This is a genomic window from Pseudomonas hormoni (assembly GCF_018502625.1).
Lineage (GTDB): Bacteria > Pseudomonadota > Gammaproteobacteria > Pseudomonadales > Pseudomonadaceae > Aquipseudomonas > Aquipseudomonas hormoni.
Genome location: NZ_CP075566.1, coordinates 6,025,426 through 6,140,768, shown reverse-complemented (window position 1 = coordinate 6,140,768; position 115,343 = coordinate 6,025,426). Strand labels below are relative to the sequence as shown.

General features: G+C 59.0%; 101 protein-coding genes, 1 tRNA gene and 3 pseudogenes (2 of these 105 only partly in view). 54 read left to right on the top strand and 51 right to left on the bottom strand.

All coding sequences use genetic code 11. The annotated features are described in order from the left end of the window. Both KJF94_RS28565 and KJF94_RS28560 read right to left on the bottom strand, forming a co-directional pair. Positions 1-416, bottom strand: partial view of a PilN domain-containing protein gene (locus KJF94_RS28565; protein WP_214380302.1) — the 5' portion only. The gene continues 148 nt to the left of window position 1, outside the view; the window shows 416 of its 564 coding nt (coding positions 1-416); it begins with the start codon at positions 414-416; its stop codon lies off the left edge, out of view. Beyond that, positions 416-1,480 (bottom strand): pilus assembly protein PilM, encoded by a 1,065-nt coding sequence (locus tag KJF94_RS28560; RefSeq protein ID WP_214380301.1) that lies wholly within the window; start codon positions 1,478-1,480, stop codon positions 416-418. Before KJF94_RS28560 ends, KJF94_RS28565 begins: the two co-directional genes overlap by 1 nt. 219 nt (positions 1,481-1,699) lie before the next feature. On the opposite strand from KJF94_RS28560, the gene KJF94_RS28555 reads away from it, so the two are divergent. After that, a complete protein-coding gene (locus KJF94_RS28555) occupies positions 1,700-4,135 on the top strand; it encodes a penicillin-binding protein 1A (protein ID WP_375379884.1) in 2,436 nt (811 codons plus the stop codon). A gap of 239 nt (positions 4,136-4,374) precedes the next feature. Here KJF94_RS28555 and KJF94_RS28550 read toward each other — a convergent pair whose 3' ends face one another. The 3 genes from KJF94_RS28550 to rpmE form a co-directional block, all read right to left on the bottom strand. Then, the gene (locus tag KJF94_RS28550; protein WP_214380299.1) at positions 4,375-5,643 is read right to left on the bottom strand and encodes a malic enzyme-like NAD(P)-binding protein; all 1,269 of its coding nucleotides are present in this window, start codon (positions 5,641-5,643) and stop codon (positions 4,375-4,377) included. A gap of 182 nt (positions 5,644-5,825) precedes the next feature. Further along, a complete protein-coding gene (locus tag KJF94_RS28545; protein WP_214380298.1) occupies positions 5,826-6,626 on the bottom strand; it encodes a thermonuclease family protein in 801 nt (266 codons plus the stop codon). Positions 6,627-6,640: 14 nt separating this feature from the next. Beyond that, positions 6,641-6,871 carry a 50S ribosomal protein L31 gene (rpmE, locus tag KJF94_RS28540; protein ID WP_214380297.1) on the bottom strand — a complete coding sequence of 77 codons (231 nt, stop codon included), beginning with the start codon at positions 6,869-6,871 and terminating at the stop codon, positions 6,641-6,643. Positions 6,872-7,240: 369 nt separating this feature from the next. Between rpmE and KJF94_RS28535 the strand changes: the two genes are divergently transcribed. From KJF94_RS28535 to KJF94_RS28490, 10 genes are all read left to right on the top strand, one after another. Continuing rightward, a complete protein-coding gene (locus KJF94_RS28535) occupies positions 7,241-9,460 on the top strand; it encodes a primosomal protein N' (protein WP_214380296.1) in 2,220 nt (739 codons plus the stop codon). A gap of 271 nt (positions 9,461-9,731) precedes the next feature. Further along, positions 9,732-11,468: an arginine--tRNA ligase gene (gene argS / locus KJF94_RS28530; RefSeq protein ID WP_214380295.1), complete on the top strand. Its 1,737-nt coding sequence runs from the start codon at positions 9,732-9,734 to the stop codon at positions 11,466-11,468. A 1-nt stretch (position 11,469) separates the two neighbouring features. Continuing rightward, the gene (locus KJF94_RS28525) at positions 11,470-12,168 is read left to right on the top strand and encodes an SPOR domain-containing protein (protein WP_214380294.1); all 699 of its coding nucleotides are present in this window, start codon (positions 11,470-11,472) and stop codon (positions 12,166-12,168) included. Between the two features lie 284 nt (positions 12,169-12,452). Next, positions 12,453-12,983, top strand: coding sequence for an ATP-dependent protease subunit HslV (hslV, locus tag KJF94_RS28520; protein ID WP_007899242.1), 531 nt, complete (start codon positions 12,453-12,455; stop codon positions 12,981-12,983). Between the two features lie 55 nt (positions 12,984-13,038). Further along, complete coding sequence (hslU, locus tag KJF94_RS28515; RefSeq protein ID WP_214380293.1) at positions 13,039-14,376, top strand: ATP-dependent protease ATPase subunit HslU; 1,338 nt, start codon at positions 13,039-13,041, stop codon at positions 14,374-14,376. Positions 14,377-14,581: 205 nt separating this feature from the next. Further along, entirely contained in the window at positions 14,582-14,962 is a 381-nt protein-coding gene (locus tag KJF94_RS28510) for a gamma-butyrobetaine hydroxylase family protein (protein WP_017336111.1), read from the top strand. A gap of 259 nt (positions 14,963-15,221) precedes the next feature. Next, a complete protein-coding gene (gene phaC / locus KJF94_RS28505) occupies positions 15,222-16,901 on the top strand; it encodes a class II poly(R)-hydroxyalkanoic acid synthase (RefSeq protein WP_214380292.1) in 1,680 nt (559 codons plus the stop codon). A 144-nt stretch (positions 16,902-17,045) separates the two neighbouring features. Next, a complete protein-coding gene (gene phaZ / locus KJF94_RS28500; protein ID WP_214380291.1) occupies positions 17,046-17,900 on the top strand; it encodes a poly(3-hydroxyalkanoate) depolymerase in 855 nt (284 codons plus the stop codon). Between the two features lie 130 nt (positions 17,901-18,030). Then, entirely contained in the window at positions 18,031-19,713 is a 1,683-nt protein-coding gene (gene phaC / locus KJF94_RS28495; RefSeq protein ID WP_214380290.1) for a class II poly(R)-hydroxyalkanoic acid synthase, read from the top strand. A 59-nt stretch (positions 19,714-19,772) separates the two neighbouring features. Further along, positions 19,773-20,393 (top strand): TetR/AcrR family transcriptional regulator, encoded by a 621-nt coding sequence (locus tag KJF94_RS28490; RefSeq protein WP_017336107.1) that lies wholly within the window; start codon positions 19,773-19,775, stop codon positions 20,391-20,393. Between the two features lie 190 nt (positions 20,394-20,583). On the opposite strand, the gene KJF94_RS28485 is transcribed toward KJF94_RS28490, so the two are convergent. The 3 genes from KJF94_RS28485 to KJF94_RS28475 all read right to left on the bottom strand — a co-directional run bounded on the left by KJF94_RS28485 (position 20,584) and on the right by KJF94_RS28475 (position 22,407). After that, positions 20,584-21,420 (bottom strand): phasin family protein, encoded by an 837-nt coding sequence (locus KJF94_RS28485; protein ID WP_214380289.1) that lies wholly within the window; start codon positions 21,418-21,420, stop codon positions 20,584-20,586. 10 nt (positions 21,421-21,430) lie between these two features. Further along, positions 21,431-21,853 (bottom strand): phasin family protein, encoded by a 423-nt coding sequence (locus KJF94_RS28480; protein ID WP_214380288.1) that lies wholly within the window; start codon positions 21,851-21,853, stop codon positions 21,431-21,433. Positions 21,854-22,131: 278 nt separating this feature from the next. Beyond that, positions 22,132-22,407 (bottom strand): polyhydroxyalkanoic acid system family protein, encoded by a 276-nt coding sequence (locus KJF94_RS28475; RefSeq protein WP_214380287.1) that lies wholly within the window; start codon positions 22,405-22,407, stop codon positions 22,132-22,134. Between the two features lie 155 nt (positions 22,408-22,562). On the opposite strand from KJF94_RS28475, the gene ubiE reads away from it, so the two are divergent. The 11 genes and pseudogenes from ubiE (at position 22,563) to KJF94_RS30715 (ending at position 30,731) form a co-directional block, all read left to right on the top strand. Then, positions 22,563-23,333, top strand: a complete 771-nt coding sequence (gene ubiE / locus KJF94_RS28470) for a bifunctional demethylmenaquinone methyltransferase/2-methoxy-6-polyprenyl-1,4-benzoquinol methylase UbiE (protein ID WP_007948968.1) — start codon at positions 22,563-22,565, stop codon at positions 23,331-23,333. Then, positions 23,333-23,956, top strand: a complete 624-nt coding sequence (locus KJF94_RS28465) for a ubiquinone biosynthesis accessory factor UbiJ (RefSeq protein WP_214380286.1) — start codon at positions 23,333-23,335, stop codon at positions 23,954-23,956. The genes ubiE and KJF94_RS28465 overlap by 1 nt, the downstream gene beginning before the upstream one ends. Further along, positions 23,953-25,557, top strand: a complete 1,605-nt coding sequence (gene ubiB / locus KJF94_RS28460) for a ubiquinone biosynthesis regulatory protein kinase UbiB (protein ID WP_214380285.1) — start codon at positions 23,953-23,955, stop codon at positions 25,555-25,557. The genes KJF94_RS28465 and ubiB overlap by 4 nt, the downstream gene beginning before the upstream one ends. A gap of 80 nt (positions 25,558-25,637) precedes the next feature. Further along, positions 25,638-26,039, top strand: a complete 402-nt coding sequence (gene hisI / locus KJF94_RS28455; RefSeq protein ID WP_214380284.1) for a phosphoribosyl-AMP cyclohydrolase — start codon at positions 25,638-25,640, stop codon at positions 26,037-26,039. Next, entirely contained in the window at positions 26,032-26,364 is a 333-nt protein-coding gene (locus KJF94_RS28450; protein WP_008047820.1) for a phosphoribosyl-ATP diphosphatase, read from the top strand. Before hisI ends, KJF94_RS28450 begins: the two co-directional genes overlap by 8 nt. 25 nt (positions 26,365-26,389) lie before the next feature. Beyond that, the gene (locus KJF94_RS28445) at positions 26,390-26,668 is read left to right on the top strand and encodes a twin-arginine translocase TatA/TatE family subunit (RefSeq protein ID WP_010464483.1); all 279 of its coding nucleotides are present in this window, start codon (positions 26,390-26,392) and stop codon (positions 26,666-26,668) included. Between the two features lie 10 nt (positions 26,669-26,678). Beyond that, entirely contained in the window at positions 26,679-27,074 is a 396-nt protein-coding gene (gene tatB / locus KJF94_RS28440; protein ID WP_214380283.1) for a Sec-independent protein translocase protein TatB, read from the top strand. Then, positions 27,071-27,865 carry a twin-arginine translocase subunit TatC gene (gene tatC, locus KJF94_RS28435; RefSeq protein WP_214380282.1) on the top strand — a complete coding sequence of 265 codons (795 nt, stop codon included), beginning with the start codon at positions 27,071-27,073 and terminating at the stop codon, positions 27,863-27,865. The genes tatB and tatC overlap by 4 nt, the downstream gene beginning before the upstream one ends. Continuing rightward, on the top strand, positions 27,862-28,569 hold the full coding sequence (locus KJF94_RS28430) for a 16S rRNA (uracil(1498)-N(3))-methyltransferase (protein WP_214380281.1): 708 nt from the start codon (positions 27,862-27,864) through the stop codon (positions 28,567-28,569). Before tatC ends, KJF94_RS28430 begins: the two co-directional genes overlap by 4 nt. Positions 28,570-28,814: 245 nt before the next feature. Beyond that, positions 28,815-29,873: pseudogene (locus tag KJF94_RS30720) on the top strand (methyl-accepting chemotaxis protein); the annotation flags it as partial. Beyond that, complete coding sequence (locus tag KJF94_RS30715) at positions 29,859-30,731, top strand: methyl-accepting chemotaxis protein (RefSeq protein ID WP_431768167.1); 873 nt, start codon at positions 29,859-29,861, stop codon at positions 30,729-30,731. The pseudogene KJF94_RS30720 and the gene KJF94_RS30715, both read left to right, overlap by 15 nt. Before the next feature lie 113 nt (positions 30,732-30,844). Here the strand turns inward: KJF94_RS30715 and KJF94_RS28420 are convergent, their stop codons facing one another. The 20 genes from KJF94_RS28420 to hutC all read right to left on the bottom strand — a co-directional run bounded on the left by KJF94_RS28420 (position 30,845) and on the right by hutC (position 55,627). Next, complete coding sequence (locus KJF94_RS28420; RefSeq protein ID WP_214380279.1) at positions 30,845-31,579, bottom strand: amino acid ABC transporter ATP-binding protein; 735 nt, start codon at positions 31,577-31,579, stop codon at positions 30,845-30,847. Continuing rightward, positions 31,572-32,531, bottom strand: a complete 960-nt coding sequence (locus KJF94_RS28415) for an amino acid ABC transporter permease (protein WP_214380278.1) — start codon at positions 32,529-32,531, stop codon at positions 31,572-31,574. Before KJF94_RS28415 ends, KJF94_RS28420 begins: the two co-directional genes overlap by 8 nt. A gap of 175 nt (positions 32,532-32,706) precedes the next feature. Next, a complete protein-coding gene (locus tag KJF94_RS28410; protein ID WP_214384970.1) occupies positions 32,707-33,504 on the bottom strand; it encodes a transporter substrate-binding domain-containing protein in 798 nt (265 codons plus the stop codon). A 187-nt stretch (positions 33,505-33,691) separates the two neighbouring features. Beyond that, complete coding sequence (mdoH, locus tag KJF94_RS28405) at positions 33,692-36,262, bottom strand: glucans biosynthesis glucosyltransferase MdoH (RefSeq protein WP_214380277.1); 2,571 nt, start codon at positions 36,260-36,262, stop codon at positions 33,692-33,694. Then, on the bottom strand, positions 36,255-38,069 hold the full coding sequence (locus KJF94_RS28400) for a glucan biosynthesis protein G (protein WP_214380276.1): 1,815 nt from the start codon (positions 38,067-38,069) through the stop codon (positions 36,255-36,257). Before KJF94_RS28400 ends, mdoH begins: the two co-directional genes overlap by 8 nt. A gap of 321 nt (positions 38,070-38,390) precedes the next feature. Further along, complete coding sequence (gene dtd / locus KJF94_RS28395) at positions 38,391-38,828, bottom strand: D-aminoacyl-tRNA deacylase (RefSeq protein WP_214380275.1); 438 nt, start codon at positions 38,826-38,828, stop codon at positions 38,391-38,393. Continuing rightward, entirely contained in the window at positions 38,825-39,796 is a 972-nt protein-coding gene (pip, locus tag KJF94_RS28390; protein WP_214380274.1) for a prolyl aminopeptidase, read from the bottom strand. The genes dtd and pip overlap by 4 nt, the downstream gene beginning before the upstream one ends. A 111-nt stretch (positions 39,797-39,907) precedes the next feature. Continuing rightward, positions 39,908-40,831 (bottom strand): alpha/beta hydrolase, encoded by a 924-nt coding sequence (locus KJF94_RS28385; protein ID WP_214380273.1) that lies wholly within the window; start codon positions 40,829-40,831, stop codon positions 39,908-39,910. A 207-nt stretch (positions 40,832-41,038) separates the two neighbouring features. Then, complete coding sequence (locus KJF94_RS28380; RefSeq protein WP_214380272.1) at positions 41,039-41,995, bottom strand: choline ABC transporter substrate-binding protein; 957 nt, start codon at positions 41,993-41,995, stop codon at positions 41,039-41,041. Positions 41,996-42,303: 308 nt separating this feature from the next. Further along, positions 42,304-43,107 carry an N-formylglutamate deformylase gene (gene hutG, locus KJF94_RS28375; RefSeq protein ID WP_214380271.1) on the bottom strand — a complete coding sequence of 268 codons (804 nt, stop codon included), beginning with the start codon at positions 43,105-43,107 and terminating at the stop codon, positions 42,304-42,306. A 10-nt stretch (positions 43,108-43,117) separates the two neighbouring features. Next, positions 43,118-44,323 (bottom strand): imidazolonepropionase, encoded by a 1,206-nt coding sequence (gene hutI, locus KJF94_RS28370; RefSeq protein ID WP_214380270.1) that lies wholly within the window; start codon positions 44,321-44,323, stop codon positions 43,118-43,120. 101 nt (positions 44,324-44,424) lie between these two features. Beyond that, positions 44,425-45,957, bottom strand: a complete 1,533-nt coding sequence (hutH, locus tag KJF94_RS28365; RefSeq protein ID WP_214380269.1) for a histidine ammonia-lyase — start codon at positions 45,955-45,957, stop codon at positions 44,425-44,427. Between the two features lie 118 nt (positions 45,958-46,075). Continuing rightward, positions 46,076-47,599 (bottom strand): histidine ammonia-lyase, encoded by a 1,524-nt coding sequence (hutH, locus tag KJF94_RS28360; protein WP_214380268.1) that lies wholly within the window; start codon positions 47,597-47,599, stop codon positions 46,076-46,078. A gap of 154 nt (positions 47,600-47,753) precedes the next feature. Then, positions 47,754-48,584 carry a quaternary amine ABC transporter ATP-binding protein gene (locus tag KJF94_RS28355; protein ID WP_214380267.1) on the bottom strand — a complete coding sequence of 277 codons (831 nt, stop codon included), beginning with the start codon at positions 48,582-48,584 and terminating at the stop codon, positions 47,754-47,756. Next, positions 48,581-49,432: an ABC transporter permease gene (locus KJF94_RS28350; protein ID WP_175390019.1), complete on the bottom strand. Its 852-nt coding sequence runs from the start codon at positions 49,430-49,432 to the stop codon at positions 48,581-48,583. The genes KJF94_RS28355 and KJF94_RS28350 overlap by 4 nt, the downstream gene beginning before the upstream one ends. Before the next feature lie 71 nt (positions 49,433-49,503). Further along, on the bottom strand, positions 49,504-50,472 hold the full coding sequence (locus KJF94_RS28345) for an ABC transporter substrate-binding protein (protein WP_214380266.1): 969 nt from the start codon (positions 50,470-50,472) through the stop codon (positions 49,504-49,506). Positions 50,473-50,541: 69 nt separating this feature from the next. Then, the gene (locus KJF94_RS28340) at positions 50,542-52,014 is read right to left on the bottom strand and encodes a purine-cytosine permease family protein (RefSeq protein WP_214380265.1); all 1,473 of its coding nucleotides are present in this window, start codon (positions 52,012-52,014) and stop codon (positions 50,542-50,544) included. A 124-nt stretch (positions 52,015-52,138) separates the two neighbouring features. After that, a complete protein-coding gene (gene hutU / locus KJF94_RS28335) occupies positions 52,139-53,821 on the bottom strand; it encodes a urocanate hydratase (protein WP_214380264.1) in 1,683 nt (560 codons plus the stop codon). Between the two features lie 515 nt (positions 53,822-54,336). Then, positions 54,337-54,906: a HutD/Ves family protein gene (locus KJF94_RS28330; RefSeq protein ID WP_214380263.1), complete on the bottom strand. Its 570-nt coding sequence runs from the start codon at positions 54,904-54,906 to the stop codon at positions 54,337-54,339. A gap of 10 nt (positions 54,907-54,916) precedes the next feature. Then, complete coding sequence (gene hutC, locus KJF94_RS28325; protein WP_174602685.1) at positions 54,917-55,627, bottom strand: histidine utilization transcriptional repressor HutC; 711 nt, start codon at positions 55,625-55,627, stop codon at positions 54,917-54,919. 146 nt (positions 55,628-55,773) lie between these two features. Between hutC and KJF94_RS28320 the strand changes: the two genes are divergently transcribed. Next, positions 55,774-57,138, top strand: coding sequence for a formimidoylglutamate deiminase (locus KJF94_RS28320; protein ID WP_214380262.1), 1,365 nt, complete (start codon positions 55,774-55,776; stop codon positions 57,136-57,138). A 122-nt stretch (positions 57,139-57,260) separates the two neighbouring features. Here KJF94_RS28320 and KJF94_RS28315 read toward each other — a convergent pair whose 3' ends face one another. Together KJF94_RS28315 and KJF94_RS28310 are read right to left on the bottom strand one after the other, a co-directional pair. Beyond that, the gene (locus KJF94_RS28315) at positions 57,261-57,830 is read right to left on the bottom strand and encodes a lipocalin family protein (protein WP_214380261.1); all 570 of its coding nucleotides are present in this window, start codon (positions 57,828-57,830) and stop codon (positions 57,261-57,263) included. 31 nt (positions 57,831-57,861) lie between these two features. Continuing rightward, on the bottom strand, positions 57,862-58,116 hold the full coding sequence (locus KJF94_RS28310) for a hypothetical protein (RefSeq protein ID WP_007907841.1): 255 nt from the start codon (positions 58,114-58,116) through the stop codon (positions 57,862-57,864). 283 nt (positions 58,117-58,399) lie between these two features. Here KJF94_RS28310 and KJF94_RS30710 point away from each other — a divergent pair. Together KJF94_RS30710 and KJF94_RS30705 are read left to right on the top strand one after the other, a co-directional pair. Next, positions 58,400-59,434, top strand: a pseudogene (locus KJF94_RS30710) (HAMP domain-containing protein); the annotation flags it as partial. Between the two features lie 93 nt (positions 59,435-59,527). Next, the gene (locus tag KJF94_RS30705; RefSeq protein WP_371927683.1) at positions 59,528-60,292 is read left to right on the top strand and encodes a methyl-accepting chemotaxis protein; all 765 of its coding nucleotides are present in this window, start codon (positions 59,528-59,530) and stop codon (positions 60,290-60,292) included. Positions 60,293-60,409: 117 nt separating this feature from the next. On the opposite strand, the gene KJF94_RS28300 is transcribed toward KJF94_RS30705, so the two are convergent. From KJF94_RS28300 to KJF94_RS28280, 5 genes are all read right to left on the bottom strand, one after another. Beyond that, complete coding sequence (locus KJF94_RS28300) at positions 60,410-61,012, bottom strand: DUF924 family protein (protein WP_214380259.1); 603 nt, start codon at positions 61,010-61,012, stop codon at positions 60,410-60,412. A 3-nt stretch (positions 61,013-61,015) separates the two neighbouring features. Beyond that, on the bottom strand, positions 61,016-62,026 hold the full coding sequence (locus KJF94_RS28295; RefSeq protein ID WP_007933966.1) for a class 1 fructose-bisphosphatase: 1,011 nt from the start codon (positions 62,024-62,026) through the stop codon (positions 61,016-61,018). Positions 62,027-62,264: 238 nt separating this feature from the next. After that, positions 62,265-63,638: a DUF3999 domain-containing protein gene (locus KJF94_RS28290; protein ID WP_214380258.1), complete on the bottom strand. Its 1,374-nt coding sequence runs from the start codon at positions 63,636-63,638 to the stop codon at positions 62,265-62,267. After that, positions 63,635-67,237, bottom strand: coding sequence for a DUF2339 domain-containing protein (locus tag KJF94_RS28285; RefSeq protein ID WP_214380257.1), 3,603 nt, complete (start codon positions 67,235-67,237; stop codon positions 63,635-63,637). Before KJF94_RS28285 ends, KJF94_RS28290 begins: the two co-directional genes overlap by 4 nt. Positions 67,238-67,461: 224 nt before the next feature. Further along, entirely contained in the window at positions 67,462-69,912 is a 2,451-nt protein-coding gene (locus tag KJF94_RS28280) for a glycogen/starch/alpha-glucan phosphorylase (RefSeq protein ID WP_214380256.1), read from the bottom strand. Positions 69,913-70,171: 259 nt separating this feature from the next. On the opposite strand from KJF94_RS28280, the gene KJF94_RS28275 reads away from it, so the two are divergent. Beyond that, positions 70,172-70,612, top strand: a complete 441-nt coding sequence (locus tag KJF94_RS28275; RefSeq protein ID WP_027922155.1) for a YkgJ family cysteine cluster protein — start codon at positions 70,172-70,174, stop codon at positions 70,610-70,612. A gap of 214 nt (positions 70,613-70,826) precedes the next feature. Here KJF94_RS28275 and typA read toward each other — a convergent pair whose 3' ends face one another. Together typA and thiI are read right to left on the bottom strand one after the other, a co-directional pair. After that, positions 70,827-72,647: a translational GTPase TypA gene (typA, locus tag KJF94_RS28270; RefSeq protein ID WP_214380255.1), complete on the bottom strand. Its 1,821-nt coding sequence runs from the start codon at positions 72,645-72,647 to the stop codon at positions 70,827-70,829. A gap of 139 nt (positions 72,648-72,786) precedes the next feature. Then, a complete protein-coding gene (gene thiI / locus KJF94_RS28265; RefSeq protein ID WP_214380254.1) occupies positions 72,787-74,241 on the bottom strand; it encodes a tRNA uracil 4-sulfurtransferase ThiI in 1,455 nt (484 codons plus the stop codon). A gap of 328 nt (positions 74,242-74,569) precedes the next feature. Between thiI and glnA the strand changes: the two genes are divergently transcribed. The 5 genes from glnA (at position 74,570) to ntrC (ending at position 80,150) form a co-directional block, all read left to right on the top strand. Further along, on the top strand, positions 74,570-75,976 hold the full coding sequence (gene glnA / locus KJF94_RS28260) for a glutamate--ammonia ligase (protein ID WP_017336068.1): 1,407 nt from the start codon (positions 74,570-74,572) through the stop codon (positions 75,974-75,976). Between the two features lie 298 nt (positions 75,977-76,274). Beyond that, the gene (locus tag KJF94_RS28255; RefSeq protein WP_214380253.1) at positions 76,275-76,784 is read left to right on the top strand and encodes a DUF4124 domain-containing protein; all 510 of its coding nucleotides are present in this window, start codon (positions 76,275-76,277) and stop codon (positions 76,782-76,784) included. After that, positions 76,781-77,401 (top strand): DUF4124 domain-containing protein, encoded by a 621-nt coding sequence (locus tag KJF94_RS28250; RefSeq protein ID WP_250548200.1) that lies wholly within the window; start codon positions 76,781-76,783, stop codon positions 77,399-77,401. Before KJF94_RS28255 ends, KJF94_RS28250 begins: the two co-directional genes overlap by 4 nt. 230 nt (positions 77,402-77,631) lie before the next feature. Beyond that, the gene (gene glnL / locus KJF94_RS28245; RefSeq protein WP_010464561.1) at positions 77,632-78,717 is read left to right on the top strand and encodes a nitrogen regulation protein NR(II); all 1,086 of its coding nucleotides are present in this window, start codon (positions 77,632-77,634) and stop codon (positions 78,715-78,717) included. Next, positions 78,714-80,150, top strand: coding sequence for a nitrogen regulation protein NR(I) (gene ntrC, locus KJF94_RS28240; protein ID WP_017336064.1), 1,437 nt, complete (start codon positions 78,714-78,716; stop codon positions 80,148-80,150). Before glnL ends, ntrC begins: the two co-directional genes overlap by 4 nt. A 551-nt stretch (positions 80,151-80,701) precedes the next feature. On the opposite strand, the gene KJF94_RS28235 is transcribed toward ntrC, so the two are convergent. Further along, on the bottom strand, positions 80,702-81,142 hold the full coding sequence (locus KJF94_RS28235; RefSeq protein WP_214380252.1) for a hypothetical protein: 441 nt from the start codon (positions 81,140-81,142) through the stop codon (positions 80,702-80,704). Here KJF94_RS28235 and KJF94_RS28230 point away from each other — a divergent pair. Next, positions 81,141-81,596: a tRNA (cytidine(34)-2'-O)-methyltransferase gene (locus KJF94_RS28230; RefSeq protein WP_007949025.1), complete on the top strand. Its 456-nt coding sequence runs from the start codon at positions 81,141-81,143 to the stop codon at positions 81,594-81,596. The genes KJF94_RS28235 and KJF94_RS28230 overlap by 2 nt on opposite strands. A 131-nt stretch (positions 81,597-81,727) precedes the next feature. Here the strand turns inward: KJF94_RS28230 and secB are convergent, their stop codons facing one another. Genes secB through KJF94_RS28215 form a run of 3 tightly spaced genes read right to left on the bottom strand, consistent with a single transcriptional unit; the run spans position 81,728 to position 82,930 of the window. Further along, positions 81,728-82,219, bottom strand: coding sequence for a protein-export chaperone SecB (gene secB, locus KJF94_RS28225; protein ID WP_027922165.1), 492 nt, complete (start codon positions 82,217-82,219; stop codon positions 81,728-81,730). A gap of 41 nt (positions 82,220-82,260) precedes the next feature. Further along, entirely contained in the window at positions 82,261-82,515 is a 255-nt protein-coding gene (gene grxC, locus KJF94_RS28220) for a glutaredoxin 3 (RefSeq protein ID WP_214380251.1), read from the bottom strand. Between the two features lies 1 nt (position 82,516). Then, positions 82,517-82,930, bottom strand: coding sequence for a rhodanese-like domain-containing protein (locus KJF94_RS28215; protein WP_214380250.1), 414 nt, complete (start codon positions 82,928-82,930; stop codon positions 82,517-82,519). A 153-nt stretch (positions 82,931-83,083) separates the two neighbouring features. Between KJF94_RS28215 and gpmI the strand changes: the two genes are divergently transcribed. The 5 genes from gpmI to KJF94_RS28190 all read left to right on the top strand — a co-directional run bounded on the left by gpmI (position 83,084) and on the right by KJF94_RS28190 (position 89,690). Beyond that, positions 83,084-84,613 carry a 2,3-bisphosphoglycerate-independent phosphoglycerate mutase gene (gpmI, locus tag KJF94_RS28210; RefSeq protein ID WP_214380249.1) on the top strand — a complete coding sequence of 510 codons (1,530 nt, stop codon included), beginning with the start codon at positions 83,084-83,086 and terminating at the stop codon, positions 84,611-84,613. A gap of 226 nt (positions 84,614-84,839) precedes the next feature. After that, complete coding sequence (locus tag KJF94_RS28205; protein WP_214380248.1) at positions 84,840-86,138, top strand: murein hydrolase activator EnvC family protein; 1,299 nt, start codon at positions 84,840-84,842, stop codon at positions 86,136-86,138. 34 nt (positions 86,139-86,172) lie between these two features. After that, positions 86,173-87,492 carry a S41 family peptidase gene (locus KJF94_RS28200; protein WP_214380247.1) on the top strand — a complete coding sequence of 440 codons (1,320 nt, stop codon included), beginning with the start codon at positions 86,173-86,175 and terminating at the stop codon, positions 87,490-87,492. Position 87,493: 1 nt separating this feature from the next. Beyond that, entirely contained in the window at positions 87,494-88,261 is a 768-nt protein-coding gene (locus tag KJF94_RS28195) for a divergent polysaccharide deacetylase family protein (protein ID WP_214380246.1), read from the top strand. 115 nt (positions 88,262-88,376) lie between these two features. Then, entirely contained in the window at positions 88,377-89,690 is a 1,314-nt protein-coding gene (locus tag KJF94_RS28190; protein WP_214380245.1) for a Vps62-related protein, read from the top strand. On the opposite strand, the gene KJF94_RS28185 is transcribed toward KJF94_RS28190, so the two are convergent. From KJF94_RS28185 to KJF94_RS28155, 7 genes are all read right to left on the bottom strand, one after another. Further along, a complete protein-coding gene (locus KJF94_RS28185; protein ID WP_214380244.1) occupies positions 89,671-90,426 on the bottom strand; it encodes a substrate-binding periplasmic protein in 756 nt (251 codons plus the stop codon). The genes KJF94_RS28190 and KJF94_RS28185 overlap by 20 nt on opposite strands. Positions 90,427-90,504: 78 nt before the next feature. Then, positions 90,505-91,275: an imidazole glycerol phosphate synthase subunit HisF gene (hisF, locus tag KJF94_RS28180; RefSeq protein WP_007897430.1), complete on the bottom strand. Its 771-nt coding sequence runs from the start codon at positions 91,273-91,275 to the stop codon at positions 90,505-90,507. 9 nt (positions 91,276-91,284) lie between these two features. Continuing rightward, positions 91,285-92,022 (bottom strand): 1-(5-phosphoribosyl)-5-[(5-phosphoribosylamino)methylideneamino]imidazole-4-carboxamide isomerase, encoded by a 738-nt coding sequence (gene hisA, locus KJF94_RS28175; protein WP_008041005.1) that lies wholly within the window; start codon positions 92,020-92,022, stop codon positions 91,285-91,287. Positions 92,023-92,064: 42 nt separating this feature from the next. Next, on the bottom strand, positions 92,065-92,322 hold the full coding sequence (locus KJF94_RS28170; protein ID WP_008024930.1) for a DUF2164 domain-containing protein: 258 nt from the start codon (positions 92,320-92,322) through the stop codon (positions 92,065-92,067). Then, the gene (gene hisH / locus KJF94_RS28165; RefSeq protein WP_214380243.1) at positions 92,323-92,961 is read right to left on the bottom strand and encodes an imidazole glycerol phosphate synthase subunit HisH; all 639 of its coding nucleotides are present in this window, start codon (positions 92,959-92,961) and stop codon (positions 92,323-92,325) included. After that, positions 92,961-93,554 carry an imidazoleglycerol-phosphate dehydratase HisB gene (gene hisB / locus KJF94_RS28160; protein WP_003218037.1) on the bottom strand — a complete coding sequence of 198 codons (594 nt, stop codon included), beginning with the start codon at positions 93,552-93,554 and terminating at the stop codon, positions 92,961-92,963. The genes hisH and hisB overlap by 1 nt, the downstream gene beginning before the upstream one ends. A gap of 248 nt (positions 93,555-93,802) precedes the next feature. Beyond that, a complete protein-coding gene (locus tag KJF94_RS28155) occupies positions 93,803-95,467 on the bottom strand; it encodes an OFA family MFS transporter (RefSeq protein ID WP_214380242.1) in 1,665 nt (554 codons plus the stop codon). A 221-nt stretch (positions 95,468-95,688) separates the two neighbouring features. On the opposite strand from KJF94_RS28155, the gene KJF94_RS28150 reads away from it, so the two are divergent. The 10 genes from KJF94_RS28150 (at position 95,689) to KJF94_RS28105 (ending at position 105,777) form a co-directional block, all read left to right on the top strand. After that, on the top strand, positions 95,689-96,093 hold the full coding sequence (locus tag KJF94_RS28150) for an acetyl-CoA sensor PanZ family protein (RefSeq protein ID WP_214380241.1): 405 nt from the start codon (positions 95,689-95,691) through the stop codon (positions 96,091-96,093). 77 nt (positions 96,094-96,170) lie between these two features. After that, positions 96,171-98,396, top strand: coding sequence for an AsmA family protein (locus tag KJF94_RS28145; protein WP_214380240.1), 2,226 nt, complete (start codon positions 96,171-96,173; stop codon positions 98,394-98,396). Continuing rightward, positions 98,393-99,460, top strand: coding sequence for an A/G-specific adenine glycosylase (mutY, locus tag KJF94_RS28140; RefSeq protein WP_214380239.1), 1,068 nt, complete (start codon positions 98,393-98,395; stop codon positions 99,458-99,460). Before KJF94_RS28145 ends, mutY begins: the two co-directional genes overlap by 4 nt. Next, the gene (locus tag KJF94_RS28135; RefSeq protein WP_010464608.1) at positions 99,457-99,729 is read left to right on the top strand and encodes an oxidative damage protection protein; all 273 of its coding nucleotides are present in this window, start codon (positions 99,457-99,459) and stop codon (positions 99,727-99,729) included. Before mutY ends, KJF94_RS28135 begins: the two co-directional genes overlap by 4 nt. A 103-nt stretch (positions 99,730-99,832) precedes the next feature. After that, positions 99,833-99,908 (top strand) — tRNA-Phe (locus KJF94_RS28130). A gap of 706 nt (positions 99,909-100,614) precedes the next feature. Beyond that, complete coding sequence (locus KJF94_RS28125; RefSeq protein WP_214380238.1) at positions 100,615-101,547, top strand: LAPAL motif-containing putative phage structural protein; 933 nt, start codon at positions 100,615-100,617, stop codon at positions 101,545-101,547. A 251-nt stretch (positions 101,548-101,798) separates the two neighbouring features. After that, positions 101,799-102,191, top strand: coding sequence for a hypothetical protein (locus KJF94_RS28120; RefSeq protein WP_214380237.1), 393 nt, complete (start codon positions 101,799-101,801; stop codon positions 102,189-102,191). 116 nt (positions 102,192-102,307) lie between these two features. Further along, entirely contained in the window at positions 102,308-102,814 is a 507-nt protein-coding gene (locus KJF94_RS28115; RefSeq protein WP_214380236.1) for a hypothetical protein, read from the top strand. A 306-nt stretch (positions 102,815-103,120) separates the two neighbouring features. Then, positions 103,121-104,626 (top strand): Eco57I restriction-modification methylase domain-containing protein, encoded by a 1,506-nt coding sequence (locus KJF94_RS28110; RefSeq protein WP_123582070.1) that lies wholly within the window; start codon positions 103,121-103,123, stop codon positions 104,624-104,626. Positions 104,627-104,721: 95 nt separating this feature from the next. Next, positions 104,722-105,777, top strand: coding sequence for a BsuBI/PstI family type II restriction endonuclease (locus KJF94_RS28105; protein WP_185019805.1), 1,056 nt, complete (start codon positions 104,722-104,724; stop codon positions 105,775-105,777). Positions 105,778-105,948: 171 nt separating this feature from the next. Here the strand turns inward: KJF94_RS28105 and KJF94_RS28100 are convergent, their stop codons facing one another. Continuing rightward, entirely contained in the window at positions 105,949-106,302 is a 354-nt protein-coding gene (locus KJF94_RS28100) for a hypothetical protein (protein WP_123582072.1), read from the bottom strand. Between the two features lie 619 nt (positions 106,303-106,921). Between KJF94_RS28100 and KJF94_RS28095 the strand changes: the two genes are divergently transcribed. From KJF94_RS28095 to KJF94_RS28070, 6 genes and pseudogenes are all read left to right on the top strand, one after another. Further along, positions 106,922-107,476, top strand: a complete 555-nt coding sequence (locus KJF94_RS28095) for a hypothetical protein (protein ID WP_123582073.1) — start codon at positions 106,922-106,924, stop codon at positions 107,474-107,476. Then, positions 107,454-107,822, top strand: coding sequence for a hypothetical protein (locus KJF94_RS28090; RefSeq protein ID WP_123582074.1), 369 nt, complete (start codon positions 107,454-107,456; stop codon positions 107,820-107,822). The genes KJF94_RS28095 and KJF94_RS28090 overlap by 23 nt, the downstream gene beginning before the upstream one ends. A 170-nt stretch (positions 107,823-107,992) precedes the next feature. Then, entirely contained in the window at positions 107,993-109,147 is a 1,155-nt protein-coding gene (locus KJF94_RS28085; RefSeq protein WP_214380235.1) for a tyrosine-type recombinase/integrase, read from the top strand. Between the two features lie 81 nt (positions 109,148-109,228). Beyond that, positions 109,229-109,579: a hypothetical protein gene (locus KJF94_RS28080; protein WP_214380234.1), complete on the top strand. Its 351-nt coding sequence runs from the start codon at positions 109,229-109,231 to the stop codon at positions 109,577-109,579. Positions 109,580-109,600: 21 nt separating this feature from the next. Beyond that, positions 109,601-110,191, top strand: a complete 591-nt coding sequence (locus KJF94_RS30440) for an HTH domain-containing protein (RefSeq protein WP_214380233.1) — start codon at positions 109,601-109,603, stop codon at positions 110,189-110,191. After that, positions 110,166-110,587: pseudogene (locus tag KJF94_RS28070) on the top strand (IS30 family transposase); the annotation flags it as partial. The gene KJF94_RS30440 and the pseudogene KJF94_RS28070, both read left to right, overlap by 26 nt. On the opposite strand, the gene KJF94_RS28065 reads toward KJF94_RS28070, so the two are convergent. Next, entirely contained in the window at positions 110,584-110,874 is a 291-nt protein-coding gene (locus KJF94_RS28065) for a uracil-DNA glycosylase family protein (RefSeq protein WP_431768166.1), read from the bottom strand. The pseudogene KJF94_RS28070 and the gene KJF94_RS28065 overlap by 4 nt on opposite strands. A 966-nt stretch (positions 110,875-111,840) precedes the next feature. Here KJF94_RS28065 and KJF94_RS28060 point away from each other — a divergent pair. Next, complete coding sequence (locus tag KJF94_RS28060) at positions 111,841-112,797, top strand: hypothetical protein (protein ID WP_214380232.1); 957 nt, start codon at positions 111,841-111,843, stop codon at positions 112,795-112,797. A gap of 527 nt (positions 112,798-113,324) precedes the next feature. Here KJF94_RS28060 and KJF94_RS28055 read toward each other — a convergent pair. Then, on the bottom strand, positions 113,325-115,343 hold the 3' portion of the coding sequence (locus KJF94_RS28055; protein ID WP_214380231.1) for a DUF927 domain-containing protein. The gene runs 183 nt beyond the window's last position; 2,019 of the gene's 2,202 nt are visible here — the last part of the coding sequence; the start codon falls outside the window, past its right edge; the stop codon is at positions 113,325-113,327.

The following is a 115,343-nucleotide window of genomic DNA, read 5'->3' as shown; positions in this document are numbered from 1 at the left end:
TCTGACACTCGGTTATTGGAGTCTGCCGCGCCGGTAATGGACAGGGTTTTGCCTTCCATTTTCACCTCGGTGAAATACACCCCGTCCGGCAAGGTACGCGCCAACTGATCGAAGATCCGCCCGCTGATCGGACGGTTGCCCTGCAGGTCCTGGATGATGCGCATGCGCTCGACCAGTTGCTGGCGACGGGCTTTCAGGTCACTGATCTGCTTGATCCGCTCGTCGACCACCGTAATCTGTTTACCGATGTAATCGTTTCGGACGACTTGTCGATCGATGGCAGCATTGATGGCCTGATCTGCAATCAGCACCGCTGCCACTGACCCCACCAGCACACCGACCAGCGCCAGCAAGAAGCGTTTGCGGCGCTGTTCCCGCAGTTCTTCGCGCCAGGGTAAAAGGTTGATCCGCGCCATCAGTCGAAACTCCTGAGGGCCAGCCCGCAAGCGATCATCAGCGCCGGCGCATCGCTGGCCAGGGCGCCGGCGTTGACCTTGCTGCTCAGGGTCATGTTCGAGAAGGGATTTGCCACCTGCGTCGGCGTGCCCAAACGTTGCTCGATCAACCGGTCCAGCCCCGGGACCGAAGCGGTGCCGCCAGCCAACAGGATGTGATCGACCGCGTTGTACTGCCCGGAGGCGAAGAAAAACTGCAATGACCGCGACACCTGCTGCACCAGCGCATCACGAAACGGCTGCAGCACCTCGCTGACGTAGTCGTCCGGCAAACCGCCCTGCTTCTTTGCCAACCCCGCTTGTTCGAGGGTCAGGCCATAACGTCGCTGGATTTCTTCCGTCAGTTGACGACCGCCGAACAATTGTTCGCGGGTGTAGATAATGCGTCCGTTGTACAGGACGCTGAGCGTGGTCATGGTCGCACCGATGTCGACCACGGCGATCGTCAGGCGCTCCTGAGCGGTTGCCAGCTGTCCAGTCAGCAAACCGAAAGATCGCTCCAGCGCGTATGCCTCGACATCGACTACGCGAGCGGTCAGGCCGGCCAGCGCGAGCGCCGCCTCACGGACTTCGACGTTTTCCTTGCGACAGGCTGCCAGCAACACATTGACCCGCTCGGGGTTGCGCGCCGATGGCCCCTGGACTTCGAAGTCGATGGCCACTTCGTCCAGCGGATAAGGGATGTATTGATCAGCCTCGATTTTGAGCTGGTTTTCCATCTCGTCGTCGGAAAGACCGGCATCCATTTCGATGGTCTTGGTGATCACCGCCGAGCCGGCAACGGCCACCGCGACGTTCCTGAGACTGGTTCTGGCCTTGAGTAGCACGCGCGTGAGTGCCTGACCCACGCCTTCGAGCTCGGCGATATTTTTCTCGACCACCGCGCTGGCGGGCAGCGGCTCTACCGCATAGGCCTCGACCCGGTAGCGGTCGCCCTGGCGGCTTAGCTCCAGAAGCTTCACCGACGTGGAGCTGATGTCGATCCCCAGAAGCGTATTGGCCTTTTTATTGAAGAGTCCTAGCACTACCAATTCCCTATGACTATCCGTGAGTTACGGACTCTGTAATGTCCATTGCGTTCCATCCACCCGTCTTGACAGCAGCGCAAATGACGCTCTCGACGGAAAAATGCTTATAATGCCCAGCGTTTTTTTCCGCTTTTTACGTCAAGCGCGGGTCGTTCTCCTTTTAACCTGAACCCTGATGCCTCATTCATTCTTTGCCCTGGATATCCCAAAGCCTTGATTCGTCTGCTGAAGTTTTTCGGTTGGTCCATCGTCGCCGTTTTCTGCGGACTGCTTCTTGGTCTGAGCGGCGCTTTTCTTTACCTTAGCCCCGGATTGCCGTCTGTGGAGGCGCTGAGAAGCATTCAGTTGCAGATTCCTCTACGGGTATACAGCAGTGATAACAAGTTGATCGCAGAATTTGGCGAAATGCGCCGCACTCCGATCCGTTTCGCCGACATTCCCCCCAATTTCATAAATGCGTTACTAAGTGCTGAAGACGACAATTTCGCCAACCATTACGGCGTCGATCCCAGCAGCCTGATGCGCGCCGCCACCCAATTGGTCAAAAGTGGCCACATTCAGTCCGGCGGCAGCACCATCACCATGCAGGTGGCGAAGAACTTCTTCCTGACCAGCGAACGCAGTTTTTCGCGCAAGACCACTGAAATCCTCCTGGCGCTGCAGATCGAACGGCAGCTGACCAAGGACGAGATCCTTGAGCTGTACGTCAACAAGATCTACCTGGGCAACCGCGCCTACGGCATCGAGGCGGCGGCGCAGGTGTATTACGGCAAGTCGATTCGTGACGTCAGCCTGGCGCAGATGGCAATGATCGCCGGCCTGCCAAAAGCCCCGTCGCGCTTCAACCCACTGGCCAACCCGGCGCGCAGTAAGGAGCGTCGCGACTGGATCCTGGGGCGCATGTACAAGCTCGGAAAAATCACCGAAGCCGATTACACCGCTGCGATCAACGAACCGCTGAACGCCAGTTATCACGTGCCGACCCCGGAAGTGAACGCACCCTACATCGCTGAAATGGCTCGCGCCGAAATGGTCGGCCGCTATGGCAGCGATGCCTACACCGAAGGTTTCCGCGTCACGACCACCGTGCCAAGCAACCTGCAGGAAATGGCCAACACCGCGCTTCACGAAGGCTTGATGACTTACGATCAACGTCATGGTTATCGCGGCCCCGAGTCGCGCCTGCCGGGCAAGACACGTGAAGCCTGGGCCACCGAACTGACCAAGCAACGCACGATCAGCGGCCTTGAACCCGCCATCGTCACCCAGGTCGACAAGACCGGCCTGCAAGTGATGACCCGTACCGGCGACGAGCATATTGGCTGGGACAGCATGAAATGGGCGCGGCCATTCCTGAACACCAACAGCATGGGCGCCAACCCGAAGCAGCCGTCGGATGTTGCCCAAGTTGGCGACTTGATTCGCGTGCAGCGCCAGCCGGACAATTCACTGAAGTTCAGCCAGATCCCGCAAGCACAAGGCGCGCTGGTATCCCTTGATCCGCAGAACGGTGCCATTCGCTCGCTGGTCGGCGGCTTCGCCTTCGAGCAGAGCAATTACAACCGCGCCCTGCAGGCCAAGCGTCAGCCGGGCTCGAGCTTCAAACCGTTCGTCTACAGCGCCGCACTGGATAACGGCTACACCGCCGCCAGCCTGGTGAACGACGCACCGATCGTGTTCGTCGACGAATACCTGGACAAGGTCTGGCGGCCGAAGAACGACACCAACACCTTCCTCGGCCCGATCCGTCTGCGCGAAGGGCTGTACAAGTCGCGCAACCTGGTGTCGATCCGTCTGGTGCAGGCGCTGGGCGTTGATCGCACCATCGACTACATCAGCAAGTTCGGCTTCAACAAGCAGGACCTGCCGCGCAACCTGTCGCTGGCCCTGGGCACCGCGACCCTGACGCCTATGGAAATCGCCACCGGCTGGAGCACGTTTGCCAACGGCGGCTACAAAGTCAGCCCGTACATCATCGACAAGATCGAAAGCCGTAATGGCGACACGCTGTTTGTCGCCAACCCGCCGAGCGTGCCGAAAGGTGGTGTCGCCCCGGATGGCATTGCCGCCCCCGCCGCCGAGGTCTTTACGGTCAACGCGACGCCGGGCGAAGCGCCGGGCCAGCCAACGCCTCAGGCACCAGCCGTAGCCGAACGCATTGTCGATGGCCGTACCACTTACATCCTCAACAGCATGCTCGAGGACGTGATCAAACTCGGCACAGGCCGCCGCGCACTGGCCATGGGTCGCCCCGACATCGCGGGCAAGACCGGTACCACCAACGAATCCAAGGATGCGTGGTTCTCGGGCTACAACGCCGATTATGTAACCACCGTCTGGACCGGTTTCGACCAGCCGGAAAGCCTGGGCAAACGCGAGTTCGGCGGCACCGTGGCGCTGCCGATCTGGATGAATTACATGGCAGCCGCGCTCAAGGACAAGCCGCCGCATACGCAGCCAGAGCCGGAAGGCATTCTGAGCCTGCGGGTTGACCCGGTCAGTGGCCGCGCTGCCAGCCCTGGCACGCCAGGCGCGTACTTCGAGCTGTTCAAGGCCGAGGACACGCCACCGTCGGTGAATGAGCTGGGTAACGGCAACGCGCCGGGAAGCCCGCTGCCAGCGGATGAAGCGGCGCCGATCGATTTGTTCTGATCGCGATAGCTGTGAAAAAGCCCCGCCTTCGATGGAAGTGCGGGGCTTTTTATTGCCTGGGTATTCGCGCTGACTGTCCCGGCCACTTCGCGGGCAAGCCTCGCTCCTACAGGGATAGCACCGAACCTGTAGGAGCGAGGCTTGCCCGCGAAGAGGCCCTCACTGGCTACACAAACTTGCAGGCAAAAAAAAGCCCCGACTCACAGAGCCGGGGCTTTTGGCTGAAGCGCTACAACGGCTTAGCCGTTGAACACGTCATCCACGCTTTTCAGCGGGTAGTTCTTTGGATACGGCAGGGTTGCCACACCAGTCTCGATCGCAGCCTTGGCCACGGCATCGGAGATCACGGTGATCAGGCGGGCATCCATTGGTTTCGGGATGATGTACTCACGACCGAATTCCAGCTTGATGCCGCCGTAGGCGTCGCACACTTCCTGAGGCACTGGCAGCTTGGCCAGTTCACGCAGAGCATTGGCCGCCGCCACTTTCATTTCTTCGTTGATGCGCTTGGCGCGAACGTCCAGGGCACCACGGAAGATGAACGGGAAGCCCAGTACGTTGTTGACCTGGTTCGGGTAGTCCGAGCGGCCGGTCGCCATGATCACGTCGTCGCGGGTAGCGTGAGCCAGTTCCGGGGAGATTTCCGGATCCGGGTTCGAGCACGCGAACACGATCGGGTTGGCTGCCATGGATTTCAGGCCTTCAGGGCTCAGCAGGTTCGGACCGGACAGGCCAACGAACACGTCTGCACCGGTCAGGGCGTCAGCCAGGGTGCGCTTGTCGGTCGCGTGAGCGAAGACAGCCTTGTACTGGTTCAGGTCGTCACGGCCGGAGTGGATCACGCCGGTGCGGTCAACCATGTAGATGTTTTCGATGTTGGCGCCCATGCTCACCAGCAATTTCATGCAGGAGATGGCAGCGGCACCGGCGCCCAGGCAGACGATCTTGGCGTCGGCGAGGGTTTTGCCAGCGATTTCCAGGGCGTTGATCATGCCGGCCGCGGTCACGATCGCGGTGCCGTGCTGGTCATCGTGGAACACTGGAATGTCGCACTGCTCGATCAGAGCGCGTTCGATCTCAAAGCACTCAGGTGCCTTGATGTCTTCCAGGTTGATGCCACCGAAGGTGATGGAGATGCGCTTGACGGTGTCGATGAAGGCTTGCGGGCTTTCGGAATCGACTTCGATGTCGAACACGTCGATGCCGGCGAAGCGCTTGAACAGAACACCTTTACCTTCCATCACTGGCTTGGAAGCCAACGGGCCGAGGTTACCCAGGCCCAGAATCGCGGTGCCATCGGAAATGACTGCAACCAGGTTGCCTTTGCCGGTGTATTTGTAGGCCAGTTCAGGATCGCGAGCGATTTCGCGTACTGGTTCGGCTACGCCGGGGCTGTAGGCCAGCGACAGGTCGCGGGCGGTAGCGGTGGCCTTGGTGAGCTCGACACTCAGCTTACCTGGACGAGGATGGGCGTGATATTCGAGAGCGGCAGTTTTCAAATCAGACATGGGGGCATTCCGCTTTTACTGTTGGACAGACTGGTCAGCGAGGATACGCGCCTCGCAAAGTCCCCACAAGACTGACCAGTCACCCCTGTCAAGCGCCCGGCCCTACGACTTTGGGCCAAGAGCCACGGAACACAAGGGATAGACTGTTCACAATCGAAATAAAAAATGTCTACAATTCTTTATCAGGGTGCCGTTTGCAGCATCGCCGGATCGGTCAACGGCAGGAGCCAGCGCGCCTGCCCCGGTTTCAACCCGCCACGGCGGGAACGGTCCACGACCCAGCCACGTGCCTCGATCTGCTTGCCCTTCAGGCGTTCCAACGCCACGGCATCGAACTGCCCCAGCAAATTGGGTGCAACACGCAACACAAGCGCATCCTGCAACTCGATCCAAACGCCGCCACGATTGCGTTGAACCTTGCTCACACGCCCACTGACCACAGCGAAACCGGACGCATTGATCTGCTCCGCGTTCAGTACAGGTGACTGACGCCACACGCCGAGCCCGGCCTGCCGCGCGCTGCGTTCCGCCGCTTGCTGACAGGTGACCAGATCGACATTCGGTGCGACCGCCACCTGAAACCCAAGGCCCTCAGCGAGCATCTGCGCTTCGAGGTTGACGCCATCAGCGCCATAGAGATGCGCAAGGGTGCGACCGTAGTGATCCTTGCTCTCTTTACCCGGGAGCATGCCGACCCGCCCGTCACTGGCGGCCACCAATGCTTCCAGACGTTTGCGCGCCGCCACGGCGAACGGCTCGTCGGAACGGCCCTGCTTGCCCAGCTCGGGCGTGTTCAATCCGATCATGCGCACACTACGGCCATCGTTCAGGCGCACGGTGTCGCCATCCACCACGCGCTGCACCGCGACCGGCGTCAGACCATTCGGCAACGGGCAGAAGGCCTGTGCGCCCGAAAGCCAAATCGCGGACACAAAAAAGGCGCCCGCAAGGGACGCCTTTTTCATTAGCAAGGTAAAGCCCATGGGGCTTTCGAACCTTACTCTGCTGCAGCAGCAGGTTTCTTGCCGAAAGCACCGAAACGGTCTGCGAAGCGCTGAACGCGGCCGCCAGTGTCCAGAGTCTTCTGCTTACCGGTGTAGAACGGGTGGCACTCGTTGCAAACGTCGATCGGCAGAGCTTTGCCGAAGGTCGAACGAGTTTCGAACTTGTTGCCACAGCTGCAAGTAACAGCAATGACTGGATAATCTGGATGGATTTCAGCTTTCATGGTGTCTTCCTCGGGCTGCGTGCCGCCACCCAACACTATTGTTGAATACCGCACGTAATTAGGCCGCGGATTCTACCAGACAATCTCAATCACGCAAGCTGTCGCCAGGACCGACCGTCTGCTAGGCTCCCGACCCAAACGCCGTCTCTGTGGTAGCTAACTGTGGCGAGGGGATTTATCCCCGTTCGGCTGCGAAGCAGTCGTAAATCCTGTGACTACGGTTTTTCTGAAACACCGTAATCACAGGTTCAGGGCCGCTTCGCGGCCCAACGGGGCGGTGCGACGTGTCGCTAAATCCCCTCGCCACACAGGCTCGCTCCCACAGGTCACTACCTGCTGATTATTTTTTCGCTATCGAGATCCCCCCGCGTGCCCAACGCCATTCTGCGCCTAGCCTTGCCTTCGCCCCTGCGCCGTCTGTTCGACTACCGTGCCCCGGCCGGCGTCCTGCGCGCCCAGCTGCAGCCTGGCATGCGCCTGCGGGTGCCATTCGGCCGGCGGGAGATGATCGGCATTCTGGTGGAGGTCACCGACACCAGTGAAGTCCCGGCAGAAAAACTCAAACCGGCCCTGGCCCTGCTCGACGCAACGCCACCCTTGCCGCCAGCGCTGTTCAAGCTGTGCCTCTGGACCTCCCAGTATTATCAACACAGCCTCGGCGACACCTTGAGTTGGGCGCTGCCGGTGTTGCTGCGCCAGGGCGAGCTGGCCGAAGCACGCCAGGAACGCTTCTGGTCTGCCGCGCCCGGTGCCAGCCTCGATGACCCGCGCATTGCCCGCGCGCCGCGTCAGCGTGAGGCGCTGGCGACGCTGGCCCAACATCCCCACGGCGTCGCTCATCAATTGCTGAGCAAACTGATGCTGAGCAAGGACAGCCTCGATCTGCTGCTGGCCAAGGATCTGGTGCAAGTCGAAATCCGCAAGCACGCTCCCGGCGCGCGCCACGAGCATTGGCTGGCGCAACCCGAGTTGCCGCTCAATCCAGAACAGCGCGCCGCGTATGAAGCAATTCGCGCCGGTTTCGACAGTTATCACGCGTTCCTGCTGGCCGGTGTCACCGGCAGCGGCAAGACCGAAGTCTATTTGCAGTTGATCCGTGAAACCCTCGAAGCCGGCAAGCAGGCGCTGGTGCTGATCCCGGAGATCAACCTTGGCCCGCAAACCCTGGCGCGCTTCGAGCAGCGGTTCAATGCGCGCATCGCGCTGATCCATTCGGCGGTCAACGACCGCGAGCGCCTTGAAGCCTGGCTCGCCGCCCGGGATGGCGACGCCGACATTATTATCGGCACCCGTTCCGCGCTGTTCACACCGATGAAGAACCCCGGCCTGATCATCATCGACGAAGAGCACGACGGCTCCTATAAACAGCAGGAAGGCCTGCGCTATCACGCCCGCGACCTGGCATTGGTGCGCGCACGACAGGAAAACATCCCGATCGTGCTCGGCTCCGCCACGCCTTCGCTGGAAAGCCTGCACAACGCCTACACCGGTCGGTATGGCCTTCTACGCCTGAATGAGCGCGCCGGTGGCGCCAAGCAGCCGCGATTCCTTCGTCTGGATGTGAAAAGTCGCCCGCTCGACAGCGGCATTTCCGGGCCAATGCAGCAAGCCATCGGTCAAACCCTGGCAGCCGGCCAGCAAGTGCTGGTGTTCCTCAACCGCCGAGGTTTTGCCCCAACCCTGCTTTGTCATGACTGTGGCTGGATGTCCGAATGCCAGCGCTGCGATGCGCGGATGACCGTGCACCAGCGCTCCGGCGAACTGCGCTGCCACCATTGCGGCTACGTCGAGCGCGTGCCCCGGCATTGTCCGAAATGCGGCAAGGTCGATTTGCGGCCCGTCGGCGCCGGCACTGAACGCGCCGAAGAACGCCTGGCCATTTTGTTTCCGGACGTTCCTGTGCTGCGGGTCGACCGCGACAGCACATCGCGCAAGGACGCAATGAATCAGCTATTCGCGACGATTCAGAAAGGTCAGCCGTGCATCCTGGTGGGCACGCAGATGCTTGCCAAAGGGCACCACTTTCCACGGGTGACGCTGGTGTCGATTCTCGACGCCGATGGTGGATTGTTCTCCGGCGACTTCCGCGCCAGCGAGCGCATGGCGCAGTTGATCGTTCAGGTAGCCGGCCGTGCGGGCCGGGCTGAAGAGCCGGGCAAGGTGATTATCCAGACACATCTGGCGGACCATCCGCTGCTGGTGCAACTGACCGAACAAGGCTATTTCGCCTTTGCCGAGCAAGCGCTGAGCGAGCGGCGCTCTGCCGGTTTGCCGCCGTTTGCGCATTTGGCGCTGCTGCGGGCGGAAGCGCACAAACCGGGGCAGGCGGAAGGGTTTCTGGATGAAGCGTGCAGTGAGGCCGAACGTTTGCTGGCAGAACAGAATCTGACCGGGATTGAATTGCTCGGCCCGGTGCCGGCGCCGATGGAGCGTCGGGCCGGGCGTTATCGCGCGCAGTTGTTGTTGCAGGCGACGGCTCGGGCGCCGCTGCACCGGTTGCTGGCCAGTTGGCTTTTGGTGCTGGAGCAAATGCCGAGTGGGCGGGCGGTGCGGTGGTCGCTGGATGTCGATCCTGTGGATTTGTATTGATACCCGACCTGTGGCGAGGGAGCTTGCTCCCGCTCGGTTGCGAAGCAGCCGCAAAACAGCCAACCGAGAACGTCCAGACAGGTTGATGCGCCTGATTCAGGGTCGCTACGCGCCCCAGCGGGAGCAAGCTCCCTCGCCACAAGGTAATCATCCGCCGTAAGTCCGCAATGAACCTACAATGGTTGGCAAGCCCGCCTTCGCAACGGATAATGCCCAGTTTTTCCACCAGCGCATTGAAGCGCCGCCGCGCTTGCGGTCGAAAGAGAAGACCATGAAAGACACCATTCGCCAGCTGATCCAACAAGCCATCACCCAACTCGTCAACGAAGGTGTGTTGCCTGAAGGCCTGTCGCCGGCGATCCAGGTGGAAAACTCCCGCGACAAGAAGAACGGCGACTTCGCCAGCAATATCGCCATGATGCTGGCCAAGCCTGCGGGCATGAAACCGCGGGATCTGGCCGAGAAAATCATCGCCGCACTGCCGGCCGACGAGAACGTCACCAAGACCGAAATCGCCGGCCCCGGCTTCCTGAACTTCTTCCAGAACACCCAGGCCCTGGCCACTCGCCTCGATGCCGCTTTGGCTGACGCGCACGTCGGCGTGCGCAAGGCAGGCCCGGTGCAGCGCACGGTTGTCGACCTGTCCGCACCGAACCTGGCAAAAGAGATGCACGTCGGCCACTTGCGCTCGACCATCATCGGCGACGGCGTGGCCCGCGTGCTGGAATTTCTCGGCGACGAAGTGATCCGCCAGAACCACGTTGGCGACTGGGGCACCCAGTTCGGCATGCTGATGGCGTATCTGCAAGAAAACCCGATCACCAGCGACGAGCTGTCCGACCTGGAAAACTTCTACCGCGCCGCCAAGCAACGCTTCGACGAATCCGAAGAGTTTGCCGATCGCGCCCGTGGCCTGGTGGTCAAGCTGCAGGCCGGCGATGCCGACTGCCTGGCGCTGTGGACCAAGTTCAAGGACATCTCGCTGTCCCACTGCCAGAAAATCTACGAACTGCTGAACGTCAAACTGACCATGGCCGACGTGATGGGCGAAAGCGCCTACAACGACGACCTGATCAACGTGGTCAACGACCTCAAGGCCGCCGGCATGCTGGTCGAGAGCAATGGCGCCCAGTGCGTGTTCCTCGACGAGTTCAAGAACGCTGACGGCGACCCGCTGCCAGTGATTATCGTCAAGGCCGATGGCGGCTACCTCTACGCCACCACCGACCTGGCGGCCGTGCGTTATCGCAGCGGCAAGCTGAAGGCTGATCGCGCGCTGTACTTTGTCGACCAGCGCCAGGCCCTGCACTTCCAGCAAGTGTTCGCCGTTGCCCGCAAGGCCGGTTTCGTGACGCACCCGATGGAAATGGAACACATGGGCTTCGGCACCATGAACGGCGCCGATGGCCGTCCATTCAAGACACGTGACGGTGGCACCGTGAAGCTGATCGACCTGCTGACCGAAGCCCAGGAACGCGCCTACACATTGGTGAAGGACAAGAACCCGGAACTGGCCGAGGCCGAGCTGCGCAACATCGCCAAAGTCGTGGGCATCGGCGCGGTGAAATACGCCGACCTGTCCAAGCATCGCACCAGCGACTACAGCTTCAACTTCGACCTGATGCTGAACTTCGAAGGCAACACCGCGCCGTACCTGCTGTACGCCTACACCCGCGTGGCCGGTGTGTTCCGCAAGCTCGGCAAGGACTTCAGCGAAGTCGAAGGGCAGATCGTCCTTGAAGCCGTGCATGAACATGAGCTGGCGGCAAAACTCGCGCAGTTCGGTGAAATACTGAACAACGTGTCCGAGAAAGGCACCCCGCACATCCTCTGCACCTACCTGTACGACGTTGCCGGCCTGTTCTCCAGTTTCTACGAGAACTGCCCGATCCTCAGTGCTGAAACCCCGGCGCAAATGCAAAGCCGCCTGCGCCTTGCCGCGCTGACCGGTCGCACTCTCAAGCAAGGCCTGGAACTCTTGGGTCTGGAAACTCTGGAGCGTATGTAAGTTGGCTGCCAAGAAAAAACCTGCACCCAAGCGTGGCGCCAGCCGTTACCAAGCTCCTGCAAAGCAACCGATCCCGGGCTGGCTGTGGATGGCGATCGGCCTGACGGTCGGCGCGTTCATTGTGTTCCTGATGAAGCTGGAGCCGGGTAAAGGCAGCGAGAGCGTCAAGCGCGAGAAGATCGAGCAGCAGAAAGCCACCAAGATCGCGGAGGCCAACAAGACCCCGCCGAGCCCGACGCAACCCGTGAAGCCGAAGTACGACTTCTATACCTTGCTGCCGGAATCGGAAGTCATCGTTCCGCCGGATGCCGTGCCGGAGAAAACCCCGCCGACGCCGGCCGTACCGACCACGCCGGTAACGCCAGCGGAAGCGGCGAAGATCGACACCGCGCGCGCTCAAGCGGCATTGTCCGGCATCACTCCGCCACCGCCGCCGCCCGTGGCCAAGGCCGCGCCGGTGACCAAGTTCTTCCTGCAAGCCGGCTCGTTCCGTAAGGAAGCCGATGCGGACAAGGTCCGTGCGCAGATCATCTTGCTCGGTCAGGCTGTGGCGGTTGAATCCGGCACGGTTAAAGACGAGACCTGGTATCGGGTGCTGGTCGGGCCGTTCAGCAACCGTGAACAACTGACCACCGCGCAGAAGCAACTGGCCGGCGCCGGGTTCAGCAACCTGTTGTTACAACAACGCCAGAACCGCTGATCCCGTCACAACCTGCTTTTGTGGCGAGGGAGCTTGCTCCCGCTCGGCTGCGAAGCAGTCGTAAATCCGGCCATCGCGGTCAGTTTGGCGGATCGCGATGGCCGGATTTGGGAGCGCTGCGCACTCCAGCGGGAGCAAGCTCCCTCGCCACAGGTTCACTTTCACCCTCCTTCGCAAATAAAACACCGCTCGTCCCCCGCCAAGTCCCGCAGTTGAAAAACGCTCCACCACCCCCATATGAGTTGGCATAAGGCATTTTCGCCCCGCTGCGTGGAGACTCTCCCTTGACCACCATCGTTTCAGTTCGCCGCCACGGCAAAGTCGTCATGGGCGGCGACGGCCAGGTTTCTCTCGGCAATACCGTGATGAAAGGCAACGCGAAGAAAGTTCGTCGCCTGTACCACGGTCAGGTGATCGCCGGTTTTGCCGGGGCCACCGCTGACGCCTTCACCCTGTTCGAGCGCTTCGAAGGCCAGCTCGAGAAACATCAGGGTCACCTGGTTCGCGCCGCCGTCGAACTCGCCAAAGAATGGCGCACCGACCGCTCCCTCAGCCGCCTCGAAGCCATGCTCGCGGTCGCCAACAAAGACGCGTCCCTGATCATCACCGGCAACGGTGACGTGGTTGAGCCCGAAGAAGGCCTGATCGCCATGGGTTCCGGTGGCGGTTACGCCCAGGCCGCCGCCAGCGCGCTGCTGAAGAAAACCGATCTGTCGGCCCGCGAAATCGTCGAAACCGCGCTCGGCATCGCCGGCGACATCTGTGTATTCACCAACCACACCTTCACCATTGAGGAGCAGGACCTCGCCGAGTAAGCCTGTTCCGGCCTTAGCGCCACGGCTCACTTTTGCTTGAGGACCGCCAATTACTATGTCCATGACTCCCCGTGAAATCGTCCACGAACTCAATCGCCATATCATCGGCCAGGACGATGCCAAGCGCGCCGTCGCCATCGCGCTGCGTAACCGCTGGCGCCGGATGCAACTGCCGGAAGAGCTGCGCGTTGAAGTAACGCCAAAGAACATTCTCATGATCGGCCCGACCGGTGTCGGTAAAACCGAGATCGCCCGTCGCCTGGCCAAACTGGCCAATGCGCCGTTCATCAAAGTCGAAGCGACCAAGTTCACCGAAGTCGGCTACGTCGGTCGCGACGTCGAGTCGATCATTCGTGATCTGGCTGACGCCGCCATCAAGCTGCTGCGCGAACAGGAAATAACCAAGGTTCGCCACCGCGCCGAAGACGCCGCCGAAGAGCGCATCCTCGACGCCTTGCTGCCACCGGCGCGCATGGGCTTCAACAACGATGACGCCCCGTCGGCCGACTCCAACACCCGCCAGCTGTTCCGCAAGCGACTGCGCGAAGGTCAGCTGGATGACAAGGAGATCGAAATCGAAGTCGCCGAAGTGGCCGGCGTCGATATCTCCGCGCCACCGGGCATGGAAGAAATGACCAATCAGTTGCAGAGCCTGTTCGCCAACATGGGCAAGGGCAAACGCAAGAGCCGCAAGCTCAAGGTCAAGGAAGCGCTGAAACTGGTCCGCGACGAAGAAGCGAGCCGCCTGGTCAACGATGAAGAGCTGAAGGCCAAGGCGCTGGAAGCGGTCGAGCAGCACGGCATCGTGTTCATCGACGAAATCGACAAGGTGGCCAAGCGCGGTAACTCCGGTGGCGTTGATGTGTCCCGTGAGGGCGTACAGCGCGACCTGCTGCCACTGATCGAAGGCTGCACCGTCAACACCAAACTGGGCATGGTCAAGACCGACCACATCCTGTTCATCGCCTCCGGCGCGTTCCACCTGAGCAAGCCGAGTGATCTGGTGCCTGAGTTGCAAGGTCGCCTGCCGATCCGTGTCGAGCTGAAAGCGCTGACGCCTGAAGACTTCGAACGCATTCTCAGCGAGCCGCACGCATCGCTCACCGAGCAATATTGCGCACTGCTGAAAACCGAAGGCCTGGCCATCGAGTTCCAGCCGGATGGCATCAAGCGCATCGCCGAGATCGCCTGGCAGGTCAACGAGAAGACCGAGAACATCGGTGCCCGTCGCCTGCACACCTTGCTTGAGCGACTGCTCGAAGAGGTGTCGTTCAGCGCCGGCGACCTGGCCAGCGCCCACGACGGCAAGGTGATCCTGATCGACGCCGACTACGTCAACAGCCACCTGGGCGAATTGGCGCAGAACGAAGACCTGTCCCGTTATATCCTGTAGGTCACATTCTGTGTGAGCGGGCTTCTGTGGCGAGGGAGCTTGCTCCCGCTGGGTCGCGAAGCGACCCCAAAATCGGCGAATGCGGTCTGTCAGCACAACCCATTCGCCGGATTTACGACTGCTGCGCAGCCGAGCGGGAGCAAGCTCCCTCGCCACAGGATCACCCGCCGACACAGGGCCTCCATTCAGACGGACGACCGGCCCCATGACGACCCAACTCCCCACCGACATCAAACTGCACAAAGCCTCGAAAACCCTGTCGCTGAAATACGCGTCCGGCGAGGAGCATCACCTGCCCGCCGAGTTCCTGCGCGTGCACTCTCCTTCCGCCGAGGTCCAGGGCCACGGCAAACCTATCCTGCAATTTGGCAAGATCGGCGTAGGCCTGACCAAGGTAGAACCGGCCGGTCAGTACGCACTGAAATTGACCTTCGACGATGGCCACGACAGCGGCCTGTTCACCTGGGACTACTTGTACCAGTTGGGCGTGCGTCAGGAGGATCTCTGGAACGATTATCTTGCCGAACTGAAAGCGGCCGGAAAGACCCGCGACCCGAACGAGTCTGTCGTCAAGCTGATGCTCTAGCCCGAGCCTCTTGCGCTTTAGAGGGCATTTTCTAATTTCATCTGTTTGAATGCTTGGCCGCGAGGTCAGTCATTAGCCTGCTTGCGAAAAAAATTAAACTCGGGTAACCAATGGAGCTGGCAAGTTCCCTGCAGTGCTCTCTGCGAACAAAAAGCAGTGATGCAGAATTAACGGTCACCCGAGCAGTAGTACCTGGCATTGGCTGTGTACTTACACAGCTGGACCCTGGTACTCGTCTCAGGACAATGGAGCGTCGTAGATGAGTAACAAGAATAACGATGACTTGAAGTATCAGGCCTCGGAAAATACGTTGGGGCTGAATCCTGTCGTTGGGCTGCGTGGAAAGGATCTACTGGCTTCTGCTCGAATGGTGCTCAGGCAGGCCATCAGGCAACCGGTTCATAGCGCCAGGCATGTCGCTCATTTCGGCCTTGAACTCAAGAACGTGCTGTTCGGCAAATCCGAGCTGCAACCGACCAGCGATGACCGTCGCTTCCACGATCCGGCCTGGAGCCAGAACCCGCTCTACAAACGTTATCTGCAAACTTACCTGGCGTGGCGCAAGGAACTCCACGACTGGATCGACGACAGCAACCTCGGGCCCAAGGATGTGGCACGCGGGCACTTCGTGATCAACCTCATGACCGAAGCCATGGCCCCGACCAACAGTGCGGCCAACCCGGCGGCGGTCAAACGCTTCTTCGAAACCGGTGGCAAGAGCCTGCTCGACGGCCTCTCGCACCTGGCCAAGGATCTGGTGCACAACGGCGGTATGCCGAGCCAGGTCAACATGGGTGCGTTCGAAGTCGGCAAGAGCCTGGGCGTGACCGAAGGCGCGGTGGTGTTCCGCAACGACGTGCTGGAGCTGATCCAGTACCGGCCGACCACCGAACAGGTGCACGAGCGCCCATTGCTGGTGGTGCCGCCGCAGATCAACAAGTTCTACGTCTTCGACCTGAGCCCGGACAAAAGCCTGGCGCGTTTTTGCCTGCGCAATCATGTTCAAACCTTCATCGTCAGCTGGCGCAACCCGACCAAGGAGCAACGCGAGTGGGGCCTTTCGACCTACATCGAAGCGCTCAAGGAAGCGGTCGATGTGATCACCGCGATCACCGGCAGCAAAGACGTGAATATGCTCGGTGCCTGCTCCGGCGGTATCACCTGCACCGCGCTGCTGGGCCACTACGCGGCGATCGGCGAGAACAAGGTCAACGCCCTCACCCTGCTGGTGAGCGTGCTGGACACTACCCTGGACAGCGACGTGGCGTTGTTCGTCGACGAGCAAACCCTCGAAGCCGCCAAGCGCCATTCTTATCAGGCCGGTGTGCTGGAAGGCCGTGACATGGCGAAGGTGTTCGCCTGGATGCGCCCCAATGACCTGATCTGGAATTACTGGGTCAACAACTACCTGCTCGGCAACGAGCCGCCGGTGTTCGACATCCTGTTCTGGAACAACGACACCACACGATTGCCCGCCGCGTTCCACGGCGACCTGATCGAGCTGTTCAAAAACAACCCACTGATTCGTCCGGATGCACTGGAAGTGTGCGGCACGCCAATTGATCTGAAGCAGGTCACGGCGGACATCTTTTCCCTGGCCGGCACCAACGACCACATCACGCCATGGAAGTCCTGCTACAAGTCGGCGCAACTGTTTGGCGGCAAGGTCGAGTTCGTGTTGTCCAGCAGCGGGCACATCCAGAGCATTCTGAACCCGCCGGGCAACCCGAAATCACGCTACATGACCAGCGTCGAGATGCCATTGAAGGCTGAGGACTGGCAGGAAAATTCCACCAAGCACACCGACTCCTGGTGGCTGCACTGGCAGGCGTGGCAAGCGGAACGTTCGGGCGAACTGAAAAAAGCTCCGACAAAACTGGGCAACAAGGCTTATCCCGCGGGTGAAGCAGCACCAGGCACTTACGTACACGAGCGGTAACTGACACACCCGCCCCCTGTAGGAGCGAAGCTTGCTCGCGAAAGCGGTCATTCATTCAACGTAGCTTTCGACTGATCTGACGCCTTCGCGAGCAAGCTTCGCTCCTACAGGGGACCGGGATAATTAACCCACAGGGCTTGAAGCATGCCGCAACCGTTCATTTTTCGTACCGTCGACCTGGATGGCCAGACCCTCCGCACGGCGGTACGCCCCGGCAAGCCTCACTTGACGCCCTTGCTGATTTTCAATGGCATCGGCGCCAACCTGGAGCTGGTGTTTCCGTTCGTCGCGGCGCTGGACCCGGACCTCGAAGTCATCGCTTTCGATGTCCCGGGTGTTGGCGGTTCGTCGACACCGAACCGGCCGTATCGTTTTCCGGGCCTGGCCAAACTCACGGCGCGGATGCTCGATTATCTCGATTACGGGCGAGTCAACGTGATCGGTGTGTCGTGGGGTGGCGCCCTCGCCCAGCAGTTTGCTTACGACTATCCCGAGCGCTGCAAGAAACTGGTGCTGGCGGCCACGGCGGCGGGTGCGGTGATGGTGCCGGGCAAACCGAAAGTGTTGTGGATGATGGCCAGCCCGCGACGCTACATCCAGCCCTCTCATGTGATTCGCATTGCACCAATGATCTACGGCGGCTCGTTCCGACGCGATCCGACACTCGCCGCCAGCCATGCGGCAAAAGTGCGTTCGGCAGGCAAGCTCGGTTACTACTGGCAGCTGTTCGCCGGCCTCGGCTGGACCAGCATTCACTGGCTGCACAAGATCAACCAGCCGACGCTGGTACTGGCGGGAGACGACGATCCGCTGATCCCGTTGATCAACATGCGTGTGCTGGCCTGGCGGATTCCCAATGCTCAGCTGCACATCATCGATGACGGTCATCTGTTCCTGATCACCCGCGCCGAGGCCGTGGCGCCGATCATCATGAAGTTCCTCGAGGAAGAAAGGCAGCGCGCCGTGATGCATCCGCATCCTTTGCCATCTGGCGGTTAACCGCCGCCGACTTTTTGTTTACGAAAAAGGGTCGGCAGGACGTCGCGCCGCGCAACAACCCGTTACAGCGTCTATGGTGTTCTGGTTCGGTGTATTTGTTTTTGGCCTGAAGACGAAGGAGTGTTGAGTCATGCGCGAAAAACCAGCGAGGGAGTTTTTGCCCACTCCCGCCGCGTTCATCAACGCACAGAGTGCGATTACCGGCCTGCGTGGTCGGGATCTGATGTCGACCCTGCGCAGTGTTGCCGCCCATGGTTTACGCAACCCGGTGCACAGCGCCCGACACGCCTTGAAGCTGGGCGGTCAATTGGGGCGGGTGTTGCTGGGCGAGACCCTGCACCCGACCAACCCGCAGGACAGTCGCTTTGCCGACCCGGCCTGGAGCCTCAACCCGTTCTATCGCCGCAGCCTGCAGGCGTACCTGAGTTGGCAGAAGCAGGTCAAAAGCTGGATCGACGAAAGCAACATGAATCCGGACGATCGCGCCCGCGCCCACTTCGCGTTCGCCTTGCTCAACGACGCGGTTTCACCGTCCAACACCCTGCTCAATCCGCTGGCGATCAAGGAGATTTTCAACTCCGGCGGCAACAGCCTGGTGCGCGGCATCAGTCATCTGTTCGATGATTTCCTGCACAACGACGGCCTGCCCAGGCAGGTCACCAAACAGGCATTCGAGGTTGGCAAAACGGTCGCCACCACCACCGGCTCCGTGGTGTTTCGCAATGAGCTGCTGGAGCTGATCCAGTACAAGCCGATGAGCGAGAAGCAGTATTCCAAACCGCTGCTGGTAGTGCCGCCACAGATCAACAAGTACTACATTTTCGACCTGAGCCCGAGCAACAGCTTCGTTCAGTTCGCCCTGAAAAACGGCCTGCAGACCTTCATGATCAGTTGGCGCAACCCGGATGTTCGCCATCGCGAGTGGGGCCTGTCGACCTACGTCGAAGCCGTGGAAGAAGCGATGAATGTGTGCCGGGCGATCACCGGCGCCCGTGAAGTCAACCTGATGGGCGCCTGCGCCGGCGGGCTGACCATCGCCGCGCTGCAAGGTCATTTGCAAGCCAAGCGGCAGCTGCGTCGGGTATCCAGCGCGACCTATCTGGTGAGCCTGCTCGACAGTCAGATGGACACGCCAGCGACGTTGTTCGCCGACGAGCAAACGCTGGAGGCCGCCAAGCGCCGGTCGTACCAGAAAGGCGTACTGGACGGGCGCGACATGGCCAAGGTCTTCGCCTGGATGCGCCCCAACGATTTGATCTGGAGCTACTTCGTCAACAACTACCTGCTGGGCAAGGAGCCGCCGGCGTTCGACATTCTCTACTGGAACAACGACAACACGCGTCTGCCGGCAGCCTTTCACGGCGACCTGCTGGACTTCTTCAAGCACAACCCGCTGAGTCATCCGGGCGGTCTTGAAGTGTGCGGCACGCCGATCGACTTGCAGAAAGTCACCGTCGACAGCTTCAGCGTCGCCGGCATCAACGACCACATCACCCCGTGGGATGCGGTGTATCGCTCGACGCTGCTGCTCGGTGGCGAGCGGCGCTTCGTGCTGTCCAACAGCGGGCATGTGCAGAGCATCCTCAACCCGCCTTCCAACCCGAAAGCCAATTTCATCGAAAGCACGAAACTGAGCGGCGATCCCAGGGCCTGGTATTACGACGCCAAGCAAGTCGACGGCAGCTGGTGGACGCAATGGCTGGGCTGGATCCAGGAACGCTCGGGCGCGCAGAAAGAAACCCACATGGCGCTCGGCAACCAGAACTATCCACCGATGGAGGCGGCACCCGGTACTTACGTGCGCGTGCGCTGACGCTCAACACACCACGGCCGGCATCGGCCGTGGCATGACCTGATCATTAAGAAGACTGGATGAAAACCCGCGACCGGATCCTCGAATGTGCCCTGCAGTTGTTTAACCAGAAGGGCGAACCGAACGTCTCCACCATGGAAGTTGCCAACGAAATGGGCATCAGCCCGGGCAACCTCTACTACCATTTCCACGGCAAGGAACCGCTGATTCTCGGACTGTTCGAGCGCTTCCAGGCGGAGCTCGCGCCGCTGCTCGATCCGCCGTCCGACGTGGAATTGGCCCCTGAAGACTATTGGCTGTTTCTGCATTTGATCGTGGAGCGCCTGGCTCATTACCGGTTCCTGTTCCAGGACCTGTCGAACCTCGCCGGGCGCCTGCCGAAACTGGCCAAAGGGATACGCAACCTGCTCAATGCACTGAAGCGCACGCTGGCTTCATTGCTGGCGCGGTTGAAGGCTCAGGGGCTGTTGGTCAGCGACACGCAGGCGCTGGGGCAACTGGTGGAGCAGATCACCATGACGCTGCTGTTCTCGCTGGATTATCAGCGGATTCTGGATCGTGAGGGTGAGGTGAGGCTGGTGGTGTATCAGATCATGATGCTGGTGGCGCCGCATCTGCTGCCGCCGATCAAGGTCGCGACCGAGCAGCTGGCTTTACAGTATCTCGAAGAACACGAATAACCCTGACCACCGCCAACCCTGTGGGAGCGGGCTTGCCCGCGATAGCTATTTTCCATTCAACATCAATGTTGAATGTTATGGCCTCATCGCGGGCAAGCCCGCTCCCACAGGGGACTGCGGTACTCTCACAACCATGCACAAACAAAAACGCCCGACCTTTGCAGGCCGGGCGCTTTTTTGAGCCCTGAAATCAGGACTGACTGGTTGGCGTCGATGGAGCTGACGCGGCAGTCGGGGTTGCAGCAGGGGTCGGCGCGGTAGCAGAGTTCGATGTGCTGACCGGAGTCGACGGGGTTGCCGGTTTGGCGGCAGCCACTGCTGGTTTCGGTGCAGCGGCTTTCGGCGCTGCCGGTTTTTTCACTGCTGGCTTCTTCGCTGCGGCAGGTTTTGCCGCTGGCTTGGCTGCCGGTTTGGCGGCTGCGGTTTTCGCTGCAGGCTTGGCAGCTGGTTTAGCTGCGGCTTTGGCGGCGACCGGTTTGGCCGCTGGCTTGGCTGCTGCAGGTTTAGCTGCGGCAGTTTTGGTTGCTGGTTTAGCGGCCGCTTTTGCCAGTGGCTTGGCAGCCGTTTTGGCAGCAGGCTTGGCCGCTGCGGTTTTCGCCGCAACTGGCGCAACCTTGGCACCGGTGAGTCGTTCGATTTGCTTGGTCAGGGTATCGACCTTGCTGTGCAGCGCTTTCACTTCGTTACGGCTTGGTACACCCAGGCGCGAAATGGCGCTGTTCAGGCGCTTGTCGAAAGCCCCTTCCAGCTCATCCCACTTGCCCAGCGCACGATCTTTCACGCCACTGATGCGCGACTTGGCCGAGGAAGCGGAGTCCTTGACGTCGTCGACTTTTTTGCCGACAGCGTTCTTGGTGAGCTTCTCGGCTTTCTCGCCGTCTTTGACCAATGTATCGAAGAGCTTGCTGCCGTCAGTGTCGATCTTCGAGTACACGCCTAAACCAGCCAGCCAGATTTTGCGGGAGTAGTCTTCGACTTTCCCAATCCACGAGCTGCCTTCTTTTTCGGTGTTCTTTTTACCAGCCATCCCGTTCTCCTTAAGATTTACGCGCGACGCGTTCGAGCAATGCCGTCAGCTCATCGAGCTTAGCAGAGAGTGTCTCAACGTCATGTTTAGACGGAATGCCGATACGATTCAAGGCACTTGCAACACGCGAGTCAAAAGCCTTCTCGACCTTGTCGAGTTGAAGTTCAACCTTGCCTTTGAATGTGCTCACTTCACTCTTGGCTTCATCGATCTCGGCGTTAGCCGCTTCAAGTTTCTCGGCGACTACCTTTTTGCCTTTGGTTTCAACGGTTTGACCCGCCTTGACCAACTCTTGAAAGTACTCGCTGCCCTCTTGGCCGACCTTGGTGTAGGCACCCAGGCCTGCCAGCCAGATCTTGCGGGCATAGGATTTGACGTCGCTCAGAGCGGTTGTCGAAGCGTCGATTTTTTTCTTCAAAATTACTTTGGCCATGGTGCACCTCACGCGCAGAAGGTTTGAGGAACTGCCCGCGAAAGTGTCGGGCTCATGCACAAAGTAGGGAGAAAAATTAGAAACGGCACCCTAACAACTGACATAAACAGGTGCTGCATGACCGAGATCAATTGTGGCGAGGGAGCTTGCTCCCGCTCGACTGCGCAGCAGTCGCAAACAGGCGAACCGAATGTCCCTGAGAATATGCGGTGCCGGCGTTGGGGGCGCTTCGCACCCCAGCGGGAGCAAGCTCCCTCGCCACAGGTGTAGGTTCGTTCTCAGGTGAGGGCTTTATCGAGCGCCTTTTCGATTTCCGATTTGATCATGCCGCTCATGGCCGACATCATCAGGCCCAGCTCCACATCGACGCGGATCGAATCTTCGCTGACATGCACCGCGCCTTTCACCCCGGAACGCTTGAGGTTCAAGGTGTCGCCAGACCACTGCGGCTCCAGGCCATATTGATCGGACAGCTTCTGCGCCAACTGATCGGCCTTCTCTCGGGCCGCTTCCTTGCCCAGGCCGTGGGCACGCTCAACACTAATACGGGCCATCGAATGACTCCTGCTTTATGGATACTTTCCTGAAGCATCTTGACCGCCGCTGCGGCAAAACGTCCCGGTGATTGCCTATCTTACCTTCAGCCTTGCCAAGACAAAGCAGGCCACCGGGATTAGAATGTCCCGCATTCTCTTCTGGTGACAGCGATATGACTGATCAGCGCAAAGGCAGCGATGCCGAACCCACCACTCACTTCGGTTTCAAAAACGTTCCGGAAAGCCAAAAAGCGGAAAAAGTCGCTGAGGTTTTCCACTCGGTAGCCGCCAAGTACGACTTGATGAACGACCTCCTGTCGGGCGGCATGCACCGTCTGTGGAAGCGTTTCGCGATCGAGCTGTCGGGCGTGCGCACTGGTAACCGCGTGCTGGACATTGCCGGTGGCACCGGCGACCTGACCAAGAAATTCTCGCACCTCGTGGGCCCGACCGGCCAGGTGGTGTTGGCCGACATCAACGAATCCATGCTCAAGGTCGGCCGTGACCGCCTGCTGGATCTCGGCGTGGCCGGCAACGTCGAATTCGTCCAGGCCGATGCTGAAAAGCTGCCGTTCCCGGACAACCACTTCGACTGCGTGACCATCGCCTTCGGCCTGCGCAACGTCACGCATAAAGAAGATGCCCTGCGTTCGATGCTGCGCGTACTCAAGCCGGGCGGCCGTTTGCTGGTGCTGGAATTCTCCAAGCCGACCAACGCGCTGATGTCCAAGGCCTACGACGCCTACTCGTTCGCCTTCATGCCGTTGATGGGCAAGCTGATCACCAACGATTCGGAAAGCTATCGCTATCTGGCCGAATCGATCCGCATGCACCCGAATCAGGAAACCCTGAAGTCGATGATGGTCGAGGCCGGTTTCGACCGCGTGACCTATCACAACATGACCGCAGGCATCGTCGCCCTGCACCGTGGTATCAAACCCTGATGTTGCTGGCCGGACTGCTCGCCAGCGTTGAACTCGGTCTGAACCGGGTGCTGCGCCTCGACAGCACGGCGCTGCCGCGGCTGGCGCATTTGAGCGGCAAGGTGATTGCCGTCGACTGCCGCAGCCCGGCGCTGCAACTGTTCATCCTGCCCAGCGACGAAGGCTTGATGCTCGCATCCCACTGGGAAACCGGTGCCGACTGCACCTTGCGCGCACCGGCCTCAAGCCTGCTGAAACTGGCGTTGAGCAAGGACAAGACCTCGGTCCTGCATGCCCCTCAAGTTGAACTCGACGGCGACAGCGGCGTGCTGCTGGAACTGGCGGCGATCCTTCAGGATCTCGAACTGGACTGGGAGTACGAACTCTCGCGCTGGCTCGGCCCGGTCGCCACGAACCTGGTCGGCGGTCACCTGCGCAGCCGCGCACGCTGGTATCAGCAAGGGTTCGCCAGCCTCAATCAGAACCTGGGCGAATACCTGGCTGAAGAATCGCGCACCCTCGTCGGTCAGCGCGAAGCCGAAGCCCGTTTCAGTGAACTGGACCAGATCAAACTCGATCTGGAACGACTCGAGGCGCGTTTCGAGCGCCTTTCCCGATCCCTCGACCCAAGCGATAACGCATGAAGCTGCTTGCCGTCCGCCGTTTGTTGCGCATCCAGCGCGTTGTGATTCGCTACCGCCTCGATGACCTGCTGTTCGCCCTCCCGCTGCCGTGGTTTCTGCTGGCGCTGCGCTTCGCCTTGCCGTGGCGCTGGTTCCCGCGCAAGACGCTGGACCTGAGCCGCGGTGCACGATTGCGCCTGGCGCTGCAGGACCTGGGGCCGATTTTCATCAAGTTCGGGCAGATCCTGTCCACCCGCCGCGACCTGTTGCCGGAAGACATCGCCGACGAGCTGATGAAGCTTCAGGACCGCGTGCCGCCGTTCGATTCGCAAGTGTCGGTCAAGCTGATCGAAGAACAGCTCGGCAAGAAAATCAGTGAAGTGTTCAGCCGCTTTGACGTCGAACCGCTGGCTTCTGCTTCGGTGGCACAGGTGCATGCCGCGCAGCTGAAAACCGGTGAAGAAGTCGTCGTCAAAGTCATTCGCCCCGGTCTGAAACCCATCATCGCGCAGGATCTGGCGTGGCTGTTCATCCTCGCCCGCGCCGCGGAAAAACTCTCCGCGGACGCACGCCTGCTGCACCCGGTGGACGTGGTCAGCGACTACGAAAAAACCATCTACGACGAACTCGACCTGTTGCGCGAGGCGGCCAACGCCAGCCAGCTGAAACGCAACTTCGAAGGCTCGCCGCTGCTATATGTGCCTCAAGTCTATTGGGACTGGTGCCGGCCGAAAGTGCTGGTGATGGAGCGCATCTACGGGATTCAGGTGACCGATCTGGCGACCCTCGCCGACCAGCGCACCGACATGAAAATGCTCGCCGAGCGCGGCGTGGAGATCTTCTTCACCCAGGTGTTCCGCGACAGTTTCTTCCACGCCGACATGCACCCCGGCAACATCTTCGTCAGCACCGTCAACCCGTGGAGCCCGCAGTACATTGCGATCGACTGCGGCATCGTCGGCAGCCTGACCCCGGAAGACCAGGATTACCTGGCGCGCAACCTGTTCGCGTTCTTCAAGCGTGATTACCGTCGTGTGGCGCAATTGCACATCGATTCGGGCTGGGTGCCGGCGGAAACCAAACTCAACGAATTCGAAGCGGCGATCCGTACCGTGTGCGAGCCGATCTTCGAAAAACCGTTAAAAGATATTTCATTCGGCCAGGTGCTGATGCGCCTGTTCCAGACGGCTCGACGCTTCAACATGGAAGTGCAGCCGCAACTGGTGCTGCTGCAAAAAACCCTGCTGAACATCGAAGGCCTGGGCCGTCAGTTGTACCCGGACCTCGATTTGTGGAACACCGCCCAACCGTTCCTCGAACGCTGGATGCGTGAGCGCGTCAGCCCCAAAGCCTTGCTCGGCAACGTGCAGAGCCAGTTCGAACAGCTGCCGCACCTGGCCAATATGGCCCGCGATCTGCTCGAGCGCATGTCCCAGCCCCACGCCTACGACCCGCCGCCACCGTGGCATCGGCGCCGGGACGACTGGTTCCTGCGTCTGCTCGGCACAGCCCATCTGGCTGGCGGCGCAATACTCGCCGCTGGCGGGCCGCTGAATGAACTGGCTTACTGGCCGGCCGGAATCATGATGGCCGTCGGTTTGTATCTGGTCGTTCGCCGATAGCCAGTTGTGTGATCCACTGGCACACTGTTTGAACGTTGGGCTCTGCTAATGAAGTGCGGGGCCCGCTGTCGGAGTCGAAGATGAAAAACTGGCTGGACGAGATCAAGTGGGACGCCGATGGCCTGGTGCCGGCAATTGCCCAGGATCACAAGACCGGGCGCGTCCTGATGATGGCCTGGATGAACCGCGAAGCGCTGGAACTGACCGCTGCCGAAAACCGCGCCATTTACTGGTCACGTTCCCGTGGCAAGCTGTGGCGCAAGGGCGAAGAGTCCGGCCACGTGCAGACCCTGCATGAGATGCGCCTGGACTGTGACGCCGACGTGATCATCCTGATGGTCGAGCAGATCGGCGACATTGCCTGCCATACCGGCCGTCAGAGCTGCTTCTACCGCGTCTTCGAGAACGGCGACTGGAAAACCGTCGACCCAGTCCTGAAAAACCCGCACGCCATCTACTCCGCAGGACATACCCATGAGTGACACCCTGACCCGTCTGGCCGAGGTGCTGGAAGAGCGCAAAGGCGCCGCCGCCGACAGCTCGTATGTCGCCAGCCTGTACCACAAGGGCTTGAACAAGATTCTGGAAAAAGTCGGCGAAGAGTCGGTCGAAACCATCATTGCCGCCAAGGACGCCGCCATCAGCGGTGACTGCAGCGATGTAATCTACGAGACCGCCGATCTATGGTTCCACAGCATGGTCATGCTCGCCCAACTGGGGCAGCATCCACAGGCTGTACTCGATGAACTGGACCGTCGTTTCGGTCTGTCCGGACACGCCGAGAAAGCCTCGCGTCCGTCCGCCTGAATAACTATTAGAGAGGAGCAGCAACATGGGCATTTTTGACTGGAAACACTGGATCGTCATCCTGGTTGTTGTCGTACTGGTGTTCGGCACCAAGAAACTGAAAAACCTCGGTACCGACGTCGGCGAATCGATCAAGGGTTTCAAGAAAGCCATGAACGATGACGAAAAACCGGCCGACCCGACCGTGACCCCGGCCCAACCGGTGCCACCGGTCCAGCCACAGACCACGCAGTCCGTGAACCAGCCGCACACCATTGACGTGCAGGCGCAAAAAGTCGAAGAGCCGATCCGCAAAGACGTGTGAGCACTGACTAATGTTTGGTATCAGCTTCTCTGAACTGCTGCTCGTCGGCCTCGTGGCCCTGCTGGTGCTGGGCCCCGAACGTCTGCCGGGTGCTGCGCGCACGGCGGGCCTGTGGGTCGGGCGTCTGAAGCGCAGCTTCAACGCGATCAAACAGGAAGTTGAACGTGAAATCGGTGCCGACGAAATTCGTCGGCAACTACACAACGAGCACATTCTGTCGCTGGAACAGGAGGCGCGGAAGATCTTCACGCCGACTCAGCAGGAAGCCACACCGGTTCAACCGGTGGCGGAACAGACGATCCCTGCTCCAGCCGCTGCCGAACCTGCACCTGTTGTAGCCGCAGCAGAACCTGCGCCTGTTGTGCCGGCCCCTCATGACCCAACACTGCCGCCGCGAGCCCCATGAGCGATCTCCCAGAAAACGACCAGCACATGCCGCTGGTTTCGCACCTCACCGAGTTGCGTACCCGTCTGCTGCGCTGCGTAGCGGCGATCTTCATCATCTTCGCCGGGTTGTTCGCCTTCACCCAGCAGATCTACACCTTCGTCTCCACGCCGTTGCGGCAATACCTGCCGGTGGGCGCGACGATGATCGCCACCGACGTGTCGTCGCCGTTCCTGACGCCGCTGAAGCTGACCATGATGGTGTCGCTGTTCCTGGCGATCCCGGTGATCCTGCATCAGATCTGGGGCTTCATTGCGCCAGGCCTGTACAAGCATGAAAAACGCATCGCCGTACCCTTGCTGGTATCGAGCATCATGCTGTTCTACGCCGGTATGGCGTTCGCCTACTACCTGGTGTTCCCGCTGATCTTCAAATTCTTCGCCGCCGCCACCCCGGCCGGCGTGGAGATGATGACCGACATCAGCAGCTACCTCGACTTCGTCATGACGCTGTTCTTCGCCTTCGGCGTGGCGTTTGAAATCCCGGTGGCTGTGGTGCTGCTGGTGTGGATCGGCGTGGTCGACGTCAAATACCTGAAGAAAATCCGCCCGTACGTGATCATTGGCTGCTTCGTGGTCGGCATGATCCTGACGCCACCGGACATCTTTTCGCAGACGCTGCTGGCCGTACCGATGTGGCTGCTGTTTGAAATCGGCATCCTGTTCGGCAGCCTGATCAGCAAGCGTGGCGAGCACCCCGACGACCAGCCGGTTGACGATCACAACGACCAGCCGCCAGCGACCCAGCCGTGAACCTGTTGCTCCTCGAAGAGGCCGATTTCATTGCGGCCGACCGGGCGATCCTGCGCGATCGGCGGTTGACGCACATGCAGGAAGTCCACCGCTGTGAAGTGGGTGACAGTATGCGCGTCGGGCGTATCGGCGGTCTGATGGGTTCGGCCGAAGTGTTGCGCCTGGACGCCGATGAAGCCGAACTTCGCGTCACCCTCGACCAGCCGCCACCAACCAAGCTGCCGCTGACCCTGGTATTGGCTCTGCCGCGGCCCAAAATGCTCCGTCGGGTGTTTCAGACCGTGGCGGCCATGGGTGTGCCGCGGATCGTGCTGGTAAACAGCTATCGCGTCGAGAAGAGCTTCTGGCAGACACCGTTCCTGGAGCCCGAGGCGATTCGCGAGCAACTGATCCTCGGCCTCGAACAGGCCCGGGACAGCGTGTTGCCTGAAATTGTCATCGAAAAGCGCTTCAAACCGTTCGTCGAAGATCGACTGCCGGCAATCACCGAAGGCACCCTCGGCCTCGTCGGTCATCCCGGCAATTACCCGCCCTGCCCCCGCGGCCTGGACGAACCGGTGACCCTGGCCATCGGCCCGGAAGGCGGCTGGATTCCCTACGAAATCGATTTACTCGGCAAATCCGGCCTGCAACCGGTGCAGCTCGGCGAGCGCATCCTGCGCGTGGAGACTGCCGTTACTGCGCTGCTCGCCCGTCTGTTCTGACTCCATCGCTGAGCTTCACTCAAACCCTGTGGCGAGGGAGCTTGCTCCCGCTTGGTCGCGAAGCGGCCATCGCTTTTATTCCCCAATATCGCGGTGACTGGTTTTACGACGGCTACGCCGCCGAGCGGGAGCAAGCTCCCTCGCCACAGGTTACCCACGCCAAACTTGCGTCGTGCCTACAGATTCCCGCCCGCCAGCCGATACACCTCCCATAAAACCAACTTGTGGTCCGGGAGAGTTGCAGCATGTACCGATGGCTAGCCGAGAAACTGGGGAACGTCAGCGTCAATCGCAAATTGGGTGTCGGCTTCGGTCTGGTATTGCTACTCACCTTGTTGATCACCGTTACCGGCTGGACCGGCCTGACTGACGTGATCAGTCGCGGCGACAAGCTGGGGTTCATTTCCAGCCTCAACGAGCTGACCAAGGACTTGCGCCTGGCCCGCCTGGACTACGAAATGCGCCGTGGCGAACAAGGACCGGGCGCCGTCAACGACCTGCTCGGCCAACTCGACACCGGACTGAAAACCGCCCGCACGCTGATCGAACAACCGGCCGACGTGGCGATGATCGACCAGCAACTGGCTGCCGTCAGCGAATACAAACAAGCCTTCGCCGCCATGACCCAGGCTGGCGCCAACCGCGAAGATGCTCGCAGCAAACTCGGCGCCACGGCCGATAACGCCGTGGCACGCGTGGGCGAAGTCGAGAAATCCATGCTGCAAGGCGACAGCGTCGCCGATTTCAACAGCGTGATCGACTTGAGCAAACTGATCCAGCAGGCTCGCTTCCAGGTGCGCGGCTATACCTACAGCGGCAAGCCCGAAGCCGAGCAACCGGCACTGGACGCCATCGACAATGCGCTGAAAAACCTCGAAAGCCTGCGGTCGAAACTCCCCGAACAACACATCGCCAACCTGCAACAGGCCAGCGATTCACTCAAGGCCTACCGCGCCGCCGTCAGCCAGTACCGAGACTCTCAGGTCGCCAGCGCCGCCGCGTTGAAACGCATGGCCGCGCAAGGCGACATCCTGCTCGACGTCAGCAAAAAACTCACCGCCTCGCAGACCGTCGTGCGTGACACCGACGCCGCACGCGCCAAAAACATGCTGTTGCTGGCCACCGCCCTGGCGCTGGTCTTTGGCCTGTTCGCGGCGTGGGCCATCACCCGGCAGATCGTCATTCCGTTGAGCCAGACGCTAAAAGTGGCCGAGCGAATTGCCGCCGGCGACTTGACCCAGAACCTCGTGTCCGTGCGCCAGGACGAACTCGGTCAGCTCCAGCGCTCCATGCAGCGCATGACCCTGGGCCTGCGCGAATTGATCGGTGGCATCAGCGACGGCGTCACGCAAATCGCCAGCGCCGCCGAAGAACTGTCCGCAGTGACCGAGCAGACCAGCGCCGGGGTCAACAGCCAGAAGGTCGAGACCGATCAGGTGGCAACCGCAATGAACGAAATGACCGCCACCGTGCAGGAAGTCGCGCGCAATGCCGAAGAGGCCTCTGAAGCCGCGCTTGCCGCCGATCAGCAGGCTCGCGAAGGTGACAAGGTGGTTGGCGAAGCCATCGCTCAAATCGAACGCCTGGCCAAGGAAGTCGGCAACTCCACCGAAGCAATGGGTCACCTGAAACGCGAAAGCGACAAGATCGGCAGCGTGCTCGACGTGATCAAATCCGTCGCCCAGCAAACCAACCTGCTGGCGCTCAACGCCGCGATCGAAGCCGCCCGCGCGGGTGAAGCCGGACGTGGTTTTGCGGTGGTCGCCGACGAGGTCCGCAGCCTGGCCCAGCGCACCCAGAAGTCCACCGAAGAAATAGAAGAGCTGATCGTCGGCCTGCAAAGCGGCACCCAGCAAGTCGCGACCATCATGGACAACAGCCGCACCCTGACCGACAGCAGCGTCGAACTGACCCGCCGTGCCGGTGGTTCACTGGAAAGCATCACCCGCACTGTGTCGGCGATTCAGTCAATGAACCAGCAGATCGCTGCGGCGGCCGAGCAGCAGAGTGCGGTGGCTGAAGAGATCAACCGTAGCGTGCTCAACGTGCGCGATGTGTCCGAGCAGACCTCGGCCGCCAGCGAAGAAACCGCGGCCTCCAGCGTCGAGCTGGCTCGGTTGGGGACGCATTTGCAGATGCTGGTGGGCAGGTTCAAGGTTTGAGGTGATTTGCATGCCTCGGTCCGCTTGGAACCGAGTTGATGCAATCGCCAGCAGGCTGGCTCCCACAGGGTTTGGTGTGAACACCACAAATCCAGGCCCCCAAGGCGCTGCTGTTAGAGGACCTGACGAAGGAAGGCCTGAGCCCGCGGATCCTTCGGCGCATCGAAGAACTCGGCCGGCGAAGCATCTTCCAACAGTTTGCCGTGATCGAAGAACAGCACCCGATCCGCCACTTCCCGTGCAAAACCCATTTCATGGGTGACACAGACCATGGTCATGCCTTCCACGGCCAGGGTCTTCATCACGTCCAGCACTTCGCCGACCATTTCCGGGTCGAGCGCCGAGGTCGGCTCATCGAACAGCATGACCTTGGGTTCCATGGCCAGCGCCCGGGCAATCGCCACGCGCTGTTGCTGACCGCCGGACAGGCGCGACGGATACTCGTTGGCCTTCTGCGCAATACCGACCTTTTCCAGCAACGCCAACGCCTTGGCCTCGCGCTCCTTCTTGCCGCGCTTGCGCACGACTTTCTGCGCCAGGCAGAGGTTTTCCAGCACGGTCATGTGCGGGAACAGGTTGAAATGCTGGAACACCATGCCGACTTCGCGGCGGTAGGCATTGACGTCGGTTTTCGGGTCGGCCAGTTGCAGGCCGTCGATGCTCACCGAGCCCGAGTCGAACTCTTCCAGGCCGTTGAGGCAGCGCAGGAAGGTCGACTTGCCGGAACCGGACGGGCCGATCACTACCAGCACTTCGCCCTTGGCGACGGTTGTGCTGACGTTGTCCACCGCGCGCATCACATGGCCGCGGGTGTCGAAGACTTTTACCAGATCGCGGACTTCAATCACTTTGCGCGAGCCTCCGCTCAAGCCGGCTGGCGATTTTCGACAGCGGCAGGTTGATCAACAAATACAGGCCGGCCACGCAGAACAGGATTTCGAATGGCGAAAACGAGGTGGTGATGACTTCGCGACCGCTTTTCAGCAGCTCGGTAATCGCGATCACCGACACCAGCGAGGTGTCCTTGACCAGGCTGATGAATTGCCCGGCGAGCGGCGGCAGCACGCGTTTGAACGCTTGCGGCAGCACCACGTGGCGCATCGACTGGCCCGCGCTCAAACCCAGCGAGCGTGCGGCTTCGTTCTGACCTCGGGCGATGGATTGCACACCGGAGCGGATGATCTCTGCCACGTACGCACCGGTGAACAACGACAGCGCGGCGATCCCGGCGAATTCCCGCGACAGGTTCATCACGGTGCCGATGAAGAAGTAGAAAATGAAAATCTGCACCAGCAACGGCGTACCGCGCACCAGTTCGACGTATATCGTCGAGAGGTCGCGCAGGGTCGGGTTGTTCGACAGACGGCACAGGCCGGTGGCCAGGCCGATCAGCAAGCCGAGCACGCCTGACACCACGGACAGCCACAAGGTGGTCCAAAGACCCCACATCAGCGGTCCGGCCGCCCAATGGCGAGTCACGCCGATCACGTCACCTTCGGCCACATCATCGCCCCGGGCGACTTGCAGGCTGTTGTCGTCGACGGTCAGATGTTGCTCGTCACCCGCGTCGTTGCGCAGGGTCACTTCAGCCTTGTCGCCTTTGCGCACCAGCTCGCTGACGGTAGAAATGTCCGCGGCGCGCTGGGATTCTTCGGCGTGGTAGGCGAAGTACTGCGGCACACGGTTCCAGCGCCATTCGTAAGACATCAACGAGGTGGCGTAATACAAAGCGCCGGCCAGGCCGATCAGCACCAGCACGGTCAACACGTGCCAGGGCCATTGGGCTTTTTTCTGTTTCATTGGATTTTGCAGGTTCCGAATTCTGTATCGCCAGGAAGGCAGTCATCGCGGGCAAGCCCGCTCCCACAAGGTTCTGCGCCGGACACAAAATTTGTGTTCACCCAGATAGCTGTGGGAGCGGGCTTGCCCGCGATTGGGGCGGCGCGGTGCTACTGGCACCCTGCCGCGGTAAGCCTTATTCCATGTCTTTCTGCCAAGCAGTGTCTTTGAACCACTTGTCATGGATGCGATCGTAGGTGCCGTCTTCGTGGATCTGGTGCAGGAAGTTGTTGATGAAGTTGATGCTGTCGTAGTCACCCTTCTTCAGACCGAAGGCCAGCGGCTCGTAGGTGAAAGGCTTATCGAGGAACACCAGCTTGCCGTTGCCGACCTTGTTCACGGCCACAACGTTGTAAGGCGCGTCGTAGATGAAGGCGTCGGCCTTGCCGTTGACCACGTCGAGCACCGCTTCCTGCTCGTTGTCGTAGCCGTGGTACTTGGCTTTGGAGATCAGCTTTTTGGCAACCATCTCGCCGGTGGTGCCGAGCTTGGAGGTGATGCGGTAGTCGGCGGTGTTCAGGTCTTTGTAGGACTTGATGGTGCCTTCCAGCTCCTTGCGGATCAGCAGGGTCTGGCCGACCACGATGAACGGTTCGCTGAAGTTCAGGCGCAGATTGCGCTCCTGAGTCAGGGTCATGCCGCTGCCGATCATGTCGAACTTGTCGGTGAGCAGCGCCGGGATGATCCCGTCGTAACCGGTGGACACCAGTTCCAGCTTGACACCCATGGCCTTGGCCATGGCTTTGAGGATATCGACTTCGAACCCGATGATCTCGCCGCGCTTGTTGGTCATCTCGAATGGCATGTAGGTCGGGTCCATGCCGACTTTCAGCGTGCCGCGCTTGACCGCGTCATCGATGGCACCGGCCTGCGCCGCGCTGACTGCAACCAATGCCGTGACGCCGACCAGCAGCATCGAGAGATACTTCTTCATCATCATGTCCCCAAACCCATTGCGTTATGAGGCGCGCAAACGGCGGCTCCCCTCAGGAAACGCATCGATACGGACAAAAATTATCCGGGCGCACCAATTCGGGGACGGATGCTAACGTACTCGCTCGTTTGCACAAGTGCTTGGGAACGATGAGACAAAAAAAACCCCGCTTTCGCGGGGTTCTTTGTTATGCCAACTGCGGTTGCGCGCTCAGTGGCTTGAGCGGCAGCAGCGGTGCATGGGGGTCGGCTTTCACCGATTGGCGCCAGGCTTCCAGCCAATCCGGATGAGCTTCGTTCCAGACCTGCTCATGCAAACGAGCCAGTGCCACCGGATCGCTCAGCAATTGCACACGCTCATTGTTGGTCAAACCGTCAGGCCCGACTTTCAATGCATGGCGAACCCGCTCGATCCGCAGCCATTCGATCGGCTCGGCCTCACGGTGACGCGATGTCGCCAGCGAGCACGCCAGGGCGTTCTGCTGTGGATCGACCACCGAGCGGATGAAGCCGTCTTTGAGCGCGTGGTAACGGTTTTCATGGGTGTACTGGTCAGTCGCCAGCAACGCCTGTGGCGGATTGTATTCCTCAGGGATCAGGAACAGGCTCTCGTCACGGGACTTGAGGCCCAGGCCTACGCGGCTGGAGATCACCGACACCGGGATCGACAGCATCAACGAACCGACGATCGGCACCAGCCACCAGAGGAAGCTTGGGTTCAACCAGATCACCAGCAGCGCCCAGAAGAAACCCAGCAGGGTTTGCGGACCGTGACGCTTGACGGCTTCGCTCCACGGCGTGGAGTCGTCGTCACGTTGCGGCGAGTTCCAGGTCGCTGCCCAGCCCAGGAACGCGGCGAGTACGAAGCGGGTGTGAAAAATCATCCGCACCGGCGCCAGCAACATGGAGAACAGCATCTCCAGCAGCATCGACAAGGTCACCTTGAACTTGCCGCCGAACTCTTTCGCGCCCTTGGCCCAGATCAGGATGATGCTCAACAACTTCGGCAGGAACAGCAGCACGATGGTGGTCGAGAACAACGCGATCGCCTTGTCCGGGTGCCATTGTGGCCACAGCGGATAGAGCTGACGCGGTTCGAGGAAGTACTGCGGCTCCATCAACGTGTTGACCGCCAGCAGCGCCGTCGACAGCACGAGGAAGAAGAACCACAACGGCGCCGACAGGTAGGACATTACGCCCGTCAGGAACACCGCACGGTGAACCGGGTGCATGCCCTTGACCAGGAACAGGCGGAAGTTCATCAGGTTACCGTGGCACCAGCGACGGTCACGCTTGAGTTCGTCCAGCAGGTTCGGCGGCAGTTCTTCATAGCTGCCCGGCAAGTCGTAGGCAATCCACACGCCCCAACCCGCACGACGCATCAGCGCTGCTTCGACGAAGTCGTGGGACAGAATTGCACCGGCGAACGCGCCTTTACCTGGCAACGGCGCCAGGGCGCAGTGCTCGATGAACGGCTTCATGCGAATGATCGCGTTGTGGCCCCAGTAGTGGGATTCGCCCAACTGCCAGAAGTGCAGACCGGCGGTAAACAGCGGACCGTACACACGGGTCGCGAACTGCTGCATGCGCGCATACAGCGTGTCCATGCCCGAGGCACGCGGCGCGGTCTGGATAATCCCTGCGTCCGGCGTAGCTTCCATCAAGCGCACCAGACTGGTCAGGCATTCGCCGCTCATCACGGAGTCAGCGTCGAGCACGACCATGTACTTGTAATCACCGCCCCAGCGACGGCAGAAGTCGTCGAGGTTGCCGCTTTTGCGTTTTACCCGACGGCGACGGCGGCGATAGAAAATCTTGCCGAAGCCACCGGCTTCGCGGCAAACATCCAGCCAGGCCTGCTGCTCGGCAACACAGATATCGGCATCGTTACTGTCGCTGAGGACGAAGAAGTCGAAGCGATCCAGGTCACCCGTGGCAGCAACCGACTCGAAGGTCGCGCGCAGACCGGCGAACACCCGAGGCACGTCTTCGTTGCAGATCGGCATCACCAGTGCGGTGCGTGCGTCCTTGGCGATCGGCTCGTTGCCGGCACTTTTACCGGAAATGCGGTATTTATCGTGACCGGTGATCAACTCGAGGAAGCCCATCAGCGCCGTCCAGAAACCGGCCGACACCCAGCAGAACAGAATCCCGAACATGATCAGGATGCTGGTCTGCAGCGCATACGGCAGCACTTGCGTGACGGTTTGCATCAGGGGTTGATGCAGGACTTCGTTCAGGTCGACGAACGACCAGCCCTGGTACGGCATGATGCCTTTCATGTACCAGCCGGCGACGATGGTTTGACCGAGCATCAGTACCAGCAGGATGTAACGGCGGATCGAACCGACCGTACGCCAGCGCGCGGCCGGCAATACGTTCTCGTCTTTCGGCGGGGCTGGCGGATTGGTGCGACCGGTCAGACGCCGCCAGCCACGCACCAGAATGTTGGTGCGCCACGGCTCGGGCACGACTTTGGTCCGGCGGATCGGCGGAGTGGCCTTGAGGCAAACCCGACCGCTGGCGTCGAGCACCAGCATTTCCGCTTCTTCCAGCTCTTCAGCAGTGTTCAGGGTCAAACGACGGCCCACCGAGGCTTGAGCAGCCTCGGTCGGTGCGTCGAACGTCGAGGACGACAGGCGCTGGTGCAGCTCGCTGAAGGACTGGCAGCCCGCGAGTTCCGCGCGCTGCTCGTCGGTCATCGGTAAATGCGCCAGATACTCGGCAAGAGTCTCTGGCTTTACTTGAGAATTACTCATCGGCAGGCAACTGGTAGCTCCAGGTCTCGGTCAGGACTTCTTCAGTCGCGGCCGATTCCGGTGTGGCTGGGGCCGCGTCCGCAGCAGCAGGCTGCTTGGCGTCTTTGTTGTCCTTGTCCTTGGCATCTGCGACTGGCTTGGCTTCGGCCTGCTTGGCCTCGGCGGCCTTCGCTTCCTTGTCCGCTTTCTCCGCTTGCCGGGCAGCAACCTTGTCAGCCTTGGCAACAGACGAATTGGACGCTGGAACCGAAGACTTGGCGAGATCGGCAGGCACGATGTTCTGAACCAGTGCCGCACGCATCTCGGTGGACTTGCCCGGATCCTTGATCTTCATCCGCAGGGTCAGGCGCCAGCCTTTGGTTTCAGGATTGTAACGCACGCTGTTCTCGACCAGCTCGGCGTTGTCGCCAACGCTGACCTGGCTGCGAACGTCCGCATCCGGGGCCAAGGCCGCCAGGGACGGGCCTTCGAAGTCCACCAGGTAGGCAACGCTGCCATCCGGCTGACGGATCAGGTTGGACTGTTTCACGTCACCCGTGGAACGCAGGGTCTGTTGGACCCAGGCGCTGTCCGGTGCATGAATCGCCGCTTCGTCGATGGTCCAGTGCATGCGATAGCCGAATTCCAGCGGCTGGCCAGGCTCCGGCAGTTTTTCCGGGCTCCAGAACGCAACGATATTGTCGTTGGTTTCGTCGGCGGTCGGAATTTCAACCAGGTCGACAGAACCCTTGCCCCAATCGCCTTTTGGCTCGATCCAGGCACTTGGGCGCTTGTCGTAGCGGTCGTCGAGGTCTTCGTAGTGACTGAAGTCACGACCACGTTGCAGCAAGCCGAAGCCACGCGGGTTCTCGATCGAGAAGTTGCTCACCGCCAGGTGTTTCGGGTTGTTCAGCGGGCGCCAGATCCACTCGCCGTTGCCGGCATGGATCGACAGACCGCTGGAGTCGTGCAGTTCGCGACGATAGTTCAACACTTTGGAAGGCTGGTTGGCGCCGAACAGGAACATGCTGGTCAGCGGCGCAACGCCAAGCTTGGTGACCTTGTCACGCAGGAACATCTGGGCCTTGACGTCGACAATGGTGTCGCTGCCCGGACGCAGGGTCAGGCGATAAGCACCGGTAGCGCGTGGCGAATCCAGCAGAGCGAAGATAACCAGGTGCTTGTCACCCGGTTTCGGCTGTTGAATCCAGAATTCGGTGAAACGCGGGAATTCTTCGCCGGACGGCAACGCGGTATCGATGGCCATGCCGCGAGCGGACAAGCCATAGGTGTGACCCTTGCCGACAACGCGGAAGTAACTCGCGCCGAGCATGGTCATGATTTCGTCTTGCTTGTCGGCCTTGTTGATCGGGTAAAGCACACGGAAACCGGCATAACCCAGCTGTTCGGTGGCTTTAGGATCGAACTTCACATCGCCGAAATCGAAACGACTTGGGTCGTATTTGATCTCTTCGACGGTGTTGGCCGTGATTTCGTTGATTTTCACCGGCGTATCGAAGTGCATACCCTGGTGATAGAACGACAGCTTGAACGGGGTTTTCTGATCAGCCCACTCCGCTTTCTCGGTGCGGAAACGAATTTTCTGATAGTCCGCAAATTTCATCTCGCGGAATTCGTTCGGCAGGTTACTGCGCGGGGCTTCGTATTTCTGCCCGGCCAGCTCTTTTGCCTTGGCCGACACGTCATCCAGACTGAATGCCCAAAGCTGGCCGGCGCTGAGCAGGCAGAGCAGAGCAGTGCCCGCTACCAGAGCGCTTCGTAACCGTTTGGCAGACAATTTTGGTGCAATACAGGGACTAACAATCACGAGCAACCCTCGCCGAAAACAGATCAAAAAACCAACGGCCAGTTAAAGGGCCTGTGAGGTAGACGGCATGAAAAACCCGCTCCTACAAACCACTCTTGCCAAGTTGGCGAGCATTGTTCCGACTCCTATGGGGCCAAATGATTCCCCAACAGGTCCAGGACAAGTCTCTACCTAAGTCAAAACGGACCAACGAACGCTGATCCCCGTAGCGCGCGATTATCTAGTAGGCCGCGTTACAACGCATCAGGCGCAACAAAGTATTTCTCGCGAAAAGCCCCTGTTTTCAGTGAAAAAGCCCTTAAAAACTTGTTTCAAGCGCTTTCAGGTCTGTAACAGGAAGGTAACCGGGCCATCATTGACCAGGTGCACCTGCATATCCGCGCCGAATCTACCTGATGCCACTGTGCCATGCACCTGTTTCGCTTTCCCTAATAGATAGTCGAAAAGCTCCTCGCCCAGCGCCGGAGGGGCAGCGGTCGAAAAACTCGGGCGCAACCCGTTTTTGGTGTCGGCGGCCAGGGTGAACTGAGAGACCAGCAGCAGCCCGCCACCGACGTCCGCCAGGGACAGATTCATCTTGCCCTCGGCGTCACTGAACACTCGATAGTTAAGCAGCTTATGCAGAAGTTTGTCGGCGCTGGCCCGAGTATCCTCGGGCTCGACCGCTACCAGCACCAGCAACCCCTGATCGACTGCACCGACCACCTCTCCCGCTACCTCGACTCGCGCGCCACGCACGCGCTGCAACAGGCCCTTCATGCTTCTTCTGGGGACAGGTCGAGCAAGCGCCGGGCCATCTGATTGGCGGCGCGCACCAGCGCATCGGTAATGCCCGGCTCGGAAGCGGCATGCCCGGCGTCACGGATGACCTGCAATTCACTGTTCGGCCAGTTCTGATGCAATTCCCAGGCGTTATCCAGCGGGCAGATCACGTCATAACGACCGTGCACGATCACGCCCGGCAAATGGGCGATCTTGCCCATGTCGCGGATCAGCTGGTTCGGCTCGAGGAACGCATTGTTGGTGAAGTAATGACATTCGATGCGGGCAATCGACAACGCGCGCTGTGGCTCGGAGAAACGATCGACCACCAGCGGGTTCGGGCGCAAGGTCGCCGTCCGGCCTTCCCAGGTGGACCAGGCTTTGGCCGCGTGCATCTGGGCGATCTGATCGTTACCGGTCAGGCGCTTGTGGAAAGCGCTGAGCAGGTCTTCGCGCTCATCCATCGGGATCGGCGCGATGTAGTCCTGCCAGTAGTCGGGGAACAGACGGCTGGCGCCCGCCTGATAGAACCATTCGATTTCCTGCGGACGGCAGAGAAAAATCCCGCGCAGAATCAGACCGTGCACGCGCTCCGGGTGGGTTTGCGCGTAGGCCAGCGCCAGCGTCGAGCCCCACGAACCACCGAACAGCACCCATTTGTCGATGCCCAGGTGCTGGCGAATCCGCTCAAGGTCGGCGACCAGATCCCAGGTGGTGTTGTTTTCCAGGCTGGCGTGGGGGGTGGAGCGACCGCAACCGCGCTGGTCGAAAGTGACGATGCGGTACAGATTCGGATCAAAAAAACAGCGACTCTGTGCATCACACCCGGCGCCCGGGCCGCCGTGGATGAACACCACCGGCAAACCTTCCGGTGAACCGCTTTCGTCGACATACAGGGTGTGGGTTTCATCGACGGCCAGATCGTGCCGGGCGTGGGGTTTGATCTGCGGGTACAAAGTCTGCATTGCGCGCTCCGTAAGGGGTCGAGGTCATCCCTGGGGGGACTTCTATTATTCTGCCGTCCGGCATCATAAACCCGAATTACGTCAATGAGCATGCCCTCGCTGAGTCAGAGTTTAGCCGCCGGTTTTTTCAGCCAGATAGCCGAGCAGCGTTTCATAGAGCGCATCGACCTCGGCGATCTGGCCCCGCCCTCGCAAACAGCCGTGAACCAGTCCTTCGCCGTAATAAAGTGTCGCGGCCACGCCGGCGGCGTTCAGTCGTTCGGCGTAGCGCACGCCGTCGTCGCGCAGCGGGTCGAATTGCGCCACAGCGATCAGCGCCGGCGGCAAGCCACCGAGATCCTCGGCGAGCAACGGCATCGCGTAGGCGCCCGGCTGTCGACTGCCGCGCAAATACAAGGCGTGATAACAGTCCACGTCGCTGCTACTGAGTAACGGCGCGTCGACGCATTCGCTGCGTGACGCCAGCCGCTGGTCGCCACCGAGGCCTGGATAGATCAGGACCTGCGCAGCCGGCAATGGCTCACCCGCGTCGCGCAATGCCTGGCAAAGCGCGGCGGCGAGATTGCCACCGGCACTGTCGCCGGCCACCAGCGTACGCGCGGGGTCCAGTTGAAACGGCCCGGTGCGCAGGGCTCGCCAGACTTTCAGGCAGTCGTCGAACCCCGCCGGAAACGGATGCTCCGGCGCCAGACGGTAATCGACGGCGATCACTAACACTCCAAGCGTCGACGCCAGTTCAGCGCAGATGAAGTCGTGGGAATCCAGATCCCCCACCACCCAACCGCCGCCGTGCAGATACACAATGCACGGACAACCGCCGGTCGACGGCGAAACCGGCGGCTGATACGAGCGCACCGGCACACCGGCCAATTCAAAATCCACCACGTACAGTCCGGCGGGACGTGGCGGGGTGAACGCCCGGCACATCTCGCTGTAGGCCCCGCGCAAACCGGCGAGGCTGCTGTCGGTGCTGTTGAAGCTGACGGTTTTCTCGACGAAGGCCGACATTTGTGCGGATAGCGGGTAAGTAGCCATGAGCCTGCTGCCAGTCAGTTCAGCGTTGGGATTGAAACTCGGTTCTGTGGCGAGGGAGCTTGCTCCCGCTGGGCTGCGCAGCAGCCCCCAAAGCCATTCAGCCAAGTTGCATCAGACACATCCTGCCAGCCGGATTTACGACGGCTTCGCCGCCGAGCGGGAGCAAGCTCCCTCGCCACAGGGTGCGCACTCGTCATTACCGGCAGGTCAGTTTTTCAGGCTGGCCTGTACGGTGGCTACCCCGTCCTTGCCATCAAAACTGCTGACACCCGCCAGCCAGCGCTGAAGATCTTCCGGGTGATCACGCAGCCATTGCCTGGCAACATCCTGCGGCGTCTTGCGCTCCATGATCGGAACCATCAGCTGACTTTCCTGAGCGGCGGTGAACGTCAGGTTCTCCAGCAATCGATTCACGTTCGGGCAACGTTCGGCGTAGTCCGGTGACGTCACCGTGGAGACCGTGGCCGCCCCTTCGTTTGGCCCGTAGACATCTTCGCTGCCGGTCAGGTAGGTGATTTTCATGTTGATGTTCATCGGGTGCGGGGTCCAACCGACGAACACCACGAACTCCTTGCGATTCACCGCCCGCTGAACGGCGGCCAGCATGCCGGCCTCACCGGACTCGATCAGTTTGAAATCCTTCAAACCGAAGTGATTGGTCTCGATCATGGTTTTGATCGTGGTATTGGCACCGCTGCCCGGCTCAATGCCGTAGATCTTGCCACCGAGCTTGTCTTTGAATTTGGCGATGTCGGCGAAGGTTTTCAGCCCGGCGTCGGCAACGTATTCAGGTACGGCGAGCGTTGCCTGGGCGTCGGCCAGGCTGGGTTTGGCCATGACCTTCAGCTGATTGGCGGCCACGAAAGGCGCGATATTGTTGTCCATCGCCGGTTTCCAGTAACCGAGGAAGATGTCGAGGCGCTTGTCGCGGATGCCGGCGAAGATGATCTGCTGCACGGCGCTGGTTTGCTTGCTTTCGTAGCCAAGGCCGTTGAGCAACACATCGGCCATGCCGCTGGTGGCGATCACGTCGGTCCAGTTGACCACGCCCATGCGCACGGCTTTGCAGGAAGCGTCGTCACTGGCCAGGACACTGGTACTCAGAAGAGCGGTACCGCAGAGGATTGAGAGACAGCGGGTGAACAAACCTTTGGTGCTTGTCATAGAGGGCGTTCTCGTGCGGCAGCGGATTATTGTGGGCTCGGTGTCTTTGTGCACCGTGCGAAGAACATTACGCAGCGTCGAGAGGGTAAAAGCGAACTGTGGCGACTGTGTTTTGCACAGTAGCGACAGTCTTGACTGGAGGCGAGCGCGAACCTGTGGCGAGGGAGCTTGCTCCCGCTGGGCTGCGAAGCAGCCCCAAACCTGGCTAGTGGGGTGTATCTGATAAAACTCGGTTGAATGGTTTGGGGGCTGCTTCGCAACCCAGCGGGAGCAAGCTCCCTCGCCACGAAAGCCCCCCTCCAATAGAGTTACTCGGTGTAATGCTTTTCGCCCCAGGCGAGCAGCCCTTGCAGCAATTCCTTGAGCACCACTTGCGTCGGCTCCGCCAGATCCGGGCGATAGCGGAACGGCTCAAACTCTTCCATGTAGGTGCACTGGCCCAACTCCAGTTGCACGGCATGAATGTTTTCCGCCGGATTGCCGTAGTGCCGGGTGATGTGCCCGCCCTTGAAACGACCGTTCAATACATGGCTATAGTCGCCGTGCCGCGCGCAGATCGCTTCCAGCTGAGTGGCCAACTGTGGATCGCAACTGGCGCCGTTGAACGTGCCGAGATTGAAGTCCGGCAGCTTGCCGTCAAACAGGTGCGGGATGATCGAGCGGATCGAATGCGCATCGAACAGCAGCGCGTAGCCAAACTCGGCTTTCAGTCGCGCCAGTTCGTTTTGCAAGGTGCTGTGATACGGCGTCCAGACTTGCTCCAGATAGGTCGCTCGCTCCGCCGCTGACGGCTCCATACCCTCACGGAACAACGGAATGCCGTCGAACAGCGTCGCCGGGTACAGACCGGTGGTCGCGCCTGCGTACAGAGGCTTGTCGTCGGACGGTCGGTTCAGGTCGATGACAAACCGCGAGTACTCGGCAGCCAAGGTGCTGGCGCCGAGTTCGGTGGCGAATTCGTAAAGTTTCGGAATGTGCCAGTCGGTGTCCGGCAGGCTTTTCGCGTCGGGGATCAACCCGGCTTCCACCGCCGGGGTCAGGCGCAGGCCCGCATGGGGCATGCTGATCAGCAGCGGCACGCGGCCTTGTTTGAAGTTCAGAACCTTATCCACAACTGTTCTCCTAAACGCTCGTTTCAACGCCGTGACGCACGACGCGTTTCTCCAGATCACCGCCCAGCCAGTACGACAGGTCGGCGGGACGATCGATTTGCCAGGCGACGAAGTCCGCGAACTTGCCAACTTCCAGCGAGCCATGTGTCTCGGCCATGCCCAACGCGGTGGCGGCATGAATCGTTGCGCCCGCCAGGGCTTCTTCCGGGGTCATGCGGAAACAGGTGCAGGCCATGTTCAGCATCAAGCGCAGCGACAACGCTGGCGAGGTGCCGGGATTGAGGTCGCTGGCAATGGCGATTTTCACGCCGTGTTTGCGCAGCGCGTCCATCGGTGGCAATTGGGTTTCACGCAGGAAGTAGAACGCACCCGGCAGCAACACGGCGACGGTGCCGGACGCGGCCATGGCGATGGCGTCTTCTTCGGTCATGAACTCCAGGTGATCGGCCGACAGTGCGTGATAACGCGCCGCCAGACTCGAACCGTGCAGCGATGACAGTTGCTCGGCGTGCAGTTTCACCGGCAAGCCGAGTTCTTGTGCGGTGATGAACACGCGCTCGACCTGTGCCGGCGAAAACGCCAGGTATTCGCAGAACGCGTCCACCGCATCCACCAGGCCTTCGGCGGCGAGCGCGGGGAGCATCTCGGCGCAGATGTGATCGATGTAGTCGTCGGCGCGGTCCACATACTCCGGCGGCAAGGCGTGGGCCGCCAGGCAAGTGCTGCGCACGCTGATCGGCAGTTCGGCGCCGAGACGGCGGGCGACCCGCAGCATCTTGCGTTCGTTGGCCAGATCAAGGCCGTAACCGGATTTGATTTCGATGCTGGTGACGCCGTCACGCATCAGGCTTTTCAGGCGCTTGGTGGCGCTGGCGAACAGTTCGTCTTCGCTGGCCGCGCGAGTGGCGCGTACGGTGCTGGCGATGCCGCCACCGGCCGCAGCGATTTCGGCGTAGCTGACACCTTGCAGGCGCTGTTCGAATTCACCGCTGCGGTTACCGCCGAACACCGTGTGGGTGTGGCAGTCGATCAGGCCCGGAGTGACCCAGGCCCCTTTCAAATCGTTGACGGCCGGGTATTCGCCGGCCGGCAGTTCAGCGCGAGGGCCGATCCACTCAATGCGCGCACCGGACGTCACGATGGCCGCATCCTCGATGATCGAGTAGACGCCTTGCGCCATGGTTGCGACGTGGCAGTGTTGCCAGAGGGTTTTCATCCCTTAGTCTCCACAGTATTCAAATTCGAATCGCCAGCAGGCTGGCTCCCACAGGTATGCGCAATGCAACTGGGGGAGCCAGCCTGCTGGCGATGAGTACATCACAGGCTCGGCAAAAGCCTGGCCGCGACCAGTTCATTCAGGCAACGCGTCGCCAACAATTCAGTCGCCGCATTGATGTCCGGAGCAAAGAACCGGTCCTTCTCATAGAACGGCACTTCTTTACGCAGAATCTCCCGGGCCTTCTCCAGTTTTGGCGAAGTCTTCAGACCCTCACGCAGGTCCAGCCCCTGAACGGCAGCCAACCATTCCACAGCCAGAACCCCGCGAGTGTTTTCAGCCATTTCCCACAAACGCTTGCCGGCAGCCGGTGCCATGGACACGTGGTCTTCCTGGTTCGCCGACGTCGGCAGGCTGTCCACCGAATGCGGATGGGACAACGCCTTGTTTTCGCTGGCGAGGGCCGCAGCGGTCACTTGAGCGATCATGAAACCGGAGTTCACGCCGCCATTGGCCACCAGGAACGGCGGCAGTTGCGACATGTGCTTGTCCATCATCAGCGAGATGCGGCGTTCGCTCAGCGAGCCGATTTCAGCGATGGCCAGGGCCATGTTGTCAGCAGCCATCGCGACCGGTTCGGCGTGGAAGTTACCGCCGGAGATCACGTCACCTTCAGCAGCGAACACCAGCGGGTTATCCGAGACGGCGTTGGCTTCGACGGCGAGCACTTCGGCGGCCTGACGGAACTGGGTCAGGCAGGCGCCCATGACTTGCGGCTGGCAGCGCAGGGAGTACGGGTCTTGAACCTTTTCGCAGTTCTGGTGCGAATCGGAAACTTCACTGCGCTCGCCCAGCAAGTCGCGGTAAGCGGCCGCGGTGTCGATCTGGCCCTTCTGGCCACGCGCGGCGTGGATGCGTGCGTCAAACGGCGAGCGCGAGCCCAGGACGGCTTCGACGGTCAGCGCACCCAGCGACAACGCGCCGGCGAACAAATCTTCACCTTCAAACAGACCACGCAACGCATAAGCGGTGGACACCTGAGTGCCGTTGAGCAGCGCCAGGCCTTCTTTCGCGGCCAGCGTCAGCGGGGTCAGACCGGCGACTTTCAGCGCTTCGGTCGCTTCCATCCACTCGCCTTTGTAGCGCGCCTTGCCTTCACCCAGCAGCACCAGCGACATGTGGGCCAATGGCGCCAGGTCGCCGGACGCTCCGACCGAACCTTTCAATGGAATGTGCGGGTAAACCTCAGCGTTGATCAGGGCGATCAGCGCGTCGATAACCACGCGGCGAATACCGGAAAAACCACGGCTCAGGCTGTTGACCTTGAGCACCATGACCAGTCGAACCAGCGCGTCGCTGATCGGCTCGCCCACACCAGCGGCGTGGGACAGCACCAGCGAGCGCTGCAGGTTTTCCAGGTCTTCGCTGGCGATACGGGTCGAGGCCAGCAGGCCGAAACCGGTGTTGATGCCGTAGGCGGTGCGGTTCTCGGCGAGGATCTGTTCCACGCAGGCAACACTGGCTTCGATCTGCGCCGAGGCGCTGTTGTCGAGGGTGATCTTGACCGGTTGCTGATAGATATCACGCAGTTGGGCAAGGCTCAGTTGGCCGGGAATCAAATTTAGCGCAGTCACTTTTATTCTCCTTTTGAGAGTTTTATTAACTAACCAGACGCTCCGGAAATGTCCGTTGTCCGTCGCTTCCCGCCTTTTGGGGGGGCTGGCGCCTTGGCACGCTGGTTTGATGTAGGAATCAGTTCAGGTTCGGCAAAGCCTTGTGCAGCAAATTTGAATCTTTCAAAACCCCGGCAGCCGCAGCGATATCCGGCGCCAGCCAGCGGTCCTGATCGTAGGCCGGAACCCGCTCACGCAGCAGACGCCACGCGGTATCGGTGCCGGCGCCGAAGCGCTGTTCTTTCAGGAATTCAAAGGCCTGAGCCGCCAGCAGGTACTCGATCGCGAGGATCTGCGTGCAGTTTTCCAGCGCACGATGCAGCTTCAACGCGGCGTTGGTGCCCATGCTCAGGTGATCTTCCTGCAAGCCCGAGGTGACGTAGTTGTCGAGCACCGCCGGTTGCGCCAGTTGACGGTTTTCCGCACACAACGAAGCGGCGACGTATTGCACGATCATCATCCCGGAATTCACGCCCGGATTGGCCACCAGAAACGCCGGCAGACCGCTGACATGCGGGTTGATTAAACGGTCGAGACGTCGCTCGGCGATGGAGCCGATTTCCGCCATGGCGATGGCCAGCAAATCAGCTGCCATGGCCACGGACTGACCGTGCGGGTTGGCCTGGGACATGATGCGGAAATTGTCCGGTGTGCCCAGCAGCAACGGGTTGTCGGTGCAGCCGTTGAGTTCGGTTTCAATCTGTTGAATAGCGTGAGCCAGTTGATCCCGTGCAGCGCCGTGGACCTGCGGGATCGAACGGATGCTCAGTGCATCCTGGGTGCGGATGCCTTTGCTCGAAGCAATCACTTCACTGCCATCGAGCAACGCCCGCAGATTGATGCCGACCTGCTGCATGCCCGGGTGCGGCTTGAGCGCAATGATCTCGGCATCGAACGCAGCGATCTGGCCGCGCTGGGCCTCGAAACTCATGGCGCCGATCACGTCGGCCCATTGCAGCAGGCGCGTGGCATCGGCAATCGCCAGGGAGCTGAGGCCGCTCATGCACGGCGTGCCGTTGACCAGGCACAAGCCGTCTTTGGCGCCGAGTTGAACCGGTTGCAGACCTTCTTCGGCCAGGGCCTGTTGCGCAGAAACGATCTGCCCGCGATAGCTGACATTGCCGACGCCCAGCAGCGCGATGCCGATGTGCGCCATGTGGGTCAGGTAACCCACCGAGCCCTGGGACGGCACTTGCGGGGTGATACCGCGATTGAGCAGCGCCAGCAGCGCTTCGACTACCCGGCGATGAATGCCGGATTTGCCGTGGCTGTAGTTGCGGATCGCGGCGCACATGATCGCGCGCGTCTGCTCGTCAGCCAGTGGCGCACCAACGCCACAGGCGTGACTGAGCAAGGTGTTACGCGAGAGTTGGCTGAGTTGCTCGTCTTTCAGAGAGACGTTGCACAACGCGCCCAAGCCAGTGTTGACGCCGTAAGCGCGTTCGCCGCTGGTGACGATGCGTTGGACGATCGCCTGAGCGTTCTCGATCCGCGCCCAGGTCTGGGCCGACAGCTCGAGCTGTGCGCCGTGGCGGGCTACCGCGACTACATCCTGCCAACGCAGAGGGGCGTCGGCGATAACGATTTTTTCAGCCTGGGACATCTGGAGCCTCATACAAAATTCATGGACATGTGACACCTGTGGCGAGGGAGCTTGCTCCCGCTGGGCTGCGTAGCGGCCCCAAAATTTTGCGACCGCTGCGCGCTCGAGCGGGAGCAAGCTCCCTCGCCACAAAAGCGGTCCCGCCACAAACCTCTTAAACCACCGCAGCCCGCCGCTGTACGAACCGGTCGACATACTCATCCGCCGGCGAATGCAGGATCTCTCGCGGTGTACCCACCTGAATCAGGCGGCCATCCTTGAGGATCGCGATGCGGTTGCCGATGCGCACGGCCTCGTCGAGGTCGTGGGTGATGAAGACGATGGTCTTGTGCAGGGTCTTTTGCAGTTCCAGCAACTGGTCCTGCATCTCCGCGCGGATCAGCGGATCGAGCGCACTGAACGCTTCGTCCATCAGGATGATGTCGGTGTCCGCCGCCAGTGCGCGGGCCAGGCCCACACGCTGCCGCATGCCGCCCGAGAGCTGGTGCGGGTATTTGTTTTCGTAGCCCTTCAGGCCCACGGTATTGATCCAGTGCAGCGCGCGCTCGGAGCACATCTGCTTGGTCTCGCCACGCACTTTCAGGCCGTAGGCGACGTTGTCCACCACGGTCTTGTGCGGCAGCAGGCCGAAGCTCTGGAACACCATGCTGATCTTGCGTCGGCGAAATTCGCGCAGGGCTTCCATGTCGTATTGCAGGATGTCCACGCCATCCACCAGGATCGCGCCGCTGGTCGGGTCGATCAGGCGGTTGAAGTGGCGCACCAGGGTCGATTTGCCGGAACCGGACAGGCCCATGATCACGAAGATTTCGCCGCTACCGATGCTCAACGACAGGTCGTTCACACCGACCACGCAGCCGGTCTCGGCCAGCACCTGATCCTTGGTCTTGCCCTGGCCGATCATGCCCAGCGCTTCCTTGGAACGGTTGCCGAAAATCTTGAAGACGTTTTTGACTTCGATTTTGCTGATGGCTTCGTTGTTCATTTGCTCACCTCATGCCGTGCACGACCGTACGCTTGTGTAATGCGGTCGATCACCACTGCCAGAATCACGATCGCCAGACCGGCTTCAAGGCCACGTCCGACGTTGAGGGTCTGAATCCCCACCAACACATCTTCGCCCAGGCCACGGGCACCGATCATCGAGGCAATCACCACCATCGACAGGGCCATCATGGTGGTCTGGTTGATCCCGGCCATGATGCTCGGCAAGGCCAGCGGCAGTTGCACGCCGAACAATTGCTGCCAGCGGTTGGCACCGAAGGCGTTGATCGCTTCCATCACTTCGCCGTCAACCTGGCGAATGCCCAGATCGGTCAGGCGGATCAGCGGCGGCGCGGCGTAGATCACGGTGGCGAAAATCGCCGGGACCTTGCCCAGGCCGAACAGCATCAGCACCGGGATCAGGTACACGAAACTCGGCATGGTCTGCATGATGTCCAGCAACGGCATCAGCACCGAACGCAGGCGATTGCTGCGCGCCGAGAGAATGCCCAGCGGAATGCCGATCAGCACCGAAATGACCGTCGCCACCATCATCAGCGCGAGGGTCTGCATCAGCTTGTCCCAGAGGCCGACCGCGCCCACCAGGAACAACAAACCAACGATGACGGCGGTGGTTACGACTTTACGGGTTGCGTGCCAGGCAACGCCCGCCACGATCGCCAGCATCAGCCACCAGGGCGCCGCACGCAGCAGCCCTTCAAGATTGACGATGGCCCACAACAGGGTGTCGGAGATATGCCGGAACACGTCACCGTAGTTGGTGACCAGCGAATCGACCCAACCGTTGACCCAGTCGGCGATGGAAAAGGTAAAGCTTTCGGGAAACATAAAGAGACTCTCAATCAAGGGGTTGCGATTCAGCGTCCGACTGCCGTTACCGGCAGTCGGAGAGGCTCAACCTACAAGGCCGCGTCGATCTTTTTGGCTGCGTCTTCGCTCACCCATGCGTGCCAGACTTCAGGATGTTCCTTGAGGAAGATTTTCGCCAGTTTTGGTGACTCGATCCGCTCTTTGGCCATGCGCCCGAGGTTCTGGTTCAGCAGGTCGATCGGCAGGTTGACCTTTTCCAGCACGGCCACCAGTTCCGGGGCTTGCTCGTGGAAAGTCTTGGACAGGCCGACCTTGATGGTCACGCGTTTATCCACGCCCGGCTTCTCTTCGAGTTTCACCAGGTCAACCTGGCCCATCAGCGGCGTTGGCGACCAGTAGTAGAACAGGATCGGCTCGCCACGCTTGTAGCTCGACAGCACGGCGGCATCCAGCGCCGGGCCGGTGCCCGGGCGGAAGTTGGTGTAGCTGCTTTCCAGGCCGTAGCTTTTCAGCATTTCGCTGTTGTCCAGCTCACAGGTCCAGCCGGCCGGGCAGTTGTAGAAACGGCCCTTGGCTGGCTCTTCGGCGTCCTTGAACACCGAGGCGTACTTGGCCAGGTCAGCAATGTTTTTCAGGTCCGGCGCCTTGGCTTCCAGCTTGCGCTTGGCGTCGCCTTCGATCACGTAGCGCGGCACGTACCAGCCTTCGACTGCGCCGACGACAGGAGCGCCGACGCCGACGACTTTGCCGGCCTTCTCGGCTTTGTTCCAGACTTCGCTGCGGCCGACCCACTCTTCGGCAAACACTTGAATGTCGTTGCTGCTCAGGGCGTTTTCCATCGTGATGGAGTTGCCCGGCAGGCTGTCGGTCTTGCAGTCGTAACCTTTCTCCAACACGACTTGCAGCACGTCGGTCAGCAACATGGCGCTTTCCCAGTTCAGGCCGGCGAATTTCACCGGTTTGCCCGATTCGCACCAACCGGCAGCCTGAGTGGCGCCGGCGCTGGCGAGCAGGCCCATGGAAAGCAATGTGGTCAGCAGGGTCTTGTTCGATTTCATTGTAGTGACGCTCCTAATCATGAATTGGCTTACGGCAGTCAAGAGGCATCCAGCCCTATCCACGTCCAATCAGGCCTGCGCCGCAGCGCGACCGGCCCCGCTTGTTTTAGGTTGTACAACGCTGTCCTGCTCGACCGGCAGAATCAGTTGATCGGGCACGGTGCCGTGCCATTTTTTCGCACACACGTAATACAGGGCTGCGGGCAGCGCCAGACCGATGATCCAGGAAATATCCACATCACCCAGAGCTGCCACCAGCGGACCGGTATAGAACTTGGTGGAAATGAACGGCAGCTGCACCAGCACACCGAAAACATAGACGCTGATACCTAGGGCGTTCCAACGACCGTAGCGACCATTCGGATCGCCCAGCGCCGGCACGTCATAGCGCTCGCGGGTGATGCAGTAGTAGTCCACCAGGTTGATCGCGCTCCATGGCGTGAAGAACGCCAGCAAGAACAGGATGAAGGACTTGAACGCACCGAGGAACGAGTGCTGACCGAGCAACGCCATCAGGGTCGCAGCACCGACGATGATCAGCACGAACACCAGACGCTGCAAGCGCGTTACTTTCAGGTCACCACGGAAACCGCTGATGATGGTCGCAATGCACATGAAGCTGCCGTAGGAGTTCAGCGTGGAGATGGTGACCTTGCCGAACGCGATGCTGAAGTACAGCAGCGCAGCGGTGGCACCGGTACCCCCCAGACCCACGATGTAGGCCACTTCGTGGCCGGCGAATTGCCCGTTGGCCGAAGCGGCAGCGAACACGCCAAGGACCATCGCCACCTGTGCACCAATGACAGAACCTGCGCCTGCGGCAAAAAAAGTTTTCACCGAGGAAATCTTGCTCGGCAGGTAGCGAGAGTAGTCAGCCACATAAGGGCCGAAGGCGATCTGCCAGGACGCCGCGAGCGACACCGCGAGCAGGAAACTGCTCCAGCTGAAGTGGCGGATTTGCAACAGTGCGCCAACGTCAACCTGGCTCACCAGACGGCTGAATAGATAAACAAAGGCAATCACGCCAATGACACTGGCAACACGGCCGATCCAATGGATCACCCGATAACCGAGCACCGTGACCAGCACGATGACACTGGCGAAGATGAGGATACCGACGCTGTCACTGACACCAAACAACTGGCCCAGCGCCTGGCCGGAAAGCACGGTTCCGGTTGCGGTGAAGCCCAGATACATCAGACACACCAGCACGATCGGGATGGCCGCGCCATACACGCCGAACTGCACCCGGCTGGAGATCATCTGCGGCAGGCCAAGCTTGGGCCCCTGCGCGGCATGCAGCGCCATTACGCCGCCGCCGATCAGTTGGCCGATCAACAGGCCGATCAACGACCAGAACACATCACCGCCCAGCACCACAGCCAGGGCCCCGGTGACAATCGCGGTGATTTGCAGGTTGGCACCCATCCACAGGGTGAACTGGCTAAACAGACGACCGTGTCTCTCCGCTTCCGGGATGTAGTCGATCGAGCGTTTCTCGATCAAGGGTTTGCTGCCTGCACGATCGTTGTTAACAGCCATGATTCAACCTCTGTGGATTGTTATTCGGTGTTGGTGATCCCTGTAGGAGCGAGGCTTGCCCGCGAAGGCGTCTTTTCTGACACACCGCGGTTCGCGGGCAAGCCTCGCTCCGACAGGGCAAGCATTACTTGCCGGTAATCATCGGCAGGTTCAGCCCTTGTTCCTTGGCGCAGTCGATCGCGATCTGGTAACCCGCATCGGCGTGACGCATAACGCCAGTTGCTGGGTCGTTGTGCAGAACGCGAGCGATACGCTCGGCCGCTTCGTCAGTACCGTCGCAGACAATCACCATGCCCGAGTGCTGGGAGAAGCCCATGCCGACGCCGCCGCCGTGGTGCAGGGAAACCCAGGTCGCGCCGCTCGCGGTGTTGAGCAGAGCGTTGAGCAGTGGCCAGTCGGACACGGCGTCGGAACCGTCCTGCATCGACTCGGTTTCGCGGTTCGGGCTCGATACGGAACCGGAGTCCAGGTGGTCGCGACCGATCACGATTGGCGCGGACAATTCACCGCTGCGAACCATTTCGTTGAACGCCAGTCCGAGCTTGGCGCGCAGACCCAGGCCAACCCAGCAGATACGGGCCGGCAGACCCTGGAAGCTGATGCGCTCGCGCGCCATGTCCAGCCAGTTGTGCAGGTGGGCGTCGTCCGGGATCAGTTCTTTTACTTTGGCGTCGGTCTTGTAGATGTCTTCAGCGTTACCCGACAGCGCAGCCCAACGGAACGGACCGATGCCGCGGCAAAACAGCGGACGGATGTAAGCCGGTACGAAGCCTGGGAAGTCGAATGCGTTTTCCACGCCTTCTTCTTGCGCCATTTGACGGATGTTGTTGCCGTAGTCGAAGGTTGGGATGCCCATTTTCTGGAATTCGAGCATCGCTTTAACGTGCACGGCCATCGATTGCTTGGCGGCTTTCACCACGGCAGCAGGTTCGGTCTTGGCGCGAGCGCGGTACTCTTCCCAGGTCCAGCCGGCCGGCAGGTAACCGTTGAGCGGGTCGTGGGCGCTGGTCTGGTCGGTGACCATGTCCGGGCGCACGCCGCGCTTGACCAGTTCCGGCAGAATTTCAGCCGCGTTGCCCAGCAGAGCGATGGAAATCGCCTTGCCTTCCTTGGTGTATTTTTCGATGCGAGCCAGCGCGTCGTCGAGGTCGGTGGCTTGCTCGTCGACATAACGGCTGTTCAGACGGAAATCGATGCTGACCTGCTGGCATTCGATGTTCAGCGAGCAAGCGCCGGCCAATGTTGCAGCCAGAGGTTGAGCGCCACCCATGCCGCCCAGGCCTGCGGTCAGGACCCAACGCCCTTTCAGGTCATCGTTATAGTGCTGGCGACCGGCTTCGACGAAAGTTTCGTAGGTGCCCTGGACGATGCCCTGGCTGCCGATGTAGATCCAGCTGCCGGCGGTCATCTGGCCGTACATGGCCAGGCCTTTGGCGTCGAGTTCGTTGAAGTGTTCCCAACTCGCCCAGTGTGGCACCAGGTTGGAGTTGGCGATCAGCACGCGCGGGGCGTTGCTGTGGGTCTTGAATACGCCGACCGGCTTGCCGGATTGCACCAGCAGGGTCTCGTCGTCATTCAGGTTGGTCAGACTTTCGACGATCTTGTCGTAGCATTCCCAGTTACGCGCCGCACGACCGATACCACCGTAAACCACCAGTTCTTTAGGGTTCTCGGCGACTTCCGGGTCGAGGTTGTTCATCAGCATGCGCAGCGGCGCTTCAGTCAGCCAGCTCTTGGCGGTCAGCTTGTTACCGCGGGCAGCGCGGATTTCAACGTCACGAAACTTAGTAGGTTTAATGTCAGTCACGAAAAAGACTCCTCAGCGATCAATCCAAACCAACCCTGGCGGTGGGTAAGCCAGCCTGTGCGCATCGTTGCGCCACAAGCGAATCAGTGGACGCTGCGGAGAGCCTCGATCGACTCATACGCATACGTCTTTACTTGTACATACAAGCATATGCAATCAAGCGGCCAACTTGTTGGATGGGTATTCAAGAAAAATTCTTGAATGGCTGGAAAGCCTGTAAATCAAGGGTTTGCGGAAGATGAAATTTTTCGGGGGGATTTTGCGAAGGGGTGATAGTTTGTTACTTGAGCGTGGTTTTGCGCCACGCTGGGGCGTTCGGTAACAAAGTGGTGCGCAATTGGAAACGGATGATGACAGCTTTTGTGGCGAGGGAGCTTGCTCCCGCTGGGCTGCGAAGCAGCCCTTAAACCATTCAACCGAGATCTATCAGATAAATTCGATTAGCCGGGTTTACGACGGCTTCGCCGCCGAGCGGGAGCAAGCTCCCTCGCCACAAATATTTCTTTAACCAGTGATCAGTGTGCAGTCAATTCGATCACACAGCATGGACCGTTACTGGAGACTTCCAGCAGGCCGGTGTTACCGACGAGTTGCAGGCAATCATGGCGAGCAAGCTGCGAGGCACTGTTACCAACTTTCACTTCAAGTGCATCAGCGACACTGAATACGAGCACAGCCCCAGCCTCGCTGAAAAACCGTTGCTCACCGTCCAGCCACTGCAACCGCACACGGTAACGCTGCGGCGCATAAATCAGGTTGAAGTCGCGAATCGGACCACCCATCAACGTGCAAGACACCTGGCTTTCGCCGCTGAAGGCGAACGGGTCCAGCGGTAACAACGGCCGCGTGGCCTGGCCATCCACCGACAAGGTCATGCCGTCGCCCTGCAACACGGTGATGATCCGCTCGTAACCGGCGAAGGTAGAAAACCCGCCCGACTCGCCGATATCGGCAATCGACAGGCGCCAGCCGAAACCATCAAGGCCAGTGCCCGCGTCGCGGGTGATTTCTTCAGTGCTGCCGCCACCGTTTTTCCACGGCATGCGCGGGTAATCGATGGCGCGTAAAACCTTTATCTGACTCATTTGTGGCTCTCTATTTATGGAACCGACCTTCCAGACGATGACGGGAACCGGGGTGGATCAAACGAGCGGCGGTCACTGGCTGACGGCCGGACCAGGTGCGGCGGCGGATCAGCAGGCACGGCTCGCCCTTTTCAATCTGCAGCAATTTGCACTCGCTGGCCTCGGCCAGGATCGCCTCGACCACGTGCTCGCCTTCGGTCAGCGGCGCGACCTGGTTCAGGTAGGCGTAAGGCGTTTGCAGGGTGAAGTCCTGCTTGAGGTAATCGGGTGCCACCAGCGCGTTGACGAAACGGTCTTCGATTTGCACCGGAATGTCGTTTTCGAAATGCACGATCAGCGAGTGGAAGACCTTCTGGCCTTCACGCATGTCCAGGGCCAGGGCGCGCTCGGAACCGGCGGCCTCTTCTTCAAGCGTGATCACCTGGCACGTGTGGCGATGGCCACGGGAGGCGATTTCGTCGGCGATGTTGTGCACTTCAAACAGCGCGGACTGGCTTTTCGGTTCGGCGACGAACGTGCCGACGCCCTGCATGCGCACCAACAGACCGTCGGCGGTCATCTCGCGCAGTGCGCGGTTGATGGTCATGCGGCTGAAACCGAGTTGGCTGACCAGCTCGCTTTCCGACGGAACGCGGTAGTGCGGCGGCCAGTTTCCACTGTCGATTTGCTGGGTGATCATCTGTTTGACGCGGGCGTACAAGGGCGCCGGACTGTCGCCCATGTTCGCGGCCAACGGAGAGACTGCAGGCGGAGTCGGCACGGTTAATCCTTGTTCATTTGGTAGAAGTTACTAGCTTGCCGGAGTTTACCGGGCAGGCAAACGTCTGTATATGTATATACAAATAACACACGATGGGGTGCTGAACCATGTCCGCCTTCTTTGCCGAACGCGCGCTGCTGCCTAGTGGATGGGCCAACAATGTACGTCTTGAGGTCAGCGCCGACGGCGTCTTGACCCATATCCAGGCCGATTCCAACGCAGATGGCGCCGAACGGCTCAGCGGTCCGCTGCTGCCGGGGATGCCGAATCTGCACTCCCACGCGTTCCAGCGGGCCATGGCCGGATTGGCCGAAGTGGCCGGTAATCCGAACGACAGTTTCTGGACCTGGCGCGATCTGATGTACCGGCTCGTCGAAAAAATCAGTCCGGACCAGCTCGGCGTGATCGCCCGTCAGCTGTACATCGAAATGCTCAAGGCCGGTTACACCTCGGTCGCGGAATTTCATTACGTACACCACGACACCAGCGGCCAGCCGTATGCGGATCCGGCCGAACTGGCGCTGCGCATCAGCCAGGCGGCCAGTTCCGCAGGTATTGGTTTGACCTTGTTGCCGGTGCTTTACAGCCATTCCGGCTTCGGTGGTCAGACGCCGAACGACGGCCAGCGTCGCTTTATCAACAGCACTGAAAACTACCTGAAGCTTCAGTCGCGCTTGCAGCCGATCCTGGCACAGCAACCGGCGCAGTCGCTGGGCTTGTGTTTCCACTCGTTGCGCGCGGTCACACCACAGCAGATCAGCGAAGTGCTGGCGGCCAGCGACAAGCAGTGCCCGGTGCACATTCACATCGCCGAACAGCAGAAGGAGGTCGATGACTGCCTGAGCTGGAGCGGCCGTCGCCCACTGCAATGGCTGTACGAAAATACCGAAGTCGATCAGCGCTGGTGCCTGGTTCACGCAACTCACGCCAACCCGGAAGAAGTCACGCTGATGGCCAAGAGTCGCGCCATCGCCGGCCTGTGCCTGACCACCGAAGCCAACCTTGGCGACGGCATTTTCCCGGCCGTGGATTTCCTCGCCCAGGGCGGGCGCATAGGCATCGGTTCCGACAGCCATGTGTCATTGAGCGTGGTGGAAGAATTGCGCTGGCTGGAATACGGCCAGCGTCTGCGTGATCAGCGGCGTAACCGGTTGTATGGCGCGGATCAGCCGATGGTGGGTCGCACGCTGTATGACGCGGCACTGGATGGCGGCGCGCAGGCGCTGGGTCAACCGATTGGTGCGCTGGAGGTTGGCAAACGGGCGGATTGGCTGGTGCTGGATGGTAGCGATCCGTACCTGGCGACAGCCACTGGGGACGGGATTCTCAATCGTTGGTTGTTCGCCGGTGGCGATCGTCAGGTGCGCGATGTGCTGGTCAATGGCCAGTGGGTTGTGCGGGATGGGCGTCATGCCGGGGAAGAGGAAAGTAACCGCGCGTTCACCCAGGTCCTGCGCGACCTATTGGGTTAACGCAAAACTAAATGTGGGAGCGAGCCTGCTCGCGATGAGGCCGTCATATCCAACAGAGATGTTGACTGACAGACCGCTATCGCGAGCAGGCTCGCTCCCACAGTTTTGATCTTTAGCGGTCGTTAGTTCGAGGTCTTGGCCATCTGCGTATCCGTCGCACGCCAGATCAGTCGCGTCGTGTCATATCCCTGCTGACGCGCCTTGCTCAGCAGTTCTTCGCGCACGACACCGTTGACCGTCGGGGTTCGCGACAGCAGCCACAGATACCGGCGGCTCGGGTCGCCGACGATGGCGGTCTTGTAGTCTTCGCTGACGAACAACACCCAGTACTCGCCCTTCGCCACACCCGGAATCAGTCGAGAGAACCAGTTGTCGAACTCGACCCACAGCTTGTCGGTCTTGCCCGGCACTTGCGGATACGCCGTGCCCTTGGCCTCTTCCCACTGCCAATCCGCTGTCAGGCAGCGATTCAGCACCAGCACGTTACCGTCCGGCTTGAGCGTGTAATGGGCTTCGGATTGCGCGCAGTTGCGCTGGAAATACATTGGCAAACGCGCCAACTCGTACCAGGTCCCTTGGTACTTCTTCAGATTGACGCTGTCGACGGTTTTCGGCGCCAACGGATCTTCGCCAGACGTGGCGCAGCCGGCCAATACCAGGCCGGCAAAAAGGAGGATCAATAACCGCTTCATTGTTTTTCTCCCGCGGGCGCAACGCCCCGGTTTACTTCAGGCCTTGGCCGGAAAACATCAACACTTTGTCACCGGCATACTGCACGCTGATAAAGCTGTTCTTGTCGCCCCAAGTGCAACTGGACATGCCGAGCGCGCCCGAGCAGTCGGTGGGTTTGCCTAGCAAGGTTTCAACCTCGGCCTTGGGCATGCCTGTCGACAGCTTCGAATAATTTTCCTGATTGATCTTGCCGCATGCGGCCAACAACACGCAGAACGAAAGCAAAGCGATGGAACGCAGCGACATGGGTGTAGCTCCTGGGGCGAAGGGAATGGCATGGCTGCCAAGCTGAAGCTTAGAAGAGAAAACCCCTGTCTGGTTCCCTGACCAAGCGCCTATTTATCGGGCCGCTCGTCTGCCTTTTGCCGAAAAATCAGCCACTTTCTTTCGCTGTCGAGCATTTCGTCGGTTTTGACAAAAGTTGCCTAATCTTTGGCGCGGGCCAGTCGACATAAAAGCAGCGCAAAGCCCGATCCTGTGGCACATTGGCGCCCCCTTGTTGACCAGACCATCCGTGGTAGCTCATTTAATGACCAGAAACATGAAGTTCAGCCACAAAATCCTGTTGGCTGCTGCCCTCGTGGTGGCCGTTGCGTTTGCCTGTTTCATCCTGTTCAACGACTACCGCCAGCGGCAGACCCTGCGCAGCAATACCGAATCGTCGATGCAGGAACTCGGCAGCCTTACCACCAGCAACATCCAGACCTGGCTGGAAAGCCGCATTCAGTTGCTGCAGTCGCTGTCCCAGCAAATCGTGGTGGATGGCAGTGCACAGGCCAACCTCAAGCGCGCCATCGACCTGCCCGCCTACACCAGCAACTTCCAGCTGAGCTACTTTGGTGGCACCGACGGCGTGATGTTTTCGGTCCCGGCCGGCAATCGCGCCGCCGATTACGACCCTCGCGCACGCGGCTGGTACAAGGCAGCCAACAGCGCGCAACAGACCATCGTCACCGAACCCTACATTGCCGCGTCCTCTGGCAAACTGGTGATCACCGTCGCCACGCCGGTGCAGCGCCAGGGCCAGATGATCGGCGTCGCCGGTGCCGACATTGACCTGTCCAGCGTCAGCGCGATCATCAACTCGCTGAACTTCGGCGGTCACGGCCATGCGTTCATCGTCAGCGCCGACGGCAAGATCCTGATTCACCCGGACAGCAAACTGGTCCTCAAGAACCTGGCCGAGGCCTACCCGAACGGCGCCCCGCAAGTCAGCCCGGGCATGAAAGAAGTCGAGATCGACGGCAAGCGCCAGTTCATCTCCTTCACCCACGTCAACGGCGTGCCGTCGGCAAACTGGTACGTGGCGCTGGTGCTGGATCAGGACACGGCGTTCTCGATGCTCAGCGAATTCCGCACCTCGGCGATCATTGCCATGGTCATCGCCGTAGTGATCATCATCGCGTTGCTGGGCATGCTGATCAGTTTCCTGATGCAGCCGCTGCTGACCATGGGCCGCGCCATGCATGACATCGCTGAGGGCGAGGGTGACCTGACCAAACGCCTGACCATTCACGGCCAGGATGAATTCGGTGCGCTGGGCACCTCGTTCAACCGTTTTGTAGAACGTATTCACACCTCGATTCGCGAAGTGTCTTCGGCCACCGGCCAGGTCAACGAAGTCGCACTGCGCGTCGTCGCCGCGTCCAACTCGTCGATGTTCAACTCGGACCAGCAGGCCTCGCGCACCAGCAGTGTGGCCGCGGCGATCAACGAACTGGGCGCCGCCGCCCAGGAAATCGCCCAGAACGCCGCCCTCGCCTCGCAGCATTCGAGTGACGCGCGCGCCCTGGCCGAAGACGGTCAGCAGGTGGTGGATAAAACCATCGCGGCGATGCAGCAGCTGTCGGCGAAGATCAGCGATTCGTGCGGCAACATCGAAACGCTCAACAGCAACACGGTGAACATCGGGCAGATTCTGGAAGTGATCACCAGCATCTCGCAGCAGACCAACCTGCTAGCGTTGAACGCCGCCATCGAAGCGGCCCGGGCCGGTGAAGCCGGACGCGGATTCGCCGTGGTCGCCGATGAAGTCCGCAACCTCGCCCACCGCACCCAGGATTCGGCGCAGCAAGTGCAGAAGATGATCGAGGAACTGCAAGTCGGCGCCCGCGAAGCGGTGAGCACCATGACCGACAGCCAGCGCCAGAGCGAAAGCAGCGTCGGCATCGCCAACCAGGCTGGCGAGCGCCTCGGCAGCGTGACGCAGCGGATCGGCGAGATCGACGGGATGAACCAGTCCGTGGCGACGGCGACCGAAGAGCAGACCGCCGTGGTGGAATCGATCAACGTCGACATCACCGAGATCAACACGCTGAATCAGGAAGGGGTGGAGAACCTGCAAGCGACGTTGCGCGCGTGTTCTGACCTTGAACAGCAGGCGGCGCGGTTGAAGCAGTTGGTCGGCAGTTTCAGAATCTAAGGCGCTTTCACTGGCCCCATCGCCAGCAGGCTGGCTCCCACAGGGGGTTTGTGATCGACACAAACCTATTGTGGGAGCCAGCCTGCTGGCGATGACGGCATCAGCTGCAATGAAGATTTAGAACCTTGAGCCTGGCCCCGAAAGAAACTCCAATTCCTCCGCTGTAGACTCCCTTCCCAACACCGCATTGCGATGCGGAAACCGCCCAAACCGCGCAATCACCCGCTGATGCTTCTCGGCATAGCTCAGATAGTCGTTAAAGAGTTTCCGGTCGGCCTCCGGCTGCTGTGCCACAAGGTCGATATAGCGCGAGACAGCTTCATTCTGCACCGCCAGATTCTCGCAATGCTCAAACACCAGGTAGATGAACACCCGCTGAATCGGCCGCAACTGTCGATCGAAATCCGCAGCAATGCCTTGCGCTACGAGAGCCTGCGCCCTGAGATCGCCTGCAAAGGATTTGGGAGTGTCGCGAAAGATCATTCGCGGGAGTTGATCGAGCAGCAGCACCAGGGCCAGCCAACCGTCGGGGCGTTGCGCCCAGTCAGTCAATCCGCCGGCCAGTGCCTGCTCGACCCAGTCCCCGAAACGCGTCTGCGCATCGAGGTCCTGGCTGTCGCGCTTGCCGAACCATAACTTGCCCTTCTCTGCCGCTGTTTCGTTCGGTGATTCGGAGTTTCCGAACCACCATTCGAGCAACGGCTGCCAGGGCGCGGTCATGGTTTATTCCTTGTGGTAAGCCGTGACGCGTGCGACTTCTTCTTTCGAACCGAGGAACACCGCTACGCGCTGGTGCAAGCCTTCTGGCTGAATGTCGAGGATGCGCTGGTGACCATCGGTGGAGGCACCGCCCGCCTGCTCAACCAGGAACGACATCGGGTTGGCTTCGTACATCAGGCGCAGTTTGCCCGGCTTCGACGGCTCGCGGCTGTCGCGTGGGTACATGAACAAGCCGCCACGGGTCAGGATGCGGTGCACGTCGGCAACCATCGCGGCGACCCAGCGCATGTTGTAGTTCTTTTTCAGCGGGCCTTCGTCGCCAGCCAGCAATTCGTCGACGTAACGTTGTACCGGCGCTTCCCAGTGACGCTTGTTGGACGCGTTGATCGCGAATTCCTGCGTGGACTCCGGGATCGTGATGTCTTCATGGGTCAGCACGAAGCTGCCCATTTCACGGTCCAGGGTAAAGCCTTTCACGCCATTGCCCAGGGTCAGCACCAGCATGGTCTGTGGACCGTAAATCGCGTAACCGGCGGCAACCTGCTGAGTGCCTGGCTGCAGGAAGGCCTTTTCGTTCAAAGGCTCGTTCTGGGTCAGGTATTCGTTCGGGCAACGCAGCACCGAGAAGATCGTACCGACCGGCGCGTTGATGTCGATGTTCGACGAACCGTCCAGTGGGTCGAATACCAGCAGGTACGCGCCTTTCGGGTATTTGCCCGGGATCTGGTAGGCATTGTCCATTTCTTCGGATGCCATGCCGGCCAGGTGACCGCCCCATTCGTTGGCTTCGAGCAGGATGTCGTTGGACATCACATCAAGTTTCTTCTGCACTTCACCTTGGACGTTTTCGGTGCCCATGCTGCCCAGAACACCACCCAGGGCGCCTTTGGACACGGCGTGGCTGATTTCCTTGCAGGCACGCGCCACCACTTCGATCAGGAAGCGCAGATCGGCAGGAGTGTTGTTGCTACGGGTCTGCTCAATCAAATAGCGACTCAGGGTAACGCGGGACATGGAAGGCTCCGGTGGAATGGGGGGCTAAAAACCCGCGCAGTTTAACGCGAGTCGGGGCGCATTTCCTCCTATCAGACGTGGAACACCCAATAGAGTTCATGCGCCGGGTTTAGCGTAGTTCGAAACCGGCATCTTTACCGTCCGATAAACCGCATTCGCCAGCAGGCTGGCTCCCACAGGGGAATGCGATTAACTGTGGGAGCCAGCCTGCTGGCGATCGGGTGCGCAGCACCCGCCTTCAAGGTTTTACCGGGGGTTTGCGCAACAAGCTGAACGCCATCGCCGCCAAAAACAGAACGCTCAGCAACAACACCGCCCACAACCCGAACTTCTTCCAGTTGGTCCCAACCTGCGAAGTCGATGTGACTGTCGATGTCGGTGTCGCGACCACCCCGCTTTCCACCGTCGCCCTGCCCAATGCCGCCCACTTCGCCGCGCTGTAATCCGGAATCAATGTCGACAACGGCAGGTTCGCCGCCTTCGCCGTCGCACTGCCCAACACCAGCGTATAAGGCCCGGCACCGCGCGCCAGGAACACCAATTGCGTCGAGCGAACAGCAAACTTCACAGTCGGCGCTTCGGCACCCAAGCCACCGCCCCGCTCGTCCACCGTCAGCTTCAACTGCTGCACCGTTTGCCCCGACAGCTGCAATTCGTTCTGCACCACATCCTGGCCACTCTGGGTCAGGCGATAGAGCAAGCCGCTGCTCAGCGGCTGCCACGGCAGGCTGCTGTCCCGACGACCGGACAAGGTCACCGGCGCCAGGCTGTTCGGCTGACTCAACTCGACCTGCAAGCGCTCGACATTCAGCCCCATCGGCAATTGCCAGGTGTATTCCCCGGCCTTCACGCTGCTGCCGGCCAACGGTTGCGACCAGACCAACGGCAGCGGCAGGCTGCGGGTGCTGGCGCTTTCCAGTTGCACCGAGGTCAGCGTCGGCGCCGACTGCGGCGTGCTCCACAACAAACGCAGATAGCGCGCCGATTGCCCCGGCAAGCCGACTTCATGCTGCTCGACCCGCTCGTCGGCAAAGGTCAGCCGCGCCACCTGCCCGTCGCCCCACGACTGCCAATGCTGCAAGTCGTCGCTGGCTTCGATACTGAAACGCTGGAAGCCGTCGCGCTCGCTGGTCCAGTCGAGGATCAACTGCTGCAGCGGTGCCTTGATGCCGCTGGCGTCGAGCAACCAGCCGCGCAGCATTTCTTCGCCCGCCTCCAGCTGACTCGACGGCTGCACTTCGACCAGCGTGCCATTGGCGCTTGATTGCACCCGCACACTCGGTGCGCGCTCGGTGTCGTCCGCAGAGTTGTAAAGCGGGAACCACTTCACATCGGTCAGGGTACGGTTTTCGCGGGTTGGCGCCGTTTCTCGCGCCAAGGCGTAGGCCTGAGCCTCACCTGCAGCGTTGAACACGCGCACGTCGCTCAGGTCGGTCTGCCGCGCATTCAATTGCACGGACAAGGGCAGTTCGAGGCGATACCACGGCCCCTCGCCACTCACGGTCAATGGCACTTGCGTGGTGAAATCCGCCGGTTTTTCCTGCGCGCCAGCCGACAGCGCCACACCCATGGCAACAGCGCCCAACCAGACCAGGTTCAGCTTCGAACTCAAGATGACACTCCTTCGGTTTGCGGGGCCGGTTTTTCAGAGTCCGGCGCAGCCTCGGCGCGCTTGGGTGGCAACGGGGCGAAATAGCCCACCACCAACAGCAACACACCCACGCCGATAAACGAGACGATCCGCGCCAGCCCGCCGCGGTTACTCAATTCGACAAAGAACAATTTGGCCACCACCACGCCGATCAAAGCCGCGCCAATCAGCCAGACTTCGCGACGATGCCGCAGATGGCCGCCGATCATCAGACTCAGGGCCATCAAGGTCCAGACGATCGACAGACCGGCCTGCACCTGCATCGACGCGAGCAGCAAATCCAGCTCGAACGGTACGCCTCCCCAATGGTGGGCCGTGCGGTTCACCAGCGCGGTAAAGAATGCGAAAAGCGAAACGCCGGCGATCAGTTGCGTGGCGTGATCAAAGATGTCCTTGCGGATCGCCAGTTGCGTCACCGCGCTGCGTGCCCAGACATAAACCCCGAACAGCGCAAACAGCAGGCCCAATTCCAGCGGATTGATCAGCGGCACGTAAGGCAACGGTTCGGCAGTGCCGTCGCTGACGATGTTCGCCAGCCAGAACCAGCCGAGCATCAGCACCGCCAGTGGCGCCGCCGCGTACAGTCGATATTCGCGCGAGAAAGCCGATACCGGCCAAGGCCAGTTGCGTGGCGCGGCCATCAGCACCAGGTACAGACTCGGCAGAATCGCCCAACCCAACCAGCGCCAGGCGTTGTACTGCTCGGACAGCAACAGCAGATCGTAGCGTAGCTCCAGCGCGAGCACCCCGATCAACAGCCAGCAACCGAGCACATGAGCAGTGCTCAGGGCCCGCGCCGGCAGCATCGGCGCCAGACGCCGCAACGAGATGAAATGCACGACGAACACCGCCGCCCAGGCCAGCCAACCGACATCCGCCGCCGGGTGATAACGCGAGTGCCAGGCTGCGAGCAACACCACACCGGCCACGGGAATCAGCAAGGTGCAGAGCAGGCCCAGCGACGGCCATTTCAGGCGCAACGCCAACACAGCCCACAACGCCACACTCACCGCCGCGACTGTCAGCAGCAATGTCGCTTGAACATTCACCGGTGCAAACCGCAGCACTTCACTGATCCACGCCAGCGCCCACCAACCGGCGCCCCACACCAGCAGCACTTCGGACAAACGCTGCAAGCTCAGCACATCAAACGCCGAAGCATGATTGCCGAACTGCAAGCGCCAGGCGCCAACCAACGCGGCCAATCCCAACACCAACGGCGTCCAGAAACTGCTGTGCGCCAGCGGTTTCAATCCTTCGCTGGCCAGCGGCCCCATCAGATCCGGCCCGGCGAACAGGAACGCCGCACCGCCGATCACCTGCAGCAGCAGACCGAAGACAAAACTCACGCGCTGCTTCAAGTACAGGCTCAGCCAGATAATGAACAAACCACTGGTCGCCCACACCGCGCTCGCGGTTTGCCACGGCAGCACGAACAGCACCGCCAGATTGATCAGCACCAGACCGGCCAGCAACACCACCGACAAACCGCGCAACAACCGAACGTCGCTGCGCACCATGTCATCGCGCGCTGCCAGCAACATACCGGCGATCAACGCCAGACCGATCAGGGACGCGCTGAGCAAGCCGCTCCAACCCGCGCTGAACACTGCGCCGGACTCACCGCTCGCGCCTTGCAGCCGCAGCAGGAACAACGCACCACCCAACAACTGCACAGCAAACGCGGTAAACAGGAAGGTCCGCGATTGCAGGCGCAGGCCGACAAACAATGTCGCCAGACCGGCCAGCGCCCAACTGATCGCCGTGCCGTGGGTGAAGAAGAACAGCGGCGCCAGCAGATAGAGAAAAGTCAGGCCGAGGCACGCCAACACCGGCAGGCCTTTGCGCTCCCACTCCGACGTCTGCTCGGGCAAAGCGTTGCGCAATTGGTAGAAGCTGAACAGCAATGCCACGCCGAGCATCAACGCACCCAGCGGTGAACCATCGAGCAGGCTGCTTTCGCCGATCCGCAACTCGCTGAGAAACGCCAGCGCCGATCCCAGTTGCAGCAGCAAGGCAAACGCGCGGGCCAGTGGTCGTTGCTGACGCAGGCCGAGCCAGAAAATCCCCGCGCCTTCCACGGCCCAGGCGGCGGAGGTCCAGCGCGCATCGAGGCCCAATGGAATCGCCAGGCTGGCAAAGATCACGCCCAGCGCCAGACAGGTTTCCGCCAGCAGCAGCGCCCGTCCGCCCATCAGCAGACGAGCAAGCCCCATGTAGATCATGCCCAGCGCGAGGGCGCTGAAGGCGGCGGCGAATTCCAGGTGCTGGACCAGCGCGAACTGCAAACCGAAACCCACCAACGGCGGGCCGAACAGCATCGTACCGTCGACGTAATCGCCTTTACGCGTCGACCAGCGCAGCAGTGCCTCGCGGCTATCGTCCTCGGGCGCGTCGCTCATTTCCAGCAACTTGCGCCGGGCGAACAGCAGGCCGATGGCCAGGTACATCAGGAAGAACAGAATCAGGAACGGTTCGGTGCTCCACAGCAATTCCGGCGTGTAGGAACGCAGGCCCCAGGCGAAACCGATGCCGAAGGTGCCGACGAAACCGATCAGGTTGAGCAGCCGCCAGGCCTTGAACCAGGCGATGGCGAGGATGCCGGCGTTGAGCAAGGCGAAGTAGCTGAACAGCGCGACGTGGTTGCCGGCGCCGGTAGACGTCAGGATCGGCGCGGCGAAACCGCCCAGCGCCGCGGCGCAGGCCAGTGCCAGGGAATCCTGGGTGATCGCCAGAATGGCGGAGAACACCGTCACCGCCACCAGCAGACCGAGCGCCGCCGTTGGATCGAGCAGTGGATGCAAACGCATGGCCGCAAACACCGTCAGGTACAACACGGCAATCCCGGTACCTTGCAGCATCAACGCATAGTGGTTGTTGCGATGGCGCAGCCACCAACCGAGCCCAAGCAAACCCAACGCCGCCGCCGCGACCCCGGCGTAACGCAGTTCGATCGGCACCACCATGCCTTCGGTGGCATAACGCAGCAAGAACGCCAGGCCGAGGAACAACAGCACCACGCCGACCCGCAGCACCGTGTTGCCACCGAACAGCCAGTTACGCGCACCGCTGATGGCCCGTTCGATGAAGTTCGGGCCACGGGGGACGGCGGGTTGCTGCGGCCCGCGGGCGACTGGCTCGGCTTTCCAGACATCGTCGGGCAGCGGGCGGCTGGCTTGCGTCGCCGTTGCGGTGATCGGTTCGAGTTGGGGCGGAAGCTCCCAGACCATCTCCGGGGGCGAGACAGGGATTTCTTCGAGAATGAAGACAGGAGAGGGGGCGGGGTCGCTGGCAACCGGCGCCTCGGCAGTCGGCACGCTGGCTTCAGGCGCTGTGACGCCAGACATCTCCAGCAAGGCCAGGCGTTGCTGGACCGCATTCAACGCTACTTGCGCCTGCTCCAGCAGAACGCGCTGTTCGGCGGTTTGTGAACCCAAACGGCCGAGGCGGATGGCCTGGCCAATACCCAACCCGAGCAACGCGCCCAACAGCGCGTCGCTGAACGACTCGTCGAGTATCCAGCCCAGCACCAGCCCAATCAGCATGAACATCCATTGCATGGTCGATATCCCTAAGCGGCCCATTGCCTTGTGGCGTCTGCTCTAACGCTTTCGCGGGCAAGCCTCGCTCCTACAGGATTTGCACAAGTCGCGAGAGCGGCACATAACCTGTAGGAGCGAGGCTTGCCCGCGAAGACGTTGGCGCAGCGCTCACTGAAACTGGTGCTTAGTATATCGGCCAGGTCCAACAACCGTCGGACCTTGCTCGCAATTATTGCTAAAAGTTACTCCAATGCTTTCCAGATATCCGTGGCGTACTCGCGAATGGTCCGGTCTGAAGAGAACCAGCCCATCCGGGACGTGCTCAACACCGCTGAACGCCACCATTCGTTCGAATCGTGCCAATGGGCTTCCACGCGCATCTGCGCATCCCAGTAGGAATCGAAATCGGCACAGACCAGGAAGCGGTCGTAGTCGATCAGCGAATCGATCAAGCCGGTGTAGCGGGACGGATCGTCCGGCGAAAACACCCCGCCGCGAATCGCTTGCAGCACGTCATTCAATCGATGGGACGCGGCAATGTCCGGCACCGCGCTGAACTCGTGGTTCTGCTTGCGCGCTTCTACCTGCTGCGCACTGAGGCCGAAGATAAACATGTGCTCGACGCCAATGCGTTCGCACATTTCCACGTTGGCGCCGTCCAGGGTGCCGATGGTCAATGCGCCGTTGAGGCCGAACTTCATGTTACTGGTGCCCGAGGCTTCGAAGCCTGCGGTGGAAATCTGCTCCGACAAGTCCGCCGCCGGAATGATGCTCTCCGCCAGGCTGACGTTGTAGTTGGGCAGGAACACCACTTTGAGCAAACCGCGCACGGTCGGGTCGTTGTTCACCACCCGGGCGATGTCGTTGGTGAGTTTGATGATCAGCTTGGCCTGGTGATAACTGGCGGCGGCCTTGCCGGCGAAGATCTTCACTCGCGGTACCCAGTCGATTTCCGGCTCGGCACGGATCGCCTGATACAGCGCGACGGTGTGTAGCAGGTTGAGCAACTGACGTTTGTATTCGTGGATCCGTTTGACCTGAACGTCGAACATCGCCGCCGGGTTGACCGCGACCCCAAGCCGCTCATGAATGATGTACGCCAGGGCTTTCTTGCTGTGCAGGCGTTGCTCGGCGAAGGCTTTGCGGAACGCGGCTTTTTCAGCGAACGGTTCCAGATCAAGCAAACGCTCTTCCGGGTTATCCAGAAGATCAGGGCCAAGGGCGTCGACCAGCATCGAGGTCAACTCCGAGTTGGCCTGATACAACCAGCGGCGGAAGGTGATGCCGTTGGTCTTGTTGTTGATCCGCTCCGGGTAGATCTTGTGCAGTTCGGAGAACACGGTCTTGCGCATCAGCTGCGTATGCAGCCCGGACACGCCGTTGACGCTGTGTGAGCCGAGAAACGCAAGGTTGCCCATGCGCACACGGCGTCCGTTGTCCTCTTCGATCAGCGATACCGCGCGCAGTACGTCGAAATCGTGAATGCCTTTGGCCCGCAGCGAGTCGATGTGCTGGGCGTTGATCAGGTAAATGATCTGCATGTGCCGCGGCAGCATCCGCTCCATCAAACCGACCGGCCAGGTTTCCAGCGCTTCCGGCAACAGCGTGTGGTTGGTGTACGAGAGCGTGTCGACGGTGACCTGCCACGCGGCGTCCCACGCCACGTCATAGACATCGACCAATTGACGCATCAGCTCGGCCACGGCAATGGACGGGTGAGTGTCGTTGAGCTGGATCGCCGCGTGATCGCCCAGGGTCAGCACCGAGGTGTGCATGTTGCGGTGGCGGCGCAGCAAGTCCTGGAGAGACGCAGCGACAAAGAAGTATTCCTGGCGCAGGCGCAGCTCCTGACCGGCTTCGGTACTGTCCGCCGGGTAGAGCACACGGGAAATACTTTCCGCCCGGGCCACTTCCGCGACCGCGCCCAAATGGTCGCCGGCGTTGAAGCGCTCAAGGTGCAAATCTTCCATCGCACGGGCACGCCACAAGCGCAGCGTGTTGACGCTCGCCCCGCGCCAGCCGACCACCGGGGTGTCATACGCAATGGCGCGCACGGTTTCCGCCGGGGACCAGACTTGTTTGGACTTGCCGTTTTCGTCGGTGACGGTTTCGACGCTGCCGCCGAAGCCGATCGGGTAAACGACTTCTGGCCGTTCGAATTCCCATGGGTTACCGAAATCCAGCCAGTGCTCGGTCTGTTCCTGCTGCCAGCCATCGACAATCGCCTGACGGAACAAGCCGTGTTCATACCGAATGCCGTAGCCATGGCCGGCGATGCCGAGGGTCGACATGCTTTCCATGAAGCACGCCGCCAGACGACCGAGGCCGCCGTTACCCAGGGCCGCATCGGGCTCCAGCAGGCGGATGCGCTCCAGGTCGACGCCGAGTTCGGTCAGCGCTTCGCGGGCGACGTCAAGCAGGCCGAGGTTGCTCAGGCTGTCGTAGAGCAGCCGACCAATGAGAAATTCCAGGGAGAGGTAGTAAACCCGCTTCTGACCTTTGCGGTAGATCTGCCGGGTGTGATCCATCCAGTGCTCGACCATGTGATCGCGCGCGGCCAGCGCAATGGCTTCGAACCAGTCGTGGTCGAAGGCGTGATCCGGGTCTTTACCCACCGCGTAGGTGAGCTTGGTCAAGACGGCGTCGCGAAATGCGGCCACCTCTGCTTCGCGAACAAGTGGTTCTTGAGTCATCGATAGGACCTCGAGCGAGCGTGAAGTAGTTGAGCCTAGACGGTCAGACAGGCGGTGTGGGCTCTGGTTCGGCAGTTTTTCCTGTTAGTGCGAGATAGGCCGGCATTACATTGTCGTGTGTCTGAATCAATGCAGGGGCCGTGCCGGATTAACGGTGTTTATTGGACGGCAAAGAAAAAATCTGGCGAAAGGTTGTTCAAAAATCCACCAGTCCCGGTATGATCGCGCGCCCTGATACACATGCTGGTAACAACCGATGATGAAGCCCAACCTGATCGCCGCCGCAGAGATCGATCGTCTCGATACCTGGGCCAAATATTCTGCGCCGATGTGCGGCTCGTGTGTATCCAGCTGCTGCACCCTGCCGGTCGAGGTCAAGATCAAGGATCTGATCCGCATCGGCATCGTCGACGAGTTCGAGCGCGGCGAACCGGCGAAGAACATCGCCAAGCGGCTGCAGAAGGAAGGGATCGTCGAGCGCTACAGCCAGAAAACCGAGATCTTCACCCTCCAGCGCATGAGCAACAACGATTGCCTGTACCTGGATCGTAAGAGCCGTCTGTGCACTATTTATGAAAAGCGCCCGGACACCTGCCGCAATCACCCGAAAATCGGGCCGCGACCGGGGTATTGCGCTTACAAGCCGAAGGAAGTGGCGCGCGAGACCAGCAGCTCCCGTCGAACCCTCGAGAAATTCTGATCCTCAGCCTGCGCACTGTGGCGAGGGAGCTTGCTCCCGCTTGAGTGCGCAGCACTCACAAAAATCTGCATTCGCTGCAAAATTCTGGGGCTGCTACGCAGCCCAGCGCGAGCAAGCTCGCTCGCCACAGTTATTGCACAAACCCCAGACAAACAAAAACGCCCCCGACCTTGCGGTCGGGGGCGTTTTTTTTAAGCGCTAACTAAGTCGAAACTCAGTTGCCGCTTTTCTTGGCAGCGCGGGTACGCTCGCTTTCGCCCAGGATCTTCTTGCGAAGACGGATGGACTTAGGAGTGACTTCGCACAGTTCGTCTTCTTGCACGAACTCAAGAGCTTGTTCCAGGGTGAAACGGATAGGCGGAACCAGAGCGATGGTTTCGTCTTTACCCGAAGCACGCATGTTGTCGAGCTTCTTGCCTTTGGTTGGGTTGACGCCCAGGTCGTTGTCGCGGCTGTTGATGCCGACGATTTGACCTTCGTACACGTCTTCACCGTGACCCAGGAACAGTTTGCCGCGAGCTTGCAGGGTTTCCAGCGAGTAAGTCAGAGCCTTACCGGTAGCAACCGAAACCAGCACGCCGTTCTGACGGCCGGACATGTCGCCGGACTTCATCACGTCGTAACGGTCGAAGATCGAGGTCAGGATGCCTGCACCGGAGGTCAGGGTCAGGAACTCGTTACGGAAACCGATCAGACCACGGGCCGGGATGTTGTACTCAAGGCGCACACGGCCCTTGCCATCCGGAACCATGTTGGTCAGGTCGCCCTTACGGATACCGATCTGTTCCATGATCGAACCTTGCGATTCTTCCGGCAGGTCGATGGTCACGTTTTCGTACGGTTCGTGCTTCACGCCGTCAACCATACGGATGATCACTTCCGGACGACCAACACCCATTTCGAAGCCTTCGCGACGCATGGTTTCGATCAGTACCGAGAGGTGCAGCTCACCACGGCCGGAGACTTTGAACTTGTCAGCCGAGTCGCCTTCTTCAACGCGCAAAGCAACGTTGTACAGCAGCTCTTTGTCCAGACGTTCCTTGATGTTACGGCTGGTCACGAACTTGCCTTCTTTACCGCAGAAAGGCGAGTCGTTTACCTGGAAGGTCATGGAAACGGTTGGTTCGTCAACGGTCAGCGGCTTCATCGCTTCGACGTTCAGTGGGTCGCACAGAGTGTCGGAGATGAACAGCTGGTCGAAGCCGCTGATGCAGACGATGTCGCCGGCAGCTGCTTCTTCAACGTCGATACGGTGCAGACCGTGGTGACCCATCAGCTTCAGGATACGACCGTTACGCTTCTTGCCGTCGGCGTCGATAGCGACTACCGGAGTGTTCGGCTTGATGCGACCACGAGCGATACGGCCAACGCCGATAACACCCAGGAAGCTGTTGTAGTCCAGAGCGGAGATCTGCATCTGGAACGGACCGTCACGGTCGACTTTCGGCGCAGGTACGTTGTCGACGATCGACTGGTACAGCGGGGTCATGTCTTCGGCCATTTCGGTGTGGTCCAGACCGGCAATACCGTTCAGGGCCGAGGCGTAGACGACTTTGAAGTCCAGCTGTTCTTCGGTGGCACCCAGGTTGTCGAACAGGTCGAAGATCTGGTCCAGAACCCAGTCCGGACGCGCGCCTGGACGGTCAACCTTGTTGATGACCACGATCGGACGCAGGCCGGCTTCGAAAGCCTTCTTGGTCACGAAACGGGTTTGCGGCATAGGGCCGTCTTGAGCGTCAACCAGCAGCAGAACGGAGTCAACCATCGACATTACGCGTTCTACTTCGCCGCCGAAGTCGGCGTGGCCCGGGGTGTCCACGATGTTGATGTGGAAGCCGTTCCAGTTGATGGCGGTGTTTTTCGCCAGAATGGTAATACCGCGCTCTTTCTCCTGGTCGTTGGAGTCCATCACGCGCTCGTCGTTGAGCTCGTTGCGCTCCAGAGTGCCGGATTGACGCAAGAGTTTGTCTACCAGGGTGGTTTTACCATGGTCAACGTGAGCAATGATGGCGATGTTGCGTAGATTTTCGATCACTTGTGTATCTCGATCAGAGGATTCGGTGTGCTGACAAGTCTTGGCAGCGATTAACAGTAGAGTCAGGCCTTGCCGTTACAGCTTGACGGCAGAGTCGGGGGGCCGATGACGCAGGCCACAGGCAAACAGCCCCGGGCTCTTAGCTCGGTCGATAAACGCGCACATTGGCATGCCCCTCACTGAGCAAATGGTGGGCATGCAGGCGACTCATCACGCCTTTGTCGCAATACAGCAGGTACTGGCGAGTAGGGTCCAGTTCCTTGAAACGAGCGTTCAATGCATAAAACGGCATCGTCTGTACCTCAATGCCACCGAGTTCCAGCGGCTCGTCTTCAGCGGCATCCGGGTGACGGATGTCGATGATGATCTGGCCCGCCAGTGCTTCGCTGACTTCTTCGATCTGCAAGTCCTGGCCCAATTCGTCGATCACGCGATCGATCGGCACCAGTTTGGCGTTCTCGAGCGCACGCTCAAGGACCGCCATGTCGAATTCTTTCTCTTCATGCTCCACGCGCGGACGCTTGGCGTGGGTCTTGGGGTTCACCGAGATGACCCCGCAATACTCCGGCATGTGCTTGGCGAAGTCGGCAGTGCCGATTTCGTTGGCCAGGTCGATGATGTCCTGCTTGTGACTGGCGATCAGCGGACGCAAGACCAGCTTGTCGGTCACGCAGTCGATCACGGACAGGTTCGGCAGCGTCTGGCTGGAAACCTGGGAAATCGCTTCACCGGTAACCAGCGCCTCGATGTCCAGCCGATCGGCAATACGGGAAGCAGCGCGCAACATCATACGCTTCAAAACTACACCCATATGACTGTTATCGACTTTCCCGAGAATTTCTCCCAGGACTTCCTCGAACGGTACACTGACAAATAACACGCGTTGGGAGCTGCCGTACTTCTTCCAGATGAAGTGCGCGACTTCCATGACGCCCAGTTCATGGGCCCGCCCGCCCAGATTGAAGAAGCAGAAATGGCTCATCAGGCCGCGGCGCATGATCTGGTAAGCGGCAACAGTGGAATCGAAGCCGCCGGACATCAGTACAAGCGTCTGCTCCAGTGCACCCAGCGGATAACCGCCGATGCTGTTGTGCTGGCTGTGGATCACGAACAACCGTTTGTCGCGAATTTCGATACGGACTTCGATTTCCGGCTCTTTCAGCGAGATTCCGGCGGCACCGCACTGACGACGCAGTTGGCTGCCGACGTATTTCTCGACATCCATCGAACTGAATTCATGCTTGCCGGCGCGCTTGCAGCGCACCGAAAAAATCTTCCCGGCCAGCGAATCACCGAAGTGCAGCTTGCACTTGGCGACGATGTCATCGAAGTCGCCCAGCGGGTACTCGTCGACCTGCAGGAAATGCGCGATGCCCGGCATGCAGCTCAGGCGCTCGGTCATGTCCTTCAGTACTTTGGGCTCAGTCACGCGGGTTTCAAGCTCGAGATTGTCCCACACACCGTTCACCACCACGGCCGGGTCCAGATCGCGGAGCACGGTGCGGATGTTTTTGGCCAACTGGCGGATGAAACGCATCCGTACCGGGCGGCTCTTGATGGTGATCTCGGGGAAGACTTTTACGATTAGTTTCATGAAAACAGCGCGCGCTGGGCCAGCCGAAAAAGGGGGGCGCGGATTATAGCGGAAATTGCTCAAGGTTTAACCAGTTAATGTGCAGAAGGTTTTCGACGCACCAAAACGGGTCATTTACTGATTTTGACGCAACATTGTAGGGCGACATTTTGCACCGCAATGCGATTTGTGCCTTTATAAGCGTGATATTGGGGCAAAAAACCCATGCTGGGGCACTGGCATGCAATTTGCTCCCTTGTGAGGCAGGTTGCCTTGGCAGAGTATTCGCGCCGGCATCACAAACATTTAAGGGCAACCACTACCAGCCCTAATCCACCCGGAGGACACTATGTCGAAGTCGGTTCAACTCATCAAAGATCATGACGTCAAGTGGATTGATCTGCGCTTCACGGACACCAAAGGCACTCAGCACCACGTGACCATGCCGGCTCGCGACGCGCTGGATGAAGCTTTCTTCGAAGAAGGCAAAATGTTCGACGGTTCCTCCATCGCTGGCTGGAAAGGCATCGAAGCCTCCGACATGATCCTGATGCCGGACGACAGCACCGCTGTTCTCGACCCGTTCACCGAAGAGCCGACCCTGATCCTGGTTTGCGACGTGATCGAGCCTTCGACCATGCAAGGCTACGACCGCGACCCACGTGCGATCGCCAAGCGCGCCGAGGAATACCTGAAGTCGACCGGTATCGGTGACACCGTATTCGTTGGTCCGGAACCAGAATTCTTCATCTTCGACGAAGTGAAGTTCAAGTCCGACATCTCCGGCTCCATGTTCAAAATCTTCTCCGAACAAGGTTCGTGGATGTCCGACCAGGACGTGGAAGGCGGCAACCGCGGCCACCGTCCAGGCGTCAAAGGCGGCTACTTCCCTGTTCCGCCGTTCGACCATGACCACGAAATCCGTACCTCCATGTGCAACGCCATGGAAGAAATGGGCCTGGTCATCGAAGTTCACCACCACGAAGTGGCGACTGCCGGTCAGAACGAAATCGGCGTGAAGTTCAACACCCTGGTTGCCAAGGCTGACGAAGTTCAGACCCTGAAGTACTGCGTGCACAACGTGGCTGATGCCTACGGCCGCACCGCGACCTTCATGCCCAAGCCTCTGTACGGCGACAACGGCTCGGGTATGCACGTTCACCTGTCCATCGCCAAAGATGGCAAGAACACCTTCGCTGGCGAAGGCTATGCCGGCCTGTCCGACACCGCTCTGTACTTCATCGGCGGCATCATCAAGCACGGTAAGGCACTGAACGGCTTCACCAACCCGTCGACCAACTCCTACAAGCGTCTGGTCCCAGGTTTTGAAGCTCCAGTAATGCTGGCCTACTCGGCTCGCAACCGTTCCGCTTCGATCCGTATTCCTTACGTGTCCAGCCCTCGCGCTCGCCGTATCGAAGCTCGCTTCCCGGATCCAGCAGCCAACCCATACCTGGGCTTCGCCGCACTGTTGATGGCTGGCCTGGACGGCATCCAGAACAAGATCCACCCTGGCGACGCAGCTGACAAAAACCTGTACGACCTGCCGCCTGAAGAGGCGAAAGAGATCCCACAAGTTTGCGGCAGCCTGAAAGAAGCCCTGGAAGAGCTGGACAAAGGTCGTGCGTTCCTGACCAAAGGCGGCGTGTTCTCCGATGACTTCATCGACGCTTACATCGCTCTGAAAAGCGAAGAAGAAATCAAGGTTCGTACCTTCGTACACCCACTGGAATACGAGCTGTACTACAGCTGCTGATCCGGTAGCGCCTGCGCAAGCGGCGTGACAAAAAGAGGCCTCCTTCGGGAGGCCTTTTTTGTGGGCGCGATTCAGGCCTGACGAAGAAACCCTGTGGGAGCGGGCTTGCCCGCGATGGCGTTAGCACATCCGACAGCAATGTTGACTGGTGCAACGCTATCGCGGGCAAGCCCGCTCCCACAGGGTTATGCGGCGGTTTTGAAGAATCTCGGAAATCATGCCCAAATGTTTACAACTTGGGCCAACCGCCGCCTCTGACCTATGCTGCAATCCAACGCTTTCGTTTCTGGTCGATTTTATGGGTCGTGGTTTTCTATTGATGCTGCTGTTGATCGCCCTGCCCGCCACAGCGCAGATCTATAAGTACACCGACGCCGCCGGTAACACCGCTTACAGCAATCAACCGCCCGACGGCGTGAAGGCGGAGCCGGTCGAGCTACCGCCGCTCAATAGCGTCGAGCGCCAGGCACCTCCTGCCCCACCTGCCGAAACCACCAGCCGCGAACAGTCCCGCAGCGCCTACGAGGTGCTGGAGCTGACCAACTTGCCCACCACCGAGGCGCTGCGCGCCAACAACGGCACATTCACCGTCAACGTGCTGATCAAACCCCGTCTGCAAGGTCCGCATTTATTCAGGTTGTTGCTGGACGATCAGCCTTACGGCCAGCCGAGCAACGTGCCGATCCTGCAACTGGTCAACATTGATCGCGGCACCCACAGCCTCGCGGTCCAGGTGATCGAAGGGGAAAACGTCGTCCAGCAGAGCCCGATCGTGACCTTCACCGTCCAGCGGGTGCACAAGCCGTGAGGTGGTGCCTGTTGATCGCCTGCCTGATCGTGCCGCCCGTGTCGGCCGAGGTCTTCACCTACATCGACGCCCAGGGCAATCGGGTTTTCACTGACCAGCCCGGCTCCCGCAACGCCAAACGCGTGCCGCTGGCGCCGAGCAACCGCATGTCCGCCAATCCGACCGGCGCAGCGCCGGTAATTGCCGAGAAAAAAACCGAAACCAAACCCCTGTTCCGCTACGACCTGCTCAGAGTGCTGGTGCCCGAGCCCGATGCCACGATCCGTAGCAGCGCTGGCGAGTTGATCGTCAGCATCACCAGTGAACCCGGCCTGCAACCGGGTCATCGCTACCGTTTGTTGCTGGACGGGCAGCCCACCGCTGAACCCGGTCCGAGTCCGGTATTTGCCTTGGGCAACATCGACCGCGGCAGCCATAACCTTTCGGTAGAAATTCTCGATGAGCACGGCCGCACCGTCGAGCGCACGGCCAATCAACCCTTCCACATGCTGCGCATCTCCCTCGCGCAGAAACGTCAGGTCAAACCCTGCACGCTGACAGACTACGGTCAACGACCGGAATGTCCGCTCAAAGACAAACCTGAAGAAGAAAAAAATCCCTTCCTGCGCTTCTTCTAACGTCGCTCAGCTTTGCGCACTATATTGGTGCAACAGATTGCACCGTACCCACATTCCAACCCATTTTGGTTCGAAAGTACCCGCGAAAGCTGGCAGAACGCTACGCAAACGAGCGTCAAACGCCCGTTTCAGGCCTTTAACGCTTCTTTTCGGAGCCTTGGTTTGGTTTTTGCATTTTCCTCGCATCAGCGCTTTATTCATGCGCGCGCCCTGCTCCAAAAGAGGTCCCGATGACCATTAGCGACGCACTACACCGTTTGCTACTCGACAACCTCACCACCGCCACCATTCTGCTCGATGCCGAACTGCGCCTCGAGTACATGAATCCGGCGGCAGAGATGCTCCTGGCCATCAGCGGTCAGCGTAGCCATGGGCAGTTCATCAGCGAGTTGTTCACCGAATCCACCGAGGCGCTGAACTCCCTGCGTCAGGCGGTCGAGCAGGCGCATCCATTTACCAAACGCGAAGCGATGCTCACGGCCCTCACCGGCCAGACGCTGACCGTCGATTACGCGGTAACACCGATCCTGGCCAACGGCGCCACCATGCTGCTGCTGGAAGTCCATCCGCGGGACCGCTTGTTGCGAATCACCAAGGAAGAGGCGCAGCTGTCGAAGCAGGAAACCAGCAAGATGCTGGTGCGCGGCCTGGCTCATGAAATCAAGAACCCCTTGGGCGGGATTCGCGGCGCAGCCCAGTTGCTTGCCCGCGAACTGCCGGAAGAGAGCCTGCGCGACTACACCAACGTCATCATTGAAGAAGCCGACCGCCTGCGAAACCTGGTGGACCGCATGCTCGGCTCGAACAAGCTGCCGTCGCTGGCCATGTGCAACGTCCACGAAGTGCTGGAACGCGTCTGCCACTTGGTCGAGGCGGAAAGCCAAGGCTGCATCACGCTGGTGCGCGACTACGATCCGAGCATTCCCGACGTCCTGATCGACCGCGAGCAGATGATTCAGGCTGTCCTGAACATTGTGCGCAACGCGATGCAGGCCATCAGCAGCCAGAACGAGCTGCGCCTGGGCCGCATCAGTTTGCGCACCCGCGCCATGCGTCAGTTCACCATTGGCCACGTGCGGCATCGCCTCGTGACCAAGATCGAAATCATCGACAACGGTCCCGGCATTCCCGCAGACCTGCAGGAAACCATCTTCTTCCCCATGGTCAGCGGCCGTCCGGACGGTACCGGGCTGGGCCTGGCCATTACCCAGAACATCATCAGCCAGCACCAGGGCCTGATCGAGTGTGACAGCCACCCAGGCCACACCACCTTCTCGATCTTTCTGCCACTGGAACAAGGAGCCACATCGACATGAGCCGTAGTGAAACCGTGTGGATCGTCGATGACGACCGTTCTATCCGTTGGGTCCTGGAAAAAGCCTTGCAGCAAGAAGGCATGACCACGCAAAGCTTCGACAGCGCCGATGGCGTGATGAGCCGTCTGGCGCGCCAACAGCCGGATGTGATCATCTCCGACATCCGTATGCCGGGTGCCAGCGGTCTGGACCTTCTGGCGCGGATTCGCGAGCAACACCCACGGTTGCCAGTGATCATCATGACCGCGCACTCCGATCTGGACAGCGCTGTCGCGTCCTATCAGGGCGGCGCGTTCGAATACCTGCCCAAGCCGTTCGACGTCGACGAAGCGGTGTCACTGGTCAAGCGCGCCAACCAGCACGCCCAGGAACAGCAAGGCCTGGAAGTCCCGGTCGCCCTGACCCGTACCCCGGAAATCATCGGCGAAGCGCCGGCGATGCAGGAAGTGTTTCGCGCCATCGGGCGCTTGAGCCACTCCAACATCACCGTGTTGATCAACGGCGAATCCGGGACTGGTAAAGAACTGGTGGCTCACGCCCTGCACCGTCATAGCCCGCGGGCGGCTTCGCCGTTCATTGCGCTGAACATGGCGGCGATCCCGAAGGATCTGATGGAGTCCGAACTGTTCGGCCATGAAAAAGGCGCGTTCACCGGCGCGGCCAATCTGCGTCGCGGACGGTTCGAGCAGGCGGACGGCGGCACGCTGTTCCTTGATGAAATCGGTGACATGCCGGCGGACACGCAAACCCGTTTACTGCGCGTGCTGGCCGACGGCGAGTTCTACCGCGTCGGCGGTCATGTGCCGGTCAAGGTTGATGTGCGAATCATCGCCGCGACGCACCAGAATCTGGAAACCCTGGTGCACGCCGGGAAATTCCGTGAGGACTTGTTTCACCGTCTCAACGTGATCCGTATTCATATACCGCGGCTGTCGGACCGTCGCGAAGACATCCCGACGCTCGCCAAGCACTTCCTCAGCCGCGCCGCGCAAGAATTGGCGGTGGAGCCGAAGCTGCTGAAAAGTGAAACAGAGGAATACCTGAAGAACCTGCCGTGGGGCGGCAACGTGCGACAGCTGGAAAACACCTGCCGCTGGATCACGGTGATGGCTTCGGGTCGCGAAGTGCACATCAGCGACCTGCCGCCGGAATTGCTGAGCCTGCCGCAGGATTCGGCTCCGGTGACCAACTGGGAGCAAGCGTTGCGCCAGTGGGCTGATCAGGCGTTGGCGCGTGGTCAGTCGAGCCTGCTCGACACGGCGGTACCAGCCTTTGAACGGATCATGATCGAGACTGCGCTCAAACACACGGCTGGCCGCCGTCGTGATGCCGCGGTTTTGCTGGGTTGGGGGCGTAATACCCTGACGCGCAAGATCAAGGAATTGGGGATGAAGGTTGATGGTGGGGATGATGATGAGGGGGAAGAGGGTTAAACAGCCTTTAGGTCTTCGCTGACAGTTAGATCCAATCGCGGGCAAGCCCGCTCCCACAGTGGATTGTGGCGTTTCACGATTGCGTGAGCACCATTGAACCCTGTGGGAGCGGGCTTGCCCGCGATGCTTTTGGGGGCCTGGTGCACCGCCGCAAGGCACCGTGAACCGCAATCGCGCACGCCAGCTGATTCGAAATCCTGCCTGCATTCGCAATCGAACCCTTATCGAAAAAACACGAAAGCCCCGTAATCCGGGGCTTTCAGCGTTTCAGAGAGCGTTTCTGTTTCAACTTATTAAAACCTGGCACGCCCCCTGCAATAGTCCATTCAGTGATTCAGTTCACTACCCGGTTTCGGGGACCTTGGTACAGGCAGGCCGGGGATTCCCCTCTTTACATCGGGCTCACACCGCACTTGCGACGAGCCCAGACAGTTTTGGGGCCCTTGATACAGGCAGGTCAGGGGTTCCTTCTTTACACCGGGCTCACGACGCAATGCGCGAGCCCTCCCGTTTTGGGGACCTTGGTACAGGCAGGCCGGGGATTCCCTCTTTTATTGCTCTCGGAGATGGATCTCCAGCCGCCAGCGGTCATCGACCTCGCTACCGGCCCACTCGCCCTGCAGCGGCCGGGCCGCCACGACCGACAGCAACAGCCCCCCATCACTCAAACGCACCCGCCAGTTCACGCTCTTGTCATTGAGTTTGAGCTGACCCTTCTGCGCCTTGCCTTCCGCCTCGAACAACAGCGCCAGGCTGCCGTCCACAAACTCGCCATGGCTCTTGGGCTCATTGTTGAACCACACCACCAGGCCATCGTTCGTCACGTCGACTTGCTGCAATTCGCTGGGGTCGGGCGCGGTCAGGCGACCGATCATCAGCCCCACCATCACCCCGACAATCGCCAGCGACCCCATCACCCGCGGGAATAGTTTCGAACGCGGGTCCGCTTGCGGCGTAGAATGCCCGTCATCTTTACCTTCGGAGCCGTGCATGTTTCACGTCATCCTTTTCCAACCAGAAATTCCGCCGAATACCGGCAACGTTATCAGGCTGTGCGCCAACAGTGGCTGCCACCTGCATTTGATCGAACCGCTAGGCTTCGAGATGGACGACAAGCGCTTGCGCCGGGCCGGCCTCGACTACCACGAGTATGCCACCCTGCAACGCCACGCAGACCTCGCCAGCTGCCTGGAAAGCCTTGGTCATCCGCGGCTGTTCGCCTTTACCACCAAGGGCTCGCGGCCATTCCACGATGCCAGTTTCGCCGAGGGCGACGCGTTCCTGTTCGGTCCGGAAAGCCGTGGCTTGCCGGCGGAAGTGCTCGACGCCCTGCCCGGCGAACAACGCCTGCGCTTGCCGATGCGCGAAGGCTGTCGCAGCCTGAACCTGTCGAATACCGTGGCGGTTGCCGTGTATGAAGGCTGGCGCCAGCTCGGTTTCAAGTAACACCGCATAACAAATGTGGGAGCGGGCTTGCTCGCGAAGGCGTCGTGTCAGTCAACATCAATGTTGAATGATCAACCGCTTTCGCGAGCAAGCCCGCTCCCACATTGGACTTGCTTCGACGCTCGGACCGCTTACTGAACGGTCGGAGTCTCGCCCGCAGCCTGCATGCGTTGCAGCTCTTGCGCGTACAGCGCATCGAAGTTCACCGGAGCCAGCATCAGGGCGGGGAACGAACCGCGAGTCACCAGGCTGTCCAGGGTTTCGCGAGCGTACGGGAACAGGATGTTCGGGCAGAAAGCACCCAGGGTGTGGCTCATCGAAGCGTCGTCCAGGTTCTTGATCAGGAAGATCCCGGCCTGTTGCACTTCAGCGATGAACGCCACTTCGCCGTTCTCACCGTTTTTCACGGTCACGGACAGGGTCAGTACGACTTCGTGGAAGTCGCCTTCCAGGGCCTTTTGACGGGTGTTCAGATCCAGACCGACGCTCGGCTCCCACTGCTGGCGGAAGATCGCCGGGCTTTTCGGGGCTTCGAAAGACAAGTCACGTACGTAGATGCGCTGCAAGGAGAATTGCGGTGCGGTTTCTTCTTCGCTGGCTGCAGTGTTCTGTTGGTCAGTCATCTCAGATCCTTTCTGATCTTGGGGTCTTATAGGGAAGGCATTCAGGCCTTGAGCATGGCGTCGAGCTTGCCGGCGCGCTCAAGGGCAAACAAATCATCACAGCCGCCAATGTGGCGCTCGCCGATCCAGATCTGCGGCACAGACGTACGTCCGGCTTTCTGGGCCATGGCGGCGCGCACCTGCGGCTTGCCATCGACCTTGATCTCTTCGAAGGCCACGCCTTTGTTCTCGAGCAGTTGCTTGGCCCGGGAGCAATAACCGCAGTAATCGCTGGAATAGACGACGACGTTGCTCATATCACTTCACCAGCGGCAGGTTGTCGCCTTTCCAGCTGGAAATACCGCCGGACAGCTTGGCGGCGGTGAAGCCGGACTTCATCAGCTCGCGGGCATGCGTGCCGGCGGTCTGGCCCATAGCGTCGACCAGGATGATGGTCTTGGCCTTGTGCTTTTCCAGTTCGGCGACGCGAGCGGCCAGTTTGTCGTGAGGAATGTTCAACGCGCCAACAATGTGACCAGCGGCGAAATCCTTGACCGGACGGATGTCGATCACAACGCCCGCGTCCTTGTTGACCAGCCCGGTCAGTTCACCGGTGCTCAGGCTGCGGCCGCCGCCTTGCATCTGATAGGCCAACAGCAAGGCCGCCAGTACGACGAAGATACCCACGAGAATGTAGTGGTTGGTGGCGAATTGAATCAGATGATCAACCATCGAAGGAGGTTCCAGGGCGTTAAAATGTCGGCCAGTATACACAGCCACTATGGTGGGCCAAACCCCGTCCGGCGGTGACGCCGTCGGAACTTCGCTTTAAACTGCCACTCCCTTTTCCATTGCCCTCTTTTAACTCAGCCACGAGTGGAATCCATGACTACCACGCCTAAACCTTTGGTCCTGATTATTCTCGACGGCTTCGGTCACAGTGAGAGCCCTGAATCCAACGCCATCTTCGCCGCGAAGAAGCCCGTGCTGGACCGTTTGTGGGCCACCGTGCCGAACGGCCTGATCTCGGGCAGTGGCATGGACGTCGGTCTGCCGGATGGCCAGATGGGCAACTCCGAAGTCGGTCACATGAACCTCGGTGCCGGCCGCGTTGTGTATCAGGACTTTACGCGCGTGACGAAATCGATCCGCGACGGCGAGTTCTTCGAGAATCCAACCATCTGCGCCGCGGTGGATAAAGCCGTGGCTGCCGGCAAAGCCGTGCACTTCATGGGCCTGCTGTCCGATGGCGGGGTTCACAGCCACCAGGATCACCTGATCGCCATGGCTGAACTGGCCTACAAGCGCGGTGCCGAAAAAATCTACCTGCACGCCTTCCTCGATGGTCGCGATACGCCACCGAAAAGCGCCCAGTCGTCCATCGAATTGCTCGACGCGACCTTCCAGGCCCTGGGCAAAGGCCGGATCGCCAGTATTATCGGCCGTTACTTCGCCATGGACCGCGACAACCGTTGGGATCGCGTGTCCCAGGCCTACAACCTGATTGTCGATGGCAACGGCGAATTCAACGCCGCCACCGCCCAGGAAGGTCTGCAAGCCGCGTACGAACGTGGCGAGAGCGACGAGTTCGTCAAAGCCACCTCCATTGGTGAGCCGGTGAAAGTCGAAGACGGCGACGCCGTGGTGTTCATGAACTTCCGCGCCGACCGCGCCCGCGAGCTGACTCGCGTATTCGTCGAAGACGATTTCAAGGAATTCGAGCGTGCGCGCCAGCCAAAACTGGCCGGCTTCGTCATGTTGACCCAATACGCCGCGAGCATTCCTGCACCATCGGCCTTCGCCGCCGGCAGCCTGGACAACGTGCTCGGTGACTACCTGGCAAAAAACGGCAAGACCCAACTGCGCATTGCTGAAACCGAGAAATACGCCCACGTGACCTTCTTCTTCTCCGGCGGTCGCGAAGAACCGTTCCCGGGTGAAGAGCGCATCCTGATCCCGTCGCCGAAAGTCGCCACTTATGACTTGCAGCCGGAGATGAGCGCGCCCGAAGTCACCGACCGCATCGTCGATGCCATCGAAAACCAGCGTTACGACGTGATCGTGGTCAACTACGCCAACGGCGACATGGTCGGCCACAGCGGTGTGTTTGATGCAGCGGTGAAAGCCGTGGAGTGCCTGGACCTGTGCGTCGGCCGCATCGTCGAAGCTCTGGAAAAAGTCGGCGGCGAAGCGCTGATCACGGCTGACCACGGCAACGTCGAGCAAATGGCTGATGAATCCACCGGCCAGGCGCACACCGCGCACACCACCGAGCCGGTGCCGTTTATCTATGTTGGCAAGCGTGACTTCAAGGTTCGCGATGGCGGCGTGCTGGCGGATGTGGCGCCGACCATGCTGATGCTGATGGGGCTTGAGAAACCGGCGGAAATGACCGGTACTTCCATCCTGGTGTAATCGCTCTTACAAACGCCGTAAACCCTGTGGGAGCTAGCCTGCTAGCGAATGCGGAGTGTCAGCCAACATCAACGTTGCCTGACCCACCGCTTTCGCCAGCAGGCTAGCTCCCACATTAGTTTCAGTGTTTTTCAGGCCGGTTATCACACAGCCCCAATTGGGCGTTTTTTTTGCAGCTCATGGCGGGCATACTAGGCCGTCCCTTTCCCTGGTGTCGCCCGCCTCTATGCTTCGCGTCCTGATAGCCCTTGCTCTGACTTGCCTGCTCCAACCGGCCTTTGCTGACGAGCGCGCGCAAACCCAACAACAGTTGGACGCCACGCGTCAGGACATTGCCGAGCTGAAAAAACTGCTGGGCAAGCTCCAGGAAGAAAAGTCCGGTGTGCAGAAAGACCTCAAAGGCACCGAGACCGAGATGGGCAAGCTCGAGAAGCAGGTCGAAGCCCTGCAGAAAGAGCTGAAGAAAAGCGAATCCGAGCTGCAGCGACTCGATGGTGAGAAAAAAAAACTCCAGAGCGCGCGCATTGAACAGCAACGACTGATCGCCATTCAGGCCCGCGCAGCCTATCAGAACGGCCGTCAGGAGTACTTGAAGCTGTTGCTCAACCAGCAGAACCCGGAAAAATTCGCCCGCACCCTCACCTATTACGATTACCTGAGCCAGGCCCGCCTGGAACAGCTGAAGAATTTCAACGAAACCCTGCGCCAACTGGCCAACGTCGAAAAAGACATCGCCCTGCAACAAGCGCAATTGCTGGTGCAGAAGAGCAGCCTCGACAGCCAGCGCGATGAACTCGACAAAGTCCGTCAGGAGCGCCAGCAAGTCCTGGCCAAGCTGAGCGACGACGTAAAGGCTCGCGACCAGAAGCTGGCCGCCCGCGAGCAGGATCAGGCGGACCTGTCTAAAGTCCTTAAAACCATCGAAGAAACCCTGGCCCGCCAGGCTCGTGAGGCAGAAGAAGCGCGGCAAAAAGCGCTGATCGCCCAGCAGGAAGCCGAAAAAAAGCGTTTACGTGAGGCTCAGGCTGCAGCAGACGCAGAAGCCACTGACGCCCCACGCAAACCCGTTAAATCGACACCCGGCGCCCTGGTATCAAGCTCAGGTGAGACGTTTGGCGGCCCCTTTGCTTCAAGCCGGGGAAAACTTCCGTGGCCGGTTGATGGTCGACTGCTGGCACGCTTTGGCGAAACCCGTGGCGACGATGCCCGGACCAAGTGGGACGGCGTGATGATCAGCGCCTCCGCCGGCAGCCAGGTGCATGCCGTGCATGGCGGTCGCGTGGTGTTTGCCGACTGGTTGCGCGGTGCGGGGCTGCTGGTGATTCTCGACCACGGCAACGGTTTCTTGAGTCTTTACGGTCACAACCAGACGCTGCTCAAGTCTGCGGGTGACGTGGTAAAAGCCGGTGAGTCCATCTCCACTGTCGGTAACAGTGGCGGACAGGACACACCAGCGCTGTATTTCGCTATTCGTCAGCAGGGTCACCCGAGTGATCCGGCGCAATGGTGCCGCGCGCAAGGATAGGCGTTGAGTCACCTACATTAGGAGTTCGTTCGACATGCTGCATTTGTCCCGTCTTACCTCGCTGGCCCTGACGATCGCCCTGGTGATCGGCGCGCCCCTGGCGTTCGCTGCTCAACCGGCTCCGGCGGTCGCGCCGGCGGGCACTGCTGCGACCACCAAGGCGCCGTTGCCGCTGGAAGAGTTGCGCACCTTTGCCGAGGTCATGGATCGGATCAAGGCAGCCTATGTCGAGCCGGTGGACGACAAGACCCTGCTGGAAAATGCGATCAAGGGCATGCTCAGCAACCTCGACCCGCACTCCGCCTACCTGGGCCCGGAAGACTTCGCTGAATTGCAGGAAAGTACCAGCGGCGAATTCGGCGGCCTGGGCATCGAAGTCGGCGCCGAAGACGGTTTCATCAAGGTGGTTTCGCCTATCGATGACACTCCGGCCTCCAAGGCTGGCATCCAGGCCGGCGACTTCATCGTCAAGATCAACGGCCAGCCGACTCGCGGCCAAAGCATGACCGAAGCCGTAGACAAGATGCGCGGCAAGATCGGCCAGAAAATCACCCTGACCCTGGTTCGCGATGGCGGCACGCCGTTCGACGTGACCCTGGCCCGTGCCATCATTCAGGTGAAGAGCGTGAAGGCGCAGCTGCTGGAATCTGGCTACGGCTACATTCGCATCACCCAGTTCCAGGTCAAGACCGGCGACGAAGTCTCCAAGGCCCTGGCCAAACTGCGCAAGGACAACGGCAAGAAGCTCAACGGCATCATCCTCGACCTGCGCAACAACCCGGGCGGCGTGCTGCAAGCGGCGGTGGAAGTGGTTGACCACTTCATCACCAAAGGCCTGATCGTTTACACCAAGGGCCGCATCGCCAATTCCGAGCTGCGTTTCTCCGCCACCGGCAAGGACGAAAGTGAAGCCGTGCCAATGGTTGCGCTGATCAACGGCGGCAGCGCCTCCGCCTCGGAAATTGTTGCCGGCGCCCTTCAGGATCAGAAACGTGCAGTGGTCATGGGCACCACCAGTTTCGGCAAAGGCTCGGTTCAAACCGTGCTGCCGCTGAACAACGACCGCGCACTGAAGATCACCACGGCGCTGTACTACACGCCGAACGGCCGCTCGATCCAGGCGCAAGGCATCGTTCCGGACATCGAAGTGCGCAAGGCCAAGATCACCAGCGAGCAGGACGGCGAATACTTCAAGGAAGCCGATCTGCAAGGTCACCTGGGCAATGGCAACGGCGGCGCCGACAAACCGACCAGCTCCAGCGGCAAGGCCAAGGCGATGCCGCAGGATGATGATTACCAGTTGGCCCAGGCCCTGAGCCTGCTCAAAGGGTTGAGCATCACCTCCGGCCGCTGAGATGCGCCTGCGGTTGATCCTCGGTCTGTTGTGTTGTCTGGCGGGTGTTGCTCACGCGGCGCCCGCCCCTCAAAAGGCCTACATCACGCTGATCATCGATGACCTGGGGCAGAACCTGCCCCGGGATCGCCGCGTGCTGGCCCTGCCCGGCCCGGTGACCACGGCGATCATGCCCGACACACCCCACGCCACCGAATTTGCCCGCGAAGCCCATCGCGCCGGCAAGATCGTCATCCTGCATATGCCGATGGACCCAGCCACGGGGCCATTCGCCTGGCATCCCGATCTGCCCACCGACGAGCTTGAGAAGCGCCTCAACGCGGCGTTCAAAATGGTCCCGTACACAAGCGGCATCAACAACCACATGGGCAGTCGCATGACCGCACAGCAACCCGCTATGGCCTGGTTGATGGCGGACTTGCAGAGTCGGCACAAGTTCTTTGTCGATAGCCGCACCAGCGCGCAAACCGTGGCAGCGGCCGAGGCGCAGAAGATTGGGTTGGCGAGTGTTTCGCGGGATGTGTTTCTGGACGATGAGCGCACTGAAGCCGCGATTTTTACGCAGCTGCAAACGGCAATCAATCTGGCGCGCAAGCAGGGTTCGGCGGTGATGATCGGACATCCATACCCGCAGACGCTGGCAGTTCTTGAGCGAGAGCTGCCCAAGCTCAAAGCTCAGGGTATCGAATGGATCGACATCAAGCAGATGATCAGCGTGCGCAGCAATCGCGCAACGGCCGCTCACGGCAAAGACGGGATTTATCGGTAATACCCCGTCACAACCGATAAATAATTACCGCCAGATGCGTTCCGCCATTCCGGATAGTGAGACCTGCAAAAGGTCGCGGCTCCCCTGAGCCGCCTTTCAACTATCAGGATTGCTTATGATCACCGATGACAATATCGCCTCTGTCGGCAGACAGATGGAATCAATTAAATACAAAAACCTGCTGATCAACTTTACGACCGAATTCAACCGGAGCTCGAACTTCAGTGGCTCGGCGCCAAAACCCGGCACCTTTTGGCGCCCCACGCCCGCTCCTGATTTGCTGCCGGGTTTTTTCCCGCTGGGCGATATCGTCGAATCCGGGGATGACAACATCAACGGCAAGAGAGTCGCAGCGGTTGTTTGCGAGGGCATTGCGCAAATCGGAGATTCGTCGCAAGCAAAAGCACTCAACCGGCCGGTTGACTATGAGCAAATATGGAGGGACCCGGGCTCAGAATCGGTCGGTACGCTATGGCGACCGATCCCGCCTGATGGATATGTAGCACTGGGGCTGGTGTGTAGCAGGGACGACGAAAAGCCGCCACTTCACGCGATACGTTGCGTACGGGCGGATCTGGTTATCGATTCAAGCCTCGGCGACTCGATCTGGAACAATTGGGGCAATGGCGGGACGCAAGATTTCGGCGCCTGGCATATCAAGCCTCCAGTCGCGGCAGCAGGAGAGATCTACTTCGCACCCGGCACCTTCGTCGGCTTCAAGAACGTTGCCCATCCGTCGACCCAAGTCGCCGCTTATTCATTGCGAATGCAGATCCCCCAGCTGATCAATCCCGCACCTGAAGTTCCAGTACTTTCAGGATTCGCGGCGCCCTCACCTCTTGAAGCATCCGAGGCCACGCAAATTGCCATCCTTCCCTGGTTCGCCGTCGAAGACAATGCTTTGAGCCCCATCGAAAGATTAAGCAAATCACCGTATTACCGCCTGGAAAGAACAGACCGATATGCACTCGTCGGTTACGGCCACAACACAGGCGACGGGAGCAAGCTATTCAGATGGACAGCGTCCCGAGTGCTGATCGGCAAGGTTTTGCAGTTATTCACTCGCCTCACCTCTATCGAGGTCAAAACCGAATGGCCAATGGGCGGTTCGGAAGTAAACCGGCCAATAAAATTCTCGGCACAGTTGAACAAGCTTTTCACTCATACCGAATCAACATCCAGCGGATGGACCACTTCGAAAGCCATAGAAGTCGTCTCCTTTGTTCCGAAAAACAAGATGGTGGCGGTTTATCAATTGCAGAGTCACTACGAGTTATTGCGCGAAGATGGCACGCAAGCGGCTGTCAACTTCGCTTACGCAGATAGCGACAGTTTGTACTTTGCCGAGTATCCGACTGAAGTCGGTGATGTCATCGCAGTCCCTATGCCGGTGAGCGATTCGTCAGCCGTTACAGATACCGCCCCATGATTTCATCGACCACCCCGTCCTTGCGCAACTGATCCAGCGCAGCCTGGAGCTTGGCGACGGTTTCGTCCGGCACGTCCTTGTTCAGCGCCAGGTACAGCTCGGCGCTGTTGAAGCGCAGCACGGTCTTGAGACCGGTCACCCCGTCCTGGCGGGCCAGATAGCGGCCTGCCGGGTCGCCGGTGGCCCAAAGATCGATCTGGCCGCTGACCAGTTTCTTCGCGTTGTCCTGGTCGCGCAGCACAACAATCGGCTTCAGCCCTTGCTTGGCCAGTGTCTCGGCAATCGCATCGCCCTTGTACGCACCGATCTTGTATTTGCGCGCATCTTCCAGCGTTTCCAGGCTGATTTTGCTGTCCGCCTTGGCCAGCATGATCCAGTCATCCGGACCAATCGGGCCGACCCACTTGAAAAGCTTCTCGCGATCCGGCAACCGCGCCATCACGAAGACGCCATATCCAGGTTTCTCGAGGGCGAGCTTGTAGATTCGCTCCCAAGGGAAACGCAGCGTCAGGCTGTAGGTAATGTCAGCACGCTTGAACATCTCGCGGACGATGTCCACGGCGATGCCATTGATGTTCTCGTCCTGAGCGAAGTTCTTGCCGTTCTTGGCCATGTTGTACGGCGGGAAGTTTTCCGTCAGCAACACGAGGTCGGCGTCAGGATTTTCTGCAGCGTGCACTCCATTGATGAGCAATAGAGATGCGCTGGCGAGGGCAAGTAGAAGGCGTTTGAGCATGTCTGGCTACCGAGATCCATGGCGTACCCAAGAGTGCCTTGAGCCCGCCATGATGTCCACTGGCCTGTATCGGTTTGTTTAGCGCATCACGATGCCGCGATGAGCCATGTAGGCCTTGGCTTCCTGCACGGTGTATTCGCCGAAGTGGAAAATACTCGCCGCCAATACCGCGCTGGCGTGGCCTTCGAGAATGCCGTCGGCCAAGTGCTGCAGGTTGCCGACACCGCCAGAGGCAATCACCGGAATGCCCAAGGCATCGCTGATGGCGCGGGTGACGCCCAGGTCGAAGCCGTTTTTCATGCCGTCCTGATCCATGCTGGTCAGCAGGATTTCACCGGCACCCAGGCCTTCCATCTTCTTCGCCCATTCAACGGCATCGAGACCGGTCGGCTTGCGTCCGCCGTGAGTGAAGATTTCCCAGCGCGGGGTTTCGCCCGGGCCGGAGACCTTCTTGGCGTCGATGGCGACAACGATGCACTGCGAACCGAAATGCTGCGCGGCCTCGCCAACGAATTCCGGGTTGAACACCGCGGCGGTGTTGATCGAGACCTTGTCCGCGCCGGCATTCAGCAGATTGCGAATGTCCTGCACGGTGCGCACGCCGCCACCCACGGTCAGCGGAATAAACACCTGGCTGGCCATGCGTTCAACGGTGTGCAGCGTGGTGTCGCGACCGTCGACGCTGGCGGTGATGTCGAGAAAGGTAATCTCGTCGGCACCCTGCTCGTCGTAGCGACGGGCGATTTCCACCGGGTCACCGGCGTCACGAATGTTCTCGAACTTCACACCTTTAACGACCCGGCCGTTGTCCACGTCCAGGCAAGGGATGATGCGTTTGGCCAGCGCCATGGTCAGTCCTCAGCCTTTGTACGAATCGCAGAAAGCTTGCGCTTCGGCGACGTCGAGGGTGCCTTCGTAGATCGCCCGGCCGGTGATCGCGCCAATGATGCCTGGCGCCTTGGCGTCGAGCAGCGACTTTATGTCACCGAGGTTGTGGATGCCGCCGGAAGCGATCACCGGAATCTTCGTCGCAGCGGCCAGCGCCGCGGTGAACGGCACGTTGCAGCCCTGCATCATGCCGTCTTTGGCGATGTCGGTATAAACGATCGCGGACACGCCATCGGCTTCGAACTGCTTGGCCAGGTCTATCACCTGGACGGTGCTGATTTCAGCCCAGCCATCGGTGGCGACGAAACCGTCTTTGGCGTCGAGGCCGACAATCACTTTACCCGGGAAAGCGCGGCAGGCTTCAGCCACGAAAGCCGGATCTTTCACGGCTTTGGTGCCGATGATCACGTAGCTCACGCCCGCTTTCACGTAGTGCTCGATGGTTTCCAGGGAACGGATACCGCCGCCGATCTGGATCGGCAGGTTCGGGTAGCGCTTGGCGATGGCGGTGACCACTTCGCCGTTGACCGGCTGGCCTTCGAAGGCGCCGTTCAGGTCGACCAGATGCAGACGACGGCAACCGCCCTCCACCCACTTGGCAGCCATGCTCACCGGGTCATCGGAGAACACTGTGGAATCTTCCATGCGGCCCTGGCGCAGACGAACACAGGCACCGTCTTTGAGATCGATAGCGGGAATAATCAGCATCTGGCAAACCTTCAAATTCGATTGTTCAGCTTCGCTCGGAAATCAGTTTTTCTCGAGCGCCCACAGGTCGCTTTCGATGCTTTCGAACCTCTCTTTGAGGTGCGTCTGCACATCGAAAATCGCCCTGTTGTAATAGTGCGGCGCAATTTCACGGGTAAACAGCTCAAGGATTTCAGCCGCTTCGAACGAACCCAGGTCCAGTTCGAAGCGATCCTCCATGAAGCGCTTGATCTTGTGATTGGCCTCGTTCTCCTGTTCGGGAGTGAGGGTCAGAATCGGCGGCTTCTTCTTGACGGCCATTTACCAGCGACCGTCCCACGCGGCGAAGTTCTGCAGCAATTGCAGGCCATGGGTATGGCTCTTCTCCGGGTGGAATTGCACGGCGAAACGCGAGCCATCGGCCAGCGCTGCAGCGAAATCGACACCGTAATGACCGCCACCCACCACCTGCCGCGCGTTGCCGGCAGCGATGTAGTAGCTGTGCACGAAGTAGAAACGCGCCAGGTCCGAAATGTTGTGCCACAGCGGATGCGCGATCGTCTGCTTCACTTCGTTCCAGCCCATGTGCGGGACTTTCAGGTGCTCGCCGTCTTCATGCAGGTCTTTGCCGAAGAACTTCACCGCGCCCGGGAACAGGCCGATGCAGTCGACGCCGTCGTTCTCTTCGCTGCTGTCGAGCAAGGCTTGCATGCCGACGCAGATGCCGAGGAACGGACGGTCCTGGCTGACTTCACGCACCAGCGAGTCGAAGCCCAGGCGACGGATTTCCGCCATGCAATCGCGAATCGCGCCGACGCCGGGGAAAACCACCCGGTCGGCTTCGCGAATCACGTCGGCATCGCTGGTGATCAAGACCTTGCCGGCACCCACGTGCTCGAGGGCCTTGGCCACCGAGTGCAGGTTGCCCATGCCGTAATCGATAACCGCGACCGTCTGCATTACAGAACGCCTTTGGTCGACGGCATCTGACCGGCCATGCGGTCATCCAGCTCTACGGCCATGCGCAGTGCGCGGCCGAATGCCTTGAACACGGTTTCGATCTGGTGGTGGGTGTTGGTGCCACGCAGGTTGTCGATGTGCAGGCTGACGAGGGCATGGTTGACGAAGCCCTGAAAGAATTCCTGGAACAGGTCAACGTCAAAACCGCCGACGGTGGCGCGGGTGTAGGGAACATGCATCTGCAGGCCAGGACGGCCGGAGAAGTCGATCACCACGCGCGACAGCGCTTCATCGAGCGGGACGTAGGCGTGGCCGTAGCGACGGATGCCTTTTTTGTCGCCGATGGCTTTGGCGAAGGCCTGACCGAGGGTGATACCGACGTCTTCCACGGTGTGGTGGTCGTCGATATGCAGGTCGCCCTTGCTGACAATATCCAGGTCGATCAGCCCGTGACGGGCGATCTGGTCCAGCATGTGCTCAAGAAAAGGAACACCGATATCGAATCGGGCCTTTCCGGTGCCATCCAGGTTGATCGAGGCTTTGATCTGGGTTTCCAGAGTGTCGCGCTCGACTGACGCCTTACGTTCGGCCATCACCAGCTCCGCAAAATCATTGGGCGAAAAAGGCAGCCATTATAGGGGCGCGGGCGGGAAACAGAAACACGAGAGGTGATATCGCTGACGGAGGGAATCCGACCGTGCCGGGGTTGTACCTGTAATGACATGTAGGAGCGAGGCTTGCCCGCGAAGACGGTGTACCTGATACACCGCGTCATCGTTCTTCGCGAGCAAGCTTCGCTCCTACAGGAAGCGGTGCGCCCAACGGGTCGGGCGCGAGATCATCAGTGGAAAAGGACCGCAGTTTTTTGCAGAGTCACCCAAACACCCCACGCCAACGGAATACCCACCACCAGCCACGCAGCCACTGCCAACGGCTTGGTGCCTGCATCCGCTTTCCACTCCAGCACGGTGCTGGCATCAGCACCCTTGTCGTGGCCCAGCGCCTGTTCGGCGGCCAGTTCAGCGTCGGTCATGAAGTACTTGTCGGCCACCGGGCGAACCAGCAGGTTGCACAGGAACCCCAGCACCAACAGGCCCGCGAGGATGTACAAGGTGATGTCATAGGCTGCGGCGCGTTCAACGCCGATGCTCAGCTGATACTCACGCAGGTAGTTCACCAACACCGGACCCAGCACGCCAGCGGCAGCCCAGGCGGTCAGGAGACGACCATGGATCGCGCCAACCATTTGCGTACCGAACAGGTCGGCAAGGTAAGCCGGCACCGTCGCAAAACCACCGCCGTACATCGACAGGATCACGCAGAACGCCGCTACGAACAGCGCAACGTTGCCCAGGTGACCAAGGTTCGGGATCAGTGCGTACAACGCAAAACCGAGGGCGAAGAACACGAAATAAGTGTTTTTACGACCCAGGTAATCCGAGAACGAAGCCCAGAAGAACCGCCCGCCGATGTTGAACAGGCTCAGCAAACCGGTGAAGCCGGCAGCAATCGCGGCAATCGAGGCCAGTTGGCCCGCGTCCAGCTGACCAAACGTCTGGCCAGTGCCGAGCAATTTGCCGGCGAACACTTCCTGCAACAGCGGCGAAGCCATGCCGAGGATGCCGATACCGGCAGAAACGTTCAGGCACAGCACCAGCCACACCAGACGGAATTGTGGGGTTTTCCACGCCACATTCACGTGTACGTGGCGATGGGTGATCATCGCGTTCGAGGCTTTTTTCGCCGGAGCAGTCCAGCCCTCAGGCTTCCAGCCGGTTGGCGGAACGCGGTAGGACAATGCGCCGCCGATCATGAACACAAAGTAGATCGCGGCCATCACCAGGAAACTCTGCCACACGCCTACGCTTTCTGCCGATGCGAAGTGACCCATCAAGGCCGCGGCCAGTGGAGCACCAACCATCGCGCCACCACCGAAACCCATGATCGCCATGCCGGTCGCCATGCCGCGCTTGTCCGGGAACCACTTGATCAGGGTCGAAACCGGCGAAATGTAACCCAGGCCCAGGCCGATACCGCCAATGACCCCGGAGCCGATCCACATCAGCCAGATCTGATGTGTATACACGCCCAGCGCCGAAATCAGCAGACCACCACACCAGCACAGTGCCGACACAACACCAGCTTTGCGCGGCCCGGCGTGTTCCAGCCAGCCACCCCAGATCGCTGCCGAGCAGCCGAGGAAGATGAAGAACAGGGTGTAGATCCAGCCGAGCATCGAGATCGGCCAGTCGCATTGCGACGAGAAAACCTGCGAGATGAAGCTCATGTCCGGCGCACACGCGACTGCCTTGGTCACGCCCAGCGCCTTGGACAGGGGCAGCCAGAACACCGAGAAACCGTAAGCCATGCCGATGCAGAGGTGGATGGCCAACGCGGCCGGTGGCACCAGCCAACGGTTGAAACCGGGCTTGGCGATGATGCGCTCCTTGGACAGGAACGAGGGCTGGTCGGCGTTGAGGCCGTCCGCCGTGATGCTCGTGGTCATTGTGTATCCCCCAATTATTAGTATGGTTCGCCAGTACTCCCCACCCCCAGCCTTTATGCGCACGCATGACTGTTTTTAAGGTGGAGCTCCATTTTGGTGCGACATCACGTCGCAGAAGGACGGACGAACTGGCAGAGGTTACCATTTGCACGTGACAGAAAAACCAAACTGATATCACCTTTTCGCAAGTCGTCTGTTCTCGTACCACTGAAGGAACCGCCATGCCTATCATCGTCGAGCTGCTGAACGAAGCCAGCTATCAGGATCAGCAGGATCTGCAGAAAATCTACCGCGACGCGCCGGACTGGTTGTTCGCCCCGTTTGCTGGTGATGTGCAGTTGATCGAAGGCTGTCTGCGGGAAGGTTCGCTGATCGGCGGGCGTTTCAACGATCGCCTGTTGGGTGCCGCGCGCCTGCAAAGGCACCAGGATGTCTGGCATCTGTCCCAGCTATGTGTACGAAAAATCACCCGCCGTCGCGGGGTTGCTGAGCGGCTGGTGAACGAAGCCCGGGAAATGGCGTCGCAATCGGGCGCGACATTACGCCTGCTGGCACCTGCCGGGCACCTTGAAGCACAAGCACTGGCGGCCAAACTGAAAGTGCCGCTGGATACACTGCCCGGCTGATCGCTGACCGGTCGTCCACTTCGGAGCGCTATACTCCCCGGCTAAATTCGAATTCGACTAACTACAAGGACTCGCCCATGAAAGCGTTCGGCAAAATCCTGGGTCTGGTACTTCTCGGGCTGTTGCTGATCATTGTGGCGCTGGGCTTTGCCCTGACCCACCTCTTTGATCCCAACGACTACAAAGACGAGATCCGCCAGATTGCCCGCGACAAGGCCCACATCGAGCTGACGCTCAATGGCGACATCGGCTGGAGTCTGTTCCCGTGGCTCGGCCTGGAATTGCACGAAGCCAGCGTCGCGACCCTGGCCAAGCCCACCGAGCCCTTCGCTGACTTGCAGATGCTCGGTCTGTCGGTGCGCGTGCTGCCGCTGCTGCGCCGCGAAGTGCAAATGAGCGACGTGCGTGTCGAAGGCCTGAACCTGCGCCTGAACCGCGACAAGGACGGCCACGGCAACTGGGAAGACATCGGCAAGGTGCCGGTGACTGCCAACCCGACTGCACCGGCGGTCACTCCTGGCGAACCTGCACCGGAAACCACCGTCCAGGTGGAAAAACCGGCGCAGCCGATTCGCCTGGACATCGACAGCCTGACCGTCAATAACGCCCGCGTTGAATACAGCGACGAGAAGACCGGCAAGCAGTTCAGCGCCGAAAGCATCCAGCTGAGCACCGGGCCGGTCCACGATTCCACCAACATCCCGGTCAAACTCACCGCGTTCCTCGGCACCAATCAGCCGGTTCTGCGGGTGCGTACCGAGCTCAATGGCGAGCTGCGTTTTGAACGCGCCTTGCAACGCTACAAATTCGAAGACCTGAAGTTGTCCGGTGAAGTCGCCGGCGATCCGCTGCAAGGCAAGACCGTGACCTTCGCCGCCCAAGGCCAGTTGTTGCTGGATAAAGCAGCGAACGTCGCCGAATGGACCGGCATCAAGATCTCCGCCAACCAGCTGCGCGCACTGGGTGAGCTGAAGGTCAACGACCTCGACAAGACGCCGCAAATCAACGGCGGCATTTCGATTGCCCAGTTCGACCTGGCGAAGTTCGTCGACAGCATCGGCCAGACACTCCCGGCCATGGCTGAGGGTAGCCTGAGCAAAGTTGAACTGGTCAGCCGCGTTGCCGGTACGCCGACCAGCGTGGTGTTCGACAACATCAACCTGAAAGTCGACGACAGCACCTTCACCGGCCGCATCGCCGTCGAGGACTTCGCCAAGCAATCGCTGCGCGCGGTCCTCAAGGCTGACACCTTCAACGTCGACCGTTACCTGCCGCCAAAATCCGCCGAAGCCAACAGCGCGACACAAGTGCGCAAGGCTGAAGTGGCCAGCACCGAAGCCGACGCCATGGCTGGCGCGGGTAGTACGCCGCTGCCGGACAAGCCCACCAAAGACGCGTGGAGCAGCGAGCGCCTGTTGCCGGTGGAACGCCTGAGCAAACTTGATGTGGACGCTGACCTGACGTTTGGCCAGTTGACCCTCGACAAACTGCCAATCCAGAACGCGGTGCTCAAGGCCAATGGCAAGGAAGGCCTGCTGACGCTTGAGAACCTGCGCGGCGACCTGTACGACGGCACCTTCGAATCCAAGGGCACCCTCGACGTGCGTCAACAGGCCCCGGCGCTGAACATGCAGACGCGCATCAGCAAAGTGCCTGTGGAGAAAATCCTCGAAAGCCAGGGTAAAAATCCGCCGGTCAAAGGCCTGGTCACGCTCGACAGCAACCTGACCGGCAATGGCAACAGCCAGAAAGCACTGATCGAAACCCTCAACGGCAACGCCAGTTTCGTCATCAACAACGGCGTGCTGCTCAATGCCAACCTCGAACAGCAACTGTGCAAAGGCATCGCCACGCTGAACCGCAAAACCCTGAGCGGCGAACCGCGAGGCAAGGACACACCGTTCCAGGAACTCAAAGGCAACCTGACTTTCCGCAATGGTGTAGCCAGCAACCCGGACCTGAAAGTTCGTATTCCTGGCATGACCGTGAATGGTGACGGCGACATCGACCTGCGGGTGCTGGGCATGGATTACCGCGTTGGCATCATCGTCGAAGGCGATACGAGCGCCATGCCGGATCCGGCCTGTCAGGTCGGCGACAAGTTCGTCGGTATCCAGTGGCCGCTGCGCTGCCGCGGCCCACTGGAACTCGGCGCCAAGGCTTGCCGCCTGGACAATGAGCGCATGGGCCAGGTCGCCACCAAAATCGCCGGCGACAAAATCAGCGAAAAGATCGATGAGAAGCTTGGCGACAAGGTCAGCCCTGAGTTGAAAAACGCATTGAAGGGGCTGTTCAAGCGATGAGAGCCGAGCAGTTTTCATCGGCGGTGCTGGATTGGTACGACCGCCATGGCCGCCACGACTTGCCTTGGCAACAAGGCATCACACCGTATCGGGTGTGGGTCTCGGAAATCATGTTGCAGCAGACCCAGGTCAGCACCGTGTTGAATTACTTCGACCGTTTCATGGCCTCCCTGCCGACGGTCGAAGCGCTGGCCGCTGCGCCGGAAGACGAAGTGCTGCACCTGTGGACAGGCCTCGGCTACTACACCCGTGCGCGCAATTTGCAGAAGACCGCGAAGATCGTCGTCGCCGAGTACGGTGGCGAATTTCCACGGGATGTGGAAAAGCTGGTTGAGTTGCCGGGGATCGGTCTGTCCACGGCGGGCGCCATCGCCAGCCTGAGCATGGGCCTGCGAGCACCGATTCTGGATGGCAACGTCAAACGGGTGCTGGCGCGGTTTACGGCGCAGGAGGGTTATCCGGGCGAACCGAAGGTCGCCAAACAGCTGTGGGCGAACGCTGAGCGCTTCACGCCCCATGATCGGGTCAACGCCTACACCCAGGCGATGATGGATCTGGGCGCCACGCTTTGCACCCGCAGCAAACCGAGCTGCCTGCTCTGCCCGCTGGAAAAGGGCTGCGAAGCGCACATGCTCGGTCTGGAAACCCGCTACCCGATTCCCAAACCGCGCAAAACCGTGCCGCAGAAACGTACGCTGATGCCGATGCTCGCCAACGGCGAGGGCGCGATTCTGCTTTACCGACGCCCTTCCACGGGCTTGTGGGGCGGCCTCTGGAGCCTGCCGGAACTCGACGACCTCGACGACCTGCAGCATCTGGCCTCGCAGCACTCGCTGGAACTGGGCAGCCAACAAGCGCTGCCGAGCCTGGTGCATACCTTCAGCCATTTTCAGTTATCCATCGAACCCTGGCTGGTTCAGGTCCAGGAGGCCGGCCATCACGTGGCCGAGGCCGACTGGCTCTGGTATAACCTCGCCACCCCGCCGCGCCTGGGCCTTGCCGCCCCGGTCAAAACCTTGCTCGAACGCGCGGCCGCCGTATTGAACGCAGGAGAGTCGTCATGACCCGCACCATCATGTGTCGCAAGTACAAAGAAGAACTGCCCGCCCTGGAGCGCGCTCCATTCCCGGGCGCAAAAGGCCAGGACATTTTTGACCACGTCTCCGCCAAGGCCTGGGCCGACTGGCAGAAACACCAGACCCTGCTGATCAACGAAAAACGCCTGAACATGATGAACGCCGAAGACCGCAAATACCTTCAGGGCGAGATGGACAAGTACTTCTCCGGCGAGGAATACGCCAAGGCTGACGGCTACGTTCCGCCGGCTGAATAATTCCGCTTTTTCGAGGGTCGGAACGTAAGCGACGGTAATAATTAAAATTTTTTTGAAAACTTTCTTGACGACCCCCTGAAAAACCAGTTTAATGCGCCCCGTTGCCCAGATAGCTCAGTCGGTAGAGCAGGGGATTGAAAATCCCCGTGTCGGCGGTTCGATTCCGTCTCTGGGCACCAAAATACCGAGAAACCCCAAGGAACAATGTGTCCTTGGGGTTTTTTATTGCCTGCGATTTAATAGCTGCTGGACCATTTCTGGACCAAGCCACTTCGCACCTTTCTTTGACTACCCCTCCAACCACGTCCTAGGCCATCTCCCCAAAAGTAAATGCTTTAAGGCAGTTTCGAAGATACAACAGAGGGCCCACCTAAGCTCGCCCGGGCGAGTGGCAACACAGTCCGCCCCAGCACCACCCTCTCGCCTCCCAAACCGCGCCACAGGGGCTCTCAGCACCTGCGCCAGAGCGCTCGTTTCGACACCAACAAAAGTCACGCGGTACGCGCGCCGTCACGGCAAAACGCTCCATCGCAGCCCTCCATGTGCAAGATGTAAAGAAAACGGGCCCCTATCCGAATCCAGGGGAAATACATAGGATGAAGTGGGCATGATTAGCTTTGTTGTGACATGAAACGACGGCTTGGAAACGCGCCCAGTAACAGATGGAAAAAATCCAAATACCTAGATCTAGACACACCGTTGCAAACCAAATTTTGCCCGTACCCAAGCCGTAGAAAAAATTGCGGAACGGCTTTCGCTGGTGATAGACCCTCGCAGGATTGTCAAGGAGGGGATTTGATAGCATTCTTGCCGGCGGGGAAATACCGTAAAGAATTTAAAGTCTGAAAACGGACATTAGATATTAGCTTTAAGAATGGAGCGGAAATGACAAACGAGCAAAATGGCAATCTGACCGAGAAAAATGAAGAAAAAAAACTTGCCGAGTATAAGTTTGTCATTTCTTATGACGCAAAAGACAAATCACTATCCCATCACGAAATAAATGCTAAGGAGTTGGGAGAGGCTATCCTTGGCATGAATAACTTGATTGAGGAAACAGCCAAGGCAATTGGCTCAAGTATCGAAAAGGTCCAGCTAAAGGTAACTACTCCTGTCAAGGAAGGCTCTGTCGAGGTAGTGTTCGCATTACTGGCAGACCCAGGCGTAGCTTTAAAGGTTTTAGCGACACTAGGATTTGCAGCACAAGGAGCGGCAATCGCCAAAGCCGCACTGGTTGAAATGGTGCAAAAAATCGGAAACAAAAAAATCACGAACATAGCGATTGATGGCGATAGCGAGGAAGCCAAAGTAACAACTGATGACGGTACATTTGTAATGGACAAAACCGTGGCTAAATTAATAGCCAACAAACGGGCACGAGAGTCTTTGCACAAAATCATTCAAGCACCGCTCATCGGAAAGCCCAATGCCATTTTTAAAGTTTTAGATAAAAATGAACTACCAGTCTGGACTGCACAGGAAGAGGAAATTAACGACTACAAGCCTTTACCTGCTGGAACACTAGAAGAAATTTCGATAGATCGAGAAAAGATTAACGTTAGCTTTTCCCAGATAAATTTTGACTCAAGCAAAGGATGGCGAATCAAAAACAAAGACCATGAAGAATATCCAGTGACGATGAAGGATAAAACATTCCTGGACAAAGTCAGACAAAACCAGCAAGCGTTCAAAAAAGATGACTTATACGAAATAGATCTAGAAGTAACAACGACCTCAAGGCCCACGAGATCTACAATTGATCGTGTAGTTGTTGAGGTGACACGCCACTGGGCAAGCGGTGACAGACGCCAGGTTTGACATTGATATGTGGACTGAAAAAGACATCGCATGGGCGGCTTTATACCTGAGCCTAATATTACTGGCACCAGCCACGTACAAATTCGCTCGTGTTTTTTTTAGATATATATTCAATCGTTTCATATCTGACGAAGACGTCATTGTGATCTACGCCCAGAATGGAGTAATGACATCCAAAATAAAAATCAGCAAATACTCTGATGGTAGAATTGTAAAAACTCTTTTGAGTTTAGATTCGGAGACACATAAGGATGAGTGAGCAAAGCAACTCTGGGCTGACTCAACCGGGGCTTACCGCAACCGTTAGTATCGCTCTCATATCTGTATTTACAATCTGCTCACCTGAAAGTATCTCTTCAGATATGCGGCAAGCAGCTTCCGCACTAATCGCGGTCATTAGCCCATTCATCGTTGTTCTACTTATGAGAGCATTCCATAAGATGAATATCGACCCCGACCTTATCAGAACAGTGTCGTACCTTGAACGAGACCTTGAGTTCCAGAATGATCAACTCAAGGGCAAAAATCTCCCAGACGAAACTAGAAAAATAATTGAAGCGAACCAACGCTCAACTCTTGAGAAGCTATCGACAGCACATCAAGATTTTTATAGCGGAAAACTGAAAGCCAGAAAGGTACGCTAACATACTAAGAGCCCAGCCGATCGCTGGGCTCTCATATATGAAGCTTTTTGTTTTTGGGGGTTCGAAAACTAATGCCTAGCAGATTCCTGACTCGACAGATCAGCGAGATCAAATCTATGAAGCTTCCCAGAAGCCTTTATGGTTATATTTATCTCGTCGGCATGGATCGCCAAAATTTCTCCGACTACAGTGAGTGGCAGCAATTTTGTGTACTTTACAAGGCCATGCTAGGCCTCCAAGGACAGGAAGAGTTCGAAATATTAGCCGCCCGACTCATTGGCTTCATAGAGAGGTACAGGCCAAAATCTGGAGACACCACTCTAAATCCAAGCAAGGCACTGGCAAAAAAAGAGCGACGCCGTTTGAGCCGGGAAGGCCCCAGTAAAGCAGAACGCCACCTAGCAAAAGAGTTGCGTAAAGCGAAGCCATCATCAAGCAAAACGATTGAGGACTGGAACGCATCACCACGAATTGGTCTCGGTATCCAAAGCTCCCTACCCCCATCCCCCAAAACTAGACGCGACCAAGTGAAAATAGATGCGCACACCACCCCTTCCAATCAGACCGACACGTCTCATATCTTGTACGTCGCCGGATGGACAATGGCATTTGATGAGGAATGACGCGATGTGGGTGTAAATACGTCATTGAATATCATCTCAACAATCACTTGATATCCTCCTGTTGCCGCTGACCGAAACTGAGCCAGCGCAGCTCTCTCGTCTCCCTTGGCACGCAACGGGACCTCTGAGCGCCCTCTACCACCTCGCACTCCAGACGCTTAGAAGTCACGCGGTGTGCGCGGATTGCCAGACGCCCGGTCTTAAAAATGCGAAAACTTTCCCTGAGAGAGGGTGAAAGAAGGCAAAATTCCGTTGCGACTTAGAAGCCGACTAGTAGCTGACCACTCTCTCTTTACGTAGAAACCGATGCCAATCACCCAGTTCGCACACCAAAATGGAAAAGCCTTTGTCTCGTCTCTTAGCAAAGATGAGCAGAAGAGCCTGGGGCAGTTCATGACCCCCCCTCCTATAGCTACGTTCATGGCGCAGCGGGCAACTACCGGGATATTCTCTGATGTCGTTAGCATCCTAGAGCCATCAGCAGGAGCGGGAATACTCGCTGCCGCCGTCGTGCAAGAGCTTCTAAGGCGCGAGGAACGCCCTTCTCGTATAGAGCTGACACTTTACGAGATAGATACACGACTCAAGCCTTATCTGAGGCGCTTGGCTGACCGTCTACGGCGAGCCGCAAAAGACTCGGGCGTGACGCTTTCGTGCCACATCGTAATTGGGGACTTTCTGCTATCTGCTTTAGCGCAATCCGCTAGGCCGGAGTTCGATGTCTGCATAGCTAACCCTCCCTATTTTAAGCTGAACAAGGCGGATCCCAGAGCCAAGGCTCATACCTACGCGGTCTATGGCCAACCAAATATCTACGGGTTGTTCCAAGCAGCTTGCGCCAGCCTAATCAAACCAACAGGGCGCTGGTGTTTCATTACCCCGCGATCCTGGCTCAACGGCTCCTATTTCGCTGCTGTGAGAAGGCATCTACTTCACTACCTTCACATCGATGCCTTGCATCTTTTTGAGAGCCGCCAAGCGCACTTCTACGAGGACACCATCCTACAAGAGGCCGTAATAGCTTGGGCTACGGCTCAACCGTTACGCGCTGGAGAAATTGCCTTCAGTACGAGCCAAGGAGTCTTGGACCTACGTGACGCCGAGCTCTTCGCGATTCCAACCACCGAGGTGATCGCCAACGATGACCAAATGACAATCGCTATTCCGGTGGCAGCGGGGGCAAATCATGCTGGAAATGATTTTGAGGAGTGGCACGACACCTTGGCCACACTCGGACTCAAGGTATCGACTGGTCCAGTAGTCCCATTTCGCTCCAAAGAATTCATTTTGGAATCCTTTGCCAGAGGAGCTGTTCCGTTGCTATGGATGCAGCACGTAAAACATACGGGCATAAGGTGGCCAATACAGAAAAAACGCGAGCACATACTCTCCAATGCGGCTAGCGCTTGGATGCTCCTAAGAAACACCAACTACGTGGTCATGCGACGCTTCAGCCCCAAAGAGGATATCAGGCGGGTGACAGCAGCTCCGTACCTTGCTGGAAGCTTGCCTGGCGAGTTCATTGGCCTAGAAAATCATCTGAATTACATCTACCGCCCCGGAGGAGAGCTCACTCGTTCGGAGACCATAGGACTCGCAGCCTTTCTCAACAGCACCGTAGTAGACGCCCATTTCCGAGCGGTTTCCGGTAGCACGCAAGTGAATGCAACCGAGCTTCGGAAGCTCCGTCTACCACCACTTGAATCGCTTATTGCTATCGGAAATCTGCTACCTGACACGCCGACGCTAGCTGAGGCAGATCACGCCGTTACGGTGACGCTACAGATAAGACACCTCCTAGCTGCGGTATAGAAAAAATAACTCCAGAACTGAAGTGGATTTATTTTAGTTGCAGCAATGAGAGCGCATTGATAGGATTCATCTCACCCCCAATGAGGAGAATCCGTATGTCCAGCCTACCGCCGTTTGCCCCCCTCAAATTTGTACAAGATCGCCTCGCCTTGGTTTTCCCTGAGACCTTTCCAGACCGCGCAATATTGGTCGGCGACATGGCAGCAAAAATGGTTTTTGTATGCTTGTATGGCGCCTTTACTGAAGGCATGGAGCGTTACTTTCGCCCCTCAACGGTGATTCGGTTTGGGTATCCCCAGTCAGAGAAGGACTCCGATGAGGAACGGCTCCTGTGGATCTCGACTTGCCACACACCAGGGTACAAAGCGGTAGATCAATGGTATGCCGACAACACCCGAGAGCCGCTTCGAGACGACTTAATCAGAAACAGGGCAATACCCATTGGCCTGATCGTAAAACGTGAAGGGGTACCAACGACCTCTCCTGCGCCGATTTACTGCTTAGCAGAGAGCTTTGCAGCACTTTTTGATCCGTCACTTGATGACGCAAGTCTGACCGAACTCATTGGGCGCTGGCAGGAACAGAACCTAGACCCCATGATTCTCAAAAGAATGCGCCTTCTCAGAAGAACTGGAGCCAAAGAAGGTCAAATAGCAGTCACGCTGCCGACCACCGGCACTACTTTACGTTTACCACCCGGTGAGGCTTCTGTAATCACACGCGACGTTTGCGAAGAGCTACTGAAGCAGATCATGATTGAACCTGTAGTTGTTCATATAAGTACATCGGAAAGGAAAACATTCCGGGAGCTTTCTGGTGAGGCGGAGGATATTGATTTGCATATTTCCTCGTCTGCGGAACTACCTGATATTGTGGCTGCTGATACTGGTCACAAAGATGGACTTCGGCTGATATTTATCGAAGTTGTGCACAGCGACGGCCCCATTACTGAGCTGCGCAAAGAGTCTCTACTAAAAATTGCTGCTGATGCAGGAATTCCGGAGAGCCATGTCCGAATGATCACTGCATTTGAAGACCGAAACGCCTCCCCCTTCAAAAAAAGGATCAGTGAAATTGCACGAGGTTCAGACATATGGTTCAGAAGTGAACCAGAACTTCTTGTGAGACTCGAAATTTTAAGCAAACCCTGAAATAAGTTAAAGTCAGCTCACCCAATCGTGACGCCTCATTATTTTTTGATGAAGCCCGCTAACGCTCGACTTTAATTCACTTTCGGGCTGCAACTTTAAAGCGCTAAAACTGCCGCAAAAGCTCAAAAGCTTTTGCGGCGGTTGTTCACTCAGCAGTAGGTATTAAAAATCTCAAACATCATCATAGTAGTTTTTACACACCTCCAACCTTTTCTTTCCCCTTACCCTGCGAAAAAGCTGACTGCTGGCTGCGCCTTCTTTTGATCCATAGTGCTTCATTGCCTCTTGGCATAAACCAGGCATTTTACTAGCCAATGCCCGACCAAGCCTTCTAAGCCTCGCAGAACGATCGTTCCCCACATCGGGCGGCAGGGAAATTGCGTAAAACCTCTTAAAAACCACTATTTCTTTCGATTCCGGGAAAGCGTAAGCGGCACATTGAGTAATATTAAGTTCTTGGGTTCTTAAATCGACTTCTTTCCTAGCCGAAGTGCTTACCAGTTCATAAAACAATACACAGTTCATTTGAATCTCCATAGCTCAGCATTAGCGGCCAAGCGGTTAATAATTTTAAAAACTCGATTCACCTTGAAACACAGCAAAAAACGCGCTCCTAGGGGAGCTCGGCGCCGATCATTCGAAGCGAGAGGATTTGTAAGTCCCCTATAGTATTGTTCAAAAAAAATCTCTCAAAACTGAAAGCCCTGAATATCCAGGACAAAACAGATCCATCCACTTTCGCCCTGTAAGTTCTGAGCAAACCGTATTTACGCAAATTTCACGCAGATATATTTCTATGATCCCAACACTCTGTCGGGTGAGTATTCAGGAGAGATCTATGTGCACATGTAAAAACCCTTGGATTTCCAGCGCCGTTGACACAGGCCGAAACATCCCGGACCCGCGCGTTCAAGTCGCCATCAGTATCTACGATCTGCTCTGCACGTTTTGCCGCGAAAAGTAGGCGTTTAAACCGTATTCACACTAAAGCTCATGTCGCACAGGCTTCATAGCTTTAGCCTCGTTAATACCCCCTTATCTAAGCGATTGGAGGGTATTCAAAATAGACTAATCAACGTGACCACGCCGTCAACCCGCCTGAGCGGACACTGAGCCCGTCACGTCGACACACTTCGGAAATAATATGAGCAGAACCAAAGCCGTCGAACCCAGCTTTATGGATCTCATCGCGGTAAAAGAAGCCCAAGCATCAAAACTGAGCTCCGGTGCCGAAGGAAAGATCACCTATCAACTCGCCCTTTCAACCGACAGAAAACAGGTGTTCATTGCGTTGATCGACAGTGGCAGTCAAGGCTACTTCAGCCGAGAGTGGATCAATACCGATGCCATCCTCGAAATACTGGAAAGCCTAGGTCAACGGGCAGAAGCGTTCCCCAGCAAAGTACTCCTACCAGTCTTTACAGGACGCTCCAGCAATAACGCTCCGTTCCTTGCTGCCGCCCTACTGGCTGAAAAGCTACTGGGCAGAGATGGGAAGCTTGAATCCAAATTGCGTGTGCTTGACGACGCTAGCAGCTGGAAAAAAGCTGTGCTGGCACTCAAAGGTAAGCTCATGCGGGTTCGGCTCGATGGTAAACCGATCCTGTCGACATCGCAGGCGAGCAACTCATCGTCGGAGCCAAACATCGAGCAAGGGAAAACCCAGGAGACAGAGCATGCTGCTGATTCGTCAGAGTGAAGCTGCTGCCCAAATCCTCGACACTGATATGCGCCAATGGGTGGAGAACCAGTTCCGGGTTTTACAAGGTTACGGCACACAGTGGCAACCCGATGAACTCGGCTGGTTCGCCGTCTGGGGTGAAGGCGATGATCCCTACGACAAAGGGCTATTCCTTGGCGTTAGAAGCTTCCTGCACAGTCCCTATGATCCGGCAGCCTCATTTGAAATCGTCGAGGACCACGGTCACTTCTATACCGCCGTCATCCTCCTGTCTGACCTGCTCTCGGTGGAAGTACTGATTCCGAAAGGACTCAATCTCCAATCAGAGATGAACACACAACTTACACAATGGAGTTCGCATTGACCGGCCCCACCACCGAAAGCACCGGAAATGGACCGGAGCGACGGGAGCAATCAACAGTCTCTCGTTAACCACCTCATCAACCCAACCATACCGACCACTGATGACTGCCCTGGCTCAGCTTTCTGAGCTGACTCAGGGATAGTCCAAACGCGTGTCAAAAAAGGTGCCCTATGAGCAAGCTCATCCGCCTTTCCAAGCGTGTGATTGACGCACTACCACCGCAACCCACCGATGCCAAAGCCAGGGAGAGTGAGTATTCCGACACCGAAGTTTCAGGCCTTAAACTGCTGATCAACAAACAAGGGCGCAAGTTCTTCTATCTGCGCTACCGACATGCCGGGCGACAGCGAAGCATGAAGCTGGGGAATTATGGAGAGCTGGACGTCGCCGATGCCCGCTTGCTCGCGCTCAAACACAGGGCTCAGCTTTCAAACGGCATTGACCCACAAGAAACCATCCTCGAATCAGGAATGACCTTTCGCCGCTTCATCGATGATCACTACCTGCCCCACGCCTACGCCAGCAAGCGCAGCGCTAACAGTGATGATTCAAAGTTCAAAACCCACCTCTTCGAGATGTTTGGTGCTCGCCCGTTGGCCTCCATCAGTCGACAGGAGATTCAACGGTACCACGACGAATTAATCAGCCGCAGAGCCCCAGCAACAGCAAACCGACATCTCGCCCTTCTCAAACGTAGCTTCAACCTCGCCATCTTATGGGGTTACCTCGATACAAACCCGGCGACCGGCATTCGCATGCACACGGAGAACAACCAATCCCAGCGTTTCCTCAGCATCGATGAGGCCAAGCGGTTGTGGACGGTTCTCAGCACCGAGCAAAACCAGATTGCGGCAAAAGCCATCAAGCTGATGCTGCTCACTGGTGTACGGCGCGAAGAAGCATTAAAGGCGCGATGGGAGGACATTGATCAGGAGCGCCTGTTATGGAACCTACCGATCACCAAGAGCGGGCGCCAACGCTTTGTGATGCTCAGCGAACCGGCATTGGCCGTCATCAACGAATTGCCCGGTACAAATTGCGGCCCTTATCTCTTCCCAGGCGCCAAACCCGGCAAGCCACTCAACAACGCTCGCAAATGCTTTCAGCGAGCGTTGAAAGTCGCGGGGCTGGTTCATCTACGCATTCACGACTTGCGCCACACCTTCGCCTCATTGGCCATCAACAATGGGGCCAGCCTGTATGAAGTCCAGCACCTGCTGGGCCATGCCAGTAACAAAACCACCCAGCGCTATGCCCACCTCGCGTCCGAGAACCTGCGGGTGGCCTCCAATCGGGTCAGTGATCTCGTGACCGCAACCACTTAGCCCAATCCCCGACACGTCCTGTCGGGCGACCTAGTCATGCTTACAACACCGCGACACTCAATATTTCCTTAGGAGTTAACCATGCGAAAAATTGTTGTTATTGCCGCCGTCACCACATCGCTGCTGTCGATCAGCGTTCAGTCCCACGCCAGTAGCCTGGTGTCACTTTCAGGCATGCAGTACTTCGCCAAGAATTGTGAAAAACGAGGCGGTACAAGCTATGTCAGCAACGACCAAGGCCGATCGATGCAGCCTTATAGTTACCGAGATATCGCCTCCACCTTGAAACACTCAAAAACCACCGCACTATTGGAAGCGAGCATGAGTGGGCAACGTGCAACCGAAGCGGACTTGGATAAATACTTGGCGAAAAACGAGCAAGCGGAAGCCAACAAGATGGAAAGCATCGGCACCTTGCGATGCCAGCGTTGAAGTCATCAAGAACATGACTTCATGACAGGCACTGAAAAGGCTCAGCGATTGCTGGGCTTTTTTATTTTTGATTCAAAAGTCACGCGGTGCGTGCGGTGTTGCCTGCCGTGGAAAGCATTTTTTCGCCGCAATGTCAGTACCGCACTCGTAGTAACAACAGTGCATACCTCACCCGTTCGATGTCGTGAAAATCGGGCTCGACACGCCCTGTCGGGCACTGACAGGACAATGATTCTCCGACGACAAATGGCCGAGCACGATACGTTAGCCCAGCGCTTGGGCATCATCCTGACCAAGTTCAATAACGGACAGCGCTTATCCATCAGCAGCTTGGCTGAAGAGTTCAACGTCTCCGAGCGCACCATTCAACGGGATTTAAACGTCCGATTGGCTTATCTTCCGTTGCAGCGAGAAGGGCAACATTACTCACTGGATCCGACCTATTTTGGTCGCTCGAACACCTCGGCATTATTTCGCCTGTGGGAGCAGGTCGGTGCCACGGCGTTGTTCCCTGACAATCACCCAGCGCTAATCAGTCAATGGCTCGGGCCGACCGCCTCGCCAGTGTTCCTGCTGTCTGGTTTTAACCTGGGATCGCGCGCATCGACCTAAGGTCTGCAAACTTGTTGAGAACCGAACGGTGGCGCAAATTGTTGCAGACAAGCCTCAATTGCAGTGGTCACCGGAACAAATTGCCGGTTGGTTGAAGCGTACTACCCGGACGATACGAGCTATCAGGTGTCACACAAGACGATCTATCGCACGCTCTTCATACAGGCTCGTGGGGCTCTGAAGAAGGAGTTGCTTGAGCATTTACGGCGCACGCGGGCCATGCGTCGCTCGCGCCATCACACGCAGAAGAAAGAAAATCACGGTCGAATCATTGACGCGGTATCGATCCGCGAACGCCCGGCCGCGGCTAAGGATCGGGCGGTGCCAGGTCACTGGGAAGGCGACCGGCTTGCGAGTATCAATGCAATGGGGGTTGTTAACTTAAAGCAAGCTCATAGGGCGTCTTGATACTGCTTGCGCAGTTTCGAGAGTTCCTCATCGATATAGCGAGCTTCGCCACCTCTCATGTTCGACCAACTCGGATGATAAAGCTTGCCCACTGGGAGGCCGTGGCGGGCCCTGATGACAGGCAACATAAGGTAGTTGTATGCCTCTCCGCCCAAGGCCAGCAGGAACCGTGGTCGGATCGTCTCGATTTCGGAAAACAGGTGTGTGTCCGCACAGGTCCCCACCGTCTCATAGGACAAGCGCTCAGTCTTGTCGCCGCCAGACTGGCATTTCACTAAGGCAGTTACCCTTCGCGCTGCCAACTCCGCTGGCAAGGAAGCAAAGCTGCTAATCCATAGGCCGAGAAACTGAAAGCCCGTCGATCGACGGGTTTTTTGCTGAACGCCTTTAACGTTCCCTGCTAGATCGGCATGCACGCACAGATCGTGGACTTAAAACATCCACGAGCATCACACCTCTGATAGATATCGCAAACTTCCTGAAACCCAGCTGGACATTTCTTAAATTTTGGGTCAGCAACCATTTTTTTTCGTTCAAGAAAATTATAGTCTTTGGGGATTTCCCTTAACGGCACAAAATCAGCTTTTGTTTCAGCAGTGGACGGACTTGCTTCGGTTGCTACAGCGCTAGGCGACTGAGCAACCGCTAACAATGCAAGGACGCAGAGGCAGCTGAGAAAAACGACCTTTCGAACACTCGCAAATACTCTATTCATCATAATCCCTCCAAGAATATAAATTGATCCTCGACGGAGGCGACAATGCCTAACAAGCATGCGGTCACTGACAACCCTCGATATCGATTCTTAGCATAGTGCAAATTCATGTACACCGAAGAACCTCATCTCTCATGCAATTTCAACAAAATATTTTAGCAACACCCAACTCTGGGTAACTAAGGCTTAGCTTTTTTGGCGTTGGGAGCGATGAGGGTAGCTCTGTTTATCGGCATGTGTAATGTAAAGGCGGACACCATCGGGGCTCTATTTCGTACTTCCCTCAATGTCAGCCAGTTTGAAATCGTCATGTCAGCTGCACAGTTGTTAACCGCTGGTCGGCTCCGAAACTGCATGTGAGCGAATTTTCGCCGTCAAAACCAGAAGCGCAGGACCGGGGCGTGACTTTTAGCTGCTCTCAACTCTCCATGTGGTAATTGGACGCCTGTATTCCTACCGACTACGGTGTATGTAGCACCGTGCCAGCCTACAGGTTTGGCCACTGACTCAAGGATGGAACCTCGCAATGCGCGCTCGTCTGCTCCTTGCCGCTGTTACCGCGACCTCTGTGCTTGCCGGCTGCTCAAGCCAACCGTCCATGAACTACCAGCAAGCGCCTACGCAACCACAGTACCAAGGTGACATGGATGGGCTATCCAAGTTCAGCCTGGCCAAGTCCACGCTGTTCGTGAATTACGCTGACCCTGAGAAAAAAACCGGAGCTGTCCTGGTCTCGACCCCTGAAGAGGCCGAAGCCAATGGTGATCTGTCGCAGGTGAATTTCATGATGGAGCCCTCGGGCTTCCCGCATCCAAAAACGCACCTGCAAGTGACAAAACGCGCCAACACCCAATTGCTTGAGTCGGTGGGCACGACAATTGAAGACACCAGGACGAAAACCATCGAGAGCGTTGGCGGGATCGTGGTGGCGTTGGTCGGTGTACTACCATTAGACGCCCCACTCGACAGGCAAAGCTCGTGCCCTAACCCAAAGCCCACAGCCGTATTGCCTTTGGTGATCGACACCGAGGCTTACCTAAATCAGACCCATTCGAAAGCTGCTGACAAAAACGCACGCAGCGGCGCCGTTGAGAAACGTTGCGTTATGCCGGTGGACTTCGATCTCAAATTCGGGCCGGTGCCAAACGATGCAGTCGCTCGCGCCACTTATCTTGAGCACATCAAGCAAGGGCCACAGGAGGTGATGTTTTATTCCGCCTGCCGACCGGTGACGATCACCTTCACCACGGAACCGCTCAAAGGGCAGCAATTTACAACCACTGTTGCCGACCCGAACTTCATCCAAACCGTGAAACTTCCGGCAAAGGGCAAAGTGGACATGCACTCAGCGTGCGGCGTGAACACGACCAGTGAAGCCTCCGGCGTCGGCTCGACCGCTGACATCGTTAGCGCGATCATCGGACAAGTGAAGAACGTTCGCGAAGCCTGGAAGACCAATGCGGAGAAAAAGGACGCCAAATAGACGCTTCAGTTTTTTCTGGGCTCCGCTCGACGACTTGCCGTTTGCAGGTTGTCATCCAGTCTTTCCTCGAGCATTGCGTTACCTGACTTTCACCCTGACAGCGCAGGTTTTTGTATTGCCTCAGGATCAATGCACAAACATAGCGTTCGAAGCAGAAAAGATGATGTTCGCAAACGGCTATCCACACCGGCAGCTTTTGGCCGTTCTCTCCCAGTCATGGCCACGCAGTGTGATGATCGAATCCGATGGAAATGATTGGTCAGGTCGAATGCAAATGGGGGGTAAGTCTGTTCAATTATCCAGACAGGTAACCGCTGATACCACCGAAAGGCCGCTGTAGTACTGCCCCGTCCTTCGGGGCTTCGACAGCTACACCAAGAAACCGGTACAGGGCGATGAAGCTCAATCGTAGGTAAGCATCGTGAAAGCCCCACGTCTTCCCAGGAGAACGCAGGGCTTAGTGCTGAGTGGGTGAACGGTCGCAGGCCGGAGGGATGATTCAGGTCAAATCGATCAGGCTAAAGCCCTCACGCCTCAAGCAATTCAATTGCCTCGAAACGCTCCCGTTCCTCAGACCACTCGATCTGATGTTCCAGCAACCATTCGGTTCGGAGGTGGTAATACGGCTCCTTACCTACAGTATTACGCCCACTATCAGCACGAAAAATCAGATCATCTTCCTTGAATCGCTTGCTGATGGTTTCAACTTGATTGCTGCCTGGAAAAATATCTTCCAAAAACTCTTTGGCAATCATCAACGTGGGCATGCCACCGCTTTGATCTTTGTGGCGATACAACGGCAAACCGGATTTTGGCGTGGAGAGCGGTATGCGCTTTTGCGAAGTTAGTGCATCGGCCAGCACAAACAGATGATTCCAACGAGTGGTGACCCAGCGATGAGCACACACCAGCACCCCATTAAAGAGGTCATCCGAATCCACATACTGTTCGCTGAATACGCCATTTCGCAAGGCCACTTCCCCTGCCAACGCTGCAAGCGCAAATCGCCATAACACTCGATCCGCACCGTCCTTGCTGACGTAACGAGGCAATGCGTCAGCGAGTTCCCAGTGCCTGTTGGCAAGCTCCTGCTCCCAGCTTTGGCTTTTCATTTCAACCAAAAGAGCTCGGACAAACGCCGGGGCCACCGTACCGTAGTGCTGCGAAATAGATGCAGAAAGCGCTTTTTTTATGTCGTCCGGCAGGAAGGCGAAGTCGTCTGTATCTTCCCCTTCAAAGCTGACATCGCCACCCCCGACATTGATATCCACACCTCGATCAAAAATGCCCTGCTTGGCGTTACGGCTGACCAACGACATGATGGATACTTCACCGGTCGTCAGGACGAACAACGTTTTAGGCGGCGACTCTTGCACATCCCCATTGCTGGCAAGCCGAGTACGGCAACTGCCATTGGCCGTTTCATAGACATAGCTGTCGAGGTCGCCGTAGCTGTTACTACCAATTTCATCAATCAAAAACGGTCCAAGGGACGTTTGCTGGCCTTTGGCCTGAAGCGCTCGTTGTGTTGAACCAAACGTCTCAATCATGGGTTTGCCTACCTGACCGGGTTTACTTTGCCCCGGTGCACCGGTATTGCCATACAGGCTAGCCACTGTAGACAGCAACAAGGTCTTTCCCCGACCTGCTCCTCCGAAGAAGTTGAAGATGCAAGACGACACTCCGGGCACTGAATCGACCATCAACCCTGCCAATCCAAGTTGTAACGCTCCGATAAGTGTGAGGTTCTGACTGACAGGGGCCAGCACAGCATCATTCCACCCACTGAGTGCTCCAATCTGCGAAAGCCTCGGTGCCACGACATCCATGTGAAACAGATCAGGGTCAACCCCAGGAGCCAGCAGCAGCTCCTGCCCACAAGCACAGCCCTCAATTCCCCCGTCCTCACCTCGAATCCATCCCTCAGTGCGTATCCAAACCTGGGTGTCAATGTGATCAAAAGCATCTCGAAGGAGTTCTTTAACAAGAGCCCCCAACAATTTTCGGTCAACAACACTCGGGGTCACAGAAAGTACCAAGTCCGTTAACTTCTTGGAATCTTGAAGGTCAGTATTTTGGATAACGGCCGATATCACGCCATATTTCATCCCTGAACGGCTCAGAATGTTAATCCTCGTAAAGTAGTGCTTCGTGACTGGATCCCGCAATACTTTATCGATCCACATACACGGCGCAACATCCTCCACGTCTTGCTTTTTACGTAATCGGACTTTTTCTAACGAAAACTCAAAGCCCTTGAGCTGACTATGTCTATACATCGCCTCAATCAAACCTATGTCGCAAGACTCAATGAGCTTCAGAAAGTCAAAGGGGTGTGAATGAGGTTCTACGCCGGTCTCAGGCACCGACCATTGACCATGCTCCGAGTGACTGTTAAACCGCCCCAGGTCAACACTTAAGCCGATTCCTTCGAAGGCCTGCTGTAAAAACGCCAGCAATTTATTGTCATTAATATGCTCTCTAGAAAATGGCAAGAAAATGCTAGTAGTCGTTTCAAAGATCAAACACCACTTCCTCAACAGCGG

Coding starts and splice junctions, on each gene's coding strand:
- KJF94_RS28550 (WP_214380299.1), bottom strand. CDS start 5,643: ATGTCTGATTTGAAAACTGCCGCTCTCGAATATCACGCCCATCCTCGT.
- KJF94_RS28545 (WP_214380298.1), bottom strand. CDS start 6,626: ATGGGCTTTACCTTGCTAATGAAAAAGGCGTCCCTTGCGGGCGCCTTT.
- rpmE (WP_214380297.1), bottom strand. CDS start 6,871: ATGAAAGCTGAAATCCATCCAGATTATCCAGTCATTGCTGTTACTTGC.
- argS (WP_214380295.1), top strand. CDS start 9,732: ATGAAAGACACCATTCGCCAGCTGATCCAACAAGCCATCACCCAACTC.
- hslU (WP_214380293.1), top strand. CDS start 13,039: ATGTCCATGACTCCCCGTGAAATCGTCCACGAACTCAATCGCCATATC.
- KJF94_RS28510 (WP_017336111.1), top strand. CDS start 14,582: ATGACGACCCAACTCCCCACCGACATCAAACTGCACAAAGCCTCGAAA.
- phaC (WP_214380292.1), top strand. CDS start 15,222: ATGAGTAACAAGAATAACGATGACTTGAAGTATCAGGCCTCGGAAAAT.
- phaZ (WP_214380291.1), top strand. CDS start 17,046: ATGCCGCAACCGTTCATTTTTCGTACCGTCGACCTGGATGGCCAGACC.
- phaC (WP_214380290.1), top strand. CDS start 18,031: ATGCGCGAAAAACCAGCGAGGGAGTTTTTGCCCACTCCCGCCGCGTTC.
- KJF94_RS28490 (WP_017336107.1), top strand. CDS start 19,773: ATGAAAACCCGCGACCGGATCCTCGAATGTGCCCTGCAGTTGTTTAAC.
- KJF94_RS28485 (WP_214380289.1), bottom strand. CDS start 21,420: ATGGCTGGTAAAAAGAACACCGAAAAAGAAGGCAGCTCGTGGATTGGG.
- KJF94_RS28480 (WP_214380288.1), bottom strand. CDS start 21,853: ATGGCCAAAGTAATTTTGAAGAAAAAAATCGACGCTTCGACAACCGCT.
- KJF94_RS28475 (WP_214380287.1), bottom strand. CDS start 22,407: ATGGCCCGTATTAGTGTTGAGCGTGCCCACGGCCTGGGCAAGGAAGCG.
- ubiE (WP_007948968.1), top strand. CDS start 22,563: ATGACTGATCAGCGCAAAGGCAGCGATGCCGAACCCACCACTCACTTC.
- KJF94_RS28465 (WP_214380286.1), top strand. CDS start 23,333: ATGTTGCTGGCCGGACTGCTCGCCAGCGTTGAACTCGGTCTGAACCGG.
- ubiB (WP_214380285.1), top strand. CDS start 23,953: ATGAAGCTGCTTGCCGTCCGCCGTTTGTTGCGCATCCAGCGCGTTGTG.
- hisI (WP_214380284.1), top strand. CDS start 25,638: ATGAAAAACTGGCTGGACGAGATCAAGTGGGACGCCGATGGCCTGGTG.
- KJF94_RS28450 (WP_008047820.1), top strand. CDS start 26,032: ATGAGTGACACCCTGACCCGTCTGGCCGAGGTGCTGGAAGAGCGCAAA.
- KJF94_RS28445 (WP_010464483.1), top strand. CDS start 26,390: ATGGGCATTTTTGACTGGAAACACTGGATCGTCATCCTGGTTGTTGTC.
- tatB (WP_214380283.1), top strand. CDS start 26,679: ATGTTTGGTATCAGCTTCTCTGAACTGCTGCTCGTCGGCCTCGTGGCC.
- tatC (WP_214380282.1), top strand. CDS start 27,071: ATGAGCGATCTCCCAGAAAACGACCAGCACATGCCGCTGGTTTCGCAC.
- KJF94_RS30715 (WP_431768167.1), top strand. CDS start 29,859: ATGCAGCGCATGACCCTGGGCCTGCGCGAATTGATCGGTGGCATCAGC.
- KJF94_RS28415 (WP_214380278.1), bottom strand. CDS start 32,531: ATGAAACAGAAAAAAGCCCAATGGCCCTGGCACGTGTTGACCGTGCTG.
- KJF94_RS28410 (WP_214384970.1), bottom strand. CDS start 33,504: ATGAAGAAGTATCTCTCGATGCTGCTGGTCGGCGTCACGGCATTGGTT.
- mdoH (WP_214380277.1), bottom strand. CDS start 36,262: ATGAGTAATTCTCAAGTAAAGCCAGAGACTCTTGCCGAGTATCTGGCG.
- dtd (WP_214380275.1), bottom strand. CDS start 38,828: ATGAAGGGCCTGTTGCAGCGCGTGCGTGGCGCGCGAGTCGAGGTAGCG.
- pip (WP_214380274.1), bottom strand. CDS start 39,796: ATGCAGACTTTGTACCCGCAGATCAAACCCCACGCCCGGCACGATCTG.
- KJF94_RS28385 (WP_214380273.1), bottom strand. CDS start 40,831: ATGGCTACTTACCCGCTATCCGCACAAATGTCGGCCTTCGTCGAGAAA.
- KJF94_RS28380 (WP_214380272.1), bottom strand. CDS start 41,995: ATGACAAGCACCAAAGGTTTGTTCACCCGCTGTCTCTCAATCCTCTGC.
- hutI (WP_214380270.1), bottom strand. CDS start 44,323: ATGAAAACCCTCTGGCAACACTGCCACGTCGCAACCATGGCGCAAGGC.
- hutH (WP_214380268.1), bottom strand. CDS start 47,599: ATGTCCCAGGCTGAAAAAATCGTTATCGCCGACGCCCCTCTGCGTTGG.
- KJF94_RS28355 (WP_214380267.1), bottom strand. CDS start 48,584: ATGAACAACGAAGCCATCAGCAAAATCGAAGTCAAAAACGTCTTCAAG.
- KJF94_RS28350 (WP_175390019.1), bottom strand. CDS start 49,432: ATGTTTCCCGAAAGCTTTACCTTTTCCATCGCCGACTGGGTCAACGGT.
- KJF94_RS28345 (WP_214380266.1), bottom strand. CDS start 50,472: ATGAAATCGAACAAGACCCTGCTGACCACATTGCTTTCCATGGGCCTG.
- KJF94_RS28340 (WP_214380265.1), bottom strand. CDS start 52,014: ATGGCTGTTAACAACGATCGTGCAGGCAGCAAACCCTTGATCGAGAAA.
- KJF94_RS28330 (WP_214380263.1), bottom strand. CDS start 54,906: ATGAGTCAGATAAAGGTTTTACGCGCCATCGATTACCCGCGCATGCCG.
- hutC (WP_174602685.1), bottom strand. CDS start 55,627: ATGGGCGACAGTCCGGCGCCCTTGTACGCCCGCGTCAAACAGATGATC.
- KJF94_RS28320 (WP_214380262.1), top strand. CDS start 55,774: ATGTCCGCCTTCTTTGCCGAACGCGCGCTGCTGCCTAGTGGATGGGCC.
- KJF94_RS28315 (WP_214380261.1), bottom strand. CDS start 57,830: ATGAAGCGGTTATTGATCCTCCTTTTTGCCGGCCTGGTATTGGCCGGC.
- KJF94_RS28310 (WP_007907841.1), bottom strand. CDS start 58,116: ATGTCGCTGCGTTCCATCGCTTTGCTTTCGTTCTGCGTGTTGTTGGCC.
- KJF94_RS30705 (WP_371927683.1), top strand. CDS start 59,528: ATGTTCAACTCGGACCAGCAGGCCTCGCGCACCAGCAGTGTGGCCGCG.
- KJF94_RS28300 (WP_214380259.1), bottom strand. CDS start 61,012: ATGACCGCGCCCTGGCAGCCGTTGCTCGAATGGTGGTTCGGAAACTCC.
- KJF94_RS28295 (WP_007933966.1), bottom strand. CDS start 62,026: ATGTCCCGCGTTACCCTGAGTCGCTATTTGATTGAGCAGACCCGTAGC.
- KJF94_RS28285 (WP_214380257.1), bottom strand. CDS start 67,237: ATGCAATGGATGTTCATGCTGATTGGGCTGGTGCTGGGCTGGATACTC.
- KJF94_RS28280 (WP_214380256.1), bottom strand. CDS start 69,912: ATGACTCAAGAACCACTTGTTCGCGAAGCAGAGGTGGCCGCATTTCGC.
- KJF94_RS28275 (WP_027922155.1), top strand. CDS start 70,172: ATGAAGCCCAACCTGATCGCCGCCGCAGAGATCGATCGTCTCGATACC.
- thiI (WP_214380254.1), bottom strand. CDS start 74,241: ATGAAACTAATCGTAAAAGTCTTCCCCGAGATCACCATCAAGAGCCGC.
- glnA (WP_017336068.1), top strand. CDS start 74,570: ATGTCGAAGTCGGTTCAACTCATCAAAGATCATGACGTCAAGTGGATT.
- KJF94_RS28255 (WP_214380253.1), top strand. CDS start 76,275: ATGGGTCGTGGTTTTCTATTGATGCTGCTGTTGATCGCCCTGCCCGCC.
- glnL (WP_010464561.1), top strand. CDS start 77,632: ATGACCATTAGCGACGCACTACACCGTTTGCTACTCGACAACCTCACC.
- ntrC (WP_017336064.1), top strand. CDS start 78,714: ATGAGCCGTAGTGAAACCGTGTGGATCGTCGATGACGACCGTTCTATC.
- KJF94_RS28230 (WP_007949025.1), top strand. CDS start 81,141: ATGTTTCACGTCATCCTTTTCCAACCAGAAATTCCGCCGAATACCGGC.
- KJF94_RS28235 (WP_214380252.1), bottom strand. CDS start 81,142: ATGCACGGCTCCGAAGGTAAAGATGACGGGCATTCTACGCCGCAAGCG.
- secB (WP_027922165.1), bottom strand. CDS start 82,219: ATGACTGACCAACAGAACACTGCAGCCAGCGAAGAAGAAACCGCACCG.
- grxC (WP_214380251.1), bottom strand. CDS start 82,515: ATGAGCAACGTCGTCGTCTATTCCAGCGATTACTGCGGTTATTGCTCC.
- KJF94_RS28215 (WP_214380250.1), bottom strand. CDS start 82,930: ATGGTTGATCATCTGATTCAATTCGCCACCAACCACTACATTCTCGTG.
- gpmI (WP_214380249.1), top strand. CDS start 83,084: ATGACTACCACGCCTAAACCTTTGGTCCTGATTATTCTCGACGGCTTC.
- KJF94_RS28205 (WP_214380248.1), top strand. CDS start 84,840: ATGCTTCGCGTCCTGATAGCCCTTGCTCTGACTTGCCTGCTCCAACCG.
- KJF94_RS28200 (WP_214380247.1), top strand. CDS start 86,173: ATGCTGCATTTGTCCCGTCTTACCTCGCTGGCCCTGACGATCGCCCTG.
- KJF94_RS28195 (WP_214380246.1), top strand. CDS start 87,494: ATGCGCCTGCGGTTGATCCTCGGTCTGTTGTGTTGTCTGGCGGGTGTT.
- KJF94_RS28190 (WP_214380245.1), top strand. CDS start 88,377: ATGATCACCGATGACAATATCGCCTCTGTCGGCAGACAGATGGAATCA.
- KJF94_RS28185 (WP_214380244.1), bottom strand. CDS start 90,426: ATGCTCAAACGCCTTCTACTTGCCCTCGCCAGCGCATCTCTATTGCTC.
- hisF (WP_007897430.1), bottom strand. CDS start 91,275: ATGGCGCTGGCCAAACGCATCATCCCTTGCCTGGACGTGGACAACGGC.
- hisA (WP_008041005.1), bottom strand. CDS start 92,022: ATGCTGATTATTCCCGCTATCGATCTCAAAGACGGTGCCTGTGTTCGT.
- KJF94_RS28170 (WP_008024930.1), bottom strand. CDS start 92,322: ATGGCCGTCAAGAAGAAGCCGCCGATTCTGACCCTCACTCCCGAACAG.
- hisH (WP_214380243.1), bottom strand. CDS start 92,961: ATGCAGACGGTCGCGGTTATCGATTACGGCATGGGCAACCTGCACTCG.
- hisB (WP_003218037.1), bottom strand. CDS start 93,554: ATGGCCGAACGTAAGGCGTCAGTCGAGCGCGACACTCTGGAAACCCAG.
- KJF94_RS28155 (WP_214380242.1), bottom strand. CDS start 95,467: ATGACCACGAGCATCACGGCGGACGGCCTCAACGCCGACCAGCCCTCG.
- KJF94_RS28150 (WP_214380241.1), top strand. CDS start 95,689: ATGCCTATCATCGTCGAGCTGCTGAACGAAGCCAGCTATCAGGATCAG.
- KJF94_RS28145 (WP_214380240.1), top strand. CDS start 96,171: ATGAAAGCGTTCGGCAAAATCCTGGGTCTGGTACTTCTCGGGCTGTTG.
- mutY (WP_214380239.1), top strand. CDS start 98,393: ATGAGAGCCGAGCAGTTTTCATCGGCGGTGCTGGATTGGTACGACCGC.
- KJF94_RS28135 (WP_010464608.1), top strand. CDS start 99,457: ATGACCCGCACCATCATGTGTCGCAAGTACAAAGAAGAACTGCCCGCC.
- KJF94_RS28125 (WP_214380238.1), top strand. CDS start 100,615: ATGACAAACGAGCAAAATGGCAATCTGACCGAGAAAAATGAAGAAAAA.
- KJF94_RS28120 (WP_214380237.1), top strand. CDS start 101,799: ATGAGTGAGCAAAGCAACTCTGGGCTGACTCAACCGGGGCTTACCGCA.
- KJF94_RS28115 (WP_214380236.1), top strand. CDS start 102,308: ATGAAGCTTCCCAGAAGCCTTTATGGTTATATTTATCTCGTCGGCATG.
- KJF94_RS28110 (WP_123582070.1), top strand. CDS start 103,121: ATGCCAATCACCCAGTTCGCACACCAAAATGGAAAAGCCTTTGTCTCG.
- KJF94_RS28105 (WP_185019805.1), top strand. CDS start 104,722: ATGTCCAGCCTACCGCCGTTTGCCCCCCTCAAATTTGTACAAGATCGC.
- KJF94_RS28100 (WP_123582072.1), bottom strand. CDS start 106,302: ATGAACTGTGTATTGTTTTATGAACTGGTAAGCACTTCGGCTAGGAAA.
- KJF94_RS28095 (WP_123582073.1), top strand. CDS start 106,922: ATGAGCAGAACCAAAGCCGTCGAACCCAGCTTTATGGATCTCATCGCG.
- KJF94_RS28090 (WP_123582074.1), top strand. CDS start 107,454: ATGCTGCTGATTCGTCAGAGTGAAGCTGCTGCCCAAATCCTCGACACT.
- KJF94_RS28085 (WP_214380235.1), top strand. CDS start 107,993: ATGAGCAAGCTCATCCGCCTTTCCAAGCGTGTGATTGACGCACTACCA.
- KJF94_RS28080 (WP_214380234.1), top strand. CDS start 109,229: ATGCGAAAAATTGTTGTTATTGCCGCCGTCACCACATCGCTGCTGTCG.
- KJF94_RS30440 (WP_214380233.1), top strand. CDS start 109,601: ATGACAGGCACTGAAAAGGCTCAGCGATTGCTGGGCTTTTTTATTTTT.
- KJF94_RS28060 (WP_214380232.1), top strand. CDS start 111,841: ATGCGCGCTCGTCTGCTCCTTGCCGCTGTTACCGCGACCTCTGTGCTT.